Origin of the sequence: Streptomyces sp. NPDC051207 (genome assembly GCF_040682395.1) — a bacterium.
In the GTDB taxonomy this organism is placed as follows: domain Bacteria; phylum Actinomycetota; class Actinomycetes; order Streptomycetales; family Streptomycetaceae; genus Streptomyces.
The window spans coordinates 57,672-173,014 of the sequence record NZ_JBFBAX010000011.1; the positions used below are offsets into that span (position 1 = coordinate 57,672).

Annotated in this window: 83 protein-coding genes and 5 pseudogenes (2 of these 88 cut by a window edge); 46 read left to right on the plus strand and 42 right to left on the minus strand. The window is 72.8% G+C overall.

Going from position 1 to position 115,343, the window contains the following annotated elements:
* The 10 genes and pseudogenes from AB0M97_RS13780 to AB0M97_RS13825 all read left to right on the plus strand — a co-directional run.
* Nucleotides 1-527, plus strand: partial view of a 3-deoxy-7-phosphoheptulonate synthase class II gene (locus tag AB0M97_RS13780; RefSeq protein WP_365961030.1) — the 3' portion only. Its footprint begins 853 nt before the window's first position; 527 of the gene's 1,380 nt are visible here — the last part of the coding sequence; its start codon lies off the left edge, out of view; it ends in the stop codon at nt 525-527.
* A 48-nt stretch (nt 528-575) separates the two neighbouring features.
* Nucleotides 576-2,711, plus strand: a complete 2,136-nt coding sequence (gene pabB / locus AB0M97_RS13785; protein ID WP_365961031.1) for an aminodeoxychorismate synthase component I — start codon at nt 576-578, stop codon at nt 2,709-2,711.
* A 73-nt stretch (nt 2,712-2,784) separates the two neighbouring features.
* Nucleotides 2,785-4,257 (plus strand): AMP-binding protein, encoded by a 1,473-nt coding sequence (locus tag AB0M97_RS13790; RefSeq protein WP_365961032.1) that lies wholly within the window; start codon nt 2,785-2,787, stop codon nt 4,255-4,257.
* 40 nt (nt 4,258-4,297) lie between these two features.
* Complete coding sequence (locus AB0M97_RS13795; protein ID WP_365961033.1) at nt 4,298-5,899, plus strand: AMP-binding protein; 1,602 nt, start codon at nt 4,298-4,300, stop codon at nt 5,897-5,899.
* A gap of 46 nt (nt 5,900-5,945) precedes the next feature.
* Nucleotides 5,946-7,181 (plus strand): FAD-dependent monooxygenase, encoded by a 1,236-nt coding sequence (locus AB0M97_RS13800; protein ID WP_365961034.1) that lies wholly within the window; start codon nt 5,946-5,948, stop codon nt 7,179-7,181.
* Between the two features lies 1 nt (nt 7,182).
* Entirely contained in the window at nt 7,183-7,998 is an 816-nt protein-coding gene (locus AB0M97_RS13805) for an aminotransferase class IV (RefSeq protein WP_365961035.1), read from the plus strand.
* An 85-nt stretch (nt 7,999-8,083) separates the two neighbouring features.
* Nucleotides 8,084-9,601 (plus strand): FAD-binding oxidoreductase, encoded by a 1,518-nt coding sequence (locus AB0M97_RS13810; RefSeq protein ID WP_365961036.1) that lies wholly within the window; start codon nt 8,084-8,086, stop codon nt 9,599-9,601.
* A 387-nt stretch (nt 9,602-9,988) separates the two neighbouring features.
* Nucleotides 9,989-10,596: pseudogene (locus AB0M97_RS13815) on the plus strand (PP2C family protein-serine/threonine phosphatase); the annotation flags it as partial.
* Nucleotides 10,541-11,653 carry a cobalamin-dependent protein gene (locus tag AB0M97_RS13820; RefSeq protein ID WP_365961037.1) on the plus strand — a complete coding sequence of 371 codons (1,113 nt, stop codon included), beginning with the start codon at nt 10,541-10,543 and terminating at the stop codon, nt 11,651-11,653. The pseudogene AB0M97_RS13815 and the gene AB0M97_RS13820, both read left to right, overlap by 56 nt.
* Nucleotides 11,650-12,069: an STAS domain-containing protein gene (locus AB0M97_RS13825; protein WP_365961038.1), complete on the plus strand. Its 420-nt coding sequence runs from the start codon at nt 11,650-11,652 to the stop codon at nt 12,067-12,069. The genes AB0M97_RS13820 and AB0M97_RS13825 overlap by 4 nt, the downstream gene beginning before the upstream one ends.
* Before the next feature lie 126 nt (nt 12,070-12,195).
* On the opposite strand, the gene AB0M97_RS13830 is transcribed toward AB0M97_RS13825, so the two are convergent.
* The 5 genes and pseudogenes from AB0M97_RS13830 to AB0M97_RS13850 form a co-directional block, all read right to left on the minus strand.
* Nucleotides 12,196-12,483, minus strand: coding sequence for a hypothetical protein (locus tag AB0M97_RS13830; protein ID WP_365961039.1), 288 nt, complete (start codon nt 12,481-12,483; stop codon nt 12,196-12,198).
* Nucleotides 12,484-12,838: 355 nt separating this feature from the next.
* Nucleotides 12,839-13,288, minus strand: a pseudogene (locus AB0M97_RS13835) (ATP-binding protein); the annotation flags it as partial.
* 452 nt (nt 13,289-13,740) lie between these two features.
* Nucleotides 13,741-14,238, minus strand: a complete 498-nt coding sequence (locus AB0M97_RS13840) for an ATP-binding protein (protein WP_365961040.1) — start codon at nt 14,236-14,238, stop codon at nt 13,741-13,743.
* A 176-nt stretch (nt 14,239-14,414) separates the two neighbouring features.
* Complete coding sequence (locus AB0M97_RS13845; RefSeq protein WP_365961041.1) at nt 14,415-14,831, minus strand: CBS domain-containing protein; 417 nt, start codon at nt 14,829-14,831, stop codon at nt 14,415-14,417.
* Nucleotides 14,832-15,320: 489 nt separating this feature from the next.
* On the minus strand, nt 15,321-16,655 hold the full coding sequence (locus AB0M97_RS13850) for a PLP-dependent aminotransferase family protein (protein ID WP_365961043.1): 1,335 nt from the start codon (nt 16,653-16,655) through the stop codon (nt 15,321-15,323).
* A gap of 132 nt (nt 16,656-16,787) precedes the next feature.
* On the opposite strand from AB0M97_RS13850, the gene AB0M97_RS13855 reads away from it, so the two are divergent.
* Complete coding sequence (locus tag AB0M97_RS13855; protein ID WP_365961044.1) at nt 16,788-17,564, plus strand: crotonase/enoyl-CoA hydratase family protein; 777 nt, start codon at nt 16,788-16,790, stop codon at nt 17,562-17,564.
* A 927-nt stretch (nt 17,565-18,491) separates the two neighbouring features.
* Here the strand turns inward: AB0M97_RS13855 and AB0M97_RS13860 are convergent.
* Nucleotides 18,492-19,172, minus strand: coding sequence for an NAD(P)H oxidoreductase (locus tag AB0M97_RS13860; RefSeq protein WP_365961045.1), 681 nt, complete (start codon nt 19,170-19,172; stop codon nt 18,492-18,494).
* 104 nt (nt 19,173-19,276) lie between these two features.
* On the opposite strand from AB0M97_RS13860, the gene AB0M97_RS13865 reads away from it, so the two are divergent.
* The gene (locus AB0M97_RS13865) at nt 19,277-20,215 is read left to right on the plus strand and encodes an AraC family transcriptional regulator (protein WP_365961046.1); all 939 of its coding nucleotides are present in this window, start codon (nt 19,277-19,279) and stop codon (nt 20,213-20,215) included.
* A gap of 27 nt (nt 20,216-20,242) precedes the next feature.
* On the opposite strand, the pseudogene AB0M97_RS13870 reads toward AB0M97_RS13865, so the two are convergent.
* Nucleotides 20,243-20,395: pseudogene (locus tag AB0M97_RS13870) on the minus strand (type I glyceraldehyde-3-phosphate dehydrogenase); the annotation flags it as partial.
* A 52-nt stretch (nt 20,396-20,447) separates the two neighbouring features.
* Here AB0M97_RS13870 and AB0M97_RS13875 point away from each other — a divergent pair.
* The 3 genes and pseudogenes from AB0M97_RS13875 to AB0M97_RS13885 all read left to right on the plus strand — a co-directional run bounded on the left by AB0M97_RS13875 (nt 20,448) and on the right by AB0M97_RS13885 (nt 23,447).
* Nucleotides 20,448-20,660 carry a hypothetical protein gene (locus tag AB0M97_RS13875; RefSeq protein ID WP_365961047.1) on the plus strand — a complete coding sequence of 71 codons (213 nt, stop codon included), beginning with the start codon at nt 20,448-20,450 and terminating at the stop codon, nt 20,658-20,660.
* Nucleotides 20,661-20,813: 153 nt separating this feature from the next.
* The gene (locus AB0M97_RS13880) at nt 20,814-22,016 is read left to right on the plus strand and encodes an MFS transporter (protein WP_365961048.1); all 1,203 of its coding nucleotides are present in this window, start codon (nt 20,814-20,816) and stop codon (nt 22,014-22,016) included.
* A gap of 240 nt (nt 22,017-22,256) precedes the next feature.
* Nucleotides 22,257-23,447: pseudogene (locus AB0M97_RS13885) on the plus strand (ricin-type beta-trefoil lectin domain protein).
* 541 nt (nt 23,448-23,988) lie between these two features.
* On the opposite strand, the gene AB0M97_RS13890 reads toward AB0M97_RS13885, so the two are convergent.
* Nucleotides 23,989-26,160, minus strand: a complete 2,172-nt coding sequence (locus AB0M97_RS13890; protein ID WP_365961049.1) for an alpha-galactosidase — start codon at nt 26,158-26,160, stop codon at nt 23,989-23,991.
* 120 nt (nt 26,161-26,280) lie between these two features.
* Between AB0M97_RS13890 and AB0M97_RS13895 the strand changes: the two genes are divergently transcribed.
* The gene (locus tag AB0M97_RS13895) at nt 26,281-27,414 is read left to right on the plus strand and encodes an ROK family transcriptional regulator (protein ID WP_365961050.1); all 1,134 of its coding nucleotides are present in this window, start codon (nt 26,281-26,283) and stop codon (nt 27,412-27,414) included.
* 148 nt (nt 27,415-27,562) lie between these two features.
* Here AB0M97_RS13895 and AB0M97_RS13900 read toward each other — a convergent pair whose 3' ends face one another.
* From AB0M97_RS13900 to AB0M97_RS13935, 8 genes are all read right to left on the minus strand, one after another.
* Entirely contained in the window at nt 27,563-28,108 is a 546-nt protein-coding gene (locus tag AB0M97_RS13900; RefSeq protein ID WP_365961051.1) for a hypothetical protein, read from the minus strand.
* Nucleotides 28,109-28,285: 177 nt separating this feature from the next.
* Nucleotides 28,286-29,131, minus strand: coding sequence for a hypothetical protein (locus AB0M97_RS13905; RefSeq protein ID WP_365961052.1), 846 nt, complete (start codon nt 29,129-29,131; stop codon nt 28,286-28,288).
* A gap of 11 nt (nt 29,132-29,142) precedes the next feature.
* Nucleotides 29,143-30,030 (minus strand): sigma-70 family RNA polymerase sigma factor, encoded by an 888-nt coding sequence (locus tag AB0M97_RS13910; RefSeq protein ID WP_365961053.1) that lies wholly within the window; start codon nt 30,028-30,030, stop codon nt 29,143-29,145.
* Nucleotides 30,027-30,272, minus strand: a complete 246-nt coding sequence (locus AB0M97_RS13915; RefSeq protein WP_365961054.1) for a hypothetical protein — start codon at nt 30,270-30,272, stop codon at nt 30,027-30,029. The genes AB0M97_RS13910 and AB0M97_RS13915 overlap by 4 nt, the downstream gene beginning before the upstream one ends.
* A gap of 457 nt (nt 30,273-30,729) precedes the next feature.
* Nucleotides 30,730-31,023 (minus strand): hypothetical protein, encoded by a 294-nt coding sequence (locus AB0M97_RS13920; RefSeq protein WP_365961055.1) that lies wholly within the window; start codon nt 31,021-31,023, stop codon nt 30,730-30,732.
* 35 nt (nt 31,024-31,058) lie between these two features.
* A complete protein-coding gene (locus AB0M97_RS13925) occupies nt 31,059-31,376 on the minus strand; it encodes a hypothetical protein (RefSeq protein WP_365961056.1) in 318 nt (105 codons plus the stop codon).
* A 54-nt stretch (nt 31,377-31,430) separates the two neighbouring features.
* A complete protein-coding gene (locus AB0M97_RS13930) occupies nt 31,431-31,682 on the minus strand; it encodes a hypothetical protein (protein WP_365961057.1) in 252 nt (83 codons plus the stop codon).
* Nucleotides 31,683-31,867: 185 nt separating this feature from the next.
* Nucleotides 31,868-32,665, minus strand: coding sequence for a VOC family protein (locus AB0M97_RS13935; RefSeq protein WP_365961058.1), 798 nt, complete (start codon nt 32,663-32,665; stop codon nt 31,868-31,870).
* Between the two features lie 360 nt (nt 32,666-33,025).
* Here AB0M97_RS13935 and AB0M97_RS13940 point away from each other — a divergent pair, with 360 nt between their 5' ends.
* Nucleotides 33,026-33,463: a hypothetical protein gene (locus AB0M97_RS13940; protein WP_365961059.1), complete on the plus strand. Its 438-nt coding sequence runs from the start codon at nt 33,026-33,028 to the stop codon at nt 33,461-33,463.
* 338 nt (nt 33,464-33,801) lie between these two features.
* Nucleotides 33,802-34,605 (plus strand): endonuclease/exonuclease/phosphatase family protein, encoded by an 804-nt coding sequence (locus AB0M97_RS13945; RefSeq protein ID WP_365961060.1) that lies wholly within the window; start codon nt 33,802-33,804, stop codon nt 34,603-34,605.
* Here AB0M97_RS13945 and AB0M97_RS13950 read toward each other — a convergent pair whose 3' ends face one another.
* Together AB0M97_RS13950 and AB0M97_RS13955 are read right to left on the minus strand one after the other, a co-directional pair.
* The gene (locus tag AB0M97_RS13950; RefSeq protein WP_365961061.1) at nt 34,606-35,862 is read right to left on the minus strand and encodes a SpoIIE family protein phosphatase; all 1,257 of its coding nucleotides are present in this window, start codon (nt 35,860-35,862) and stop codon (nt 34,606-34,608) included. It lies immediately after the preceding gene.
* Nucleotides 35,862-36,674, minus strand: coding sequence for an alpha/beta hydrolase (locus tag AB0M97_RS13955; protein WP_365961062.1), 813 nt, complete (start codon nt 36,672-36,674; stop codon nt 35,862-35,864). Before AB0M97_RS13955 ends, AB0M97_RS13950 begins: the two co-directional genes overlap by 1 nt.
* A gap of 261 nt (nt 36,675-36,935) precedes the next feature.
* Here AB0M97_RS13955 and AB0M97_RS13960 point away from each other — a divergent pair, with 261 nt between their 5' ends.
* From AB0M97_RS13960 to AB0M97_RS13970, 3 genes are all read left to right on the plus strand, one after another.
* The gene (locus AB0M97_RS13960; RefSeq protein ID WP_365961063.1) at nt 36,936-38,675 is read left to right on the plus strand and encodes a SpoIIE family protein phosphatase; all 1,740 of its coding nucleotides are present in this window, start codon (nt 36,936-36,938) and stop codon (nt 38,673-38,675) included.
* 246 nt (nt 38,676-38,921) lie between these two features.
* Nucleotides 38,922-39,794 carry a metalloregulator ArsR/SmtB family transcription factor gene (locus AB0M97_RS13965; protein WP_365961064.1) on the plus strand — a complete coding sequence of 291 codons (873 nt, stop codon included), beginning with the start codon at nt 38,922-38,924 and terminating at the stop codon, nt 39,792-39,794.
* Nucleotides 39,791-40,390 (plus strand): dihydrofolate reductase family protein, encoded by a 600-nt coding sequence (locus AB0M97_RS13970; RefSeq protein ID WP_365961065.1) that lies wholly within the window; start codon nt 39,791-39,793, stop codon nt 40,388-40,390. Before AB0M97_RS13965 ends, AB0M97_RS13970 begins: the two co-directional genes overlap by 4 nt.
* 81 nt (nt 40,391-40,471) lie before the next feature.
* Here the strand turns inward: AB0M97_RS13970 and AB0M97_RS13975 are convergent, their stop codons facing one another.
* From AB0M97_RS13975 to AB0M97_RS13985, 3 genes are all read right to left on the minus strand, one after another.
* The gene (locus AB0M97_RS13975; protein WP_365961066.1) at nt 40,472-42,229 is read right to left on the minus strand and encodes a lectin; all 1,758 of its coding nucleotides are present in this window, start codon (nt 42,227-42,229) and stop codon (nt 40,472-40,474) included.
* 17 nt (nt 42,230-42,246) lie between these two features.
* Nucleotides 42,247-45,060 carry a lectin gene (locus AB0M97_RS13980; protein ID WP_365961067.1) on the minus strand — a complete coding sequence of 938 codons (2,814 nt, stop codon included), beginning with the start codon at nt 45,058-45,060 and terminating at the stop codon, nt 42,247-42,249.
* Nucleotides 45,061-45,315: 255 nt separating this feature from the next.
* On the minus strand, nt 45,316-46,416 hold the full coding sequence (locus tag AB0M97_RS13985) for a P1 family peptidase (protein ID WP_365961068.1): 1,101 nt from the start codon (nt 46,414-46,416) through the stop codon (nt 45,316-45,318).
* A 629-nt stretch (nt 46,417-47,045) separates the two neighbouring features.
* On the opposite strand from AB0M97_RS13985, the gene AB0M97_RS13990 reads away from it, so the two are divergent.
* A complete protein-coding gene (locus AB0M97_RS13990) occupies nt 47,046-47,663 on the plus strand; it encodes a TOPRIM nucleotidyl transferase/hydrolase domain-containing protein (RefSeq protein WP_365961069.1) in 618 nt (205 codons plus the stop codon).
* A gap of 253 nt (nt 47,664-47,916) precedes the next feature.
* Nucleotides 47,917-48,924: a LacI family DNA-binding transcriptional regulator gene (locus tag AB0M97_RS13995; protein WP_365961070.1), complete on the plus strand. Its 1,008-nt coding sequence runs from the start codon at nt 47,917-47,919 to the stop codon at nt 48,922-48,924.
* Nucleotides 48,925-48,983: 59 nt separating this feature from the next.
* On the opposite strand, the gene AB0M97_RS14000 is transcribed toward AB0M97_RS13995, so the two are convergent.
* The gene (locus tag AB0M97_RS14000) at nt 48,984-49,196 is read right to left on the minus strand and encodes a hypothetical protein (RefSeq protein WP_365961071.1); all 213 of its coding nucleotides are present in this window, start codon (nt 49,194-49,196) and stop codon (nt 48,984-48,986) included.
* 98 nt (nt 49,197-49,294) lie between these two features.
* On the opposite strand from AB0M97_RS14000, the gene AB0M97_RS14005 reads away from it, so the two are divergent.
* Nucleotides 49,295-49,819, plus strand: a complete 525-nt coding sequence (locus tag AB0M97_RS14005) for an N-acetyltransferase (RefSeq protein ID WP_365961072.1) — start codon at nt 49,295-49,297, stop codon at nt 49,817-49,819.
* A gap of 95 nt (nt 49,820-49,914) precedes the next feature.
* Here the strand turns inward: AB0M97_RS14005 and AB0M97_RS14010 are convergent, their stop codons facing one another.
* Complete coding sequence (locus AB0M97_RS14010; protein WP_365961128.1) at nt 49,915-50,931, minus strand: LacI family DNA-binding transcriptional regulator; 1,017 nt, start codon at nt 50,929-50,931, stop codon at nt 49,915-49,917.
* 158 nt (nt 50,932-51,089) lie between these two features.
* On the opposite strand from AB0M97_RS14010, the gene AB0M97_RS14015 reads away from it, so the two are divergent.
* Nucleotides 51,090-51,941, plus strand: coding sequence for a phytanoyl-CoA dioxygenase family protein (locus AB0M97_RS14015; RefSeq protein ID WP_365961129.1), 852 nt, complete (start codon nt 51,090-51,092; stop codon nt 51,939-51,941).
* A 67-nt stretch (nt 51,942-52,008) separates the two neighbouring features.
* Here the strand turns inward: AB0M97_RS14015 and AB0M97_RS14020 are convergent, their stop codons facing one another.
* Both AB0M97_RS14020 and AB0M97_RS14025 read right to left on the minus strand, forming a co-directional pair.
* Nucleotides 52,009-53,652 (minus strand): glycoside hydrolase family 13 protein, encoded by a 1,644-nt coding sequence (locus tag AB0M97_RS14020; protein ID WP_365961073.1) that lies wholly within the window; start codon nt 53,650-53,652, stop codon nt 52,009-52,011.
* An 83-nt stretch (nt 53,653-53,735) separates the two neighbouring features.
* Nucleotides 53,736-54,202 (minus strand): annotated as a pseudogene (locus AB0M97_RS14025) (GNAT family N-acetyltransferase).
* Between the two features lie 220 nt (nt 54,203-54,422).
* On the opposite strand from AB0M97_RS14025, the gene AB0M97_RS14030 reads away from it, so the two are divergent.
* Nucleotides 54,423-54,869, plus strand: a complete 447-nt coding sequence (locus AB0M97_RS14030) for an excalibur calcium-binding domain-containing protein (RefSeq protein WP_365961074.1) — start codon at nt 54,423-54,425, stop codon at nt 54,867-54,869.
* A gap of 61 nt (nt 54,870-54,930) precedes the next feature.
* Here the strand turns inward: AB0M97_RS14030 and AB0M97_RS14035 are convergent, their stop codons facing one another.
* Nucleotides 54,931-55,737, minus strand: a complete 807-nt coding sequence (locus tag AB0M97_RS14035; RefSeq protein WP_365961075.1) for a tetratricopeptide repeat protein — start codon at nt 55,735-55,737, stop codon at nt 54,931-54,933.
* Between the two features lie 435 nt (nt 55,738-56,172).
* Nucleotides 56,173-57,180 carry a GAF domain-containing protein gene (locus tag AB0M97_RS14040; RefSeq protein ID WP_365961076.1) on the minus strand — a complete coding sequence of 336 codons (1,008 nt, stop codon included), beginning with the start codon at nt 57,178-57,180 and terminating at the stop codon, nt 56,173-56,175.
* 545 nt (nt 57,181-57,725) lie between these two features.
* Here AB0M97_RS14040 and AB0M97_RS14045 point away from each other — a divergent pair.
* The 11 genes from AB0M97_RS14045 to AB0M97_RS14095 all read left to right on the plus strand — a co-directional run bounded on the left by AB0M97_RS14045 (nt 57,726) and on the right by AB0M97_RS14095 (nt 71,117).
* On the plus strand, nt 57,726-59,669 hold the full coding sequence (locus AB0M97_RS14045) for a beta-ketoacyl synthase N-terminal-like domain-containing protein (protein WP_365961077.1): 1,944 nt from the start codon (nt 57,726-57,728) through the stop codon (nt 59,667-59,669).
* Entirely contained in the window at nt 59,666-61,198 is a 1,533-nt protein-coding gene (locus tag AB0M97_RS14050) for an amino acid adenylation domain-containing protein (protein ID WP_365961078.1), read from the plus strand. Before AB0M97_RS14045 ends, AB0M97_RS14050 begins: the two co-directional genes overlap by 4 nt.
* 66 nt (nt 61,199-61,264) lie before the next feature.
* A complete protein-coding gene (locus AB0M97_RS14055) occupies nt 61,265-62,449 on the plus strand; it encodes an NAD(P)/FAD-dependent oxidoreductase (protein ID WP_365961079.1) in 1,185 nt (394 codons plus the stop codon).
* Between the two features lie 231 nt (nt 62,450-62,680).
* Nucleotides 62,681-65,389, plus strand: a complete 2,709-nt coding sequence (locus AB0M97_RS14060) for a nitrate- and nitrite sensing domain-containing protein (RefSeq protein WP_365961080.1) — start codon at nt 62,681-62,683, stop codon at nt 65,387-65,389.
* A 14-nt stretch (nt 65,390-65,403) separates the two neighbouring features.
* Nucleotides 65,404-65,832 (plus strand): roadblock/LC7 domain-containing protein, encoded by a 429-nt coding sequence (locus AB0M97_RS14065; protein ID WP_365961081.1) that lies wholly within the window; start codon nt 65,404-65,406, stop codon nt 65,830-65,832.
* Nucleotides 65,825-66,199 (plus strand): DUF742 domain-containing protein, encoded by a 375-nt coding sequence (locus AB0M97_RS14070; protein ID WP_365961082.1) that lies wholly within the window; start codon nt 65,825-65,827, stop codon nt 66,197-66,199. The genes AB0M97_RS14065 and AB0M97_RS14070 overlap by 8 nt, the downstream gene beginning before the upstream one ends.
* Complete coding sequence (locus tag AB0M97_RS14075; protein WP_365961083.1) at nt 66,180-66,779, plus strand: ATP/GTP-binding protein; 600 nt, start codon at nt 66,180-66,182, stop codon at nt 66,777-66,779. Before AB0M97_RS14070 ends, AB0M97_RS14075 begins: the two co-directional genes overlap by 20 nt.
* Before the next feature lie 305 nt (nt 66,780-67,084).
* Nucleotides 67,085-67,774, plus strand: coding sequence for a triacylglycerol lipase (locus tag AB0M97_RS14080; RefSeq protein WP_365961084.1), 690 nt, complete (start codon nt 67,085-67,087; stop codon nt 67,772-67,774).
* 116 nt (nt 67,775-67,890) lie between these two features.
* Nucleotides 67,891-68,340: a spore-associated protein gene (locus AB0M97_RS14085; protein WP_365961085.1), complete on the plus strand. Its 450-nt coding sequence runs from the start codon at nt 67,891-67,893 to the stop codon at nt 68,338-68,340.
* A gap of 247 nt (nt 68,341-68,587) precedes the next feature.
* Nucleotides 68,588-69,910 carry an MFS transporter gene (locus tag AB0M97_RS14090; protein WP_365961130.1) on the plus strand — a complete coding sequence of 441 codons (1,323 nt, stop codon included), beginning with the start codon at nt 68,588-68,590 and terminating at the stop codon, nt 69,908-69,910.
* A gap of 31 nt (nt 69,911-69,941) precedes the next feature.
* Nucleotides 69,942-71,117, plus strand: coding sequence for an anhydro-N-acetylmuramic acid kinase (locus tag AB0M97_RS14095; RefSeq protein ID WP_365961087.1), 1,176 nt, complete (start codon nt 69,942-69,944; stop codon nt 71,115-71,117).
* 131 nt (nt 71,118-71,248) lie between these two features.
* Here the strand turns inward: AB0M97_RS14095 and AB0M97_RS14100 are convergent, their stop codons facing one another.
* The 9 genes from AB0M97_RS14100 to AB0M97_RS14140 all read right to left on the minus strand — a co-directional run bounded on the left by AB0M97_RS14100 (nt 71,249) and on the right by AB0M97_RS14140 (nt 80,720).
* Nucleotides 71,249-72,136 carry an endonuclease/exonuclease/phosphatase family protein gene (locus tag AB0M97_RS14100; RefSeq protein WP_365961089.1) on the minus strand — a complete coding sequence of 296 codons (888 nt, stop codon included), beginning with the start codon at nt 72,134-72,136 and terminating at the stop codon, nt 71,249-71,251.
* A 123-nt stretch (nt 72,137-72,259) separates the two neighbouring features.
* The gene (locus AB0M97_RS14105) at nt 72,260-75,268 is read right to left on the minus strand and encodes a family 16 glycoside hydrolase (RefSeq protein ID WP_365961090.1); all 3,009 of its coding nucleotides are present in this window, start codon (nt 75,266-75,268) and stop codon (nt 72,260-72,262) included.
* Nucleotides 75,269-75,563: 295 nt separating this feature from the next.
* Entirely contained in the window at nt 75,564-75,953 is a 390-nt protein-coding gene (locus AB0M97_RS14110; RefSeq protein WP_365961091.1) for a metalloregulator ArsR/SmtB family transcription factor, read from the minus strand.
* A complete protein-coding gene (locus tag AB0M97_RS14115; protein WP_365961092.1) occupies nt 75,950-76,396 on the minus strand; it encodes an SRPBCC domain-containing protein in 447 nt (148 codons plus the stop codon). The genes AB0M97_RS14110 and AB0M97_RS14115 overlap by 4 nt, the downstream gene beginning before the upstream one ends.
* 52 nt (nt 76,397-76,448) lie before the next feature.
* The gene (locus AB0M97_RS14120) at nt 76,449-77,204 is read right to left on the minus strand and encodes a class I SAM-dependent methyltransferase (protein ID WP_365961093.1); all 756 of its coding nucleotides are present in this window, start codon (nt 77,202-77,204) and stop codon (nt 76,449-76,451) included.
* 140 nt (nt 77,205-77,344) lie between these two features.
* Nucleotides 77,345-77,881: a phosphotransferase gene (locus AB0M97_RS14125; protein WP_365961094.1), complete on the minus strand. Its 537-nt coding sequence runs from the start codon at nt 77,879-77,881 to the stop codon at nt 77,345-77,347.
* 272 nt (nt 77,882-78,153) lie between these two features.
* On the minus strand, nt 78,154-79,425 hold the full coding sequence (locus tag AB0M97_RS14130; RefSeq protein WP_365961095.1) for an RNA polymerase sigma factor: 1,272 nt from the start codon (nt 79,423-79,425) through the stop codon (nt 78,154-78,156).
* 5 nt (nt 79,426-79,430) lie between these two features.
* Entirely contained in the window at nt 79,431-79,781 is a 351-nt protein-coding gene (locus AB0M97_RS14135) for a YciI family protein (RefSeq protein ID WP_365961096.1), read from the minus strand.
* 417 nt (nt 79,782-80,198) lie between these two features.
* A complete protein-coding gene (locus AB0M97_RS14140; protein WP_365961097.1) occupies nt 80,199-80,720 on the minus strand; it encodes a DUF5994 family protein in 522 nt (173 codons plus the stop codon).
* A gap of 155 nt (nt 80,721-80,875) precedes the next feature.
* Between AB0M97_RS14140 and AB0M97_RS14145 the strand changes: the two genes are divergently transcribed.
* Complete coding sequence (locus AB0M97_RS14145) at nt 80,876-81,136, plus strand: hypothetical protein (RefSeq protein ID WP_365961098.1); 261 nt, start codon at nt 80,876-80,878, stop codon at nt 81,134-81,136.
* A gap of 293 nt (nt 81,137-81,429) precedes the next feature.
* Here the strand turns inward: AB0M97_RS14145 and AB0M97_RS14150 are convergent, their stop codons facing one another.
* Complete coding sequence (locus AB0M97_RS14150) at nt 81,430-84,129, minus strand: AMP-binding protein (protein ID WP_365961099.1); 2,700 nt, start codon at nt 84,127-84,129, stop codon at nt 81,430-81,432.
* Nucleotides 84,130-84,326: 197 nt separating this feature from the next.
* Here AB0M97_RS14150 and AB0M97_RS14155 point away from each other — a divergent pair, with 197 nt between their 5' ends.
* From AB0M97_RS14155 to AB0M97_RS14170, 4 genes are all read left to right on the plus strand, one after another.
* A complete protein-coding gene (locus tag AB0M97_RS14155) occupies nt 84,327-85,376 on the plus strand; it encodes an iron ABC transporter substrate-binding protein (protein ID WP_365961100.1) in 1,050 nt (349 codons plus the stop codon).
* A gap of 150 nt (nt 85,377-85,526) precedes the next feature.
* Complete coding sequence (locus AB0M97_RS14160; protein ID WP_365961131.1) at nt 85,527-87,017, plus strand: iron ABC transporter permease; 1,491 nt, start codon at nt 85,527-85,529, stop codon at nt 87,015-87,017.
* Nucleotides 87,014-88,057 (plus strand): ABC transporter ATP-binding protein, encoded by a 1,044-nt coding sequence (locus AB0M97_RS14165; RefSeq protein ID WP_365961101.1) that lies wholly within the window; start codon nt 87,014-87,016, stop codon nt 88,055-88,057. The genes AB0M97_RS14160 and AB0M97_RS14165 overlap by 4 nt, the downstream gene beginning before the upstream one ends.
* A 242-nt stretch (nt 88,058-88,299) precedes the next feature.
* Nucleotides 88,300-88,692, plus strand: a complete 393-nt coding sequence (locus AB0M97_RS14170; protein ID WP_365961102.1) for a GNAT family N-acetyltransferase — start codon at nt 88,300-88,302, stop codon at nt 88,690-88,692.
* Nucleotides 88,693-88,710: 18 nt separating this feature from the next.
* Here AB0M97_RS14170 and AB0M97_RS14175 read toward each other — a convergent pair whose 3' ends face one another.
* Nucleotides 88,711-89,742, minus strand: a complete 1,032-nt coding sequence (locus AB0M97_RS14175; protein WP_365961103.1) for a saccharopine dehydrogenase NADP-binding domain-containing protein — start codon at nt 89,740-89,742, stop codon at nt 88,711-88,713.
* 114 nt (nt 89,743-89,856) lie between these two features.
* Between AB0M97_RS14175 and AB0M97_RS14180 the strand changes: the two genes are divergently transcribed.
* From AB0M97_RS14180 to AB0M97_RS14195, 4 genes are all read left to right on the plus strand, one after another.
* The gene (locus AB0M97_RS14180) at nt 89,857-90,819 is read left to right on the plus strand and encodes a helix-turn-helix domain-containing protein (RefSeq protein ID WP_365961104.1); all 963 of its coding nucleotides are present in this window, start codon (nt 89,857-89,859) and stop codon (nt 90,817-90,819) included.
* Between the two features lie 200 nt (nt 90,820-91,019).
* A complete protein-coding gene (locus AB0M97_RS14185) occupies nt 91,020-91,721 on the plus strand; it encodes a hypothetical protein (protein ID WP_365961105.1) in 702 nt (233 codons plus the stop codon).
* Between the two features lie 17 nt (nt 91,722-91,738).
* Nucleotides 91,739-92,794, plus strand: coding sequence for a ketoacyl-ACP synthase III family protein (locus tag AB0M97_RS14190; RefSeq protein WP_365961107.1), 1,056 nt, complete (start codon nt 91,739-91,741; stop codon nt 92,792-92,794).
* Entirely contained in the window at nt 92,791-93,573 is a 783-nt protein-coding gene (locus AB0M97_RS14195; RefSeq protein ID WP_365961108.1) for an alpha/beta fold hydrolase, read from the plus strand. Before AB0M97_RS14190 ends, AB0M97_RS14195 begins: the two co-directional genes overlap by 4 nt.
* 18 nt (nt 93,574-93,591) lie before the next feature.
* On the opposite strand, the gene AB0M97_RS14200 is transcribed toward AB0M97_RS14195, so the two are convergent.
* The 4 genes from AB0M97_RS14200 to AB0M97_RS14215 all read right to left on the minus strand — a co-directional run.
* The gene (locus tag AB0M97_RS14200; protein WP_365961109.1) at nt 93,592-94,404 is read right to left on the minus strand and encodes a methyltransferase domain-containing protein; all 813 of its coding nucleotides are present in this window, start codon (nt 94,402-94,404) and stop codon (nt 93,592-93,594) included.
* Nucleotides 94,405-94,468: 64 nt separating this feature from the next.
* A complete protein-coding gene (locus tag AB0M97_RS14205; RefSeq protein WP_365961110.1) occupies nt 94,469-95,578 on the minus strand; it encodes a MupA/Atu3671 family FMN-dependent luciferase-like monooxygenase in 1,110 nt (369 codons plus the stop codon).
* A gap of 8 nt (nt 95,579-95,586) precedes the next feature.
* The gene (locus AB0M97_RS14210) at nt 95,587-110,115 is read right to left on the minus strand and encodes an SDR family NAD(P)-dependent oxidoreductase (RefSeq protein WP_365961111.1); all 14,529 of its coding nucleotides are present in this window, start codon (nt 110,113-110,115) and stop codon (nt 95,587-95,589) included.
* Nucleotides 110,112-115,343: the 3' end of an SDR family NAD(P)-dependent oxidoreductase gene (locus AB0M97_RS14215; protein WP_365961112.1), read on the minus strand. The gene runs 5,556 nt beyond the window's last position; the window shows 5,232 of its 10,788 coding nt (coding positions 5,557-10,788); its start codon lies off the right edge, out of view; the stop codon is at nt 110,112-110,114. The genes AB0M97_RS14210 and AB0M97_RS14215 overlap by 4 nt, the downstream gene beginning before the upstream one ends.

Genomic DNA, 115,343 nt, shown 5'->3' on the forward strand with positions numbered 1-115,343 from the left:
ACGGGGCGCACGTCGCCTTCCTGACCCAGATCGCCAACCCGGTGGCCTGCAAGGTGGGGCCGGGCATCACCCCCGAGGACCTCACCGAACTCTGCGGACGCCTCGACCCCCACCGCAGGCCCGGCCGGCTCACTCTCATCAGCCGCTTCGGCGCCGGCCTGATCCGGGAGCGGCTGCCGGTGCTCTCCCGCGCCGTACGCGCCGCCGGCCACGACGTGCTGTGGGTCTGCGACCCCATGCACGGCAACACCTTCAAGGCTTCGAACGGCGTGAAGACCCGGCGGATGAGCGACATCCACGCCGAGATCACCGCGTTCTTCGAGGTGATGACCGATGCCGGGCACTGGCCGGGCGGCATCCACCTGGAAATCGCCGGCGACCACGTCACCGAGTGCCTCGGAGCCGGCGGCCCCGCCGCGGAGGAGGGGCTCACCCGCGCCTACCGCACCCTGTGCGATCCCCGTCTGAACGACACCCAGGCACTGCTGACGATCCGGAAGGTTGCCGAACTCATCGCGCGGGGCTGACCGCCTCCGCCCGCTCCATGCCGGCCTGACTCTCCAGAAAGCCGTGTAGTGAGAACTCTGCTGATCGACAACTACGACTCGTACACCTACAACATCTACCAGCTCATCGCGGAGGTGAACGGCGTCGAACCGACCGTCGTCACCAACGACTCCCCCGAGGCAGCCGACATCGACCTGTCCGCCTTCGACTGCGTCACGATATCGCCCGGCCCCGGCCATCCCGGCCGCTCCAAGGACTTCGGGGTCTCCGCCCGCATCCTGGAGACCGCCGACATCCCCGTCCTCGGGGTCTGCCTGGGCCACCAGGGCATCGGCCACGCCGAGGGCGCCCGGATCGTGCCCGCCCCCGAGCCCCGGCACGGCTTCCTCACCCGTGTCAAGCACGACGGCCAGGGCATCTTCGAAGGGCTTCCGCAGGACTTCACGGCCGTGCGCTATCACTCCCTCCACGTGGCCGAGCCACTGCCCGACACCCTTGTCGCCACGGCATGGGCGGAGGACGGCGTCGTCATGGGGCTGCGCCACCGCGACCGGCCCATTTGGGGAGTGCAGTTCCACCCCGAGTCCATCTGCACCGAGCACGGCCGCCTGATGATGGCCAATCTGCGGGACTTCGCCCTCACCCACCGCAAGAACCGGCGGAGGCCGGCGGTCACCGTCTCCGCCGGCCCGGCAACCAGGCCCGAGCCCGTCGCCGAGGAACCCGTCATACCCCCCGTCGCAGAGGAACCCGTCATGTCCGGCGGGCCCGCCGCCGGCTTCCGCGCCCATTTACGCACCCTGGAGACGGCCGTCGACACCGAGGCGGTCTTCACCCACCTGTACGCCCCGTCGGCCCACTCCTTCTGGCTGGACAGCGCGCACGTCGAGCCGGGCCGGTCCCGTTTCTCCTTCCTCGGTGACGCCACGGGACCCCTGGCCGAGTTCGTCCGCTACCGCGTCGGGGACGGCCAGGTGGAGGTCACGCGCACCGGGGAGGCCCCGGTGCGGGTCCCGGGCACGATCTTCGACTACCTCCAAAAGCAGCTGCACCGCCGCCGCACCGACGTCCCCGACGTGCCGTTCGACTTCACCGGCGGCTACGTCGGCTACTTCGGATACGAGCTCAAGGGCGACCTCGGCTCGTCGAACAAGCACACCTCGCCCACCGCCGACGCCGCCTGGATCTTCGCCGACCGGGTCATCGTCGTGGACCATCTCGAGGACATCACCTACCTGCTGGCCCTCAGTGACGGCAGTCCCGCCGTCGAGGCGGAGGTCCGCAGCTGGATGGACGCCACCGCCGCCCGGGTCCTGTCGCTGCCGCCGTCCGAACCGCCCGCCGAGGCAGGCGGCACCCCCGCCGAGCCCTGGCTGACCCACGGCCGCGAGGAGTACCGGGCGCGCATCGCGGAGATCGACCGGAAGCTGCGGTCCGGCGAGAGTTACGAGGTGTGCCTGACCACCTCGGCCTGGCTGCCCGCCGACGGCGACGGCTACGACTACTACCGGGCCCTGCGGCACGCCAACCCCGCGCCGTACGCCGCCTACCTCCGGCTGGGCGACGACGTGGAGGTCGCCAGTTCCTCACCCGAGCGGTTCCTCACCATCGATCGCTCCGGCATGGTGGAGACCAAGCCCATCAAGGGCACGGTTCCCCGCAGCGCGGACCCCGCCGAGGACGACAGGCTGCGCGCCTCGCTGGCCTCCAGCCCCAAGACCCGCGCCGAGAACCTGATGATCGTCGACCTGCTCCGCAACGACCTGGGGCGGGTGTGCGAGGTCGGCAGTGTCCACGTACCGCGGCTCATGGCCACCGAGACCTACGCCACGGTTCACCAACTGGTGTCCACCATCCGCGGCCGACTGCGTCCGGGGACCGATGCCGTCGACGCCGTCCGGGCCTGCTTCCCCGGCGGTTCGATGACCGGCGCTCCGAAGCTGCGCACGATGGAGATCATCGACGAGCTGGAGACCGAGGCCCGCGGTGTGTACTCCGGGTCGATCGGCCTGCTCTCCACCAACGGCACGGCGGACCTCAACATCGTCATCCGCACTGCCGTCAGGGTCGGCGACCGGTGGCGGATCGGTGCCGGCGGTGCGATCGTCCTCGACTCCGACGCGGACGACGAGTTCGACGAGATGGTCCTCAAGGCGTCCGCTCCGCTGCGGGCCTACCGCCGCCAGAAAGTCACCGCCGTATGACCGGCCGGGTCCGGCCGCCCAGACGCCCCCGGGGCGGGACTCCGGCCTGTGAACCGACAGGAGCACAGCCCACATGAACATGGCCGAAGCCCTCGCGGCCACCGCCGCCGAGAGAGGATGGGCGGACCGTCCCGCCTACCACGAGCAGGACCGGACCGTCACCCACGGGCAGATCCACGATCTCGCCGCCCGCGCCGCGGGCGTCCTCGCCGAGCACGGCGTCACCACCGGCCGCCGGGTCGTGATCGCCATGCCCGACTCCATCGCCTGGGTGGTCTCCTTCCTCGCAGCCGCCCGGCTAGGCGCCACGGCCGTGCTGCTCAACCCGAACCTGACCGAGGAGAACCACCGCTACCTCGCCGAGGACAGCCGGGCCGTCCTGGCCCTGAGCGACGAGGCGATCGCCGGCCACTTCCCCGACACCGCCCACCTCACGGGCGGGCGGCTGCTGGAACTGGCCGAGCGCCGGGCGCCCGCTGCCGCGGCGCAGGTGGACGCCGGCCATCCGCTCTACATCCAGTACACCTCCGGCACCACCGGACGCCCCAAAGGCGTGCTCCACCGCCAGCGGGACCTGGAGACCTACTACACCGGGGCCGGCGCCCAAGTGCTCGGCGTCGGCGCCGACGACGTCTGCTTCTCGGTGTCCAAACTGTTCTTCGCCTACGGTCTGGGCAACTCGCTGGCGTTCCCGCTGTACTCGGGGTGCTCCGCGGTCCTGTGGCCCGGCCCACCGCGGCCCGCACGGATCGCCGAACTCGTCGCCCGCCACCGCGTCACGTATCTGTACGCGGTGCCGTCCGCCTACGCGAACCTGCTGGCCGAGACCGCCCCGGAGGACTTCCGCAGCGTCCGCGCGGCCGTCACCGCCGGCGAACGGCTGGGAGCCGACCTCGCCGAACGGGCCACCGACTTCCTCGGAGCCCCGCTGTACGACCAGCTCGGCTCCACCGAGGCGGGGCACGCCATCGCCACCAACGGCCCCCTGTTCCACGTCCCCGGGACCGTAGGGCGCCCGGCGCCGGGCTTCGCCGCGGAGGTCCGCTCCCCCTCCGGCCGGCCGCAGCCCGACGGCGAGCCCGGTGAGCTGTGGGTGCGCGGTCCCACGGTCACGTCCGGGTACCTCGGGCTGCCCGAGGAAACCGCGAAGATCCTCGTCGACGGCTGGCTGAACACGCGCGACCGTGCCCTGCGCAATCCCGACGGCACTCTGGTGCACCTCGGCCGCACCGACGACCTGGAGATGGTCGGCGGCATCACCTTCTCGCCCGTCGAGGTCGAGCGGGTCATCGCCCGCCACCCTGCGGTCCGCGACATCGTGGTGGCCGCGGTCGGCGACGAGCGCGGCGCCACCAAACTGCGCGCCTTCGTCGTCCCCGGGCAGACCGTCACGGATCCGGACCTCCTGGAGAAGGAGATCCTCACCCTGGCCCGCGCCCATCTGGCCCCCTACAAGGTGCCGCGCAGCGTGAAGTTCGTCCCGGCCCTGCCGCGCACCGACACCGGCAAGCTCCGGCGCTTCCTCGTACGCCGGGGCTCCTGGTGACAACCGACCTCTGATCCACCGTGCAGAAAGCAGCCGACACATGATCCTGCCCGCCCGCCTTCCGGACCTGGCTTTCTACCTCGGCCAGATGTGGCAGAAGGCGGCCGAGAAGCACCCGGCCGTCCCTGTCACCCTCGATGTCCCGCTCGCCACCCTCCCGCATCTTGGCACCTCCTTCACCTACGCCGCCCTGGCCGACGTGGTGGACGACCTCGCGGCCCGGCTGTGGGAGCTGGGGGTCCGGCCCGCCGAACGCGTGGCCGTGCACAAGAGCGACAACTTCGACATCACCCTGCTGGCCTGCGCGGTGGCCAGGGCCGGCGCGGTCCCGGTCATGGTCTCGGCCGCGCTCCCCGGGGACATCGTGGAGCAGTTGCTGCGCCGCCTGGACCAGCCCTGGCTGATCACCGACGCCGAGAAGCTCACCGGCCCAATGGACGGCGTCCCGGTGAAGAGCCTGACCCGGCGCACCCTACTGGCCGGAACCAGGTCCTACGAGGATCTGCCCCTTCTCAGCGAACTGGAAGGGGTGGCCCGGCGCCCCTCCGTCCAACTGCACCCCTCACAGCCGGCGCTGATCACCCACACCTCGGGCACCACCGGCGTCTCCAAGCTGATGGTCCACAACGCGCAGGCACTCTTCCACCGTCTGCTGCCGCAGCAGATCATCGCCTGGCCGATCCGGAAGAAGGAGACGGTCGCGCTGTGCATGTCCTTCGTGCACTCGCGCTTCTTCCACTCCCTGGGCGTCTTCCTCAACTACGGCAATCCGCTGGTCATCCTCGCCGACCCGGCTCCGGAGAAGATCGCGCCGATCTTCCGGCGGCACCGCCCCGGCCTGGTCGAGACCCACCCGAACAACTTCATCCAGTGGGAGGATCTCGTCGACGCCCCCGGTGCGCCGCTGTCCAGCGTCCGGTACTACAGCAGCACCTTCGATGCCATCCACCCGCGCACCATCCAGCGGCTGCTGGCCGCCTCCCGGCGCCCCCGGCCGCTCCTGGTCCAGCTCTACGGCCAGAGCGAGACCGGCCCGATCTCGGGTGCCTGGTACACCAGGAAGACCGCCGCGCGGAACGACGGCCGCGACGTCGGGTACGTCCTGCCGGGCTTCATCAAGCTGCGCGTCGTCGACGAGAGCGGCAGGCCCGTCCCCAAGGGCAGGTCCGGCCATCTCGAACTGCGCGGCCGTGGCCGCATCATGACCTATCTCGGCGAGCACGAACGCTTCCTGAACAACTTCAACGACGGCTGGTGGCGGCTGGGGGACATGGGTCGCCTCGGCAGGTTCCGCAAGCTGCACCTGATCGACCGGGAGATCGACCAGATCGGTGACATCGACAGCAACCTGGAGCTGGAGGACATCCTGATGTCCCGCCTGGAGGAGCTGCTGGAAGTGATCATCGTGGCGGGGCCCGACAACGAGCCGGTTCCGGTCGTGTGCACCCGGGGCGACGCGCCACTCGATTCCGAGCGCTGGGCCAAGGCCACCGCCGACCTCCCGGCCCTGGCCGAGCCGGTGCAGTGGCCCTTTGACGAGGTGCCGCGCACCTCCACCTGGAAGGTCCGCCGGGTCGAGATCACTCGCATGTTCCACGAGAAGCGGGCGAAGAACACCTCCGACGCCGGACCCGCCGACTGAGCGACTCGCCCGGACCAGACCCAGGACAGAACCGAGGAAGGGAACCATGCCTCACACTCCCTCCGGCCGAGGGCCTCATCCGGTGCTGGTCATCGGCGCGGGACCGGTCGGGCTCACCGCAGCGCTGGCCCTGCGCAGCCACGACCTGCCCGTGACCGTCCTGGAGGCGGAACCCGAGGATCGGGTCCGACCCGGCAGCCGCGCGCTGTTCGTGCACCGCGAGTCGCTCGAACTGCTCGGCCGCATCCGCCCCGGCCTGGACCGCACGCTGATCCGCAACGGCGTGACCTGGCCCACCCGGCGCACCGTCTACCGCACCAGAGAGGTCTTCGCCCGCACCTACCAGCAAGGGCCCGCGGACGAGGCGAGGATTCCGCCGTTCACCAGCCTCCGGCAGGTCGAGACCGAGAGGCATCTGATGGCCGCCTGCCGCGAGGCCGGTGTCGTCTTCCAGTGGGAGGCTCGGGTCACCGCGGTGGAGACCGACCCGAACGAGGCCCGGGTGATCACCGCGGACGGCGCCGTGCGGCACGCCCAGTACGTCATCGGCGCCGACGGGGCACGCTCCGCGGTGCGCCGGTCCCAGGGCATCACGATGTCGGGCGACCGCTCCGAGGCCTTTCACGTCGTTGTCGACGTCGAGGAAGACCCGGACGACCCGCTGCCGCTGGAGCGGGTGTTCACCTACGAGCACCCCGCCCTGGGCGGGCGCAGCGTCATGCGGGTCCCCTTCGCCGGCGGTTTCCAGCTGGACCTGCAGTGCAAGGACGGCGACCGCCCGGAGGACTGGGCCGACGATGCCGCGGCCCGCGGCTGGGTGGCCAAGGTGGTCGGCGACCGGTACGCCGACCGGCTGCTGTGGGTGTCCCGTTACCACTTCCTGCACGTCGTCGCCGACACCTTCACCGACCCCGATCACCGCGTGCTGCTGGTGGGGGAGGCTTCCCACCTCTTCCCGCCCTTCGGCGCACGGGGCATGAACAGCGGGATCGCCGATTCGGTCGCCGCTGCCGAGGCCGTCGCTCATGCCCTCGCCGAGCCCGCCGAGCGGGTCCGCTTCATCGAGGGGTTCGCTCACACGCGCAGGGAGGCCGCCCGGTTCAACAGCGAGGCAGCCCGTACCGCTCTGGCCCATCTGCGCCCCCGACGGCGCGTCACCCGGCTGCGGCAGGCCACCGGGGCGGCGCTCTCCGCGGTCGTGCCGTCGTGCGGGGAGTGGCTGGAGCGGGCCCCCTACGGCCCGCGCACCGGGGCCCCGACCAACAGGCAGGGGCGGTACTGACGTGCACGCTGCCGACAGTGAACGTCTTCTCGCCTGGGACGACAGGACCGGCCTTGTGCCCGGGCCCGCGACGGCTGCCGCTGACGGCCTGCTCGCGGCCGACTCCTGGCTGGTCGAGGACGGGCGTGTGCGCGGCCTGGAGCGGCATGCCGCGAGGTTTTCCCGGGCGTGCGGACAGGCGGCGCCGCACCTCGGCGGTGTGGAGCGCTTCTGGCGGCACGCCGTCGCCGAACTGCCCCGCTCCGGCGCATGGTTCCCCCGGGTGGAGCTGCGCACCGGAAACACCCTCGGGCTGCGGCTGCGCCCCGCTCCGACACGGCAGCAGACCATCCGCGCCATGATCTGGGACCGTCCGGACCCGCGGGTCGTGCCCGGCCGCAAGGGTCCGGATCTGCACCGGCTGGCCCAGCTGAAGGCGCGGGCCGTGGCGGCCGGCGCCGACGACGCCCTCATGACCGCCCCGGACGGCCGGCTCACCGAGTCGACCACCGCGAGCCTCCTGTGGTGGGAGGAGGACGTCCTGTGCACGCCCGACGCGCCGGGGGACCTCCTCCCCGGCGTCACGACGGCACTGATCACCGAGGAGGCCCGCAAGCGCGGCATCACGGTCCGGGTCCGCCGGGTGACCCCGGCGGACCTGGACGGGCGCGAGGCCTGGCTCGTCAACGCCCTGCACGGGATCAGACCGGTGGCGGAGTGGGTCGGGACGGACCTGCGGCCCGGCCCGGCCGTACGTGCCCCGCACTGGCGGCGCGTACTGGACTCACTCGCGTTGCCGCTGCCGAGCCCGGAACGACGTTCCCTGCCCGCCGTCTGACCGTGCCCGCACGTCCGCCCTCCGGCCCTCCGCCCTTCCCGTCCGCATCCGTTGACCGTTTCCAACCCCATAGGGAGATGCACATATGTTGAAGCGCCGTACGTTACTCAGCGCCGCCGGTCTCGCCGCCGCGGCAGGTGTCCTCGCCCCCGCGGGCCGGGCCGGCGCCCGCCCCGGCCACACCCGGTGGGACCGGCTGGAAGCCAGCCTGACCGGTGACCTGGTCCTCCCGGGGGACACCGAATACGACAGGGCCCGGCAACTGGCCAGTTCGCGTTTCGACAACATCCACCCCCAGGCGGTCGTCTACGCCGAAACCTCCCGAGACGTCGCCGTCACGCTGCAGTTCGCCCAGGACCACGGCATACACACCGCCGTGCGCAGCGGCGGCCACAGCTACGGCGGCTGGTCCACCACAGAGGGCCTGGTCGTCAACCTCACACGCATGCACCACGTCGAACCCGCTTCCGGCTGTGTCCGCCTCGGCCCCGGTGCGCAGTCGGTGGACATCGTGAAGGCACTGAACCCGTACGGAATGTCGGTGCCCGGGGGGTTCTGCCCCACCGTCTCTCCGGGTGGCTTCATCACCGGTGGCGGTACCGGCTGGCACTACCGCAAGTACGGCCCGGCTTCCGACCGGCTGCTCTCCGCCCGGGTCGTCCTCGCCGACGGGCGCGTGATCGAGGCGTCCGAGCGTGAGCACCCCGACATGCTGTGGGCGCTCAAGGGAGGCGGCGGCGGCAACTTCGGGGTGGTCACCGAATTCCGGATGCGGCCCACCCCCGTCACCAGGGTCGTCCACTACACGCTGACGTGGACCTGGGACGACGCCCAAAAGGCCGTGCCGGGCTATCTCGCCTGGGTCGAGTCCGCCTCCGCGGACCTGGCCTGCGGAGCGCTGGTGCGGCTGCCCGACGCGAGCCCCGGCACTGTGCCGGTGATCGTCGTCAGCGGCGTGCACTTCGGCACCGCGGAGCAGCTGGACGCCGAACTCGGGGAGCTGATCTCCCTGGTGGGGAAGGCGCCGGCCACACGGGTGGCGCAGGAAATGTCGTACGAGCGGGCGATGATGAGGGTGTTCGGGTGCGAGGACAAGACCGCTGACGCCTGTCACCTGACCGGCAGCAACCCCGAGGCCACGCTGCCGCGGCAGGCCTACGTCCTCAACCGGGGCCGCATGTTCGACCGTGCCCTGACCCAGACCGGTGTCGACCGGATGCTCGCCGCCTTCGACGCCGATCGCCGGGCCGGGCAGAACCGCGTCATCAGCCTGCTGGGACTGGGGAAGAACGCCAATCTGCCGTCCGTCGGCAGTACGGCCTGGCCGCACCGCGACGCGCTCTACAGCGCGACCCTGACGGTCAGCCTTGCCTCGCCGACTCCGGCTCCCGAGGACAGCCATGCGGCGCAGAGCTGGCTCGACGGCCTGTTCGACGCCGTCGACCCGTACTCCAACGGCCGCTCCTACGTCAACTTCCCCGACACCCGGCTGGAGGACTACGCCAGTGCCTACTACGGCCCCAACCTCGACCGTCTGAGCCGGATCAAGCGCGCGTACGACCCGAACGGCTTCTTCACCTTCCCTCAGGCCATCCCCGCCTGAGAACACCCCCTGTTCCGGACGGCGGTGGGGCGGTCCCTTCCACGTCGTGCCATGTGATCGGCTGAAGGGCCGCCCCCGTGGCCGGTCGACGTGGACGCCCCGCCCGTCGGCAGGCGGCATGCTCTGTCCGCCCCGCCGCCGTCCGGTTCACACACTCCTGCCCAGCCCGCGCTGACGGCCGACGGCGCGCAACGGCGACGGGCGTGCGCTCCGGCGGTCGCTGCGTGGAGCGTACAGGCGTCGCGTGTGACCGGGTTGTGAGGTTTTGTGGAGGGCGGTTGAAACGTCTGGCGCATGTGCGAGATGGCGAGTGGGCCATGTCTTCCAGTGGAAGGTGACCGGTCCGCGGAAGGCGGGCCCGAATACATGACGAATGTGGAAGGCCCCTCACGATCAGCGCAGGGCCTCGGTGGCGACTTCTACGATGTTCATCCCGGGGCCGGGCCCGATGTGGAGACGCTGGCGGTGCTGGGCGATGTGTGCGGCAAAGGGCTGGAGGCCGCGGTCCTCACCGGAAAGATCCGTCGCACCTGCGGTTGACAAGCGCCGGCCACCCGGCCCCGCTGATCGTACGCAGCGACGGCACAGTGCAGGAGGCGGCGACCTCCGGCACGTTGATCGGTGCTCTGGCCGACATCAAATCGACAACTGCCGAGGTGGATCTCACACCGGGAGAAACGTGTTTGCTGTTCACCGACGGCGTCACCGAGGCCTGGGGTGGACCGCTGGGAGACGTGATGTTCGGCGAGGCACGACTCAAGACCGCGCTGGCCGAATGCGCCGGCATGCCCGCCGAGGCCATCGTGGAGCGGGTGCAGATGCTCGTCGCCGAATGGATCGGCGGCAATCGGCACGACGACATCGCGGTCATGGCGATCACCGCCCCTCGCACCACGCACCTGACAGCCGTCGACGGACACACCGCGGGCAGGTACCCGCATGACCGGTACCACCGCCGTCAGGGACGACGGCGCGTTGCCGGCACGCGCCCGTGAAGAGCTGTGGCAGGCAGTGTGCGACCGTGACGAGTACGCCGCCGACCGGAGCGTCTTCACCGCCTTGGACGACGGCGCAAGCGCGGAGGACGTCCTGCTGGACGTCATCGCAGCCGTGCAGCACCAGGTGGGCCTGGAGTGGGCAGCGAATCGGTTCACCGTCGCCCAGGAACACGCCGCCACCGCGATTCACGACCGGATCATCGCCGCCGTGGCCCACCGCGCACCCGCCACCAGCCCCCCCCCCGGCACGGCGGCCACGGTGGTCGTGGCATGCGTGGACGGTGAGTGGCACGCCCTGCCGGCCCGGCTGCTGGCCGAAGTCCTGCGCCACCGCGGCTACCGGGTGGACTTCCTCGGCGCCCAGGTCCCCACCCCGCACCTGATCGCGCACCTGCACCAGACCGCCCCCACCGCCGTGGCCCTGTCCTCCTCCATCCCCGCGCGTCTTCCGGTCGCGCACACAGCGATCACCGCCGCGCAGGCCATCGGCGTCCCCGTCCTCGCTGGAGGCGCCGCCTTCGGCACCGACGGCCAGTGTGCCCGCCTGCTGCGCGCCGACGCCTGGGCACCTGACGCCCGCGCCGCCGCCGACCTGCTTGCCCACGGACTGCCCCGCCCCTCCCCCGGCATGATCCGGCAGACCGTCGAGGACCTGCAGCACCTGACCGACCAGGAATACACCCTGGTGACGCGCGGTAAACGGCAACTGGTGAAGAACACCCTGGCCGGGCTGGACGAGCGCCTGCCCGCGATGCTCACCTACACCGACGCCCAGCGCGAACACACCGCCGAGGACGTCGCGCACATCGTCGACTTCCTCACCTGCGCCCTCTGCACCGACGACAGCCGGCTGCTCACGGGATTTCTGAACTGGACCGGCGACGTCCTCGAAGCCCGCCGCGTCCCCGCCCGCGTCCTGGACCCCGCTCTCGCTCTCCTGCAGGAGCAGCTCAAAGATTTCCCCCGTGCCCTGGACATCCTCGCCCAGGGCCGCGCCGCCCTCGAACGGCGCGACGCCCGCCCCTCTGCTCCCGGACTCGGCCACGACGCATGACCACGTACCCAGACGGCACCTTCGACCTGACCATGTCCCTGGACGACGCCGGGGATGCTCACATCCGCATCACTGGCGACCTCGACTGGGGCACCGCCGGCGACCTCACCGAGGCGGCCCGTACCTGCATGAAGGCCGATCCGCCTCCCCGCCATCTTCACCTGGACTGCGCCAGGATGAGGCTGTGCGACTCCAGCGGGCTGTCCGCGCTGCTCATGATCCACCGCACCACGACCGAAGCCGCCACGCGACTGCACCTGGACAACCGGCCCCCGGCCCTCGACCGTCTGCTGGAGATGACGGGCACGACCCATCTCTTCGCCGATCCCGCGAGCCACAGCGCTGAAGCCGTCGCGCCGTGCGAGCCGGAACGCACCGATACCGCACGCCAGTCCCTGCCGCCGCAGCGGCCGTGACGAGTCGGCCTGTTCCAGCAGAGCAGACCGAGAGCGGCCAACAGCCGACAGGCGGCCGCCCTACGGCGCGCCGGCCCGAGGGCGGAGTCCGGAACTGCCACCGTCCGCCTTCGGATCGAACTGAACTCAGCCGAGACCACGATGGGCGGCCCACAACGCCCCCGCGCGGCTGGCAGCGTCAGCGACCAGGGCCGCCAGTTCCGGTTTGTCGGGCACAGGGAACGAGACGTATGCGCCCCGGCCACCACCGACTGGTCGGCCATAGGCCTTCACTGCGAGGTGGCCATCCGGGAGAAGCCGGACGTTGAGTGTGGTCAGTGTGAAAGCTTCACCGCGTCGAGTGTCCGTCCAGCGGAGTGCCTGCGGAATCATGACGTTGATCGCCAGAGCACTCACTTCCAGGTCGCTGCTCATTGACGGATGATCTCACGCGAGTCGCCGCAGGCGGCCGCCACCGCGAGAGCGCTCATGCAGAACGGCTGCAGCCGTCCCATGAGTCCGTCGTACGTATCGCTACTGGCTCAAGGGCGGAAACCCGCAGTGTGATCACGACTGGATACGCGCCCTGGTCGCCCGGAGTCTGCTGACTCTGCACGTTGGTGACGGGAGCGCTGAGATGGTTGCCCCTGCCGTGACCGGTTCCGGTGATGACGCGGCCGTGATGCACGGGCTCCCAACGACCAGATGCGCTCGCGGACACGCCACTGACGGGGAAATGCCCTGGATCTTGCCGTCTGATCACATCACCTGACGGCCGGCCGCAGCGCCCGCCGCCCGGATCGTCCGCCAGGACGACGGCCGTCCTGATGCGCTTGCCCACCGGCTCACGATGCACCTCGAAGCTGCGGCAGACCGCCATGACGATCTCCAGCCCGTGCTGGCCGACCCGGGCCGGGTCAGGCGCCAGGATCAGCGGCAGCGTCGTGCTGCTGTCCCACACGCTCACCTCCACGGCCCCCTCGCCGGCTTCGAGCGTCAGCAGGCACGGTCCCGGAGCGTATTTGCGGGCGTTGGTCACCAGCTCGCTCACCACCAGCTGGACCATGCCCATGGCCCGATCCGACACCGGCAGCCCGTGCACAGCCTGCAGATCCACCAGGAAGTCACGGGCCATGGCACGAGCAGCAGCGATGTCCTCGCTGCCCTCGAAGGCAGAGGACACCCATATCGGACGCTCCACCAACGGCTGCTGACCCTCCTCTTGCCCGGCCAGGTACATACAGTCCGCCTCACGTTCCGAAGCGCCGATAGTTACCCACCTCGGCTACCCCCGAAAACCCCCGCCACTCCGGACACAACAAGGCACTCACCAGTCACCCATCGTCACCGGTGCGCCTCTCCGGGAAGGACAGGCGGGTGGTGAGTCCTCGGTACCCGTGCGCGAACGGCCGGTCAGCCGCCGGCGCGCAGGAGCCGCGAAGCCTACCCGCACACGTGGCTCCCCCGGCCGGCCACGGGGGCACTCCCTTGTGGCAGCCCGAAGTGGGCCACCCGGCCCCGCAGTGCCCCGGGGAACGTTCCGGGCTGTCGGCGGCTTCCGCGCAGCACCGGCATCAGCCGGGCAGCCCTCGCCCGGCGCAGAGCGCGCCGCCCTACCGGGAGCAGCGGTGGGTCGACCTGTGCCGATGCCCGGCGCGGCTGACGTTCTCGCCGACGATCGCCGTGCACGTGCTACCCGCCGCGCCGGGCGGTCTCTGCGTGAACCCCGCCCCGTCGAGCAGCTTCGTCCACGTCGGCCAGCCCTACGGCTGCCTTGATCCGTTTCCCAACCGGCTCGCGGTGAAGCTCGAAGCCACCGCAGACGGCCATGACGATCTCGAGCCCGTGCTGGCCGACCCGGCCGGGGTCGGCCGCCCGGGCGGTCGGCAGCACCGGCTCGCTGTCCCACACGGTCACCTCGATGGCGCCGTCGTTGACCTCGAGTGTCAGGAGGCACGGGCCCGGAGCGTACTTGCGGGCATTGGTGACCAGCTCGCTGACCACCAGCTGGACCATGCCCATCACCCGGTCCGACACCGGAAGCCCGTGTACCGCCTGCACATCCGCCAGGAACGCCCGGGCCACGGCGCGGGCATCGGCGATCTCCTCACTGCCCTCGAACGCGGCCGTCACCGCAATGGGCCCGCCGGCTAGGGGAGTTCGCCCCGCGCCCTCTTCCGCTTGGTCCATGCTGCCCCCGCCTTGCTGCCCCGAGCGTTTTCACCTGATGGACACCGATTGCCCCCACAACCCGCCTACAGCCGCGACAAACGGGTGAGCTGAGAAGCTACTCCGATTCGCTGCGTCGTGAGGCGCGTTCGACGCCACCGCGCTGGTTGGACCGGCCCGATCAGGTGACGTCGACATCAGTCCGTGGAAAGGGCCTGGAGCAGGTCACCCACCTTCGGGTCGGGGAGGGCGCGGGCGACGTCGGCCTGAGCGACGATGCCGACCAGGCGGTGCCCGTCGATCACGGGCAGGCGACGCACCTTGTGCGAGGTCATGGTGCGCAGGATCTCCTCGGCGTCGTCATCCGCGCCGATGGTCACCGCCTCGCCCTGCGCGAGGTCACCGGCCTTCACCTGCCCAGGGTCCTTGCCGACGCCCAGCACCTTCACGACGATGTCGCGGTCGGTGAGCATGCCCTTGAGCTTGTCGTCGGTCCCGCAAATCGGCAGCGCGCCGACGCCCAGCTCGGTCATCTTCTTCGCGGCGTCCAGCACCGTCTCCTCCGCGCCGATGCACTCGGCGCCTTCGGTCATGATCTCGCGAGCCGTCGTCATCCTGCTTCTCCCTGTCTCCTCGGGTGCGTCCTGTCGTCCGGGCCGGCCAGTTGGCCAGGACCCGGCGCAGGACGTGTGCCCCGGCGGCCTGACCAGTAACGCCGTCAGCCGGCAATCCACTCCACGGCCGAGCGAATACGGTCCGCTCAGCCCACAGCCGCCCCACCGGGCGACGGCGTCTGAGACCGGCCCAGCCAGCTCTGACGGGGCTCGTCGAACAGGAACGCGAGAACCGCCCTGCACCCGGGGACCCCACACCCCTTCCGCGACCTGGCGGAGCCCGCTCCCGTCCTCGTCGGACGGTGGTCGCGCCTTCTGCGTCCACGCCGCGTACGGCTCACGTCCCTTCTCCGGGTGCAGGCTCCGGGCGACGGCTTCCGAACGTGGCGTCGTACCGGACGGCCTCGGCTGCCGCAGCTCCACGGTGGCCCCGAAGGCTCGGTGTCCGCATGCGCGGGGTTCTGGCACACCTTCTGTGGTGCGTGCATGTCATGGGGGGATGGCCCCGATCGCGTCCTCCAGGCTGTGCAACGCTGCCCGGAGTTCGTCTCGGGGTGGTGTGGCCAGTGCCAGTCGGAGTGCTGGGGGACGGTGGGGGCCGGTGGCGAAGGCGTCCGCGGTGGACACGAGGATCCCCTTCTCCGCGAGCACGGCCGCAACGTGATCGGGGCGCTGGTGCGGCTCCAGGCCGAGCCACACCGTGTAGGAGACCGGGTGTGCCGTGATGTCCAGGCCCGCGAGCGCGGCGCGGGCGATGTCCTGCCGGGCGGCTGCGTCCTCGCGGCGGTCTTCCTCCAGCCGCGTGACCGTTCCGTCGGCGATCCAGCCCGTCGCGAGGGCAGTGACGACCCCCGGGGCTCCCCAGGCCGCGGTGCGCAGACTCCTCGTGGCCGCCTCCACGTGGCGGTCGGGCAGGACGGCGAAGCCGAAGCGCAGACCGGGTGCCACGTTCTTGGACAGCCCGGCGACATAGCAGGTGCGTTCGGGCGCCAGGGCCTGCAACGGTGGCGGCGGCGAGGACTCCAGGAAGGCGTAGGTGCCGTCCTCGATGATCACGCAGTTGTGTGACCGTGCGAGGGCAGCCAGCCGGTCGCGCTGCCCCCGGTCGAGCACCCAGCCGAGCGGGTTGTGCACGGTCGGGATCGTGTAGATCGCGCGGACGGGCCGCGCGCGGCACATCTCATCGAGTGCGTCGAGGTCCGGTCCCGCGGCCGTGACGGGGACGGGGACCAGGTCGAGGTCGTGTGCCGAGGCCAGGAGCTTGATGCCCGGGTAGCTGAGCGCGTCGACGACGAGGACGTCACCGGGCCGGGTGAGCGTGTGCAGCACGATGTCGAGCGCCTGTTGGGTTCCGCTGGTCAGCAGGACGTTGTGCGGTGCCGTGTCGATCCCCCGCCCCAGCAGGTAGGTGGCCACGACCGCCCGGTCGTGGCGGTGTCCTCCCGGCGGGTGCTGGCGCAGCAGCGCCTCGGCGTCTCCCGAGGCCGCCATCGCGCGCAGGGCCTGCCGCAGCTGGTCGCCCTGTCCGGGGGTCAAGGGCTGGTTGAACGACAGGTCCGCCACCCGGGGCACCGGCAGAGCGCGCGACGGTTCGAGCCCGTCGTAGCCGGACCGTACCCGGACGAACGTGCCCCGGCCCGGCTCTCCCACGACCAGGCCCAGCGCGGCGAGTTCGGCGTAGACGCGGGTGGCCGTGGCCAGCGCGATCCGCCGCTCGCGCGCGAGAGCGCGGTGTGTCGGGAGGCGGGTGCCGACCGGGATCGCGCCGGAGCGGATGGCGGCGGCGAGTTCGTGGACGACGGCCTTGTAGGAGGACGGTCGCATGCGGCACCTGCCGTCCGTCGCGGAGGAGTGTGGGAGAGGAGCTCGATTGTATCCAGGACAATTAATGGATCGCCCTGGGTCGTGGCTCGTAGCCTCGGTGGATCCGAGCCCAGGCGAAACGGAGTACCCGGCATGACCGTACGCATCGAGCGGGACGACCAGGTCGTCGTGATCACCATCGACCGGGAGCGCAAACTCAACGCCCTGAACTACCCGACGATCGACGCGCTGCTCGCACAGCTCGACCACATCGACGCCGACGACAGCATGCGGGCGGTCATCCTGACCGGCGCCGGGAACAGGGCGTTCAGTGCGGGCGCGGACATCCCGTCTCTGGCGGCCGGCATCGCCGACGGGCCCGAACGCGCACTGCGCGAGATCGTGCGCCGCGGCCACGCACTGACCCGGCGGATCGAGGAGTTTCCCAAGCCGGTGATCGTCGCGGTCAACGGCCTCGCTTACGGCGGTGGTTGCGAGATCACCGAGGCCGCCCCGCTCGCTGTCGCCGCCGAGCACGCGACCTTCGCCAAGCCCGAGATCTCCCTCGGCTTCCCGCCCCCCTTCGGCGGCTCCCAGCGCCTGCCGCGGCACGTGGGCCGCAAGCGCGGCCTGGAGATGATCCTGACCGGCGACCCCATCCCGGCCGCCCGAGCCGCCGAGCTGGGCCTCGTCAACACCGTCGTACCGGCCGACGAGCTCATGGACGCCGCACGTGACCTGGCCGCGCGAATCATCCGGCACGCACCGACGGCCGTAGCCGCCTGCCTGCGCGCGGTCACCCGCGGCATCAACCTGCCCATCGACGAGGGCCTGGCCGTCGAGGCGGCGTGCTTCGCCGCCACCGTCCCCACGGACGGCGTTCGGACCGGTCTGCGACGCTTCCTCGACCGGACGGCCGTGTCCGACTGACCTCGAAGGTGACCTCGGGTCACAGCTGCCTGCCCGCGCCGATCCGGGCCGGGTCGGGCGAGGTTGGCGCTGACATTGAGACGACTCAGTCAGCCCTCAGGGAAGGGCTGCTGCCCCGACGGTGTCTCGTCTGCACGGCGGAGAGAAGGCTGGGACCGGGCCCTGTCGTACGAGGTGGACGCAGAGACAGTTCCATCGGCCGCCCGTTCCTGGACGAGTCCGGCGGCGCGCAGTTGCACGGTGGCGGAGACGACCGGGTCGGTCATGAAGTCCCGGACTGGGTGTGACCGCGAGAAAGGGCGAGGAGGCGGTCTTCGGTGCAGCCCCCGAGCACCGGCCCAGGGCGCGGGTCCGGGCCGCGCTCGCGCGGTCCGGACCCTTCAACAGCCTGGCACCGGCTCAGTTCGAGCAGGGCGCAGACGTGTGGGACATGCCGGCGGCTTCGTCACTTACCGAAGGCCGGGAATGAGCGCTCCCCCGAGCAGCCCTCCCTTGGCCTTCTTCGCATTGCTGACCATGCTCTCCGTGACCTGCTGGCCGGGGCTGGCGTCAGCGACCTCGTTCAGCAGGTCCTTGAGGGGCTCAGCGATGTCGTCGGGCAGTTGCTGCGGAGAAGTAGCCGTGTCTGACTCCCGTCGTTCATGCCGCGCCGCTTCTCGGCTCGGCGGACACCAGTCGTCTGTCCGGCTCAGATGCAAACACCCGATCAAGAACCGGTATCCACACAAACCGCTGAATCTCCGAGGGGTTCGCAGGGCCCTTTCACGGCTGCGCCGAGCACACCGTCGCTCTTTACCTGCACGTGCTCGCGGGCGGCAGCTGCCCCTGGACAGCAGCCGCCCACCGAGTGGACCGGCGCCGTCGGGGGCTGGTCTACGGTTTGCCGTTCGGCCGTACGCCCCGAGCTTTCGTATGTCTTCCTGGCGGTCAGGCCGCCACAAGTCCTTCGGCGACGAACCTTTCCACGAACTCCCCTGCACGCCGGTCGAGATCGGCGTACTGCGCCTCTCGTTCAGTGCCTGTGACCGCTTCGCCGACCAGGAGGTTGCCTTCGGCGTCGACGCGCTGCGGGCGCTCCTCCGCGTCGGTGAGCAGGCCGACGGTGGAATGGGAGAAGCCGCAGTAGGAGGCGATGCCTTCGCTCAGGTTGGTCTCGAGGACGGTTTGCATTCCTTCCACGATGGGATCGTCGGACGTGGCGCCGGCGAGGCCCAGCCACAGCATGCGCTTGCCGGCGAGGCGGGGCTTGCTGCGGCCGTAGGCGAACCCGTAGTTCCACACGCGGTCGATCCAGCCCTTGAGGATGGCCGGCACGCTCTGCCAGTACACCGGGAAGACGGCGACGACGACATCGGCGTCGAGGATGCGCTGCATATGGGCGTGCGCTTCGTCCGAATACTTCTTTTCCCTGTTGCCCCAGTCCGGCTGGTCCAACGTGTTCATCCGCGGGTCGAACCCCTCGGCGTGCAGGTCGAGCAGGTCGATGCGGTATCCGGCGGCTTCGAGGCGGGCGGCAGCACGGCGGGCCGTGTGCGCGGTGAGGGAATCGGCGCGGTGGTGTGCGACGACCACGAGGGCTGTCCTGGCGTGGCTGTCATGCTGCGTCACGGTGTCTCCCGGCTGGTCTCGGTCGTTTCGACGCGTTCAGTACAGCCGGGGTGGCGTAGATGATCCATGGGAGAAACGCTCCGGAACATAGGTGATCGTCTACGATGCGTCCTGTGGATCCTTTGAGTTCGCTCCTGAGTGGCATCCGGGCCGAGGGCTCGGTCGTCACTCACGCCGTACTGGCGGCGCCCTGGACCATCCGCTTCGTCGACGACGCACCGCTCATCATGATCAGCGTGCTGCGCGGCGGGGGCACTCTGCTGCTGTCCGACGGCACCGAGCGGGCGGTCGGCGTGGGCGACACAGCCATCGTGCGTGGTCCCGCACCGTTCCATCTCGCGGACCGTCCCGCCTCTGTCCACGGCTCCCACGCCGCCTACGAGATCGCCTGCTTCACCACCGACGCCGAATGCACCGCCCAGGAACTCGGCGGCATCCACTGGGGCACCGACTCGGAAGAGGCGACCGCGCTGATCGTGGGCGCCTACCGCGCCTCGGGTCACCGCCACGAGCGGCTCCTGCGTACCCTGCCGCCCGTCCTGGTGGTCACGGAGGACGTCGAGGTCTGTGCCTGGCTGGAGACGGCCGCCGCCGACGCCGCCCGTCTGTCGGCCGGTTCTCAGGCGCTGATGGACCGGCTCCTCGACTGGGCCCTGGTGTGCACGCTGCGCAGTTGGTTCGAGCAGGCCGGCGCCGACGCGCCGAGCTGGTACCGGGGCCTCGCCGACCCGGTTCTCGCCCCCGCCCTGCAGGCCTTCCACGAGCGGCCGGCCGAGGCCTGGACGGTGGCGTCTCTGGCCGCTCGAGCCGGCGTCTCCCGGGCGCTGTTCGCCAAGCGCTTCACCAAGCTGATGGGCCGCCCGCCCCTCGCCTATCTCACGGAATGCCGCATGGACGAGGCCGAGGCGCTGCTGACCGACACCGACCTCAGCATCGCCCAGATCGCACGGTCCGTCGGCTATGCCGATGCTTTCGGCTTCAGTGCCGCGTTCAAACGGCACAAGGGCCTGAGCCCCAGCACGTTCCGCGTCGCGGCGGCCTGAGGTGCGGTTCGGCGTCCAGCCGAAGGCGACCGCCGCCTTGCGGGCCCGGCGCAGGCCCTTGTGCGGGGCGTCCTGGAGGTTCTGGTCCTGTGTGTAGGCGTGGACCGTGGTCATCATGTCGGCGTCGATACCGACGGCGTCGTGCAGCACCGTGGCCAGTACGGCGAGGCAGTCGGCAGATCAGCCAGCCGGGGCTCACTCAGCTGGTCACCCGGCTGAGCGCGACGGCCGCGTGGAACGCCGCCCCGACCCGGCGGACGGACGCGCCGTCCTCGTCCGCATCACCGGCAGCGGCCGCAAGGTCGGCCAGGCCCGGCACGAGGACCGGGGCCGTCACCCGACCCCGGTGATCGCCCGGCTGACGCCGACGGAACGACAGGCGATCGCCGCGGCCCTGCCCGCCCTGACGCGCCTGGCGGAACTCGGGACCGAAGCCGGACGGTGAGAGGGTGGACGATTCGGCTCCACCGCACCGCAGGGTGGCCGGTGGGCGAGAGGGCGGATCCGGCTCGCGGTCGCGGAGGGGTTAGGGTCGGGAATCGGCCATCACCGCGCGACGCGTGGCCGGGGGGACATGACTTCGGTCCGAGGGGCAGCCGTGAACGTCTGTGTGCAGCGCGGAGCGATCGCCGCCGTGCAGGTTCTCGGCCTCGCCGTGTGGTTCTCCATGTCGGCGGTGGTGCCCGGTCTGCGCGACGACTGGGGCCTCACGGCCGGCGGCGCGGTGTGGCTGACGGCTTCCGTGCAGTTCGGCTTCGTCGCCGGGGCCGTGGCCTCGACCGCCCTGAACCTTGCCGACCGCGTCCCGCCCCAGCGCCTGCTCGCCGCCAGTGCCGCGGCAGCCGCCGCCTGCACGGTGGCGCTGGCCCTGTTCGCCGACGGGCCGGCCGTGGCCGTGCCGCTGCGCTCCATGACCGGGGTGTTCCTGGCCGGTGTCTACCCCACCGGCATGAAGCTCATGGCGTCCTGGGCGGGCAGCGCCGGACGGGGCAGGACCATGGGCGTCCTCATCGGCGCCCTCACGCTCGGTTCCACCCTCCCCCATCTGATCGCCGGCCTGGGATCACTGCCATGGCGCGGTGTCCTGCTCGCCGCGGCGGCGGCCGGATTCGCGGGCTCCGTCATCGCCCTGCTCCTCGTCCGGCTCGGCCCGCACGCGGGGCCGACCGCACCCGCCCGCAACCCCCGGTACGCCCTGGCCATGTTCACCCAGCGCGGGCCGCGGCTGGCCAACCTCGGCTATTTCGGGCACATGTGGGAGCTGTACGCCCTGTGGACCTGGATCCCGTCCTTCCTGCTGGCGGCCTCGGCCGCGCGAGGACTCCCGGGCTCGGTGGGGGTCACGGTGTTCCTCACCATGGGACTCGGCGGGGCGGTCGGCTGTCTGCTCGGCGGCTGGGGCGCGGACCGCTACGGCCGCTCCCCCGCCGCCGTGACGGCCCTGCTCCTCAGCGGCCTGTGCTGCGTACTGTCCCCGTTCCTCTTCCACGCTCCGCCGCCACTTCTGTTCGCGTTCTGCGCACTGTGGGGTGCTGCCGTGATCGCGGACTCCGGGGTGTTCTCGACATCGCTGAGCGAGGTCGCCGACCACCGCTACATCGGGACGGCGCTCACCGGGCAGACCGCGATCGGGTTCGCCCTCACCGTCGTCACCATCCAGCTCACCCCCCTGCTGGCCGAGGCCATCGGCTGGCAGTACGCCTTCCTCCTTCTCGCGCCCGGCCCCTTTGCCGGCGCGCTCGCCATGCGCGCCTACGGCAAGGGCGCCACTCGCGCGCCATCCCCGCAGCACCCCTCCTGACGGTCGTCCGGCAGGCGCGTACCGAGCCCAACTCCTCTTCCGAGGCGGATAGTTCCGCGTGGTACCGAGCTTGCCCGAGTGAGTGCGGCAGCCTTGCCCCCTGGTCTGGACCATGAGACTCTTCGTTGCTGTCCATCACACGGACGACTGTCGGCGGTGACAACGATGTCCAGACTCTCTTCCAGACGATCGGGTCTCTTACTGGCTCTGGTGGCCGGGACGGCCGCGGTGGCCTTGCTGATGGCTCCCGCAGGGACCCCGGCCGCAGCCGCGTCGCCGTCCGGCGGTCCCGGCATCCAGGCCACCACGTTCAGCGACGAGTTCAACGCCCCGGCGGGCACACCGGTCGACGGCTCCAAGTGGAACCTGGAGACCGGTGACAACGTGAACAACCACGAGCGGCAGTAGTACACCAACTCGACCCGCAACGCCGTGCACGACGGCCAGGGCAACCTGGTCATCACCGCGCGGCGGGAGAATCCCGGCAACCACACCTGCTGGTACGGACGGTGCGAGTACACCTCGGCCCGGCTCAACACCGCGGGCAAGTTCACACAGACGTACGGCACCTTCGAGACCCGTCTGAAGATGTCGCGCGGCCAGGGCATGTGGCCCGCGTTCTGGCTGCTGGGCGACGACATCGGCAGCGTCGGCTGGCCGCAGAGCGGTGAGATCGACGTCATGGAGAACGTGGGCTTCGAGCCGAACACCGTGCACGGCACCATCCACGGGCCGGGCTACTCGGGCTCGGGCGGCATCGGCGCCGGCCACACGATCGGTTCGCCGTTCGCGGACGGGTTCCACACGTTCCGTCTGGAGTGGTCACCGGACAAGCTGGTCTGGAAGGTCGACGGAGTCACCTACCAGACCCGGACACCGGCTGATCTGGGCGGCCGGGAGTGGGCGTTCGATCACCCCTTCTTCCTCATCCTGAACCTCGCCGTCGGCGGCTACTGGCCCGGTGACCCCGACGCCGGCACGCCGATGCCGAACACGCTCACCGTCGACTATGTGCGTGTCACCAACGACCAGCCGCAACAGCCGCCCGGCGGTGGTGTCCCGATCACGGGCCCCGGCGGCAAGTGCGTCGACGTGGCCGGCGCGAACACCGCGAACGGCACGCCGGTCCAGCTGTACGACTGCAACGGCAGCGCGGCGCAGAAGTGGACGGTCAGCAGCGACGGCTCGATCCGCGCACTGGGCAAGTGCCTGGACGTGACCGGCGGTTCGACGGCGGACGGCGCGAAGATCCAGCTCTACGACTGCAACGGCACGGGCGCCCAGAAATGGCGTGTGGAGGCGGCCCGCGACATCGTGAACGTCGCCGCCGGCAAGTGCCTGGACGCCACCGGAAGCAGCTCCGCCAACGGAACGCGCCTGCAGATCTGGACGTGCACCGGCGCGGCCCATCAGAAATGGACGGTGGGCTGAGTTACCGGACTCACCGGCGTAAGGCCCGGCCGGCGCCTTCGGCCGATCGGGCCCCCCGGCCCGCCACACGATCGGACGCTCCGGGTCCCGTGGCCTCCTCCGGCGCGGTTCGCCCGAGTACCGCACCCCCAGCTGCTCGCGGACCGCGTCCATGGCGGCCATCACCGCGACGGACTGCTCGTGCGTCATCAGCGGGCTCTCGGCCTCGCCCTCGGCGATCTGCCGCTCGGCCTGCGCCGCCTGGCACTGCATGCCCCGCCACCGGGGGAACCCGGCCGCGGTTGCCAACCTCTTCATAGCCCCAGCCGTCGATCGGGGAGGACATGGTGGAGCTGCCCGGGACGAACAACCCGCGGTCCTGTCCCGTTCACTCGCCAGGTAGGGGTTCGTGCCCCGGTAGCCCGTCGGCTCGGTGCCGGCGGAGATCCCGGAGTGCGCCGTCTCCAGCAGGATCTCCCCGGCACCCGGTAACCGGGTCCTCGACCTGGGCCACCTCGACCGTGCGGGGCGCGGAGATGCGAACAAGGTGTCCCACGGGCGTTCAGTTCCTCTTGTGCGCGGGGTGATCGGCGACCAGGCGGAAGACGAGCGCCTGCTCGGGGTACAGCGTGGGTCCCTGCAGCCCGATGGCCTCCAGCGTCCTGCCGGAGACGACGGGACGGTCGAGCCACCAGGAGGGCCTGCCGCTGCGGGTGTGCACGAAGGCGCCGTCCGAGAGCGGGACGGGCTCGACGCGGTAGGCCAGCTCCGGGTCCAGGCCCGGCAGTCTGATCCGGCCCTGTTGTGCGGCGGCGGACGTGTCGAGCGCGACGAAGGTGAAGAGGGCCCGCGTGCGGTCCCGGCTGACCACGCCGTGGGCCCAGTAGGTGTCGTCGGGGTAGTCGCAGTGCACGGCGGTGCCGCTGTGCAGCAGGTCGCGCTCCTGCTTGTACAGCGCCACCCACTCGCCGAGTTCGTCCAGCTCCTCGGCGGAGGCGTTGCGCAGGTCCCACTCGATGCCGAAGTGGCCGAACAGGGCGGTGGCCGCCCGGAAGGCCAGGGAGTGCGTGCGGCCGGTGGTGTGGGACGTCGGGGCGCCGACGTGGCTGCCGACCAACTCGAACGGCAGCAGGAGACCGGTCCACCGCTGGATCCGCTGCCGCTCCAGCGGGTCGATGCAGTCGCTCGCCCAGACCCGGTCGGTGCGCTGCAGCACCTCTAGGTCGACCCGGCCGCCGCCGGAGGAGCAGGACTCGATCTCCAGCCCGGGGTGGCGCCGCCGCAACTCGTCCATCAGGGCGTACGCCGCCAGGGTCTGGGCGTGCGCCTTGGGCTCGCCGGTGAGGCGGTCGCCGGGTTCGACCAGGTCGCGGTTGTGGTCCCACTTGACGTAGTCGATGTCGTACTCGGTGATGATCGCGCTGATCGACTCCAGGACGTGCTCGTATGCCCCCGGGACGGTGAGGTTGAGGACGTGCTGGTGGCGGCCGGTGAGGGGGAGGCGTCCGTCGCCCGGGGCCAGGATCCACTCGGGGTGGGCGCGGGCGAGTTCCGAGTCGCCGCTGACCATCTCCGGCTCGAACCAGAGCCCGAACTGCATGCCCAGGTTCCGGACGGCCTCGACCAGGAGGTGCAGGCCCCTGGGCCAGACGGCGGGGTCGACCTGCCAGTCGCCGAGCCCCTTCCGGTCGTCGCGGCGGCCGAGGAACCAGCCGTCGTCCAGGACGAAGCGTTCGACGCCCACCGTGACGCCGAGCGTCGCCAGTTCGATCAGGGTGTCCAGATCGTGCTCGAAGTAGACCGCTTCCCAGGTGTTCAGGACCACGGGCCTCGGCGTCGTCGGGTGGGCGGCCCGCGCCCGCAGTTGCCGGTGGAAGGCGGCTGCGATCTCGTCCAGTCCGTTGCCGTGGACGGCGTACAGCCAGGGGGTCGTGTAGGTGTGCCCGGGTTCGAGAGTCACCTCGCCGGGGAGGAGGACCTCGCCGCCGCCGAGGAGGCGTACGCCGTTGAGGCCGAGTTCCGCGAACGTGGCGTGGTTGCCGCTCCAGGCGGTGTGGACGGCCCACACCTCGCCGCGCCGGAAGCCGAAGCCGGCCGTTCCCGCCGCGAGCAGGAAGGCGGCGTCGGAGCCCGTGCGGCCGCGGCGGCCCTCGCGCAGGTGTGTGCCGGCGTGGAAGGGGTGGCGCTGGGGGGTGCGTTCCCGCAGGTGGCGTCCGGTGAAGTCGAGGATCTCCTGCGCTTCGTCGGGGACCGGGAGTGCCAGGCGCAGGGCGTTGACCGTGTAGGTGCCGCTCTGCGCGGTGTTGGTCAGGGCCGCCCGCAGGCGCGCGACTCCTTCGGCCGAGAGTTCGATGGTCGTGGTCAGGGCGAGCTGTACGGCCTCGTCGACCGCCCGGCTCACGAGCACCTGGTTCTGGTCCGGCCGCCCGGTCGTCTCGTGCCCCGTGGCGACGAACCGGGTGCTGAAGGCGGTCCCGTCCCGATGTCCCTCCAGGCCCGGGGTGCCCATCCAGCCGGCCGACTGCTCGGGCAGCACGGCGGGGTGGCGGTGCTGGCCGAGCAGTCCGTCCGCTCCGGACCGGGACTCGCCCAGGGAGGCGAGGAACGGTTCGGCGGCGGGGTCGTCGTCCAGCCGCGCACCCCAGTGCAGCACCCGCGGTACGCCCGAGCCGATGTCGACGACGAGCGACGTGGTCGCGGCCGTCAGCGTGTGAACCGACGTTGACACACTCATGTAGGCTCCGTTTATAATTTCACAGCGAAACTATTAGTGGGGAGCATGCCAGATGGATCGCCCGTGTGCGACCCCCTGTTCCGAGGTGATCGGGAACGGCCGCTCGGACGAGGAGGACGGATGCGCCCGCAGTTGCCCGACGCGTCGAAGGCGCTGGCGGTCGACATCCTCGTGCACGGCGCCCAGTCCCGCGCCCAGCTCGCGAAGAAGACCGGCCTGTCGGCGCCGACGCTGACCCGCCTCGTGCGGCCCCTGCTCCAGGCGGGCGTCCTGGTGGAGTCCGACTCCGTGCGCACACCCGGCCGCGGGCGGTCGTCGGTCCTCCTCGACGTGGTCGCCGACGACTACCGGTACGTCGGCGTGAGGCTCACCAGCGAGTCGATCCACGCGGTGCTCACGAACCTGCGGGCCGAGGTGCTGGCCAGCGAGACGCTGTCCCGGCCGTCGATGGACGTGCCGGACGTCGTGTCCTGCGTCGCCGGTGTGGTCTCCCGGCTGCAGGCGAGTGCCGGCCGGCCCGTGCAGGGCGTGGGCGTGACCGTGGGCGGCCGGGTGGACAAGGGCGGGACCGTGGCCGACTCGCCGTTCCCCGACTGGCACGAGGTGCCCTTCCGTGCACTGCTCGCCGAGCGGGTCGACGCCCCGTTGTTCCTGGCCAACGACGTGGTGGGCCTCACGATGGCGCAGCAGTGGTTCGGCTACGGGCGCTCGTACCGGGACTTCGCCCTGCTGACGGTCGGTGCCGGTGTGGGGTACGGGCTCGTGATCAACCACGAGATCGTGTCGACGCCGGTGAGCCCGGTCAGCCACCTGCCCATCGACCCGCACGGGCCGCTGTGCTTCACCGGCCATCGCGGCTGCATGACGGCGTTCGCGACCTCGGGGGCGATGGCCCATGCCGTCTCCCTCGCGCGCGGGCGGGCCACCACCTACGCCGAGGTCCTCGAACTCGCCGGGGCCGGTGACCCGGCCGCCACGCGCGTGGTCGCCGAGGCGGCCCACGCCGTCGGCCGCGCGACGGCGGCGATCACCTCGCTGACCGGGGTCGAGCGCATCATCCTGTCCGGAGAAGGCGTACGGCTCGTCGAGATGGCGCCCGACAGTCTGCACGCCGGCCGCGTGGAGTACGCGGGCGGGCAGGCGAGCGCCCTGGAGCCCGTGGTCCTGGCGATGGACTTCCTGGAGTGGGCGCGGGGAGCGGCCGTGGTCGCCATCCAGGCCGGCTTCCCGGGTCAGCCTCCCTTGACGTCATAATTTTCGCAGTGAAAATATGTCGGCCGGGTGACGGACCCCATCGGCGCTGAACCGAGGAAGTACCTGCGGGGACGGTCCGCCTGACAGCCGGGGAGGACGCGGCCTTCCAGTCCGTTCTCCGAGGTCCAGCACTGAAGGCCGACCTCGTTCACACGTCCCGTTCCTGGTCCGCCCTGGACAGGGCGTCGGTGATCAGGCGGGTGGCGAAGTCGCGGTCCTGGGTGAGCCTGTTGATGTGCTCGGCGAGCAGGAAAGCGGTGGCTTCCAGGGGGTTCATCTCGTTGATGGTCCACTCCCCGTACTGCATGCGCCACAGGCTGGGGCTCAGGCCGGTGCCCGCCGCGATGACCAGGCCGGCCATGGTCGGGATGGCCTCGGGGCAGACGCTCTTGGGCATCATGCGCATCGTGGCCACGAGGTTCGGCACCACGTACTCGATGACGTCCTTGTCGTGGTCCTCGTACGCCATCCGCAGCCACTTCATGAACATGAAGATGAGCGTGCAGGCGCCGTCCAGCAGGTCATGAACGCCGTCGGGACCCAGGGACGCGGTGAACTGGTCGATCAACTGCTGCTGTTCGGGATCGGTCTCGGTCTTGCCGTCGTAGACGGTCTTGAGCCGGGAGTCGATCAACATGAGCGCTGCGCCCACATCACCGGCGGGAGCGTACTTGGGGTCACAGGGCGATGACACAGGACTCCTCCTCATGCGACCGCGCGGGCAGCACGGCATGCCCGTACGGTAGACCGCCGGTCAGGCCGGGACCGGCGAATGCCCGATCATCAACCTTCCGTGGGTATGGCCTTCTGAGCGGCCTTCGGTGGGGAAGACCGGGACGGCGGATGAGGGGGCGCAACGTTTGCGCCGTCCTTACGGCCTTGGGAGCGACCGTACCTGGCGTGGGTCGGCGTCGGCGGGTTCGCCGGGTGGGGTCCACGGTTCCGGGTCGGTGATGCGGTCGTGGTGGGTGCGGGTCGGCAGGGCGGGTTCGCCGGTGCGGGGCGTGCGGGTTTCCCAGGGCGGCGTGGTCTCCAGGAGGAAGCCGACGCGGTCGGCGAAGCGGGGTTCGGGGACGGGGAGTTCGACGCCGGGGTGGCGGGTGTAGTGGGGGGTCACGGCGTCGGCGACGTAGTTGGTGAGGGCGTCGATGCGGTGGGGGCGGCGGCGGTGGCCCGGGGAGGCGAGCCGGCTGAGGATGCGCAGGACGGTGGAGAGGCCGGCGTCGAAGCGGATGGTGCGGGGCGGGCAGGTGCCGGCGACGGTCAGTGTTTCCGCCTCGGCAGCTGTGTCGAGGCCGGTCTGCCGGGCGTAGAAGACGGCGGCGTGGCTCTCGCCGCGGGCGAGGTGGTGCAGGGAGAGGCTGTAGCAGGCAGGGGGGTGGCCGTCGCCGGCGGCGTACTGCCACCAGAAGCGGGCGCCGTCCTCGATGCCGGCGAGGTGGAGCGCGCAGCCCAGGAGCCAGGCGCTGTGGTGCTCGGGGATCTGGTCGGTGAGGAAGGTCAGGTCGTCGGGGGTGAGGGTGGTGACGGCGGTCTCGCACAGGGTGTGCAGGTGCTGGGCGGCGGCCTGTTCGGTGGGGGTCGGGCAGGTGGGCGTGGTGGCCGGTTCGGGGAGCTGGTCGAGGTAGGGGTGGTCTTCGTGGGGGATGGTGTCGGCGGGGACGTCGGGCTGGTGGCGGAGGCGGGCGCGGGCGAGCAGCTGGTCGATGGCAAGCATGACGGGTGGGGTCACTCCTGGGTGTTGGGGGCGTTGAGGAGGGTCTCCACGGTGGCGCGGGCGTGGTGGTCGACGGCTCGGGTGAGGGCGGGGGTCAGGCCGAGGACGTGGGAGATCTGGTGGTCCGGGAAGCCGCACAGGTAGTGCAGGACGGCGACGTCCATCTGGTCGTCGGGCAGGCGGGTGATGGCCTCGAAGAGGTCGATGAGTTCGGTGAGGGCCATGAAGTGGCCGGGGTCCTGGACGGCGTGGGCCTCGTCGGTGGAGAAGACCGCCGCGCGCAGGTCGGGGGAACCGTCCTGGTGGCGGGCCGCACGCAGCATGACGCGTGAGCGCAGCAGGCGCCAGGCGTAGCGGCGGATGTCGGGGCTGGCCGCGGCTTCGTTCCAGGACAGCCAGAGGATGTCGAAGGTTTCCGCGACGACGCCGCGGGCGCGCGGGTCGGTGAGGAGGAAGGCGCGGGCGTACTGGAGGTAGGGCTGGTGCAGGGTTTCGCAGAACGCCCGGTAGGCCAGGGGCGGTCCTTCGGTTTCGTGGGCGACCTGTTCTATGCAGTGCCGGATCCAGTCGGGTCCCTTGTGCGCCTCGCGGGCGGCGGCCGTCCACAGGCGGCGCAGGGGCGGGGTGGGCAGGCCCAGGGCCCGGGTGACGCTGAAGGTGAGTTCCCAGGCCGGGTAGTAGCCGTTGCCGCGCAGGAGTTCGCTTATCCGGGTCTTGGAGTAGCCGGAGCGGTCGACGAGGTCGTCGAGGGTCAGGCCGCTGGTGAACAGTTCACTGCGGACGGGTTCGAGCCAGGCGCGGTGCGAGGGGCCGGTGCCCGGGGAGATCGGGGCCGGCGGGCGGCCCCTGCGGGCCTTGCCGCGTGACGGGGGCTGGGCGGCGCCGGGCGACGGCATCATGCGGGCGCCTCCCCGCCGTCCGGCTCCGGCCCTTTCGGGCCGTCGGCGGGACGGGTCGTCGCGTCGGCCGGGCGGGGTGGCCCGTCGGGTGCGGTGAGGGCCTGTGCCGTCTGCTGCACCAGCAGGCCCAGTGAGGACAGCAGGACGGCCGCGGCCGACGCGTGCCCCAGCACGGTCATCACCGTGCTCCAGGTGAGGACCGCCGCGAGTGCGGCGACGGTCACCACTTTTTTACTCGACATGACACTCGGTTTCTGTGAGCGAATGGCGTCAACGGGCCTTGCTGACAGCGGTGTTGAAGCACCGTCAGCAAGAGGAACGCCAGAATGACCGCACTGTGCCCGGCAACGCCACGTGATCATGCGTTTGCGGAACAATGACGGCCTTCGCCACCGCTCGCCGGGCTCCGCCACCCGCTCCGCGGGCCCGTATGCATGCGAGTTCGTCCCTTTGAGAGGGGAAACACCGCCTCTGCCCCGCAGTTGGGGCGGACGCCGTTCGGGTGCGTCCTCGACGGCGTCGCGTCGGCGGTCAAGCGGGTGCGTGCGTTCGCGGGTAGCGGCCGGACGCCGTACGGCGTCCCCCGCCCGTCGGTGTGACCACGACGGGCAGCCGGCGCCCCGCGCGGGAAAACCCGCCCCCGCCTGCCTCGCTTCGACCGTCAGCCGTGCCGGACTCCGGCCCGCACGGCCGCGGGGCTCAGCAGAACCAGCCGTTCTGCACCCAGCCCCGGCGGTTGATGTTTCCGTAGGCGAAGCCGTAGACCCAGTCTCCGCCGTCCTGTTCGACAAGGAAGGTCTGTCCTCGGTACAGGGTGCCCATCCACGCTCCGTGCGGGGCGGTGACCCGGACGAAGAGGTCCTGGGCGCAGACGGTTTCGCGTTCGCCCACGGTGCCGTTGGCAGCGGAGGCAGGGCTGGTGGCCAGGGCGGTCAGCGCGGCGACAGCCAGGGCGAGGGTGGTGAGCCTGTGGGCGCGGGCCATGCGTGTCACGGGTTTGCCTTCCGTCGTCTCGTCGTGGTCTTCGGTCACCAGGATCCGAAGCCGCCCAGGCACTCCTGGCGGACGAAGCCCCAGTCGTTGGGCCCGAAGTCGAACGTGGCCGCCCAGCCGTTGTAGACCGGGTGGGCACCGCGGGTGTGCCCGACCTTGTCACCGCGGAACAGGATCCGTTTCAGGCCGACCGGTCCGGACGCGCTGTCGTAGTTTGCGTAGAAGCTCGCGCTGTCGCAGACGACGACCGCGTGTTGCGGCACGGTCGGTTCCGCCTGCGCGACGCCGGCCGTGCCGAGGGTGAGGGCGGCGGTCACGGCAAGGGCAAGGGTCATCATACGAGTCGTGTTCATGACAACCATGGTGGAGGAAGGCCGTCCTCCCGTCCAGAAGGCAGTCGGCCCCCTTCAGATGATCGTCTCGCCGTCGTGGGTGCCGCCATGGCAGCGCTTCGTGTACGAGTCCATCCCGTCCCCGTCCGCGGTGATGATGATCAGGCCGCCGCCCTGGAGGCACTCCCGCGCCGAGATGTCGGCCGGCAGCTGCGCGGCGCTGCGGACGGCGGGGCCCTGGTCCGGGAACACGGCAGCCTGGGCGGCCCCGGCGGACAGCGCCGACAGGACCAGCGCCGCGGTCAGGAGCTGGGACAACGTCTTCATGGGCATCTCCCTACTCGTCACTTCGTCCCCGGCGCCGTACCAGTCTCTTCGGCACCGGTGCCGTACCAGCGTCACCAGCGCGGACGGCGACCGCCACCGGCGGCGGCCACGCGGGGGACGCCGGGCACCGGCCAACGGTCCGGCGGCCTGCTGAAGGTGCACCGCCCCGGTGACCGCGTGCGGAGTCAGCCCTGTGCCGGCTTGAGCACCACGAAGTCCGCGTTCGACGGGTCGAGGCAGACGGCCATGCGGCCGACGCCCTCCGCGTCCGCCGGGCCCATCTGCACGCTGCCGCCGTTCTCCCTGACCTTGGCGACCGCCTCGTCGCAGTCGGTGACGGCGAAGACGGGGTGCCAGTACGGCCGTCCGTCCGCCAGGACGAGGTCCTCCCTGCCGAGCTGCAGCAGACCGCCGTGCATCCGCTCCTCCGGGAGCCCGGCCGGGGTGATGAGCGAGTACGTGCCCGCGCCGCCCGGCAGGGGAACGTCGCCGAACCGCCAGCCGAAGACGCTGCCGTAGAACTCCTTCGCGGCAGCCGCGTCGCTCGTGTACAGCTCGGTCCAGGACAGCGAGCCCGGCTCGTCCACCAGGTCGACGCCCTTGGTGGTGCCCGGCTGCCAGACGGCGAACTGTCCGCCCAGCGGATCACTGTACTGCGCCATCCGGCCCCACTCGTCGAGGTCCATCGGCGGTACCCGCACGGTGCCGCCGGCGCGCTCGACGGCCTCGGTCGTGGCCTCCGCGTCGGTGACGCTGTAGTAGATCATCCAGGCGGGCCGTGCGCCCTCCTCGGTGAGCTTGCCCAGCCCGGCGACGATCTTGCCGTCCTTGCGGAACACCCCACCCTCCATGTCCTCCCCCTCCCCCATGGACTCGTAGTCCCATCCGAGGACCGCGCCGTAGAAGGCGGCGGCGGCCCGGACGTCGGGGGCGCCGAGGTCGAGCCAGCAGGGGGAGCCGGGAGCGAAGTCAGTGGTGATCACCGCGATGTCCTTTCACAGGCCTCTTTGACCTCAGCCTGGCACCGGGCACTGACAATCGCCCGCCGGCCTCCCGGGCGGGCGCGCGGGAGGGGCGAGGGCCGCAGCCGGCTCGGGGTTTCCTGCCGCGGCCCTGTTCCCGGCCCCGGACCGGCGGAAGGTGAACCGCTCCGGCACGGGTGCGCGTGCCCGGGCGGTGCGCGGACATGCTGCGCCGACCGGGTGAAGTGCGAGCTGCCGGGCCCGGGCGGGTGCCCCTCCGCACTCGTCGGCTCCGGCCGAATGCCCGGCCGCCGCGCACAAGTTCCCCACAATTGACGAGGTTTCGTGTTTGCCGCGGCAGTCCCAGGCAAGCCGGTCTCCATGACTGAAGAGAACAAGAACACGAATCGGCAGGCATCCACTGCGACCGCGCAGTCCAAGGCCCGGCGCACCGCCGACAAGGCGACCGCTCCCGCATCGCGCACCGCCAAGGGCACCGCCAACCAGGCCGCGGACAAGGCCGGTGACGCCGCGTCGGGCGCCGGCGCCGGCGCGAAGCGCGCAGCTGACACGGCGTCCGGTGCCGCGCAGACCGCCGCCAAGGGCGTGGAGGCGGGCCGCAAGGCGGTCGTCTCGGCTTCGGGTCAGGTCGCGTCCGTGGCCAAGACCGCGTGGACGGTCATCGCCAACCGGAAGATCGTCGCCGCCGGAGTCGGCGCCGGCCTGACCGCCGTGAGCGCCGCCTCGTACGCCGCGGGACGCCGCTCGGCACGCCACACCCACGGGCCGATCACCCGGCTCACCGGCGGGCGCATCTGACGCGGAGGCAACGCCCGGGCAGGGCGATGCTCCCTGCACGGGCCTCCTCCTCAAGGGCCGGAAGCGCCGTGCACCCTGGCCGTGCCGTTCCGTGACGTTCGCGCTGCCGAACTCCTCCAGCGGATTTCCGCCTCTCCGGACTGGCCGGTGCGGAATGCGGGGACCTTTTCGGTACTGCGCGTGCCGGCGTGGCCCTTGGCGGTGGATTCAAGCGGCCTTGCCATCGCGTGACTTGTCCTCTCCGCCAAACCTGCCGCCCGGAGACGTCGGATACGATATGTGTCCACGTTGAGGAGGCGAAGGTGCTCGGAAGGGGTACGCGGCTGCTCGCGGGCGTCATGACGGTGGCCTGGACGGTTCTCGTCGGCCCCAGTGCACCGAGCGGTGCCCTCGCTTTCGGGTCACTGCCCGTCGACGTCGTCAGGGACGCCGTACCGAACCGGGTCATGACGTGGAACCTCTGCAACCCCTGCGACGTGAGCAACGTCGACCGGGCAGCGGACATCGCCACCTTTGCGCCCCAGGTCATCGGCCTGCAGGAAGCGTGCGTGCGTGATGTCGAAAGGATCCGGGACCATCTGGAGAACCTCCACGGGCTCGTTTATCACGTCGCGTACGGGACGGTTCTCCAGCATTGGGGCCGCTGCGGAGGAGCGCCGTGGAATCCGGGAGCCTATGGTCAGGCGATCCTCTCGGCGGCACCGATGACCGACCCCGTCAGCGTGGAATATCCCGACGGCGGATCCGAAGACCGCGGGTACCTGGCGGTCACCACCACGGTGGACGGCCAGTCCGTCCGGGTCTTCAACACCCACCTCGCCCAGCGACGTCAGGAGGCGGTCCGGGAAAGGCAGGCCGGTGTACTCGCCGCAGCCGTCGCGCGGCACGACCGCGCGATTGTCGTCGGCGACTTCAACGCCGTGCCGGACGCCCCGGAACTCACCGGGATGTGGGCACTGGCCACGGACACGGACCCCCGGTGCGCTCCCACGTCCACGGGCGCCTGCGAGCCGACCACCGACTGGCAGAGCAAGTTCGACTACGTCTTCCTGCGCGGTTTCGCCCCGCTCAGGCACCGTGTGCATCCGACCCCGTCCTCGGACCACCATCTGGTGCAGGCCGACCTGGCCCCTCACCAGTGATCAGCCGAGGTCGCCGGTCCGCTCAGCGGCAGGGTGCGGCACGGTGATCGCCAGCACAGCGGTGTCGTCCTCCACGCCCGTGCCGAGGGCGTCGAGCAGGTCACTCAGGGCTTCGACGATGGCGGATGCGGTCGTGGGGGCCAGCGCGCGGGCGAAGTCCAGCAGCGCTTCGTCGCCGTAGCGGCTGTCGGATTCGTCGGTGCGGGCCTCGGTCAGTCCGTCGGTGTAGAGGAGCAGGGTGTCGCCGGGGGCGAGGTGGACGGTGATGGTGGCGATCTCTACGTCGGGCAGGACGCCGATGAGCTGGCCGCCGGGGGTGGGCAGGTAGTCGGCGCTCCCGTCGGCGCGCATCAGCAGTGCGGGCTGGTGTCCGCCGCTGGCCAGGGTGACGCGGAAACCGCCCTGGTCGTCGGGGGTCAGCACGCCGAAGAGGACGGTGCAGAACCGTGGGTCGGTGCCGTGGTACTCGTGGTTGAGCACGGTGTTGAGGTTGCGCAGGACCCCGGCCGGGTCGGGGTCGTAGACGGCGGCGGCCCGCAGGGTGTACCGGGCGAGCGAGGTGATGGCGGCTGCGGCGGCGCCCTTGCCGCACACGTCCCCCAGGAACAGTCCCCAGGTGCCGGCGGCCAGGGGGAACAGGTCGTAGAAGTCGCCGCCGACCTCGTCGACGGAGGCGATGTGGTAGTGCGCGGCCACCTCCAGACCGGGTACGTCGGCCAGCGCGGGCGGCAGCAGCGTCCTCTGCAGGGTGGTCGCCAGGCGCTGCAAACGCTCGCGTTCGCGTTCGCCTTCCTGGCGGGCGCGGAGCAGTTCGGTTTCGTAGGCGCGGCGGTCGGAGGCGTCGAAGACGGTGGTGCGGATCAGCAGCGGCTTCCCGTCGGCGCCGGTCTTGACGATCGACGTCACCAGGACCGGCAGGCGGCTGCCGTTCGCGGTCTTCAGCTCCAGCGCGATGCCGCTGATCTCGCCCTGCATGCGCAGCAGCGGCGCGAAGTGGGTCTCGTGGTAGAGCTTGCCGCCGACGGTGAGCAGGTCGGTGAAGCGTTTGCGTCCGACCAGGTCCTCGCGCCGGTGGCCGAGCCAGTTCAGCAGTGTGGTGTTGATCTTGGCGATCTGCCCGTCCAGGAGGGTGGAGAGGTAGCCGCAGGGCGCGTTCTCGTAAAGGTCCTCGGCGCTGTCCTCCAGCAGGGCGGAGACGGCCGACCGCTCGTCGGCCGGGTCTTCGTCGGGCTCGCGGCCGTCGCCGGCTCGGCACATCACCGGCTTGTTGCTGACGCGAACGAGGCGATCGTCGCCGCGGTCGCCTCCGGCTCGCTGAGCTGCGGGCAGTGCCCCGTCGCGGTCAGGGTGACCAGTTCGCTGCCGCTGATCTGGGCGTGGACGAACGCGCCCACTTCCGGCGGGGCGATCGCGTCGCTGGAGCACTGCGCGATCATGGTGGGTACGGTCACCCGGGCCAGGTCGGCACGGTTGTCGGACAGGAACGTGGCGCGGGCGAAGATCCGGGCGATCTTGGGGTCGGTCCGGCAGAAACTGTTGGTCAGCTCCTCCCCCAGCTCCGGCCGCTCCGGATTGCCCATGATCACCGGGGCCATCGCCGCCGACCAGCCCAGATAGTTCGACTCCAGCGAGTCCAGCAGCTCGTCGATGTCCTCGGCGCTGAATCCGCCCCGGTAGCCGGCCTCCGGGTCGTCGATGTAGCAGGGCGAGGGCGTGAGCAGCAGCAGGCCGGCGAAGGCGTCGGGCTCGGCGATGGCGGCCAGCGCGCCGATCATGGCGCTCACGGAGTGCCCCACGAAGATCACCGGGCCCATGTCGAGGTCCCGGCAGATCTCCAGGACGTCCTCGGCGTAGCCGTCGAGCGTGGTGTACCGCTCCTCGCTCCACGCGGAGAGGTCCGAGCGGCCCGCTCCCACGTGGTCGAAGAGGACCACCCGGAAGTCCTGCTCGAGCCTCGGGACGACCAGCCGCCACAGGTTCTGGTCACACCCGAACCCGTGCGCCAGCATGACCACCGGCCCGTCCTCCCGGCCGGTCATCGTCACGTGATTCCTGCTGCGTACGTCCATACGAGCAATCTTGCACCCCACTCGTCCAGGCACGCACACACTGCGCCCCACCCTGGACGGTCGCGGGCGGAATGTGACCACCGGAGCGAGGCCCGCGTGAGCAGGCCCGGTGCCGTGGCGCGACCCGCCGGGTAGGGTCATTCCGGTCGCGGCGCCTGACCGGCGAGGGACAATGGTGGCGCCAGCTTTCACCAGCGGAAGGCAGCCGTACACGTGAACGACATCGGTCACGCGGGGCAGCGTGGACCGGCTTTTTCCTCCATGCCCGCTCCCTCCGGCGGGCGGGACGGCAGCACGCGCGACGAGCTGTCCACCGCGCAGCCCGAGGCCTGGGACCACCTGGTCCTGCTGAACGAGGCGAGCGCCAAGGTCGGAACCACCCTGGACCTTCAGCGGACGGCGCAGGAGTTCGCCGACTTCGCCGTCCCGCGCCTCGCCGACGGGTGCGCCGTCGACCTCCTGGAGTCGGTGCTGCGCGGCGAGGAGGGCGCCCGCTGGACCGGCTCGCGGCCTCCCGTGCTGCGGGCCATGGCGGTGACCCAGATCCCGCAGCTCGGCAACCTGGAGCCCGACCCCGTCGGGGAGATCGCCACGAGTGACCCCACGCTGGTGGGCATGCAGTGCCTCATGGCCCGCGAACCCGTGCTGATCAGCACGATCGGCCCGGACGAGTACGAGCGGATCGCCGTCACCCGGAGCGCGGCGGCAGAGATGCGCAAGGCCGGTGTGCACAGCTACATGGTCATTCCGCTGATCGCGCGCGGCGTGCTGCTCGGTCTCGCGGACTTCGTCCGCTCCACCGGCCGCCCGCCCTTCACGCACACCGACCTGGCCCTCGCCGTGCAGCTGGGGTCGAAGGCGGCCGTCTTCGTCGACAACGCACGGCTGTACGGGCGCGAGCGCGACCATGTCGTCACCCTGCAGCGCAGCCTGCTGCCGCGGACCACCCCGCCCACCCCCGGACTGGACGTCTCCACCTGCTATGCGCCGAGCTCCGATCCGGGCGGTGTGGGCGGCGACTGGTTCGACGTGGTGGCGCTGCCCGGCGGGCGTACGGCCCTGGTCGTCGGCGACGTGATGTCGCACGGTCTGCCCGCCGCCGCGACGATGGGGCGGCTGCGCTCGGTGGCGCGCACGCTCATGGCGCTGGACATAGCCCCGGAGCGGGTGCTCGCCCGGCTGGACCTCGCCGCGCGCGACCTGGAGGAGGACCAGATCGCGACCTGTCTGTGCGTGGTGCACGACCCGTTCGACGGCGACTACACCGTGGCCCGGGCCGGTCATCCGCCGCCGCTGCTGGTCACCGCGGACGGCACGGCCCGCTACCTCGACGTACCGGCCGGGGCGCCGCTCGGTGCCGGGGTGATCCCCTACGACTCGGTGCGCGTGCCGGTGGAGCCCGGCAGCAGGCTGGTGCTGTTCACCGACGGCGTGTGCAAGACGCGCACGGACGACATCGACGCCCAGCTCCAGCGGCTGCTCGACGCGGCTGCCTCCCCACGCACCCGGGACCTGGACGCGGACGGCCTGATCCGCGTGTGCCTGCCCCCCGCGCCCCGGTTCGACGAGGCGGTCATGGTGGTGGCGAGGAGCGGCTCCCCCGGGGCGGCCCCCGACGTGGGGGAATGGCGGCTGCCGGGCGACGGGTCGGCCGCGGGTGCCGCGCGCCGTCTCGTGCGGGAACGGCTCGAGCACTGGAGGCTCTCGGACCTGGCCGACGTGACCGAGCTGGTCGTCAGCGAGCTGGTGGGCAACGCGCTGCGGTACGGGTACGGCCCCGGCCACCTGCGTCTGCTCCGGCACGAGCGGCTCGTGGTCGAGGTGTCGGACACGGGACCGGACCTGCCGCAGATCCAGCACACCACCCTGAGCGACGAGGGCGGGCGCGGCCTGCAGCTCATCAACATGCTGTGCCGCCGCTGGGGGTCGTGCCGCACGCCCACCGGCAAGGTCGTCTGGGCCGAGCAGGACATTCCCGACACGGCCCGGCCGGTGTCGTGACCGGGTGACCTGTACGGCCGTGAGGCGGGCCCGCCTCGGCCGTCCCCTCCTCACGCCGTGGGCCAAATCGACGGACCCCGCGCCGGCAGCGGTGCTCGCGGCGCCCGATGACACCCTGCCTCGCCACACGACTGGAGCGCTCCCGCCTCCAGCACTGACGCCGAGCGAGCGTTTCATCCGCAGGGGTTGAGCCCCAACAGACTCATTCCTTGACACGAATATTCGTTGCCAGGAATACTAGTCCGCATGGAGCCACTCCTCACCGCACTGGCCGACCCGGCCCGCTGGCGGCTCGTGAAGCTGCTGGCCGAGCGGCCCCGTCCGGTCGGCGTTCTCGCCGAGCTCGCCGGGGCGCGTCAGCCGCAGACGACCAAGCATCTGCAGACTCTTGAGCGCGCCGGCGTCGTCGCCTCGGAGCGGACCGGTCAGCGCCGCATCTACACGCTCCGTCCCGCTGCCCTGCGGGAGCTGGCGGCTGCGCTGATCCGGCTCGCCGACGCCGCGGAGCGGGCCGGCGGCCCGCACGCGACGCACGAGCGGTACGGGCTCGGTCTCCGTGCGGAACGGCTCGCGGCGGAGGAGCCGGGGTGGGCCGACGGCCGCTCGTTCGAGTTCCACCGGTCGCTGGCGGGGCGCCCCGAGCTGGTCTGGCGTCACCTGACGGAAGTCCCGCTTCTCGCCCGCTGGTGGACGCCGGACGACCTGCGCGTCTGCGAGCTGGTCTTCGAGGCGCGGCCGGGTGGGCGGATCGTCCAGGAGTACCGCGACATCGAGGACACCGGCGACTGCGCCCCGGTCGCCGGGCGCGCGGAGGGAGTCGTCGACGACGTCCGCCCCGGCGAGCGCCTCACCTACCGGCTCTCGCCCCTGCTGCCCGACGGCAGTCCCGCCTTCACCACGCACGTCGACATGAGGCTGCGGCCCACCGGCACCGGCACGGACCTCGACGCCGTCTGGCGGATCACCCACAGCACGCTCGACGCCGCGGACTTCATCGCCGGCATCGAGATCGGCTTCGGCCAGAGCCTCGACAAGCTCGCGGCGACCCTGGCCGGCGACGCGCACGACACCGGCATCACCGATGACAACAACGGCACCACCACAAGGAGAACGTCATGACGAACCCCACCGGCCGCAGGGTGACCGCGAACCTGAGCCTCACCCTCGACGGGCGTTACCACGGTCCTGGCGGGCCCGCCGACTTCGGCATGTTCGTGCCGTATGTGACCACCGACGTCGCGCGCAGCCACCTCACGCGCATATGGGAGGACGCGACGACTGCGGTGCTCGGCCGGGTCAACGCCGAAGGATTCCTGGGGTACTGGCCGACGGTCGCCGATGACGAGAACGCCGACCCGCGGGACCGCGGATACGCGAAGTGGCTGGTCGACGCGGAGAAGGTGGTCCTCTCGACCACCTTGACCGACGCCCCGTGGGAACGGGCCCGTGTGGTGAACGCCCCCGCTGCGGACGTCGTCACCGGCCTCAAGGCCACCGGTCAGGGCGACATCCTCGTCAACAGCAGCGCGAGCGTCATCAAGCCGCTGCTCGCCGCCGACCTCGTCGACCGGCTCTACCTCATGATCCTCCCCGAGATCGCCGGGGGCGGGCCGCGGCTGTTCGACGACGGCCTGCCCGCTTCCAAGTGGCAGCTCACTTACCAGGAGACCGGCGACCTGGGCGAGATGGCCATGGTCTACGACCGCGTCCGCTGAGCCGGTCGTCCGGCGCCCCGCTCACGCGGGTGAGCGGGGCGCGTCACGCGGTGGGCCCGGCAGGCTCACCGTCCGGTGGGGTCAGGGCAGGGTCCATTTCTGGTTGGGGCCGGTGTGGCAGGTCCACAGATGGACCGGCGTGCCGTCGTTCCATGTGCTGCCCGATGCGTCGAGGCACTTGCCGGACTGCGGGTTGCGGACCGTGCCGTCGGACTGGGCCGCCCACTTCTGCGCCCCCGAGCCGTTGCACGTCCAGAGCTGGACCTTCGTACCGTCCGCGCTGCCGCCCCCCGACACGTCCAGGCACTTGCCCAGTGCCCGCAGCGTGCCGTCGCCCGGCACCGACCACCGCTGCGCCGCGGTCCCGTTGCACGTCCAGATCTGCACCTTCGTACCGTCCGCCGACAGCCCGCCGTCCACGTCCAGGCACCTGCCGCCAACCCCCTTCACCGCACCGGAGCGTGGGCCGGGTTCCTGGCCGCCGGCCTGCTTGATGCGGATGTCGCGGAAGGAGACCTCGTCGCCGTCGCCGTGGTTCTGGATGCCGATGTGGCCCTGGCGCAGGCTGCGTACCGGGTCGGTGTTGGTGAAGTCGTTGATCTTGCGGCCGTTGAGGAAGATCTCCAACCGCTCGCCCGTCACGCGCAGTTCGTAGGTGTTCCACTCCCCCGGCGGGTTCAGCGCCGCATCCCGTGCGGCGATGTCGGCGGACTGGAAGCCGTAGACGGCGCCCGTGGTGCGGTCGGCCGCGTCGGTGGCGTCGATCTGGATCTCGTAGCCGTTGTTGACCGCCGACCACGGGTCGTCGGAGGCGGGGAAGCCGATGAAGACCCCGGAGTTGTCGTCCCCGGCCGCCTTCCAGTCGAGCTTCAGGGAGTAGTCGCCGGTGAACTCCTTGGCGGAGTACCACAGCATGCCGAGACCGCCGTGGGAGGTGAGGGTGCCGTTGGCGAGGGTGAAGCCGCCCGGCCCGGCCTGCCGCCAGCCGGTGGTGGACGCACCGCCGAACAGCTCCGTGTAGCCGGTCTCGGGACGGCAGTCGGCCTTGGTCGTCCCGGCGGCCCAGCGGATGCCGCCGAGGAGGTGCCTGCGGAAGGCGGGCTCGGTGTACGACTCGTCGGTGTGGCCGCCCCCCGTGTAGAAGGCCCGCCCGCCCCGGTAGTCCTTGCACCAGGCGATCGGATGGTCGCCGGACATGGTGCCGCCCGAGTAGCTGGACTCGTCCAGCGAGGCGAGGACGTGGGCGGTGGAGCGCGGGTTGGTGCGGTAGTTGTACCACTCGTCGGTGCGCTGCCAGGTGCCGCCCAGGTGGGCGGTGGAGTCGTGGGCCCGGTCCTCCACCTTGACGGTGGCGGGCTGGATGGCCGGGTGCGAGTGGAAGAGGGCACCGGCCAGTCCCTCGTAGAACGGCCAGTCGTACTCCGTGTCGGCCGCGGCGTGGATGCCGACGTATCCGCCGCCGCCCTGGATGTAGCCCTCGAAGGCGGTCTGCTGGGCCGCGTTGAGCACGTCGCCCGTGGTCGACAGGAAGACGACCGCCCGGTACCGGGCGAGGTTGGCGGGGGTGAAGGCCTGGGCGTCCTCGGTGGCGTCGACGGTGAAGTTGTTCGCCGAGCCGAGGTCGCGCAGCGCGGCGATGCCGTCGTCGATCGAGGAGTGCCGGAAGCCGGCCGTCCGGGAGAACACGAGGATCCTGTACGCCGGGTCGGCCGCCGTCCGTGTCTCATTCCCCGCGGCCCGGGACTGGCCCTGGGGTGTCGGCTCGGCCGCGGCCTGCGGGGTCAGGCAGAGCACGGCGGCGGTGAGCAGGCCGAGGGCTGCTTTCAGGTGGGGTCGCATGTACGGTCGCCTCCTTTCTACGGCAGGGTCCATTTCTGGTTGGGGCCGGTGTGGCAGGTCCACAGATGGACCGGCGTGCCGTCGTTCCATGTGCTGCCCGAGGCGTCGAGGCACTTGCCGGACTGCGGGTTGCGGACCGTGCCGTCGGACTGGGCCGCCCACTTCTGCGCCCCCGAGCCGTTGCACGCCCAGAGCTGGACCTTCGTACCGTCCGCGCTGCCGCCCCCCGACACGTCCAGGCACTTGCCCAGTGCCCGCAGCGTGCCGTCGCCCGGCACCGACCACCGCTGCGCCGCGGTCCCGTTGCACGTCCAGATCTGCACCTTCGTACCGTCCGCCGACAGCCCGCCGTCCACGTCCAGGCACTTGCCGCCGACCCCCTTGACCTCACCGGAGGCGGTTCCGCCGCCGGTCGTGGCGAAGGAGAAGTCGTCGATGTCGAACAGCGAGCCGCTGCCGCCCTTGAACACGAGGTGGAGGGAGGTGGAGCCGGCCGGCTGGTTGCCGAGTGTGGCGGTGACGTCCTGGAAGGTCTCCCAGCCGCCGGTCACCGGCACGGTCGCCGTGCCGAGCAGGGTGCCCGTCGGGGAGCCCGCGCGTACCTCGATCGTGCCGCCCGCGCCCGCGGAGGAGACCCGGGCCGTGAACCTGGTGGCGTTGGCCAGGGCGTACGGCCTGAAGGAGATCCAGTCGCCGTTGTCGATGTGCCCGACTGTCCTGCCGCCGTGCGCGGGTGCGTGGCTGACGACCTGGACGCCCGAGGAGCCGCCGTAGTGCTCGGCCTGGCGGTGGCTGGGCTGGGTGACGTGCTGGTCGTGCGTGGTGAGCGCGGGCTGGCCGTTCGCGCCCTTGTCGGTGTACTCGGCGTCGACGACCCCGAAGATGTTGGCGTTCGGGTCGTGCTCTCCGTCCGCCAGGGTCTGCAGGGTGCCGGTGCAGCCGGTGGCGGAGGTCTGCGGGTGGCCGTGGCTGTCGTGCCCGACGATGAAGGTGACCTTCACCTTGGAGCAGTCGACGGTGCCGTCCTCGGGGTCGGTCACCGTCACCTTGAACGGGATCGCGGCGCCGAAGTCGTGGATGCTGCCGTCGACGGGCAGGTCGAGCCGCACTACGGGTGCGGTGTTGCCGACGGTGATCTGCACCGACGCGGTCGCGGACTTGCCGGACGTGTCCGTGACCTTGAGCGTGGCCGTGTACTGGCCGTTCGCGGAGTACGTGTGGGAGGGGTTGGCGGCGGTGGAGGTGGCTCCGTCGCCGAAGGTCCAGGCGTAGGCCAGGGCGTCGCCGTCGGCGTCGGAGCTGCCCGCCGAGGAGAACGACACGGCCAGCGGCGCCTTTCCGGAGGTGACGCTCGCCTTGGCCTGGGCCACCGGGGCGTGGCCGCCCGTGACGTGCTCGATGCGGTACAGGGCGGAGTTCTCGTCGCCGTTGAAGTACCCGGTGCCGTAGTCCAGGACGTACAGGGCGCCGTCCGGTCCGAAGGCCATGTCCATCACCTGGGTGCCGCTCCAGGGGAAGGAGTTGATGGACTGCACGGTGCCGTCGGCGGCGGACTCGATGCGCTTGATCCAGCGGCGGCCGAACTCCCCGGCGAAGAAGTCGCCGTCGTACTCCTGCGGGAACTTCACCTCGGAGGCGGAGGAGGCGTCGTAGCGGTAGACGGGGCCGCCCATGGGTGACTCGGAGCCGCTGCCGAACGCGGGCACCGATCCGCCGTTGTACGGGATCCAGGCGGGCTGGGCGGGCGGCAGGTCGGTGAGGCCGGTGTTGTTGGGCGAGGTGTTCCTGGGCGCCGCGCAGGTGAACTTGGCTCCGGAGGTGCCGGTGGCGAAGTCGTAGTCGGTGTAGGCGTCGTTGTTCCCGGTGCAGTACGGCCAGCCGAAGTTGCCCGCCTTGGTGATGCGGTTGAACTCGACCTGGCCCTCGGGTCCGCGCTGGGGGTTCGCGGTACCCGAGTCGGGGCCGTAGTCGCCGAGGTGGACGATGCCGGTGGCCTTGTCGACGCTCATGCGGAACGGGTTGCGGAAGCCCATCGCGTAGATCTCGGGCCGGGTCTTCGCGGTGCCGGGTGCGAAGAGGTTGCCGGCGGGGATGGAGTACGAGCCGTCGGCGTTCACCTTGATCCGCAGGACCTTGCCCCGCAGGTCGTTGGTGTTGCCGGACGAACGCTGGGCGTCGTAGGCAGGGTTGCGGTTCGCGCGTTCGTCGATCGGGGTGAAGCCGTCCGAGGCGAAGGGGTTGCTGTCGTCGCCCGTGGACAGGTAGAGGTTGCCCGCCGCGTCGAAGTCGATGTCGCCGCCGACGTGGCAGCAGATGCCCCGGGTCGCGGGCACGTCGAGGATCTTCTTCTCACTGGCGAGGTCCAGGGTGCCGTCCGTCCTGAGGACGAATCGGGAGAGCCGGTTCACGCCGTCGTACGGGGCGAAGTCGGCGGCCGTGCCGTTGGCCGGGGCGTCACCGCCCGGTGTGCTGAGCTTGGGCGCGTAGTAGAGGTAGACGTGCCGGTTGGACGCGAAGCCGGGGTCCACGGCGACGCCCTGCAGGCCCTCCTCGTCATGGCTGTAGACGTCCAGCTTGCCGGCCACGGTGGTGGTTCCGGCGGCGTTGGTCAGCCGCAGGGTGCCGTCGCGCGAGGTGTGCAGCACCGAGCGGTTCGGCAGCACCGCGAGCGTCATGGGCTCGCCCGTCTCGGCCACGCCCTTGGCGAGCGTGACCTGCTGGAACTCCGGGGCGGCGACCGCCTTGGCCCCGCCGACCGGATCGTCGGGTGCGGCGGCGGCCGGGGGCACCGGCAGCAGACAGCCGACGGCGCAGGCCACGGCGGTCAGCAAGAGACGGGCACGTCTGTGTGTGAGCGGTCTCGTGCGCACAGGGTCTCCCAAATGTGGGGTGGGACGACGGCAGACCGCAGCGGCCTGCCGGGCTTGCGGGCGCGCGCCGTCGCGCCGTCGAGACCGGTCGGCCAGCTTTATGACCGGTTCATTTCAAGGAAGTTAGCGGGCTTTGTTGAGCTTCGTAACCCGTTAGGTACAAGATCTCGTTACTTTCTCTTCCAGCAGGACAAAGTCGGTGAGGCGTCGTCGGCGTCAGCTCGTCCCCGACGGCCGTTCTCCGGGCGCCCGGAGTGGCTCGGGTGAGGCGAGGTCGGCGAGCAGGCGGTCCGCCGTAAGGGCCGGTACCGTCCGGCCGCGGAAGCCGGTGGTCGTCGTCGCGGCGAGCAGGGAGTTGAGCACCGCTTCCTCCACGCCGTCCAGAACGGCTTCGAAGAGCGGCCCCAACGCGGCGTCGGCCACAGGTCTTTCGGCCCCCGGCCGGGTGCCGAAGGCCACGGCGTAGTCACCGCTGCCGTGACTGTAGGCCGCGCCCGTGCGGGCCAGGGCGAACACCGCGCGCCGTGCGACACGGGTCAACTGCCGGGCGTCGAGCGGGGCGTCGGTGGCGACCACGATCATGCAGGAGTCGGCCTCCGCGGCGGGCGCCGGATCGCCGGCGTCGAGGCCCGGGGCCCGGGGCGCGACGGTGCGGCCCAGGACCCGCAGGGTGCCGCCGAAGTTCGCCTGCACCAGGACGCCCGCCGTACAGGACAGCCCCGCCAGGTCCAGCAGGCGGGAGGCGGTCCCGATTCCGGCCTTGAAACCGAGGGCGACCGTGCCGGTTCCCGCGCCGACGCACCCCTCGGCCACCGGCCCGCCGCAGGCGCCGTCCAGGGCGGCGCGGACGTGCTCCTCGTGGACGGGCCGCGCACGGATGTCGGACAGGTAGCCGTCGTTGCACTCCCCCACGACGGGGTTGAGGCTCTGCACCTCCTGGCATCCGGGCCGCTCCAGCATCCAGCCGACGAGGGCGTCGGCGACGCGGAAGGCGGACAGGGTGGAGGTGAGCAGCACCGGGGTCTCCAGCGCGCCGAGTTCGGTGAGCTGGGTCGTGCCGACGAGTTTGCCGTAGCCGTTGCCGGTGAAGACGCCCGCGGGCAGCGGCGCCCGGGGGCCGACGGCATCGGGCACGACCGCGGTGACCCCGCTGTGCACGCCGGGTGGCCGGCGGACGGTGGTGTGGCCGACGCGGACGCCCGGCACGTCGGTGATCGCGTTGCGGGGCCCGGTCACGCCGCGCCCGACGACGATCCCGAGGTCCCGGGCCCGGCGCGCGGCGCCCGGTGCCGGGGGTGAGGGAGCCGGTGGTTCCATGGGCGGGACCCTACGCGTGCCGCTCCCGCGGACGGGGTGGTGCGGGTTCTGCGGGGCCGTACGCCGGTCTGCTCGCGCTCCGGTCATTCCGCGGCCCGATCCGGACAGAGCCGTACGGATTGGACTGCATGGGGTCGGACCGGGGTAACGCCCCGGGAATGGCGCATACTTCGTCCTCCTCCCCCTCCACCGACGGGAACGACGCCCGGCTCGGCGCGGGTGCGGGCCTCAAGGGTCCCAGGACCGGCCGTGACCGTGCCGCCGCCGGGCTCTGAGGTCGGCTCGGTCGGTAGGGGTGCTGTGGTGCGTCGGTGGTTCGGTCGGGAGCTGTGATGCGTCCGTGGTGCGGCCGGGAGCTGTGTCGCGTCCGTGGTGCGGCCGGGGACCGTGCGACATCCGCTGCTCGGTCGGAACTGCGGTGGACCGCTGCTCGTTGCTCGTGCGAGAGCGGCCCGCGAGGCGTGCGCGGGCCGCTCGCACACGGGCGGACGAGTGTCCGTCGAGGGTGTGGACGTCGCCGTAGATGGGGTCTCGCTCCGTGCCGCCTTGAGGCCCGGCTGCTCACCGCCGACCCGCCCGCCGTCGTAAATTGCCTCGCGCCGTGGCCGGAGCGGGCCGAGACTCCTGTCATGGATGACATGGGGGCGTTCCGGGACGCGGTCACCGCGTGGGCGACGGGTGGCCCGGGCGGCGCCGCGCACGAACTGGCCGCGCGACTGTCCGTCCGGGTGGCGGTCCTGCTCGAAGGGCTGAGTGACGTGGCGGCGGTCAACGCGCTGGCCGAGCGCCGCGGCCGGAACCTGGCGGCGGAAGGGGTCTGCGTCCTGTCCATCGGCGGTGCGATGAGCGTCGGACGCTACGCCCCGCTCCTCGGTGCGCCCGGCCTCGGCCTGCGCCTCACGGGCCTGTGCGACGAGGCGGAGCACCCCTACTATGCCCGTGGTTTCGAACGGGCCGGTGCGGCCCAGCACGACATCTTCGTCTGCGCGGCGGACCTGGAGGACGAACTGATCCGCGCGCTGGGCGTGACGCGGGTGGAGGAACTCGTCCGGGCGGAGGGCGACCTGCGCCCGTTGCAGACCTTCCTGCGCCAGCCCGCACAGCAGGGCCGCGCCCCGCAGCAGCAGTTCAGGCGCTTCCTCGGGACGAAGAAGGGGCGCAAGATCCAGTACGGTCGTGTCCTCGTCGAGGCGCTCGACCCCGAGCGCGTTCCGGCCCCACTCGACGGTCTGCTCTCCAGCCTTTGACCGCTGGGCGGCGCGCCGGTTCCGACGGTGGCGGGCGAGCCGTCGGGAGGAGCCGACGCCTTCCCTATGACCGCCGATATCGAACGGATATCCGCCACCGCCACCGGCGAAGGCCCGAAAGACGGTGAAAGCCCTTGCCGTGCAGAGGGCGGGCACCGTATAACGATGAATTCCGTCGGGCCTCACACCGAAATCGCTCCTGTTCTGGAGCGGGCTGGGAAATCGGGCCCTGTCCGGGTGCGAAAGGAGCATCGTGCGGGTGAGCCTCAAGGACGTCGCACTGCACGCGGGCGTCTCCATAAAGACCGTCTCCAACGTGGTCAACGGCTACCAGCACGTCGCTCCGGCCATGCGGGAGCGCGTGCAGCGGTCCATCGACGAGCTGGGTTACCAGCCCAACCTGACGGCTCGTCACCTGCGCAAGGGCCGTACCGGAATCGTCGCGCTGGCCCTGCCGGAACTGGGCAACCCGTACTTCGCCGAACTCGCGGCCGAGGTCATCGACGCCGCGGCCCGGCACGACTACACGGTGCTAATGGACCACACCCGCGGCCGGCGCGACCAGGAACTGCTGGTCAGCCAGGGCTTCCGCAGCCAGGTCATCGACGGTCTCATCCTCAGCCCCATCGAACTGTCGACGGAGGACCTCAGGGAGCGCGGCGAACACGTCCCGCTGGTGCTGCTTGGCGAGCGCGAGTACGACCTGCCCTACGACCACATCGCCGTCGACAACGTGGCCGCCGCGCGGGAAGCGGTACGCCACCTGCTCGCCCTGGGGCGGCGCCGCATCGCCTTTCTCGGCGCGCGGCGCGGACACAGCCAGCCCGCCCATCTGCGGTTGCAGGGCTGGCGGGAGGAGCTGGACGCCGCCGGGGTCGTCGCGGACGAGCGGCTGGTGGCCGTCACCGACGGCTGGGGGCATGCCGACGGCGCGGCCGCCATGGCCCGCCTGCTGGACACCGGTCACCGCCCGGACGCGGTGTTCGCCTACAACGACCTGATCGCCCTCGGCGCCATGCGCGTCCTGTCCGAGCGGGGTCTGCGCATCCCGGAGGACGTGGCCGTCGTCGGCTTCGACGACGTGGTGGAGGGCCGGTACGGGACCGTGACGCTCACCTCCGTCTCCCCGGACAAGGCGTCCATCGCCCGGACCGCGGTGGAATCGGTGCTGTGCCGCCTGCACGGCGGGGCGCCCGAGCCTCGCCGCGTCCACGCGCCCTACACCTTGGTGTGCCGCGAGAGCACCCTCGGACGCCGCTGACCGAGATCAATTCGGCAAGGCCCTGCCCTGTGGCGCAGGCCCGGCGGCAAGCGCATTCGTCAGCGTCTTCCTTTCGCTGCCCATTTCAGTGAGTTGACGAAGGGATTCGCCGTAGGCACGGTGGACTTGGTTTTTCGCCACAGATCGTCCACCACAATCTTTTCCGTGGGCGCGGTGATGGCGCTGTCCTCGTCGGCACTCGCGCTGAACCTGAGATACGGGCCGCTGCCCGCGTACACGTGCCGGCCGAACCGCGTGGCGGGGCCGGCCACGGGCGCTCCCGCCCGTGGCCGGCCCGGAGCCGTCTCCGCCGCCCGCACTCCGCGCAAATCGTGTTGCCCGGCGGGGAGTCGCGCATCATGCTCTCCCCATGGAACCCACGGCAGCCAAGGCATCCGACGTTGAACCGAGCAAGCGCGTGTCCCCCTGGCGGGTGCGCCCGTACCGGCCGGAGGACTGGGACGCCATCGCCCGCGTTCACGATCTGGCCCGGCTGGACGAACTGCGGCAGTCGGTCGGCACCGAGGCCTTTCTGACGCTGGCGGAGACCTTCGAGGAGGAAGGCCTTTTCGACGGCGAGGTGTGGGTCGCGGAGGACGGCCTCGCGGAACCGGTGGTCGTCGGGTTCGTCGCCCTGGCGGACGGCGAGATCACCTGGCTGTACGTGGACCCAACCCGTTATGGTCAGGGAATCGGGACAACGCTGCTGCGCCACGCCCTCGACCGTGGCGGCCCGGAAGTGGAGACCACGGTCCTGGACGGCAACGACCGTGCCCTCGCGCTCTACCGACGCGAGGGATTCGTCATCGTCGAGACCAAGCAGGGCAAGCTCGCGGGCAATGAGGCGTTCCCGGCCACGGGGCACATCATGAAATGGCACGCTCCTCCGACGTGAGGCAGAGGCCGCTGAGTCGGCGTGCTGATGACATGCGAGCCGTCAGGTACCGGGTGCTCGTTGCGCATGGCGCGGGCGCCGCGAGTCGCCTCGTCTCAGGGGGATGCGGTCGTGCTTCCCCGGATCTCCAAGCGGTGTGGCACCACGACGTCGAGTGGTGGTACCTCCGCCGCGGGGCTGTAGATGCGGTCCGCCAGGCATTGCAGGGCCCGTTCGGCGATGTGGCGTTTGTCGGGGACCACGGTTGTCAGGGGTGGGTTGGAGTAGCGCGCGTCCTCGACGTCGTCGAAGCCGGCCACGGCGATGTCGTGCGGGATGCGCAGGCCGCTTTCCCAGGCGACGTGCAGGGCGCCCAGGGCGAGTTCGTCGCTGAACGCGAAGACGGCGTCCGGGCGTGCGTCGGACTTCAGCAGGTCGGTCATCGCCTGCGCCCCGTCCCGTCGGTGCAGGGCGGCGACCGGCTTTTCCAGGGCGGGGTCGGGCGTCAGGCCCGCGCGTCGCAGGGCGTTGTGGTAGCCGTGCAGCCGCTGGCGGGCCGTGCCGTTGTGCAGGTGCGGCTGGAGGCCGATCGCGGCGATCCGCCGGCGGCCCGTCTCGATCAGGTGGGTCGTCGCCTGGTCGGCGGCGAGGACGTTGTCCACGGCCACGCGGTCGGCGGCGCCGTTCGGGTCCTGCTCGCCCAGCAGGACGACGGGTACGTCGCGGGCCCGGACGGCCAGTTCCTGCGGGCTCACGGACCATGGACTGATGATCAGGCCGTCCACCAGGCGCCCGCCGCTGTCCTCCAGCAGCCTGCGCTCCGCCTCCGGGTCGCCGAAGGTCTGGTCGATGACGACGGTCCAGGAGCGCTGCTGTGCGGCGTCGACGAGGAGGCCGGCGAGTTCCGAGAAGTAGGGCGAGTGCAGCTCGGGAACGGCCAGGCCGATGAGCCCGGTGCGGCCCGCGCGGAGGTTGCGCGCGGCGAGGTTCGGGCGGTACCCCAGCTGGTCGAGGGCGGCCTGGACCCGGGCCCGGGTCTCCTCGGCCACGGCCGCCGAGCCGCTGACGACGTTGGACACCGTGCGTACCGAGACGCCGGCCACGGCGGCGACATCCTTCAGGCGGCTCCTCACGGTGGTCATTTTCGCACGGTGCACCGGTCCCCCGAAAGATCATGACGACCGGCTCCCGTTGCGCGAGGGCGGCGACAGAGTTCTGGCACGGCCCTGTTGCAACGTTGCAATCATCGATGCACCATGAGAACTCCATCACCGAGGCCGGGAGGGACACCATGGGGCCGCACGTGTTCGCGGGGGTCAGCGCGAGTGAGCTGGACGTCGATGTCACTGCGGAGGTGTCCACCCTGTACGAGGACGGCATCACCGCTGTGAAGGGCGCCTTCCCGGTGCCGTGGGTGGACCGACTCCGGGAGGACGTCGAGGCCGCGTTCGAGGAGGCACTGTCCCGTCCCGGCGGTGCGGTAGGGCGCGGGCCGAACCGCTACTACGTCGAGATCCACCCCGAGCAGGTCAGGGGGTTCACCGAGCTGGTCGACCACCCTTGGGTGCGGTCCGTGTGCACCGCGGTCCTCGGGCCCGACTACCGCGTCGTGGAGCTGGGCTTCGACGTCCCGCTGGCGGGAGCCGTCAACCAGCCGTGGCACCGGGACTTCCCGATCCCCGAGGAGACCCGCCGCGAGCGGCGCCTGACGTCGCTCGCGTTCAACCTGACGACCGTCGACACCACACCGGACATGGGGCCCTTCGAGATCGCGCCGGGCACCCAGTGGGACGACGGCCCCGACTTCGAGCACGGCATGTTCCCACCCCGCTCGCGTTACGGCCGCTACCAGGAGCGGGCGGTACGCACGTATCCGCGGCGCGGCGACATCTCCGCCCGGTCGGCTCTGACCATCCACCGGGGTACGGCCAACGAGTCCTCCACGTCCCGCCCGGTGCTCGTGCTCGGCGTGGACGGGCCCGAGGCGACCAACGGCGAGCGGCACGACATGGCCGTCACCCACGCCTGCTGGGAGACGCTGCCCGAGCGGGTGCGCCGGCACCTCGACTGCGCGGTGGTGCAGGAGCTGACCCCGGTGACGCAGAAGCACACCATCGAGGGACTGGTGATGGGGGACGCCTGAGCCCCCTGACCCCCGACTCCCGGAACGGGGTGCCGCAGCTGGGCGGGGCGGGCACCCCGTCGGGTCGTTACCGCGTGAGCCAGGCCGCCTGGTCCGGGGCCAGTAGGCCGTGCTCGACGGGGCCGCTGGACAGGAGGACGGAGGTGTGCGCGGGCAAGGGGTGGGGCTCGGGCGAGAGGTTGACCGTGCAGGCGAAGCCCGGCTCGCGGGTGAACGTGAGCACCCCGTCGGGGGCGTCCAGCCAGGTCAGGGTCGAGTCGCCGAGGGCGGGATGGGCGCGGCGGACGCGCAGGGCCGCGCGGTACAGCTCCAGCATCGACGTGCCGTCGCCGGTCTGTGCCGCCACGCTGCGCCCGGCCCAGTCGGCGGGCTGCGGCAGCCAGGGGGCGGCGGTGGCGCCGTCGGGGCTGAAGCCGTAGGGCGCCTCCTGCCCGGACCACGGGATGGGGACGCGGCAGCCGTCGCGGCCGCGGTCGGTGTGGCCGGAGCGTTCCCAGATGGGGTCCTGGAGCACGGCCTCGGGCAGGTCCTCGACCTGGGGCAGGCCGAGTTCCTCGCCCTGGTAGATGTAGGCGCCGCCGGGCAGGGCGAGCATGAGGAGGGCGGCGGCGCGGGCGCGGCGGGTGCCCAGGTCCAGGTCGACGGGGCCCTCGGGGCGGTAGGGCTCGTTGGCGACCCAGCGCCGGGCGGCCCTGCGGCCGTAGCGGCTCACATGGCGTACGACGTCGTGGTTGGACAGGACCCAGGTGGCGGGGGCGCCGACCGCGCCGAGCATGGCGAGGGAGTTGTCGATGACCGCGCGCAGGTCCTTGGGGTCCCAGCTCGACATGAGGAAGTCGAAGTTGAACGCGGTGTGCAGGCCGTCGGGGCGGACGTAGGCGGCGAGCCGTTCGGGGGTCTCCGCCCATGCCTCGGCGACGAAGGTGCGGTCGCCGGGGAACTCGTCGGCCACCCTGCGCCAGGCGCGGTAGATGTCGTGCACCTCGTCGCGGTCCCAGTGCGGGTGCTCGACGTACCGCCGGGGCCGCCCGTCGTCCGGGTTCCGGCGCGGCGGCAGGTCGGGAAGCTCGGGGTGCTTGGCCAGACCGTGGGCGACATCGATGCGGAATCCGTCGACGCCCCGGCTGAACCAGAAGCGGATGATGTCCTCGAACTCCGCCCGCACGTCGGGGTGCTGCCAGTTGAGGTCGGGCTGCTGGGGTGCGAACAGGTGCAGGTACCACTCGCCGTCCGGCAGCCGCGTCCAAGCGGGGCCGCCGAAGGTGGACACCCAGTCGTTGGGCGGCTCGGCGCCGCCGGGGCCCCGACCGGGCCGGAAGACGTACCGTTCGCGCTCGGGACTGCCCGGTCCGGCCGCCACCGCCGCCCGGAACCAGGCGTGCTGGTCGGAGGTGTGGTTGGGCACGATGTCGGGGATGACGCGGAGGCCGTGCCGGTGCGCTTCCTCGATGAGCTGCTCCGCCTCGGCGAGGGTGCCGAACAGCGGGTCGATGTCGCGGAAGTCGGCGACGTCGTAACCGTGGTCCGCCATCGGCGACTTGTACCAGGGGTTGATCCAGATGGCGTCGACCCCGAGGTCCTTCAGGTACGGCAGGCGGGAGCGGATGCCGGCGATGTCGCCGACACCGTCGCCGTTGCCGTCGGCGAAGCTGCGGATGTAGACCTGGTAGATGACGGCGCTGCGCCACCAGGGTGCGGAGGTGTCGGACATGTGACTGCGGTGCTCCTTCGGTCGGAGGGTGTCGAGGCGGGGCGGTTACCGGCGGGCATCCGCCCGGCTGACGGCCGGCCGTCTCAGCCGCGCAGGTGCAGCTCGCCGACTGTCCGGCCCCCGCTGGTCTCCCCCGTCGGACGGAATCCAAGCCTGAGGCAGAAGCCCTCGGGGCCCGCGCCCGGATGCCAGGTGGTGATCAGGCGGGTGCCGCCGCGGCGGCGGCTCTCGGCGGCGACGGACTCCACGGCGCAGCGCCCGTGGCCCCGGCCCTGCTCGCCGTCCGCGATGCCGAGCCGCCACAGACCCGAACGGAGGTCGGTTCCGGTGCCCGCCCTTCCAGTCGATGTCGAAGAAGGCCAAGGGAAGCGACGGGCCGGTCACCGGTGACGACGAGGCGGGGCCAGGCGACACCGTGATGGACGTACGCCTCGGCCGGCGACGTCACGACCGGCGGCACCAGGTGCTCCTGACCGGGCCGGACCCGCAGGCCGATCGCCGCGTCGAAGCTGGCCGGGGTGATCTCTCTCAGCGCGAGTGCGGTCGTCATGCAAGGGCCTCACTTCGCATCGCGGCGGCACTGGTCGGCCTGGTGAGGATATGGCGGTGCACGTGCGGCACGCCGTTGACCGCGCGCCCCGGCCGACGACCGGGCCCGGCAGCCCTCGGCAGCCCTTCACCGCGGCGAAGCAGCGAGTCTTCATCAATCCATCACATCTTGTTCACCGGTCATCTACTCTTGGCGCTCTCACGATTCACCAGGGGGCGAGATGACCCATCCGTACGTGACGCCGGACCGGCCGGCGCCGAAGTGGGCGCGCAAGCGCTACGTGCTGCCCGCTCTCGGCCTCGTCTTCTTCCTCGGCATCGGAGCCGGCGCGGCCGACTCGCAGCCGACGGACGACGCGCAGCCGGCCGCGGCGAAGGCGCAACCCACCGCGACCGTCACCGCCACCGCCACCACGACCGCGGAGCCCGAGCCCGCGCCCACGGAGACCGTGAAGGTCAAGGTCAAAGTCACGAAGACGGTCACCGCCGAGCCGGCCTCCGACGCCGGCGCCGACGACAGCACCGGCGGCAGCGACGGAGGCAGCGTCTCCTACGACAACTGCGCCGCGGCACGGGCCGCAGGAGCCGCCCCCGTCCACCGGGGCGATCCCGGCTACGGCCGTCATCTCGACCGCGACGGCGACGGAACCGGCTGCGACTGGGGATGACGGACACGGCCCGCCGTGACGGGAGGAGCGCGACGCGCCTGCGGCAGCCGTGCCGGACCCGTCACCCGGCGACCGCCTCACGGTCCCGGCGGAAGCGCACGGTGTACGGGTGCTCCGCCCCCAGGGCCACCGTGCTGACGTCCACCACCGTCTGTATCAGCGCCCGGGCCTGACCCGTACGGCCGGCGGCGCACAGGACCAGCGCCAGGTCGGCCTGCGCCCTGAGGGTGTCCGGGTGTTCGGCGCCCTGGTGCCGCCGCCGTACGGCGATCACCTCACGGGCGGCGGTCTCCGCCTCCGCCAGCCTGCCCGCCGCACGCAGGATCCCCGCCAGGAGGTGGCGTGCGGCCCAGCTGTCGCAGTGCCCGGGGCCGAGCACCCGGTCGATGTCCCGCAGTGCGGCGCGTACGACGGGCTCGGCCTCGTAGGGCCTGGTGAGGGACAGCGCGCGGCCCAGGCTGAGACGTGCGGTCAGTGCCGCGGGGTGGTCGGCGCCGAGGGCTCGCAGGGCGTGGTTGACGGCCGTGCGGGCGAGTTCGTAGGCCTGCGCCGACCGGCGCTGCTCACCGACGTTGTCGGCCAGCCGGGCCATCGTCGTCAGCGTGGCGGGATGGTCCGGGCCCAGGAGGGACTTCTGCCCCTCCAGGGCGTGCTGCAACTGGACCTCGCCGAGCGTGTGGCGGGTGAGCCCCTGCAACGCGAGCGCGTAGTCGGCACGGGCCTGCAGGGTGTCGGCGTCCTCGGTGTCCGGACCGACGGGCGGGCGGCCCAGGACCTGTGCGTACAGCCGCACCGACGCGGCGAAGTCGCCCTCGCGAAGGGCTCGTCGGGCCTGTCGGACGACGTCGTCCGTGGTGGGCGCGGTCATCGAGGCTGGTCCTCCACGCGTGATCGAGTCCGGGGCGGGCGAACCCGCCCCTCTCTGCGGGCGTCGCGGTCCCTGGCGCATCGCCTGTGACATCCCCCGCGGCCGTCGCGGTCGGCGGTGCGGGCAGGGCACGGCGGTCGGCGCGCGGTGGTCGGCAGTCGGCGGAGGGCGCGTCCCGGCCGGCGAGCGCAGCGCCGTCGGAGGCACAGCTCCACCACCACGGCAGCCGCCCGGACATCGGCCCCCGGCCCCGCCCCCGGCGACCGCCCCTGCGTCCCACCGCTTCACGCCATTCCCGGGCCTGCCGCCGTTCGTACGCTCCGCACCGTCCTCGCCCTCCGCAGCGCCCTGCCACCGCGATGTGCGAAGCGACCGCCACCGAAGCGCCGGACCCCGGCGCGAGCCCAGGCACCCCCCCACCCACGGCCACGGCACTCAGTCGGACAACGGTCCCCCGCCCAGCCGCTCGAACTGCTGCTGCACATTCGCCGCGAAGGCCTGCGGCTCCGCGCCGCCGTAGCTCTGGCCCGTGGTGTTCATGGCCACCGTGAGCACGCCCTTGAACGGCGCGCCGGGCGAGGTGCGCACGGGCGTGCACAGGAAGCTGAACTCCTGCGGCATCGGGGCGTCGCACGTCCTGAGCGCCACCTGCGGCACCGTGGTGGGACGGCCCGTGCTGAGCGCGTCGTCCATCGCCTTGAAGACGCCGACCGCGTCGAGGCCGGGCAGCACCTGCCGCCCCGGGCTGAACTGCCGGACCATGCCGAAGGCCTGGCCCTGCCTGCCGTTGGCGTAGCGCAGCAGGTGCTCGGGGCCCTCGGTGAGCATGATGGGGAACGGAGCCCCGTCGAAGACGGCGAACAGCTCCTGCTGTTGCGCGAGCAGGCTGTCGCGCAGCCGGAACTCCGAGAGCAGGGTCTCCGTCAGCTCGTGCATGCCCTGCCGCAGTTGGCGGTCCCAGGTGCGGGGCTTGAAGTCCGCGACGCACACGGTGCCGAGGATCATGCCGGTGTTGTCGCGCAGCGGGGTGCCCAGGTAGGACCGCACTCCCAGGTCGTTGACCAGGGGGTTGCCCTTGAAGCGCGGGTAGTCGAAGACGTCTTCCAGGGCGAGCTGGGTCCGCTGGGCGACGACGTGGGGGCAGAAGCCGTAGTCGCCCGGCGCCTCGCGGGCGAGGTTGCTCAGGTCGAACGGGATTCCGCCACCGGCGGGGTCCGCGGCCTCGTCGGGGGAGGACGTCGGCACGTACATTCCGCGGAACATCTGCCGCTCGTCATTGATGAAGTTGACCATGGCCAACGGAGCATGGGTGAAACTGGCCGCGAGGCGCGCAATACGGTCAAAGGTGGCTTCCGCTTCCACCGCATTGAGGCCGAGAATCCTCAGCCGCAGCGTCCTCTGTTCGCCGGCGAGACGATCGTGTTCGGATGACAGGGATTCCATGAGGTCCGATCAAAGCAGAGAATCGGCCTCGATGGGCCACCCCTCTCGGTCATTCCCTGCTCTCCTGTCACACCCTCAACACTTGGGCTGCCAGGATGACTTGCCCTGGGGTGGCGGTCCGGGGTGTCCTCCGGGGGCGGCCGACAGGTGGCCATTCTGGAAGTCTGTCCAAGTTTTTCGATGTTTGAACCACCAGCGATCACTTCCCGTCATTTCTCGGTTGACGCAGAACAGAAACGATTTTGCGCCCGACAATCGTGCGATGGGCTTGTTTTCGACACCGGCGCCTCCCGATCAACGTGACAGACGACACTCGAACGCATCTTCGAGTTCGGGGCGCCGGAGGCCCCGTCGGTGGTCCTTACGTACGGTCCCACCGCTTTCCTGAAGGCCGCGCCCTCCCCCGAGGGGTGACGGCCGTGTCTGGCCCGTTCTCAGTGGCCACCGCGTCAAGAGTCCCGCCGGAAGCGGGAGCTACGTTGGAGCAAGGTCAACAACGCCATAACGTACGGACAGTGGCGATCGCATGGAACGGAGTGCTCTCAATGAACAGGTCCGACGTGGACGCTCGGTCGGTGGCGGTGATCGGCATGGCCTGCCGGCTGCCCGGTGCGTCCGGACCCGACGAACTGTGGGCCCTGCTGCGCGCGGGCGTGGACGCCACCAGCGAGACGCCCGGTGACCGGTACGACGTGGACGCCCTGCACGCCCCCGAGCCCACTCAGGGACGGATAGCCGGCCGCCGCGGCGGCTACGTCGAGGGCGTCGCCGACTTCGACGCCGAGTTCTTCGCCATGTCCCCCACCGAGGCCGCCGAACTCGACCCGCAGCAGCGTCTGCTGCTGATGACGGCTTGGGACGCGCTCGAGGACGCCGGCCAGCGCCCCGACCTGCTGGCGGGCACCCGGACCGGGGTGTTCGTCGGGAATGCCCGGGCCGACTACCTCGAAGTCGCCCTGCGGCGCGGCCAGGAGTCCGTGACGGCCGCGAGCCTCAACAACTTCCGTTCGCTGCTGCCCGCCCGGCTGTCCCACTTCTTCGACTTCCGCGGCCCGAGCGTCGTGGTGGACACGGCCTGCTCGTCGTCGCTGGTCGCCGTGCACCAGGCCGTGCAGAGCCTGCGGGCCGGGGAGAGCCCGCTGGCCCTGGCCGCCGGGGTGAACATCCCGCTGCGCCCGGACGAGAGCCTCGTCCTCAGCCACGCCGGCGCCATGGCGCGCGACGGGCGCTCCAAGTTCGGCGACGCGAGCGCGGACGGATACGCCCCGAGCGACGCCGTGGCGGTCGTGGTGCTCAAGCCGCTGGCCGCCGCGCTGGCCGACGGCGACCGCATCCGCGCCGTCATCCAGGGCAGTGCCGTCGGCAACGACGGCCGCACCAGCGACACGGTCCTCAACCCCTCGCTCCAGGGCCAGCTCGACGTGCTCCGCTGGGCCTACGAGGACGCCGGGGTGAACCCCGCCGACGTCGACTACGTCGAGGCGCACGGCTCCGGTTCGCCCGCTCTCGACCCGCTGGAACTGACCGCGCTGGGCCGGGTGCTCGGCGCGGGCCGCCCCGCCGACCGGCCGCTGCTGGTCGGTTCGGTCAAGACCAACATCGGGCACGCCGAGGCCGGCGGCGGCATGGCCGGTCTGATCAAGGCGGTGCTGTGCCTGGAGCACGGCGAGGTGCCGGCCAGCCTGCATCTGGAGAGACCCCACCCCGGCGTCGACTGGGACGGGCTGCCGATCGCCGTGCCGCGCGAGCTCACGCCGCTGCCCGACCGGGGCAGACCGGCCGTCGCCGGCATCTGCGGGCAGGGCTCCTCGGCCCTCAACGCCCACGTGGTCCTGCGGCAGGCCCGCGTCCCGTCCGCCCCGGCCCGCCCCGCGGCGGACGGCACACCGTATGTCCTGGCGCTCTCCGCGCACAGCGCCGCCGCCCTCGAGGCGCTGACCCGGTCGTACGTGGAGTGGCTGTGCCCCGACGGCGGCGGGGCGTCGTACGCGGTGCGCGACATCTGCTACAGCGCCCTCGCCCGGCGCGGGCACCACGCGCACCGCACGGCCGTCGTCGGCGGCAGCCACGCGGAGCTGGCGGCGGCGCTCACCGGCGCCCCGCAGCCGAAGGGGCGCCCCCTGTCGGCCGTCGCCGACCGCTACCGCGACGGTGAGGACGTCGACTGGACGGCCGTGTTCGGCGCGCCCGGGACCTTCGTGCCGCTGCCGCCGTACCCGTGGCAGACCCGCCGGTACTGGCCCGGCGAGGAGCACGACGACGGCAGCGGCGACCTCGCGGCCTGGGTGCTGCGCGAGCACGCGCGCACCCGCTTCGACGACACCTCCTCCCTCACCGACATCGGCATCGACTCGCTGGCGAAGCTGCGGATCGTGGTGGAGCTGGCCAAACGGTGCGACCAAGAGGTCGACCCGGAGGGCTTCGGCCGGCTGCGCACGGTCGGCGAGCTGCGGCAGTGGACGCGCGAACTGCAGACGGCCGGCCGATGAGCGCACCGCGCACCGCCTACGACTGGTTCGCCCGCTCGGCCGCCGCGCATCCCGGCGAGACGGCCCTGGAGGTCGCCGGGACACAGCTGACCTACGGTCAGTTGCTCGGCCTCGCGGAACGGCTCGCCGCCCGCCTGGCCGGCCCGGCCGGCGGCGCCCCCCGGCGGGTGGGGCTGCTCGCGGCCCGCTCGGTGACCGCGTACGCCGGATACCTGGCGATCCTGCGGGCCGGCGCGGCCGTCGTGCCGCTCAACCCCGAGCATCCCGCCTCGCGCACCGCCCAGATCGCCGCCGCGGCCGGCCTCGACCTGGTCCTGGCCGAGGAGCCCGGCGCCGCGGCGGACCTCGGCGTGCCCGTGGAGGCGGCCGGGCCCGCGGACCTGGCCGCGCTCGCCGACGGGCCCGCGCCCGACGTGCCGCACCGGCAGGCGGGCCCGGACGACCTCGCGTACATCATCTTCACGTCCGGTTCGACCGGCGTTCCCAAGGGCGTGCCGATCCGGCACCGCAATCTGTGCGCCTATCTGGAGCAGGTCGCCGGCCGGTACGGCATCGGGCCGGGCAGCCGTCTGTCGCAGACGTTCGAGCTGACCTTCGACGGCTCCGTCCACGACCTGTTCGTCGCCTGGGCGGGCGGCGGCACGCTCGTGGTGCCCGACCGCGGCCAGCTGCTGTCCCCGGTGAAGACCGTCAACAGCCTGCGGCTGACCCACTGGTTCTCCGTGCCGTCGCTCATCTCCTTCGCCTCCCGCCTCGGCACCCTCACGCCGGGCAGCATGCCGACGCTGCGCTGGAGCGTGTTCGGCGGCGAGCCGCTGACCCTGGAAGCGGCCCGCGAGTGGCGCACGGCCGCCACGCACAGCCATCTGGAAGTCCTCTACGGCCCCACCGAACTGACCATCTCCTGCACCGCCTACCGCTTCCCCGACGACCCGGCCGACTGGCCGCGCACGCCCAACGGCACAGCGCCGATCGGGACCTGCTACCCGGCCCTCGACCTGCTGCTGCTCGACGAGGAGGGCCGGCCGGGCGACAGCGGCGAACTGTGCGTGCGCGGCGCGCTGCGGTTCTCCGGCTACCTGGACGAGGCGCACAACGCGGGGCGCTTCCTCACCGACGACCTGCGGCCCGCCGACGGCGGCCCGCCTCCGGAACGGCACTGGTACCGGACCGGGGACCGGGTCACCGTCCGGGACGGTCGTCTCGTGCACCTGGGGCGCACCGATCACCAGGTCAAGATCCGCGGTCACCGCGTCGAGCTGGGTGAGATCGAGGCCGCGCTGCGGCAGCAGCCCGGGGTGCGCGACGCGGTCGCCGTCACCGTGCCCGCCGCGGACGGCGAGCCGGAACTCCTGGCGGCCGTCAGCGGCTCCGGCTGCGACCCCGACCGGCTGTACGCGGCACTGGGCGGCCGGCTGCCGCCGTACATGATGCCCCGCCGGATCGCCGCCCTGGAGCGGCTGCCGCTCAACCCCAATGGCAAAATCGACCGCCGTGCGCTGCTCACCGAACTCGGCCACGCCCGCTGACCGTCCGCGTCCGCCGGCCCTCCCCCACACGTCCTGACTCATCCACGTCTGTTGTGAGGCATTCGCATGTACGACGCCATCGTGGTGGGGGCGCGCTGCGCCGGCGCGTCAACCGCCCTGCTGCTGTCCCGCGCGGGGTACCGGGTCCTCCTGGTCGACAAGGGGACGTACGGCTCCGACGTCCTGTCGACGCATCTGATCCACCAGCCCGGTGTCGCGGCGCTCGCCCGCTGGGGGCTGCTGGACCGGGTGCGCGCCTCGGGGTGCCCGCCGCTGACGCACACGGTGTACGAGGTCGCCGACATCCGCCTCGAGGGATGCGCCCGGGGGGTGGGGGGACACCGCGAGGGGTTCGCCCCGCGGCGCCGTTTCCTGGACGCCCTGCTGGTCGACGCGGCGGTCGCGGCGGGCACCGAGTTCCGTGAGCGCTGCCGGGTGACCGGCCTGCTGCGGGACGGCACCGGACGGGTCGTCGGTGTCGAGGCCAGGCACGGCGGGCGGACCTTCACCGAACGCGCGCGCCTGGTGATCGGCGCGGACGGCATGCGCTCCGAGGTCGCCCGCCTGGCGGCGGCCCCGTACACCGTGCGCGACCCGCTGCTGACGTGCGCGTACTACACGTACTGGCAGGACGTGCCCGCCTGCCTGGAGTTGTACGAGCGGCCCGGTGGCTGGGTCGCCGCCGTGCCCACCAACGACGGGGCGACCCTCGTCCTGGCCTACTTCCCGCAGTCCCGCTTCGACGAGGTCCGCACCGACGCGCACCGCGCCTACCAGGAGCAGATCCGCCGCACCGCGCCCGCCCTGGGCGAGCGGCTGATCGGCAGGCAGCCGGTGGAGCGCCTGCGCGGCACCGGCGACCAGCAGAACTTCTTCCGCCGGGCCGCCGGCCCCGGCTGGGTCCTGGTCGGCGACGCCGGGCACCACAAGGACTCCATCACCGCTCGCGGGATCAGCGACGCCTTCTGGCAGGTGGAGACCCTGGCACGAGGGCTGGAGGGCACGCTCGGCGGCGATCCCGTACGCCTGGACGCGGCGCTCGCCCGGTTCGCCGAGGAGCGGGACGGCCGTCTCACCCCGGGCTACGAGGCCACCCTGGGCGTCGCCCGGCTCGACCCGCACGAGCAGCGCCTGTCCCTGCTGCGGGCCGTGCAGTCGGACCCCGAACTCACCGCGATCTACTTCGACATGGTGGCCGGGATCGCCTCCGCCGAAGCCCTGTACACCCCCCGGTTGCTCGCCCTGCTGTGACCCGCCGCCGCACCGGACGGTAACGGGCAACAGCCCCATGAGGACGCGAAATTCTCAACTCCCCTGGTCATCCATGCAAGTTGATCCGACTTGAGGTGACGCTGCGCGACGCTCCTGATAACGTGCAGCTCGCGCGATGTTCGATCACGGTGGGCCACCGGGCCACTGCGCGGGGAAGGTCGGCGCTGCGCACCCAAGACACCGGTGTATCGCTGCTGCACGAGGAATCAGATGCCAGGCACCCGCGACCGGCGGCCACGTCACCGCTCCGCTCCTCGCAGAACTCTGCGACCCTCGTTCGTCGTCCCGTTCCTCGTCCCCGCGGTCTGCCTGGGCGGGCTGTGGGGCTATACGGCGGCCACCCTCGTGGACGAGCAGATCCGGCTGCACGCGGACGCCGACCACATATCGGCCGCCCGCCCGGTGCAGGAGGTGCTGTCGCGGCTGCAGGACGAGCGACGGCTCACCGCGCTGTGGCAGACCGGGCGTACCGCCTCCGCCCGCGAGGACCTCAACGCGGCCCGGGAGAAGACCGACGCGGCCGTCGCACGGTTCCGCCGCGGCACGTCCGCGCTGGACACGGCGGCCCTGCGGTCGGAGACGCGGGCGCTCGACGTCGCGCTGGAGGCGCTGACGGAGCACCGCCGGGCCATCGACTCCCGGGCCGTCCCGGCCGGGGACGCCTTCGCGTACTTCACCGACGCCGTCTCCCAGGGCCTGCCCCGGCTGGCCTCGGCCCTGCACAGCGAGGACGGGGAACTCGACCGGGGCGGCGACGCCGTGATCGCCCTGGCGCAGATCACGGAGATGCTCGCCCGTGAGGACGCCCTCCTCGCCGGCGCCCTGCCCGGCGGCCGGCTCAGCGCCACGGACCGGGCCCGCTTCGCGCAGTACCTGGCCGTCCAGCGGACGGTCCGGGCGCGGCTGAGCACGCAGGACCTGCCCGGGGACGCGGCCGGGACGTACCAGCGGATCATCGGGGGCTCCCAGTGGGGCACGGTGACCGCCGTGGAGCAGGCCGTCAGCGGCGGCAAGGGCACCTCCCTGCCGGATCAGGCCTCGTCCTGGCCGACCGCCGCCGAAAGCGTGGTCGGCGGCTTCCAGGATCTGGGCAGCGACTCCCTGGACGGCCTGTCCGGCCAGGCCGCCGACCGCTCCGACGAGCTGATGCTGGCCACGCTGCTGGGCACGGCGGTCACGCTCGCGGCCCTGGCCGGCGGGGCGCTGCTGGCGCTGCGCGCCCGCCGCTCCACGGCCGGCCGGCTTGCCGAGATCCGGTCCAGCACCCAGCAGCTGGCGGCGACCAGGCTGCCCGACATCCTGGCCCGGACCGCGCGCGGCGAGCAGGTCGACCCGGCCGTGCTCGGCCGGCCGCAGCAGCAGCCGGCCGACGAGTTCGGGCAGCTGTCCGCGGCCATCGACCAGCTGGTGCAGGTCGCCGCGGACTCCACGCTGCAGCAGTCCCGGGGCCGCGAGGGCACCGAGAAGGTCGTCGCGCAGCTCATCCGCCGCGCCCAGATCCTGATCCACCGTCTGATCTCGCTGCTGGACGACCTCGAGCGCAAGCACGAGGACTCGGACCTGCTCAAGGACATCTTCCGGGTCGACCACCTGGCCACCCGTGTGCGCCGGCACACCGAGAACCTGATGATCCTCAGCGGCGCCGCGCCCAACCGCCGCATGACGCCGCCCGTCCCGATCACCGACCTGATGCGCAGCGCGGTGTCGGAGACCGAGCAGTACACCCGGGTCAGGGTGCGGAACACGCCTGCGGACCGGCGGCTGGCGCTCAGCGGCAGGGCCGTCGCCGACGTGACGCACCTGCTCGCGGAGCTGATCGAGAACGGCACCAGTTTCTCCCCGCCGCACACCCAGGTGACCGTCAGCGCGCAGCGCGTCGGCAAGGGCCTGGCCCTGCACGTCGAGGACCAGGGTCTCGGCATGCAGCCGGAGCAGCGCGAGCGCGCCAACGAACTGCTGGCCCGGCCGCCGAAGGTCGACATGACGGCGCTGGGCGAGGACCCGCGCCTCGGACTCTTCGTGGTGGCGCGGCTCGCCGAACGGCACGGCATCAAGGTCGCCCTGCGCGAGTCCGACTACGGCGGAACCCTCGCCGTGGTGATCGTGCCCGTCGGCCTGCTGGAAGAGGTCTCCTCGCCGGTTCTGGACCAGCTCGAGTCGTCCGTCACCGTCGGCCGTCCCCTCCAGGGCCGGACGGACGCCCCGCCCGCGGACAGCCTGGCCGCCGGGCGCGAGGAGGCCTTCGCGGGAAGCCCGGCCGGGGGCCCGCCCGCCGGCGACGTCATCACTCACACGCGGCTGTCGGACAGCAGCGGTTTCCCCGAGTACGGAGGTGCTGGCCTGTTGCCCCCACCGTCGGACCACCCCGCACCACCGGCACCGGAACCCGCCGAGGGGGCCGCGCACCGGTCGATGCCTTCCTCTCCCGCCCAGCGCGATCCGCGGACGGAGCGTCAGGCGCCGCCCTCGCGGGAAGCCTCGTCCGCGGCCGGGCAGCCGGGTCTGCCGCGCCGCGACAGGGGGGCCGCGCGGCCCCGCCCCGCGTCCTCCGGGCAAGGACCCGCCGTTCCCTCCGGGCAGGGGCTGACCCCCTCCGGTCCGGCTCCCGCGCGGGACACCTCCCCGCCGCGGGCGGCTGCCCCGTCCCCGGTGCCGGACCGGCCCCGTCCGCTGACCACGCCCTCGGTCCTGCCGCAGCGGGTCAAGGGAGCCAGCCTGGCGCAGCAGCTGCGCAAGGAGGCGACGCAGGGCACCGACCGGCAGGAGGACGACGAGACCATCTCCCCGGCCGCGTCGGCGCGCGCGATGAGCGCCATCCACCAAGGGCTGAAGCGGGCCTGGACAGCCCAGGACGACGAGCCGCCCGGTGACCGCGGGCGGCGGGACGATTCGGCAGGACCCAGTGCCCACGAACTGTGAGGAACGCATTCGCAATGACTGAGCAGGTACACACCGGACCTCAACTGGACTGGCTCCTTGACGCCCTGGTGGACCGGATTCCGGAGATCCGCTGCGCTATCGTGCTCACCGGGGACGGCCTCCTCATCGGCAAGTCCAAGGACATGCTCCGCGACGACGCCGAGCACCTGTCCGCCGTGGCCTCGGGTGTGCACAGCCTCGCCCGCGGTGCCGCGCGCCACTTCCACAGCGGGTGGGTCCAGCAGACCGTCATCCAGATGGAGAAGGCGTTCCTCTTCGTCACCGCGGCGGGCAAGGGCGCACGGCTGGCCGCGCTCGCCTCGCAGGAGGTGGACGTCGGGATGATGGCGTACGAGATGGGCACACTCGTCAAACAGGTGGGCCAATATCTGTCGGCGGCACCTCGGGTGCAGTCCCCTGACGGCTCCGTCCACGATGCGTGAACCGCGGTGGCGCGACGGCCCGGAGGCCGGGCGCTACCTCCGGCCCTACGCCATCACGGGCGGCCGTACCCGCCACAGCCAGCACGCGTTCACACTGATCACACTCGTCGTCGCGCGGTCCGAGCAGGAATCCGACCCCGGTCATCTGGAGCCGGAGGCGGCGCAGATCATGGATCTGTGCCGGGATCGTGCCCTGGCGCTCGCCGAGATCGCCGCCTTCCTCGATCTGCCCATCAGCGTGGTGAAGGTCCTGTGCGGGGACCTGCTCGACGCCGAGCTGATCCTGGTCCAGTCACCGCCCGGGCGGGAGAGCCAGCCGAGCGTGGAACTCATCGAAAGGGTGATGGATGGTATCCGTCAACTCTGAGCCGGTCATGCCGACCGCGCTGAAAATTCTCATCGCGGGCGGCTTCGGCGTGGGCAAGACCACGATGGTGGGCTCGGTGAGTGAGGTCCCTCCGCTGGAGACGGAGGAGCGGATGACGGAGGCGAGCCTCGGCATAGACGACCTGTCGGGTGTGGAGGGCAAGTCGTCGACCACGGTGGCGATGGACTTCGGCCGCATCACGATCGCGCCCGACCTGGTGCTCTATCTGTTCGGCACCCCGGGTCAGGACCGTTTCTGGTTCATGTGGGACGACCTGGCCGTGGGGGCCCTCGGCGCGGTCGTCCTCGCCGACACCCGGCGGCTGGAGACGTCGTTCGCGTCCATCGACTTCTTCGAGGAGCGGGGCATCCCGTTCGCCGTGGGCGTCAACTGCTTCCACGGCCGCCGGGACTGCTCGGCCGAACAAGTGCGCTCGGCGCTGGCCCTCGACCCGGCCACCCCGGTCGTCCTGTGCGACGTCCGTGACCGGTACTCCAGCAAACAGGTCCTGCTGGCCGTCCTGCAGGCGGCCCGCGCGCGTGCCGCCACCCGCCACACGCCCGTCGGGCTGGGCCGCTGACGGCCACTCACGCCACTGACACACCTGACGCACCTGACGCCATTGACCGTGTGATCGCTGTCCGGACCGGGTGCGGGCCTGCCGAACGGGCCCCGCACCCGGTCCGCAACCGCGCCTTGCCGTGTCGCGTTCTGCCGTGTACTGAGGCGTCAGGCTTGCGGAGGGACGGGGGAGAAACCCGGCGCACGGCTCTTGACCCACCGTACCTACTGGTCAGTACGCTCGGTCCGCCCCCCACGACACCGGTGTCCTCCCCCGCCGCGAAGCGCTGTCGTGCGCTTTGCCCACCCCCTTGAGGTGTCCGCGTGAAGAGATCCCTCGTGACCGCCACCGTCGCCGTTGCCGGTGCGCTTCTCGCCGTTCAGGTGTCGGTTCCCGCCCAGGCGTCGGCCGGCTCCGGCTTCACCACCGGCAGCCATCCCGTCCTGTTCGTGCACGGCTACAACGGTGACGGCAGCAACTGGAACACCATGGCCGACCGTTTCAGGGCCGATGGCTGGCCGTCTTCCCACCTGCGCCAATGGACGTACGACTCACGCCAGTCGAACGCCACCACCGCACAGCAGCTGGCCGCCGAGGTCGACCGCCTCCTGGCCGCCACCGGCGCGAGCGCGGTCGACATCGTCACCCACTCCATGGGCGGGCTCTCCTCCCGCCACTACCTGAAGAACCTCGGCGGCACCTCCAAGGTCGACGCCTGGGTGTCGCTGGGCGGCCCGAACCACGGCACCGACACCGCCCACAGCTGCTTCGACACGTCCTGCACCGAGATGCGCCCCGGCTCCGCCTTCCTCACCGCGCTCAACTCCGGTGACGAGACGCCGGGTTCCCCCCGCTACGCCACCTGGTGGTCGCCCTGCGACACGGTGATCAACCCGGACAGCTCGGTCGCCCTGTCCGGTGCGGTCAACACCAAGACCGCCTGCCTCGGCCACATGGCCCTGCTCACCGACGCGACGGTGTACGCCCAGACCCGCGACACGATCAACCGCTGAAGCCCGCGCACCCCCCCCCCGCCCGGCGAACCTGACGGACAGGGCACAACCATGTGGACGCCCTGCGGGTCACACCAGGCAGGAGCAACCAACTCCGCGCCTTACAAGGGGGAAAAATGCGCTTCACCCACTCCGCCATGGCCACCGCCGCGTTAGCGGCCCTGTCGCTCGGAACGGTGACGGCCCTGGCCGCGCCCGCCTCGGCCGCGCCCAACACCACGCCGCAGAAGGTCTGCGGCAGCGGCTACACGACCGTGAACTCGGCGGCCGTCGGCTCGCTGGGCACCGTCTACCTGACGTACAACTCCGCCACCGGCAAGAACTGCGTCGCCACGATCCGCAACAACCCGGGCACGGCCATGGACATGTCCACCTGGATCTACGTCGTCGACACCGAGGAGAACGACGGCGACTGGGGCGAGTACACCTCGTACGCGGGCCCGGCCTACGTCTACGGCAAGGGCCACTGCGTCGACTGGGGCGGTCACATCGGCAACGTGCACGTGTCGGTGTCCGGCTCCAACTGCGGCTCGCTCAAGGAACACCGGGTCACCTACACCCGCTGACCACCGCTTCCGCGCGGCCCTCGTGCCACAGGCCGCGCGGGCGCCGTAGTGGTCCCGCTCGCCCTGGCAGAACACGCATGGCCGCCAGGGCGAGCACCCATGTGCGGGGCCCTCGGCCGGCTGCCGACCGGGCGGCCGACGGCGGGGTGAAAGTTATTGACAGGCCACTTGCCTCTGATGAAACTAACCTCCACCCATGGGGAACACTCCCGTCCGCATGGCATCCCCGACGGTGGAGGGGCGCCGCATGACCCCGCATCTGCGACACCGGGCCGAAGAGACCGGCACACCGCCACGCTCCCGCAGAGCACTGGTGGCGGGGTCCGTGGGCAACTTCATCGAGTGGTACGAGTTCGGCGTCTACGGGTATTTCGCCACCATCATCGCCGCCAACTTCTTCACCCCCGACGGCGGCAGCGACGCCGAGGCGCTCGTCAAGACGTACGCGTCCTTCGCGCTCGCCTTCTTCTTCCGCCCGATCGGCGCCGCCGTCTTCGGACGCCTGGGCGACCGGATCGGACGGCGCCCCACGCTGATCTTGGTCATCCTGCTGATGACCGGCGCCACCACGCTGATCGGCCTGCTGCCGACGTACGCGACACTGGGGGCGGCGGCGCCCTGGCTGCTCACGCTGCTGCGCATCCTGCAAGGCCTGTCCGCCGGAGGGGAGTTCGGCGGCGCCGTCTCGATCATGACGGAGTTCGCCCCGCCGGGCAGGCGCGGGCTGTACGGGGCCTGGCAGTCCTTCACGGTGGCGCTCGGGCTGCTCGCCGGAGCGGGCATCGCGGCCGTACTGGCCGGCGTGCTGAGCGAACCCCGGTTGAACGACTGGGGCTGGCGGCTGCCGTTCCTGCTGACCCTGCCGCTGGGTCTGGTCGCCCTGTGGCTGCGACTGAAGCTGGAGGAGACCCCGTCCTTCCGGCGCACCCGGACCGCGCCCCCGGACGGGGGCCCCGCGCAGGCCGCCCCCGCGCGTGAGGTGGCGAAGGCCATCGCGCTCGGTGCCGGGCGGCTCATGGGCTGGTCCGCGGCGGGCTACACCTTCCTGGTCGTCCTGCCGTCCTACCTCCAGAGCACCCTCGACGCCACCTTCCAGCAGGCGCTCGTCGCCACGGTGCTGGCCAACCTGGGCTTCGCGGCCTCCATCATCCCGGCGGGCGCACTCAGCGACCGGATCGGGCGGCGTGCGGTGATGACGGCGGGGGCGGTGCTGGTGGTCGTCCTCGCGTTCCCGCTGCTGAACCTGTTGCAGGACCCGGACGCCTCGACGGCCGCCCAGAGCCTCGCCGTGTTCACCGCGGGCGCGGTCGTCGGCCTGATGGCGGGACCCGGGCCCGCCATGCTCGCCGAGATGTTCCCGACCCGGGCCCGCTACACCGGTCTCGGCCTGGCGTACGCGCTGGCCAACGCGGTCTTCTCCGGGTGCGCGGGCCTGATCATCACCGAGGTGATCCAGCGGACCGGCAACATCGACATCCCCGCGTACTACGTGGTCGTCACCTGCGCCGTCAGCACGCTCGCTCTGCTCACCCTGCGCGGCGACGACCACCGCCGGGCGCTGCGCGACTGACCGCCCGGCCGGCCGGGAGAGAGGTGTGAGGATGCGGGTCATCGGGCTGATGTCGGGCACGTCCCACGACGCGGTCGACGCCGCCGCGGCCGACCTGGAACTCCGGGGAGACACCCTGCTGTTCACCCCTCTGGGCGGGGTGAGTTCCCCCTACCCGGAGGAGCTGCGGGCCGGCCTGACCGCCGCGCTGCCGCCCGCCCCGGTCACCATGAGGGACGTGTGCCGCCTGGACACCCGGATCGGCCAGGCCTTCGCCGCGGTGGCCGTCCGCGCCGACCGGGAGCTGTGCGACGGGCGCGCCGACCTCGTCACCTCGCACGGCCAGACCGTCTACCACTGGGTCGAGCACGGCCGGGTGCACGGCACGCTGCAGATCGGCTCGCCCGCCTGGATCGCCGAGGCCACCGGCTGCCCCGTGGTGTCCGACCTGCGGACCCGGGACGTCGCGGCGGGCGGCCAGGGCGCGCCCCTGGTGAGCCTCTTCGACGCCCTGTGGCTCAACGGCAGGCCGGGCGTGCCCGCCGCCCTGAACCTCGGTGGCATCGCCAACCTCACGGTGGCCGCCGGGCCGGGTGACCCGGTCGCCTTCGACACCGGCCCCGCCAACGCCCTCGTGGACGCGGCCGTGCACGCCCTCACCGACGGCCGCCTGGACTACGACCGTGACGGGGCGCTGGCCGCCCGGGGCAGGGTCGACGCCGCGCTGCTGCGACGGCTGCTCGACGAGCCGTACTACGCGAAACCGCCGCCGAAGACGACCGGCAAGGAACTCTTCAACTGGCCCTACCTGCGAGCCGCGTTGGTTGGCCGCGGCCCGCTGACGACCGAGGACGTCGTGGCCACCGTGACCCGGCTCACCGCCCGTACGGTCGCCGACGCGGTCCGCTCGGCCGGGGCGAGCGAGGTCGTCGCCTCGGGCGGCGGAACCCGCAACCCGACCCTCATGGCGATGCTCCGCGACGCCCTGGGCGGCATCCCGCTGCGGACCTCCGACGACCTCGGACTGCCGTGGGCGGCCAAGGAGGCCTACGCCTTCGCCGTGTTGGGGTTCCTGACGGTCCACGGGCTCGCGGGGACGCTTCCCGCGTGCACCGGCGCCCGCCACCCCGGCGTGCTCGGCTCGATCACGCCCGGCCGCCGGCCGCTGCGACTGCCGGAACCGGCCGCGGCCCCGCCCGTGCGTCTGCGCACGGTGCCCGGCTCATAGCCGGGGGTTGCCGGAAGCGACGGGTGACGGACCCGTGGGGTACGTCGGGAAGCGCCTCGCTCGCCGCGTTGCCTGGCGGGCGGGCACGGTCCCGGTCGAACCCCGGCCCCGCACCCGCCCTCTGCCGCCGTTCAGCTGCCGCGCTGGTGGAGTTCCAGGTCCGCCACCACGGGGCGGTGGTCGGAGGCGTCGGTCGCCACCGTGCGGGCCCCGGCCACGGTGATGCCGGGCGAGACGGTGACGAAGTCGATGCGCTTGACGGGCCTGATCGCCGGGTACGTCCCTCCGCCGTCGGGGGCGGCGTCGCGCAGTTCCGCCCACAGCGGCGCCAGCTCCGGGGCCGCCGCTTCCGCGTTGAAGTCGCCGACCAGGATCTTCGGCCCGTGGTCGGCGGCGAGGATCCGGAGCATGTCCGCCACCTGGGCCTCGCGGACCGACGGGTTGGCCCGGTAGTCCAGGTGCGTGACGTACACGTGGGCGTGCGAGCCCTTGACGTTGACCGTCACCTCGGCGAAGCCGGGCGCCGGGGCGGGGGCCGAGCCGGGCGTCTGGGTGGACAGCCGGGTGATCTCGTGGTTCTCGGCCTCCAGCACCGGGTAGCGGCTCAGCACCGCCACGCCGAACCGCCTGCGCTCCCCGCCCGGCGCGGCCGGGTCCATGTCGTAGATCGGCGCGAAGAACACCCGCATGTCCAGCTTCTCGGCCAGCGCCCGCGCCTCGTCCACGAACTCGCTGCGGGGGCCCCAGTGCACGTCGACCTCCTGGAGCCCGATCACGTCGGCGTCCAGGTCCCGCACGGCCCGCGCCGTGCGGTCGAGGTCGAACACCCCGTCCTCCCCGGCCCCGGCGTGGATGTTGTAGGTCGCCACGCGCAGCGGCACCGCCGGGGCGTGCGCCCCGGGGACGCCGGCGCCCGCGGCGGTCGCCGGGGCCGCCGCGGCGAGCACCGCGGCGGCGAGCAGAACGGCGGCGGCACGGCCGCGGCGGACGGGACGCCGGAATCGGAATCTGGGCTTCATGCCTTCTCCAGAGCGAGTCGCAGTGAGGCGGGGCACGGGACCAGTGGATTGTGCTCCACCGCGTGCCCGCCCACTAGTGGTCCGCGGCGGAACGTGACATCAACGGCGGGCCCCGTCGGGGTGTCAGGCCAGGGGCTCCACCCGGATGTTGCGGAAGCGGACCTTGTTGCCGTGGTCCTGGAGGCGGACGGGACCGGCCGACGGGTACTCCGGTGCGCCCCCGCCGGTCGGTCCGTCGATGGCGACGTCGTCGTGGACGGTCCTGCCGTTCCAGACCACGGTCACCCGCGCGTCGGCGGTCTTGGTGCCGTCGGCGTCGAAGCGCGCCGCGCGGAAGGTGATGTCGTACGTCTGCCAGGTCTCCGGCGCCGTTGCCGCGTTCACGTCCGGGGCCTTCTTCTGGTAGATCGCTCCGGCCTCGTTCGTGTCGGGGGTCGGGTCGCCGTGGGAGTCGAGGATCTGGAGTTCATAGCGGTCCTGGAGGTAGACGCCGCTGTTGCCGCGGTCCTGCCCGGTCACGTCGTCCGGCAGGTGCGGGACGCGGAACTCCACGTGCAGCTTGAAGTCCTGGTAGGCGTCCTTCGTGCGGATGTCGCCGCAGCACACCTCCATGGACTCCTCGGCGGTGAGCGGCCATGCGACGCGCCGACCGTCCGTGTGCTGCCAGTTGCCCTGCGAGGCGGCGGTGCCGTCGAAGAGGGTGACCGGGGTGCCGTGCGGGCGGACCGTGATCAGGTCGAGGTTGACGTGGCCCGCGTCGCCGGGGTCGTAGCGGTAGGAGAGCGAGTTGTGTCCCGCGGTGAGGGTGACGCGTTCGGTCCCTGTCGACCAGGCGTCCCAGGTGCCGGTCGGGGCGAGTTCCGTCCGGCGGGTCTTCTCCCCGTTGACGTACAGGGAGAGGGACTTGGTGCCGTGGTAGGGGTGGGGCCCGTTGGAGTAGCGCAGGTTGACGTCGTAGTCGCCGGCCTCGGGCACCGTCACGTCGAACGTCGTGGCGGCCTTGCCCTCGGTGTGGTAGCGGTCGACAAAGCCGCTGCCGGAGTAGCCGGTGTGGTCGGTGTTGATGCCGGCCGTGCCGGTGAGGCGGGCCTCCTCGGCCTCGTACAGCGTGGCGGGCGGCGGCTGCTCGCCCGGGAGCGCGTTCAGCGTGTACCAGGCCTCGGTGCTCCACAGTGCCTCGCCGGACGCGGACGCGAACGGGCGGGGTGAGCGGACGTGCACGACGCGGCCGGGCTTGAGTCCGTCGAGCCGCAGCCGGACGGTGCGGCCGTCGTCGGCGAGTGTCGCCGAGCGTACGTCGAGCCGCTCCTCGGCGATCTTCGGTCCGCCGTAGTCGGACGTCGGGGTGTAGCGCCACTGCTCGGCCCGGTAGCGGGAGGCCAGGTGCGCGGCCGTCGCCTGGGACACCGGCTGGGTGTATTCGAGGTCGAATCCACCGGGGACGGCGCGCATCTCCTTGATGTCGAAGGTGTTGCCGCCGTTGGGCGTGAGCTTTTGCAGGCCGAACTTCAGTTTGCCTTCCTGGCCCCAGTTTCCGTCGGCGCCGAGACCGCCCACGTAGATCGCCCCGTCGGGGCCCGTGGCGATCCGGTTCACGCCGGCTTCGAGTCCCTGCGTGTAGCGGAACACCGCTCCCTGGTACTGGCCCTTCACCTTCTCCAGGTAGGCGCGCTGGAGTCCGCCGTAGGTGACGTCACCGATGAGCAGCTGGCCGGCGAACCGGCCCTTGGTCAGGTGCAGCGGGGTGCTGGGCGAGTTCGCGATCTCGTTCTGCGGCAGCCACAGCACCGGCTGGGTGACCGCGCGGTCGTCGAAAGGGCCGGACGGCTCGGTGTAGTGGTTGAAGAATCGGTCCTGCTTTATCTGGACGAGCTTGGACGCGGGCAGCCAGCCGCCCTGGTTGTCAGTGGTGAAGATGTCTCCGCCGGGGCCCCAGCCGATCCCGTTCGGCGTGCGCAGACCGCCCGCGACGGGGTGGATCTTCCCGGTCTTCTTGCTGATCCGGTACGTGGTGCCGCGGCCCGGCGCGGGCTGCGGAACGGTGGTCGCCCCGCCGTAATTGATGGCGACGGACAGGTTCACGTAGAAGTGGCCGTCGCGGTAGAGCAGCCCGAAGGCGAACTCGTGGAAGTTGCCGCCGTACGGCCAGGTGGCGACCGTGCGGTACTCGTCGGTCACCAAGTCCTTGTCGGTGTCCACGAGTTGGGTCAGCTCGTGTTTCTGCGAGACGTAGAGCGAACCGTCGACGTACTTGATGCCCATCGGTTCGCGCAGCCCGCTCGCGATCTTCTGGACGGTGACCTTGTCGCGGCTGGTGTCACCGGTGACGTGGTCGAGGACGTACACCTCACCGGTCGTGGTCTGGGAGCCGCCCCACGTGCTCAGCGCCAGGCGCCCGTCGGGGAGCCAGTCCATGCCGGTGACCTGGGGTTCGAATCCGTCGGGGCGCAGGTCGGTGAGGTCGAGGTCGGGGCGTACGCCGGTCAGCGGCAGGCCGTCGCCGGGGCTGTCCGTCCCCGCCTCGCACTCCTTGCGGCCCGGCGCGGTGACGCGGACGACGCCGGCGTCGGTGCTCAGCGCCTCGCGCGGCACGACGCCGAAGCCGTCGGCGCCCGGCGGTTTCCAGGCGAGCGTGAGCTGCTGCTCGCCGCCCCGCTCGAAGTAGTCGATGCGGAACGGGTGTGATCCGGCGGTGAGGTGGGCCGAGCCGTCCTTCGGTTCCGCGGCGTGCAGTCCGTCGTGGTCGATGACCTCCCGGTCGCCGATGGTGAGCCGTGATCCGTCGTCGCTGGTGAGGCGGAAGGCGTAGGTTCCGTCGGCGGGGACGACCAGGCGGCCGGAGACCTCGGCGGTGAAGTTGTCGGTGAATCCGCCGAAGTCCGCGGTGCCGGACCAGTCGACCGTCTGCATCAGCTTGTCGTGGTTGGGTGTCTGCCCCGGCTTGAGCCTGCAGAGCCTGCTGAGCGGGACCTGGGTGTCGAAGACCCGCAGGGTGACGCCCGGTTCCTGGGGCGGAACGTCGTCGGGAGCGGCGGCGGACGGCGGCGCGGCCCACCCGCCTCCCGCGAGGAAGCCTGCGACGAGCGAGATGGTGAGCCCTCTTCGGGCACGTCGGAACAGCCGTGGATGCATCGGTCCTCCAGGACGGGACCGGAGGCCGCCGGATCGCACTCCGGTCGAGCTATACCGCTGCGCGGATACGCGGAAGGGCAGTTCTCCTGCGGTTGCGGCGACACGCTAGGGGACTTCTGCTCAGCTCGTCCATACTTTGTCATCACTGAGTTCAAAGTTCGGTCCGTCCGCGGCGCGACCGGCCTCGGCCTGCGCGGTCGGGCCCGGGGACATGCCCGCGGCCCGGTGCGCGGGAGGGGCGCACCGGGCCTTCGACTGATGGGGCGGGCAGGCATGTACGGCAACTGCCGAGGTACTAGCGCGAGTCCCGTTCCGCCTGATCCGACTGCTCCGCCCGCTGCGACTCCTCCGCCGCTTCGGCGACGCGCTTGATGGTCGCCAGTCGACGGTCCCAGTCGGCCGCCAGCGCGGCCATCCACCGCGCGGTCGCGTTCAGCGCCGCGGGGCGCACCGCGTACCGCACCTCGCGTCCGACCCGGCTGCTGGACACCAGCCCGGCGGCGTCCAGGACGGCGAGGTGTTTCACCACCGCCTGCCGTGAGACGGGCAGCCGTTCGGCGAGCGTCGTCGCGCTGGCCTGCCCGTGTTCCGCGAGCAGGTCGAGCAGCCGGCGCCGTGTCGGGTCGGCCAGTGCGCCGAGGACGCCGTCGACCGCCTCGCCGGCGTCGTGGTGTTCGCCGGTCACGCCGACGGCTGTTCGGCGCGCGTCTTGAGCGCGTCGAGCTCCTTGGGCCAGCCGTCGGTGTGGTCCTTCAGGTTCTGGCTGCGCAGTTCCGGGGAACCGGCCAGCGCCGCGAACCCGCTCTCGACGACCCGCAGTCGTGTCCGGTCGCCTTCGGTGGTCAGCGTGAACTCCACGAGGGTGCTGTTGTCCTCGCGCAGCTCCTCCCCGGGGAAGGCGCTGGTCCAGCGGTAGGCCAGGTACGTCGGCGGCAGGACCTTCTCCACGCGCACCGGGAAGTCCCCGTGCTCGGGGTTCTTCACCAGCAGGGACTCGCCCTCAGTCGCCACCGTGCCGGGCAGGCTCGCCTTGTCGGCGACCCAGAAGCCGGGCTGGGCCACCAGCGACCAGACGCGCTCCAGGGGTGCGTCGATCAGGGTTTCTCGTTCGATGCGGTCCTCGGTCATGAAGGGCTCCTTCGTCGCCATTGAATGATGCAACCTCAGAGTTGCACATCCCTCATTCGAGTGCAACCGCAGGGTTGCACAACGTGTAGACGGAGACGTGGGAACGCGACTCGGCGGTGAACGGGGTGCCCGTCCAGTCCGCGTGCCGGGACTCCAGCGTGAATCCGGCCAGTTGTGCCATGAGGTCGAGTTCGGCCGGCCAGATGTAGCGGTGGGGGCTGCGGGAGAGCCGTGCCTGCCCGGTCTCGTCGAACCGGAAGTGGTGCGACACGACGAGCTGGTGCAGGACGTCGTAGGTGTCCAGGCCGATGTATCCGGGCTCCGACTGCCACACGGTGGCCTCCTGGCCCGGTGGGAGCTTGCGCAGTTCGGGCACCCACAGCTCGATGACGAACCGGCCCCCGGGCGAGAGGTGGCGGGCGGCGTTGCGGAAGCACTGGACCTGTTCGGCCTGCGTGAGCAGGTTGGAGATCGTGTTGTAGACGAGGTAGACGAGGGTGTACCGGCCGGGGGCGGTGCTGGTCGCCATGTCGCCCATGACGACGGGGATCGTCGTCTCGTCCGCCTTGGTGCGCAGTTGCTCCACCATGGGCGGGGACAGTTCGATGCCGGTGACCGGGACTCCTCGCTCGGCGAGCGGGACGGCCACGCGGCCCGTTCCGACGGCGAACTCCAGCGCCGCTCCGCCGCCCGCGAGTTCGGCGAGACGGTCCACGGCCGGCCCCAGGACGTCCGGGGCGAACATCCCGGTGCCGGGCGTGTCGTAGTGCCGGGCGGTGTCGGTGTTCCAGATTTCCTGCTGATGCATTCCATCCACGCTCGGCACGGGTGGGCGTGGTGTCCAGCGAATATCCGGCGGGGCGGGGTGTGCGGCGGGTCTTCGCCGGGGCGGCTGCGTGCGGGGCGGCGCGGTGGGGACGTCCTTGAGCAGGACGCATCAACGTACGCTCACCTCAACAGGCGCTCCAGGGCATCACGTTGCTCGGACACCCAGTCGTACGCCCTGCGCACCTCTCCGACCACGCCGGCCTCGCGGAGCCGGATCATCGCGCTGTCGCCCGCATCCGCCCCGGCGCCGATGCCCCGTCGGCAGCGGTCCTGCCACCACAGGACCGTGGACACCAGACGTGACCGATCCGTCAGTCCGTAGCTGTCGGAGATCAGCCTCATGCGCCTGGCCGCGTCCGCGACGTCGGTCACGGCGGGGCCGAGGCCGATGTACTGCCGGCGGACATGGGCGACGTCGTGGATCCGCGCACCCGGCGCCGCGAGGTCCCAGTCGATGAAGGCCACCGGGCGCAGCTTGCCGCCGTCCGGCCGGTAGACCGTGTTCTTCGGCGACAGGTCGTTGTGACACACCACCTCCTGGTCTCCGGCCGGCGCGGTGCCCGCCGTCAGGTCGTGAAGTTCACGCACGAGCCGCGCCACCGCCGCCAGGCTCTCGTCCGACGACACGGCGGCGGGCCGGCGCGCTTCCCAGGCCACGTACCCGTCGAGATGACTGAGAACCTCACGGCCTTGACCGTCCGTCCCGAGATACCGCGGAGCCCCGGTCCAGCCGGCGGCTTCGAGCAGCCTCAGCAGATCACCCACGAACGTCGTTCGCGGGGAGGCGGGGCGGCGAACCGTGTCCCCGACACGAACGACGGCATTGACGAAGCCTCCTGGCAAACGCGACTCGGACACCTCTCCACCCTGCCCTCTCCACCTCACCGACGTGCCGTCGTCAGCCTGTCGCTCTCGCCCCCTCGGCTCACTCAGTCGGGCTGCGCAGGCTCGACCTCGCTCAACCTGCGGCGCAGATGGACCCGTTCGGGCTCGGTGCCTGCCAGGGTGAGCGCTTGGCGGTAGGCCTCCGCCGCCTCGGGGAGTCGCCCGAGGCGTTGCAGCAGGTCCGCCCGTGCGGCCGGGTACGGGTGGTGGCCGCGCAGCCGTTCCTCGCCCGCCAGGGCGTCCAGCAGCGCGAGCCCCGCTTCCGGGCCGTCGCGCATCGCCACGGCCGCGGCCCGGTTCAGCGCGACGACCGGGGACGGAGTGAGCGCGAGCAGCACGTCGTAGAGCGCGACGATCTGCGGCCAGTCGGTGCTCGCCAGGTCCGCTGCCTCGTCGTGCAGGGCGGCGATCGCGGCCTGCACACCGTAGGGGCCGGGCGGGCCGCCCGTGAGCGCGGGGGGCACCAGGGCGAGGCCCTCCTCGATCATCGTGCGGTCCCAGCGTCCGCGGTCCTGGTCCTCCAGCAGCATGAGTTCGCCGCCGGGACCGGTCCGGGCGTCGCGCCGCGCGTGGACGAGCAACATGAGCGCGAGCAGTCCGGTGACCTCCCGCTCGACGGGCAGCAGCCGGTGCAGGATCCGCGCCAGCCGGATGGCCTCCTCGGCCAGGTCCGGCCGTTGCAGATCGGGGCCGGAGCTGGCCGCGTACCCTTCGGTGAAGATCGAGTAGAGGACCTGGAGGACACCCGGCAGGCGCGCGGGCAACTCGTCGGCGCCGGGTACCCGGAAGGGGATGCGGGCCTCGCGGATCTTCTTCTTCGCGCGCACGATCCGCTGCGCCATCGTCGCCGGCGGCACGAGATGGGCACGGGCGACCTCGGGCGTCGTCAGCCCGGCCAGGCAGCGCAGGGTGAGGGCGCCGCGGGCCTCGGGCGGCAGGGCGGGGTGCGCGCAGGTGAAGAACAACTGCAGCCGTTCGTCCGGCAGTTCGCCGTCCGTGGTGGCGTCCGCGGGCGGGGCGTAAGCGGCCCGGTCCGCCTCCACCTGGAGGACGGCGAGCCGGGCTGCGTACGCCTGGTCGCGGCGCAGCCGGTCGACGGCCTTGCGCCGCGCCGTCGTCAGCAGCCAGGCGCCGGGCCTGGCCGGCACGCCCTGCACCGGCCAGTGCACCAGCGCCGCCTCGACCGCCTCGGAGGCGACCTCCTCGGCCAGGTCCAGATCCCCGAAGCGGCGCACGAGGGAGGCGAGCAACCGGCCGTGTTCCTCACGGAACACCGACTCCACCGCCCGGTCCGCGCCGGTCGCCCGCGCCGCCACGGCCGTCAGGCCCCGAAGTCGGCGACCGGCCGCACGACGACCGACCCGCTGCCGCGCGCCCCGGGGCAGCGGGCGGCCCAGTCGAGCGCGACGTCCAGGTCCGGTACGTCGATGACGTAGAAGCCGCCGAGGACCTCGCGGGTCTCGGCGAACGGACCGTCGGTGACGGTCCGCTCCCCGTCCGCGCCGACCCGCACCTTCGTGGCCGTGACCAGGTCGGCCAGCGACTCGCCGGAAACGAAGATCCCCGCGTCCCGCACCGCCTTGTCGTACGCCATCCAGTCCTCGACGCCGCACTCGGCGGCACCGCCGTCCGCGTCGACGGCACCGCTGTTGATCAGCATCATGTACTTCATGGTCCGGCTCTCCTCAGGGTTCGGTCGTCATCCTCGCGCAGCGGCTCGCCGCACACCATCACGACGAACGGGGCAGGGGCCTATCGACACCACTCCCGGATTTTTTTCTGCCGGCCAGTCCCGCATCGCCTGCTCGCCCGGCCTCGGAGCAGTCGGCAGCGGCGATGTCAGTGCTGCCTGGCACGATGATCGGCATCGAACCCGCCCACCGTGACGCACACCCGCCCGACGGCCTGGACTCACACCCCTGGTCCGTCTTCTCCCACGTCTGCGGCAGCGCGGAGGTCGTGCCCTTCCTGGCCGGAATCGCCGTCGCCGGTCACCGTACGGAGGGCGTCGCCTGTCTCGCCGACGGGGACGCGCGCGTCGTGGGCGGGACCGAAGGCGCCCGTGGTGTGCGGCCGACCCGGCCGGGTGTCATGACGGTGACCGCTCGGCTCCGTGGCGGTCCGGCCGGGCCGCGGTCCGCCTGCGCGCGGCCTCTTCCATCAGCCCGCTCGCGGTCGACGTGTCGTCGGGGTCGCTCGCGGCGGCCATCAGCCAGGTGGCCGAGACGGGATCGGTCTCCGGCGGGACGACCAGGAGAGAAAAGTGGTCCTGCTCTCCCCTGGTGACGAGAACGGTGTCGTCGCCGACCGGGTACGAGTCGATGTGCACCACACGGTCGTCGATGGTCAGCCGCGTCGGCAGCCCTTCCCAAGCCCCGGCGTCCAGGCCGACGCGGTCGACCGGGCCCAGGTGCTCGGTCAGCGCGTCGATCAGGGCGGGCAGCTCGGCCGCGATGTCGCGGGACCGCGGCCACCACGCCCCGTCCAGCGCGCCTTCCCGTTCGTGCGTCGTCTCCAGCCGTACGACGACCGAGCCGGGTTTCGCGGCCTGGCCGGCGGTGTCCGGCAGCAGCCGGTTCTCCTGCGGCTCGGCGGGCTGGGAATCGGGCATCGCGTTCGCCTGCCTACGCGGAAGTGGGGCAGTTCCTCGTTTTCACGGTACTCCTCGGCCAGCGGCCCGCAGAGCGACAGCTCACGGCGGGAAAACCGAGGGTTTCTCCGACGTAGAGTGATCGGTGTTACGTCCCGTCGCACAGCGAGGTCACCATGGAGTTCCAGGAAACGCCGCCGGCCGGGTACGCGGAAGTCCATGTCGTCGCCGCGTCCCCCGAGGTCGCCCGGCGCGTGGCCGAGGTCCTGCGGCACTGCTTCGCCGCGGGCGAGCAGCGCAGCTATCCGGCGGGCGACGAGGGCGGCACCCGCCTGGAGATCACGGTGGACACCACACGGGCCGCCGAACCGGCACGGTCGTGGCTGGAATCCAGCCGCTCGACGGACCACACCGACCACGAGCCCCGCCGGGACTGACGGGCCACACCCACCGCGACCCCGGCCCGGACTGACAGGGCACACACCCACCGCGAACCCCGCCCGGACTGATGTCAGCGGTCCTCCCGGGGGGTCACCAGGCCCGGCCGCCCTGCTGCGGCTGCTCGCCGGCGGAACCGGACCTCGCCCCGAGGATCGCCGCCGGTCGTCCGGCCGTCGTGGGGCACGCCACGGGCTGACGGACCAGCGGGTGCACCGCGTCGACGGAAAGGCACGGTCGCAGCGGCTCTCCCGGGGAGCATCCGCACGGCTCGGCCCGGGAACGGCCGGCGCTACCTCCTGATCCTCCGCGTCACCCGCGTCACCACGGCCGCGTAGCCGATGCCGAGCGCGAGTGAGGCGAAGAGGGCCGTGAAGGGGAAGTCCTCCTGGAGGTACGGGTACACCTGATAGTGCGTCAGGTAGATGTAAAGGGAGCTGCTCGCCAGGATGCCCGCGAGGGCGTTGAGCGGGCCCAGGCTGGGCAGGGTCGGTGTCCAGATCAGCAGTGCCAGTCCGGCGATCACGAGCGTCGTCCGCAGGGGCTGGTCGTGGAACAGGCCGGGCACGGTCAGCAGCAGTACCGCCGTCAGCAGGGCCCGTTGGCGTGCGGTCACGGCTCTCGCCGCCGCCCAGCCCAGGGCGAACAGCCAGAAGACCACGGTGGGGCTCAGCTGGGGGCGGGCCGACGCCAGGCCCAGGAGGTCGTAGCGGCCCACCAGGCCGACGGCCACGAGGGCGAGGGGCACGCCGAACGCGTGGCGGCGCTCCAGCCGGTCCAGCAGCGGGACCGCCATGAGGACCGCGAGGGCGAGGAGGAAGTGGACCAGGGCCTCCACGAACCAGTAGGCCCAGTCGAAGCGGTCGTCGCCCTGGTCGACCAGGCTGTTGAGGAGCAGCGCGTTGGCCGGGTCCAGGGCGTCGGTCAGGAGCACCGCGCCGGTGATCCACACCATGCTCGGTACGGCGATGCGCGCGATGCTGCGCCACAGTTGCCGTACGCGTTCAGGGCGTTCGGCGTCGGTCAGCTGGAAGCGGGCGAAGTTGTAGCCGGCGACGCAGATGAGGATGTGGGCGAAGCCCTTGATGTCGAAGATCTTGATGTGTGTGCCGACGATGAGGACGATGCCGGCGGCGCGCAGGGCGATGCCCGTCTCCAGGGTGCGGCGGGTCCGCCAGGACGCCGGGGTGGTCCAGCGGCGCAGCGCGGCGCCCGGTCCGCGGGCCGTCCGGGCGTCTGGGGCCGGTGCCGGTGTTTCCCGGGCGGCGGGGGCGGCCGTGCCGCGCAGCTCGCGGATCGTCTTCCGGTGCCAGTCGGCCGGCAGGTGGCCCAGCGCCTCCTCCAGGCGCAGGGACATCTCGACGTAGCACAGGGAGTCGCCGCCCAGTGCGGCGAAGCTGCTGTCGTCGGTGACGTCGGCGCGGTCGAGGATCTCGGCGTACAGGCGGCGCAGGTCGTCGCGGTCCCCGGCGGGGTCGGGGGGCTGTTCCGCCGCGGGGCGTGTCAGGTGGCGTACGGCCTCGTAGTCGGGCTTGCCCGTGGCCAGGCGCGGGAGGCGTTCAGCGGTGTGGACCCGGACGGCGCGGGGCGGGAGCCCGCAGTCCGCGGCGACCAGGCGGCGGATGCGGTCCCGTTCACCAAGGTCGCCGATGGCGGCCACCGCGAGCGTCTCCCCGTCGCCCGTGCAGTACGCGGTGACCCCGTGCCGTTCCAGCAGGGACTCGACGCGCTGGGGGTCGATCCGCAGTCCGAGGATCTTGGCGAAGCGGCTGCGGCGGCCCACGATCTCGTACAGGCCGTCGTCGGCGCGCCGGGCGAGGTCGCCGGTGTGCAGTTCCGTCACGGTGCGGCCGAGGGCGAGGTCGGCGGGGCGCTCGGCGTAACCGAGCATCACGTTGGGCCCGGAATAGACCAGTTCGCCGACGTCCGGGCCGTGGCCGTCGACCGGCCGCAGCCGGAAGGAGCCGCCGGGTATCGGCACGCCGACGGCCTCGGGGCGCTCGGCGGCGAGGTGCGGTGGGAGGTAGGCCATGCGGGCGGTGGCCTCGGTCTGGCCGTACATCACGAACAGCTGCCAGCCCGCGCGGCGCCCCGACTCGGCGTAGCGGGCGACGCGTTCCGGTGCGAGCCGGCCCCCGGCCTGGGTGACGCGGCGCAGGTGCGGCAGGTCCATCCTCTCGAAGCCGACCCGGTCGAGCAGGTCGAAGGTGTACGGCACTCCCGCCAGCGAGGTGCCGCGGGCGGCACGGAACTCCTCCCAGAACGCCGGGTCGGACACCGACTTGTCGGTGAGGATCAGCCCGGCGCCGCGCAGCAGGTGGCTGTGGATGACGGACAGGCCGTAGCAGTAGTGCATGGGCAGTGTGGTGGCCGCGCGGTCGGTGTCGTCGAGACCGAGGTACGCCGCGATGGACTCGGCGTTGGCCTGGAGGCTGCCGTGGGAGAGCCGCACCAGCTTGGGCGAGCCGGTCGAGCCGGAGGTGCTCAGCAGCAGGGCGAGGTCCGGGTGGAGGGTGTGGGCGCTGCCGGGGTGCCGTTCGTCCAGGACGGCGGTGCCGTCGGCGGCCGGGCGGGCCACGACGTCGGGGGCGTACGCCTCGGTCAGGGAGTCGATGGTGCTCTCGCTGTCGCCGGGGACGAGCAGGACGGGGTGGCCGGCGGACAGGGCGGCGAGGTGGGTGACGAGCGCGCCGGTCCGGTTGGCCCCGGCCAGCAGCACCAGCCGCCGTACGGGGCCGAGGCGCTCGGCCGTGTCGGCGACCCGCTCGGCCAGCCGGCGGTACGTCAGCTCCCCTTCCGGCGTGACGAGGGCGACGCGGTCGCCGTGGGCGGCGAGCCGACGGGCGAACGGCACGCCGTGCGGCTGCCGCGGGGGCGGCACCGAGGGCGCGCCGGGGAGGAGGGGCAGCCGCAGCGCGCCCGTCGCGCGGGACGCCGGGCCGGAGGAGGGTGCGGGGGACGGGGCCGGGAGGGATCCGGAGGGGTGGAGCACGGGGCGCGCCCTTTCCGCGGCAACGTCCGCTTTCAACTGTGGACCCTTGACGTTTAGGTAAGCTTTACCTTATTCATAGCATGGTCATTATCAAGCCACAGAAGCATCACGGCATCGGTCACAGCATCGCTTCGCCCTCGCTCTCCCCCGGGAACCGGCCGGTGGTGCGGTGGCGGGCCCTCAGGAAGGCACACACCATGCGACGCCCCTCGGTTCGCCGGACGACCGCGCTGATCGCGGCCGGGCTGCTGCTCCCCGCCCTCGCGGCGTGCGGCTCCGCCGACTCGGACAGCGGGGACGGGGGCGGCGGCGACTCCTCCCTCGTCATCTACTCCGGCCGCAACGAGAAGCTGGTCAAGCCGCTTCTGGACAAGCTGGAGAAGGCCGTCGGCGCCGAGGTCGAGGTGCGGTACGGCGACAGCGCGGAACTCGCCGCCCAGATCCTGGAGGAGGGCGAGCGCACCAAGGCCGGGCTGTTCTTCTCCCAGGACGCCGGCGCGCTGGGCGCCCTGTCCAGGGAGGGCATGCTGAAGAAGCTTCCGGCGGCCACCCTCGGCAAGGTCGACGAGGCGTACCGCGGCTCCGACGGCGACTGGGTGGGCCTGTCGGGGCGGGTCCGCGTCATCGCGTACAACCCGGACAAGGTCGACGCGGACGACGTGCCCGACAGCGTCTTCGACGTGACGAAGCCTCAGTGGAAGGGCCGGGTCGGCTTCGCCCCGACCAACGCCTCCTTCCAGGCCTTCGTCACCGGCATGCGGGTCCTGAAGGGCGACGACGTCGCCCGCGAGTGGCTGCAGGACCTGAAGGCGAACGGCGCGAAGACGTACGCCCACAACCTCGCCACCCTGGACGCCGTGGAGGCCGGTGAGGTCTCCCTCGGCCTGGTCAACCACTACTACTGGTACGAGCGGGTCGCCGAGAAGGGTGAGGACGCCGTCGCCTCCCGGCTGCACTTCCTGCCCGGCGAGGACCCCGGCGCGCTGATCAACGTCGCGGGCGCGGGCATCCTCGAGGACAGCGGGCAGAGCGCGACCGCGCAGAAGGCCGTGGACTTCCTGCTGTCGAAGGAGGCGCAGACCTACTTCGCGGACGAGACGAAGGAGTACCCGCTGGCCGCGGGCGTCACCAGCACCGTGCAGGGCCTGCCCGACTTCGAGTCGCTGGAGTCCCCCGACATCGACCTCGGCAAGCTGGAGTCGCTCCAGGAGACCCTGGCCATGCTCCAGGACGTCGGACTGGTCTGAGCCGACGTGCCCACCTCACCGTCCGCCTCGCGCCCGGCCGGCAACCCCGCCCCGGCCGGGCGCGCACCCGGGGCGGACCGGGGCAGCCCGGCCCGCCCACCGGCACCCGGCGGGCCCGGCAGGAGGCGGACGCCCCGCCGGAGACCGCCGCTGGTCCTGCTCGTCCCCGCCTGCGTGGCCGCGCTGTTCGCCCTGCTGCCGCTGGGCTACCTCGCCGTGCGCGCCCTGGAACGCGGCCCGGCCTTCGCCTGGGACGTCGTCGCCGACGAACGCACCCTGGCGCTCCTCGGCCGCAGCCTCGGCCTGACCGTCGTGGTCGTGGCGGCCTGCCTGGTGCTGGGGGTGTCGCTCGCCTGGCTGACCGTGCGGACCGCGCTGCCCGGGGCCCGCGCCTGGTCGGTGCTGGCGACGCTGCCGCTGGCCGTGCCCAGCTATGTCGCCGCGTTCGCCTGGCTGTCGGCCGCGCCGGGCCTCGCCGGATTCGGCGGCGCCGCGCTCGCCCTGACACTGGTCAGTTTCCCGTACGTCGCGCTGCCGGTCGCCGCCGCGCTGCGGGGCATCGACCCGGCGCAGGAGGAGGTCGCGCGCTCACTCGGGCACGGCCCGCTGCGCACCTTCCTCACAGTGACCCTCCCCCAGCTGCGGCCCGCGGCGGCGGGCGGGGCGCTGCTCGTGGCGCTGTACGTGCTGTCCGACTTCGGCGCGGTGTCCCTGATGCGGTACGACACCTTCACCCGGGCCATCCACACCTCGTACCGCGCCTCCTTCGACCGCACCCCGGCCGCCGCGCTCAGCGTGGTGCTCGTGGTGATGACGATCGCGCTGGTGGCCGGCGAGGCCCGTACGCGCGGACGCGCGGGGCACGCCAGGACCGGCGCGGGCACCGCACGCCCGGCGGTCCCGGCCGCCCTCGGCCGGTGGCGGCTCCTCGCCCTGCTGTGGTGCGGGACGGTGGTGGCCGTGGCCGTCGCCTTCCCGCTGGGCACCCTCGGCTACTGGCTGGCCGTCGGCAGTTCGGCCGGCTGGGACCTCGGCGCGCTCGCCGCAACGGCCTGGGCGACGCTGGGGGTGGCGGCTGCGGGCGCCGGGCTCACCACGGTTCTCGCGCTGCCGGTCGGGGTGATCGCCGCCCGGTACCGGGGCCGCGGCGCCCGGCTGCTGGAGCAGGCGGCGTACGCGGGACACGCCCTGCCCGGCATCACGGTCGCGCTGGCGCTGGTGTTCTTCGCGGTGCGCTACGCCTACCCGCTGTACCAGCGACTCCCGCTGCTGGTCTGCGCCTACGCCGTGCTGTTCCTGCCGGTCGCGGTGGCCGCCACCCGGGCGGCCGTGCTCCAGGCGCCGCCCGTGCTGGAGGACGTGGCGCGCTCACTCGGGCGGCGGCCCTGGCAGGTGCTGCGGGAGGTGACCGTGCCGCTGGCCGCGCCCGGCGTGGCCGCGGGCGCGGCGCTCACCTTCGTGGTCTGCATGAAGGAACTCCCCGCGACGCTGCTGCTGCGCCCCACCGGCACGGACACCCTCGCCACCCGGCTGTGGACCGAGACCGGCGCCGGTTCCTTCGCGGCGGCCGCCCCCTACGCCGCCGCGCTGATCCTGCTCGCCGCCGTCCCCTCGTACCTCCTAGGCAGGCACCGGACATGAACGAACTGCACGTCGAAGGGCTCACCAAGTCCTACGGAGCGGGTGAGCCGGTCCTGCGCGGGCTCGACCTCACCGTTCCGGCAGGGGCGCTGGCCGCGGTCCTCGGGCCGTCCGGCTGCGGGAAGACCACCATGCTGCGGATCGTCGCCGGGTTCCTGCGCGCCGACGCGGGCACGGTCCGGCTCGGCGGCCGGCTCCTGAACGGGCCCGGTGTCCACGTACCGTCGGAGCGGCGCCGCATCGGCATCGTGCCGCAGGAGGGCGCCCTCTTCCCGCATCTGAGCGTGGCCCGCAACGTCGCCTTCGGCCTGACCGGCGCCGACCGGTCCGAACGGCGCCGCGCCACGCAGGAGATGCTCGGACTCGTCGGCCTCGCCGGACACGGCGACCGCATGCCGCACGAGCTGTCCGGCGGGCAGCAGCAACGCGTCGCGCTGGCCCGCGCGCTCGCCCCGCGCCCCCAACTGGTGCTGCTGGACGAGCCGTTCAACGCGCTCGACAGCGCACTGCGGGCAGGAGTGCGGGCGGACGTCCGGGCGGCGCTGCGGGCGACCGGCGCCACGGCGGTCCTCGTCACCCACGACCAGCAGGAGGCGCTGTCCACCGCCGACCTCGTCGCCGTCGTGCGGGACGGCCGGGTCGCCCAGTGCGCCGCCCCGCAGGACCTCTACCGGCGGCCCGCGGACCCCTGGATCGCCGGCTTCGTCGGAGACGCCGTCCTGCTTCCCGGCACGGTCACCGGCGACGGCACGGCCGTGACGGCCCTGGGCGCCGTGCCGCTCGCCGCCCCGGCCGACGGCCGCACCACCGGCACGGTCCTGCTGCGCCCGGAACAGCTCCTGCTGACCGACGCGGACGCCGAGGGCGCGGTCCGGGGCACGGTGACCGACGTGTCGTACTACGGCCACGACGCTATGGTCACCGTGACCGTCGAGGGCCACGAGACCCCGGTCGGCGTCCGGGTCGGCGGACCCGTACGGGTGCGCCCCGGGGAGGAGACGGGGGTCCGGGTCGTGGGCGAGGCCGGCCTGCACGCGTAGGCAATCCCGGTCCGTGCGGGAAGCCCGCGACCGGAAGCCGCGCGGCGGGGACCCGGCGACGGGCCAGAGGACGAAACCGCCGGGAACGCACATCTCGGGAGCGGGCTGCGCGACCACCACCCGCGCATCGTGGCGCGCGCCGGGGTCGAGCCGTACCGCGTTTCCTCCCGGGGGTTCCCTCAGGTGCACCGCATCGTCTTCCCTTGGAGGGGACGTCGAGGTCTCTGGGAGGGGTGGTCCCGGTGTACTTGCCCGTGCGGCTCAAGGGTCTTGTGGCTCCCGCCGCCACGGCTGCGACCGAGATCGTGCTGTTCGACCGCGACGACCGTCTCGTCGGGCGGCTGCGCTTCCGGGTCTGCCCGTCGTGCCGTACGGGGCGCATCCTGGACATCTGGGTGGGCGACGGCCGGCGGCGTCAGGGCCTGGGCCACCGGCTCGCCCGCACCCTCCTCGCCCGCCATCCGGGCCACCGGTGGAGCACGACCCCGCAGACCCGGGAGGGCCGGGCCTTCTTCCGGGGGGTCACGGAGGAGACCGGGGTGCCGCTGCCCCACGACGGCCCCTTGTGCCCTCATCTGATGGGGGTGCTCCGGCGGGGGTGGCGGTCGGTGCGGGAGCACGGGTCGCACCGCTGAACGCGCGCCGGGGCCCTGCTACGGGCCGAGTTCGACAGCGATGTGCGGGGACAAGGCGCGCAGCAGGTCGGGGGCGTCGAACATGGCCCCCGCCGAGGCCACTCCCACCGTCCTCGTGCGGCCCGTGAGGAGGCGTCCGACCGCTTCCACCACGAGCGGCGCGGTGACGGCGTAGATGTCCCGGCCCCTGGCGACGGCGCGGCGTTCGGCGGTGCCGGACCGTACGACGGTGTCGACCACGAAGGTCTGCGCGGACCGCCCCCGCTCGTCCACCGGGACCGGCGCCGGGGTGTCCGGTGCGGACAGGTCCCGGGCCGCCTCGACGGTCATGTACGTGCGGACCTCGGGGACGGACAGGTGGCTGGGGACGGTGACGACGTCGGCCATGGTGAACTCGCCGAGGACGGCCCGGGTGCCCATCGGTTCGGGGAAGGTCCACTTCAGGTGGGGCAGGTCGTCGTTGTGGTACTCCAGGCGCCCTCCGGTGTGGCGGACCCGCCGGCCGTCGCGCCGCTGCCGGGACACCTCGCCCGCCGCGCGCGTGCCGGCGGTGGGATGCCAGCCGCTCAGCCCGTACGCGATGTGTACCTCGTCGGCGGCCGTCCAGTCGCCCATGGCCGCGGTGGCGAGCAGGTCGCCGAGGCCGCCGTAGAAGGCCATCGCGGGGACGATCAGCGCTCCCGCGGCGCGGGCCCGGTCCGTGAAGTGCGCGAAGGTGTCGGCGTTGGCCTCGATCTCGGCCGCGACGTCCACGTACGGGATGCCGGCGCGCAGGGCCGCCTCGATCACGGGAGCGGCGGTCGTGGCGAAGGGCCCGGCGCAGTTGATCACCGCCGCCGCGCCGGACAGCGCGCGGTCGAGGGAGAGCGGTTCCTCGACGGACGCCGGGCGCACGTCGAGGCCGGGGCGGGACGCCGCCAGTTCCCGCAGCTTGCCGGTGTCGCGGCCGGACAGGACCGGCACGAAGCCGCCGTCCAGCAGATGCGCCACGACGAAGCGCCCGGTGTGCCCGTACGCGCCGTACACCACGACCGTCTGCCGCGCTGCCATGTGTTCTCTCCCGTGCTCGGATGATCCCCCGGACTGCCGTACCGCGGACATCCTGGCCAGCCGCGGGCCACGGGCGTGAGTGTCCGGAACGACATGCCACGTACACTTCCGGACATGGGCTCTGTCGCGCTGGCCGTCACCGACGGAATGCTGCACTTCGAGCTGTCCGTGGCCTACGAGGTGTTCGCCTCCGCCCCGGACGCGGTGACCGTGCCGTGGTACGACGTCGCCGTCTGCGGGACCGGTGCGGTGCGGGTCGGCCGGTTCCTGCTGGACAGCGACCGCGGGCTCGACCGGCTGCGGGACGCCACCACCGTGATCGTGCCCGCCTGGGCGGACGTCGACGTGGCGCCGCCCGCCGATCTGGTCGACGCGGTGCGCGCGGCCCACGAGGCGGGCGCGCGGGTGGCCTCCCTGTGCACGGGCGCGTTCGTCCTGGCCGCCGCCGGGCTGCTGGACGGGCGGCGCGCGACCACGCACTGGGCGCACACCGACGCCCTGGCCGCCCGCCACCCCGAGGTGGACGTCGACCCGGACGTGCTCTACGTCGACGACGGCAGCGTGCTCACCTCCGCCGGGAAGGCCGCCGCGCTGGACCTGTGCCTGCATCTGGTGCGCCTCGACCACGGCTCGTCGGTCGCCAACGCCGTCGCCCGCCGCCTGGTCGTGCCGCCGCACCGGGCCGGTGGCCAGGCGCAGTTCGTCGCCGCCCCGGTGCCCGCCCGGGACGACCATCCGCTCGCGGCGCTGCTGCCCTGGGTGATGGAGCGCCTCGACCGCCCGCTGACCGTGGAGGACCTGGCCCGCCGGGCGGGGATGAGCTCGCGCAACCTCGGCCGCCACTTCCGGGCGGCGACCGGAACGACCCCGCTGCGGTGGCTGCTGACCCAGCGCATCCGGCGCGCCCAGGAGTTGCTGGAGCACACCGACAGCAGTGTCGACGCCGTCGCGGCGGCGACCGGCATGGGCACCGCCACGACCCTGCGCCGCCACTTCAACCGCACGGTCGGCGTTCCCCCGGACACCTACCGCCGCACCTTCCGCGCCCGTGCCAGGGCGGACACCACACCCGTGTGACGGGCCGAACCACCGCAAGCCGCGCCGGCTGGTGGCACCGGCCTTCAGCTCCCGGTGCATCCGCACGCCCGCTGAGCGGCCCGCCCGCGGAACTGGGGTCGATGCTGGGGAGGGTACCGGGGCGGTCGCCCCCGCAGGTGCGCGAGGCTCGTCGCCCGTGACGACCTCGCACCCGTTGCCGGGCTTCCCAGGAGCACCCCGTGAGTGACCTCCCCCGCGGTGAGACCGCACGCACCCGGCTGCGCGCCCACCTCGCGTCGCACCGTCAGCGCTACGTGGTCTACCCGGCCGGCTGCCTGCTGTTCTCCGGCGGGGCAGCCGCCTTCATCCACGCCGACCTGGGGACCGACCCCCTCGACGTCTTCGCCCTCGGGGTCCTCGAACACGCCCCGCTGACCATCGGCATCGTCCAGGCCGGGGTGGCCGCGGTGTGCCTCGTCGCGTGGGCGGCCTGGAACCGACGGCGGCCCCCGGTGTCGCCGTTCTTCACGTTCTTCCTGTGCGGCAGCATGATCGACGTGCTGCGGGCCGTGGAAGCGGCCGGCCACCTGCCGCTCCCGGACGGCGGCATCATGATCGTCGGTGTCCTGCTGTGCACCTACGGCTCCGCGCTGATCATCATGAGCGGGGTCGGGATCCGCGCCATGGACCTGGTGGCCATCTCCATGACGCACCGCTGGCGCTGGCCGTTCTGGGCCGCCAAGGGCAGCCTCGAAATCGTCCTGCTGGGCAGCGGATACGTCCTCGGCGGGCCCGTCGGACTCGGCACGATCTGCTTCCTGGTGCTCGTCGACACCCTGATCCAGCCCTGCATGCTGCTGACGACCCGGGTGTTCTTCCTGCGCAACCACGGACTGGAACAACCTCCCCCGGTCCCCGCCTACCGGACCGACCCCGCCTGAGCGAGAGGCCTTCTTCCATGCTTCTGTCCGACCTGTACATCGCGGGTCTGGGCGCCCGCATCCCCGGGCGCGTCACCACCAAGGAGGCCGTGGCCGCCGGGTGGTACGACGCGGCGGAGGCGGAGGCCCTCGGCTGGGAGTCGGTGGCCGTCGCGGGCGACGTGCCCGCCCCGGACCTGGCGGTCGAGGCCGCGCAACAGGCCCTGGAGGTGTCCGGGCACGCCACCTCGGAGATCGACATCCTGATGCACGTGTCGTGCAACCACCAGGGCCCCGACCTGTGGTCGCCGCAGCACTACGTCCTGCGCAACACCGTCGGCGGGACCATCCCGGCCCTGGAGATCCGCCAGGGCTGCAACGGCTTCCTCGCCGCGATGGAACTCGCCGGCACCTACCTGGCGGCGTCCCCGGACCGTACGGCCGCCCTGATCACGTCGGCGGACAACTGGGGCGACCCGTTGATCGACCGGTGGCGGGCCACCCCCGGCGGACTGTTCGGCGACGCGGCGACGGCCTGCGTGCTGTCCCGCCGGACCGGCTTCGCACGCCTCGTCAACGTCCGTGCCGTGTCGCTGCCGGACCTGGAGGAGCTGAACCGGGGCGGCGAACCGCTCTACCCGCCCGGATGCACCACGGGCGTGAAGGTCGATCTGCGGGAGCGCGCCGCCACGTACAAGGGCGGCCAGGACCTGGTGAACGCGGGGCGGTTGATGGGCGAGACGCAGCGCGCCCTGATCAGGGAGACCCTCGACGAGGCGGGGCTCGCCCCGGGCGACATCACCCGCGTCGCCCACCAGTTCGTCGGCGACCTGAACGTGCTCCACCGCCTGCTGGAGCCCTTCGGCGAGGACGCCGGTGTCACCAAGGGCGTGTGGGACTTCGGGCGTTCCGTCGGGCACACCGGCGCCAACGACCAGACCAGCGGCCTGCACCACCTCGTGACGACCGGTCAGCTGGAGCGCGGCGACCGCGTGATGCTGCTCGGCGCCGGAGCCGGGATCTCCTTCTCCTGCGCCGTCGTCGAGATGCTGGACGTCCCCGCGTGGGCCGGCGCGGCGGACCGGGCCGCATGACGGTCGAGGCACCGGTCCAGCCGGCCGGGCTGTGGGCCCTGCGGATGCGGGACGCGACAGCGCCCGCCCCGCTGCTGCGGCTGATCTGCGTCCCCTACGCGGGGGGCGGCGCCGCCGTCTACCACGGCTGGGCGGACCGCCTGCCGGGCGTGATCGAACCGTGGGCGGTGCGCATGCCCGGCCGCGACGCCCGGCTGCACGAACCGCTGCGCACGGATCTGGTGGCGACGGCCGGGGAGCTCGCCGACGCCCTCGCGCCCCTGCTGACAGGGCCGTACGCCTTCTTCGGGCACAGCCTCGGCGCGTTCCTGGCGTTCGAGACGGTACGGGCGCTGCGGAAGCGGGGCGCGCCGGAGCCGGTCCTGCTGGCCGTGTCGGCGCGCAACCCCCCGCAGATCCGCACCTACGGGGGCGGTGTCCACCGGCTGCCGGACGACGAGTACCTCGACGTGCTGGACCGCCGGTACGGGGCCATACCGCCGCTGCTGCGCGAGGACGCGCAGATGCGGGCGCTGTATCTGCCGATCCTGCGCGCGGACACCACGATGCTGGAGACGTACCGCTATCTGCCGGGGCGGCCCCTCGGGTGTCCCGTCGTCGCCTACGGGGGCGCCGAGGACCCGGAGACGTCCCCGGCGTCGCTGGCCGCCTGGGCGGACGTGACGAGCGCCGGGTGCGCCACGGCGGTGCTGCCGGGCGGGCACTTCTTCCTCGGCCCGTCGCGGGAGGAGCTGCTCGGGCATCTGACGGCCGAGCTGCTGAGGGCGCTCGTGCCCTGAGCAGGCCCGGCCGGCGGGTCAGCTGCGGCGTGCGGTGATGAGGACGTAGCCGAGGCCGGGCGTGTAGAAGGTGTCGGTCTCCGGGTCGAGCAGGGCGCGCACCACCTCCTCGCCGGCGATGTCGACCCATTCGGCGCGGTGTTCGAGCATCATCGCCCGCAGCCCGTGGCGCACCGGTTCGGGGACGCGGATGTGCGGCGTGACGTCGCTGACGTCCAGGACGTCGAAGCCCGCCGCGGCGAGCAGCGGTTCGTACGCGTCGAGCGGCATCGCGGTGACCAGGGGGTGGATCTCCGACCAGTCCTGGCCGGGCTCGTGGAACATGTCGGCGAGGACGAGCCGGGCGCCGGGCCGCAGGACGCGGTGCGCCTCGCGCAGCGCCCGCGGCTTGTCGGGCATGTGGATGAGCGACTCGAAGAACCAGCCGGCGTCGAACGACTCGTCTGGATAGGGCAGGTGCAGGGCGTCCGCCAGCTCGAAGTGCACCCGGTCGTCGAGCCGGAGCTCGCGGGCCCTGGTGCTGGCGTGCTCGATCTGGCGGCGGCTGACGGACACGCCGACGATCTCGACCGGGTGCCCGCCGGCCAGGTGGAAGGCCGGCTGGCCGATGCCGCAGCCGATGTCCAGCACGCGCTGGCCGGCCAGCGGCGCCAGACGCTCGACCATGAGGGCCGTGAGGTGCTCGGTGGCGGCCTGGAAGGTGGAGTGGTCGGCGGGGTCCGACCAGTAGCCGAGGTGCAGGTTGCTGTCGCAGATCCGGGCGTGGAACTCGCTGAAGGTGTCGTACAGTTCGGCCACGGCCTCGCTGTTCGACGGGTTCGCCGAGGTCATCTCGTACCTCTTTCGTGAGGTGGTGCGGGGTGCCGGTGGGTGCCGGGGCGGCGCCGCGCGGCGGTCAGGTGGTGTAGTACCAGCTCATCGGTTCGGCACCGGCGCGCTCGGGTGCGGCCCGTCCGGCCGGTTGCGGCTCGGGCCGGACGGCGCAGCGGCGGCGCAGGGCGTCGAGGGCGGGCAGGGCCCGGGTGACGGTGTCGAAGGGGAGCCCGAAGTCGATCAGGCAGGCGACCTCGTCGACCCCGGCCGCGCGCAGCCTGTCGACCGTGGCGGCGCACTTGTCCTCGGTGCCGAGCAGGGACCGGCGGCTGTAGTAGTCCTCGGCCATCAGCTCGGCGAGCCGGTCCTGTTCGGCGGCGTCGGTGCCGCGGGAGGTGCCGCTGACCGCGTCGTCGTTGCGTTTCTGGGTCATGAACGAGGCGAGGTAGCGCTTGACGGGTTCGCGCACCTCGTTCCACACCTGCTGTTCGTCGTCGCCGACGTAGGTGTGCATGCCGACGGTGACCGTGCCGGTGGCCGGGTCGTGGCCGGCCCTCTCCCGGGCCGCGCGGTAGCGGCTGACGTCCTCCTCCAGCTTCTCCCAACTGGTCAGCAGGGACAGGACGTTCAGGCCGCGTTCGCCCGCGTCGATCCACGTCTGCGGGTTGGAGGTGTGCACCAGCCACATCGGCAGTTCGGGTTGGCAGGGCCGCGGATAGGTGCGGACGTCCAGGGCCCGGCCCTCCGGGCCGGGGAAGGTGCGGGTCTCCCCCCGCCACAGCGCGGCCACCGTGTCCACGTGGTCCAGGGTGTACTGCCTGCGGTCGGCGTAGTGGTCGGGGTAGAAGACGAAGTCGCCCTGGTGCCAGCCCGTGGCCACGCACACGCCGACCCGGCCCTGCGAGAGCTGGTCCACGAGGGACCACTCCTCCACGACGCGGACGGGGTGGTGGTGGGGCAGGACCACGCTGCCGGCCCGCAGGTGCAGGTTGTCGGTGGCCACGGCCAGCGCGGCGGACAGCACGGCCGGGTTGGGGAAGCTGCCGCCGAACTCCTGGAAGTGGCGTTCCGGCGTCCAGATGGCGGTGAAGCCGTGCCGGTCGATGAAGCGCGCCACGTCCAGGATGAAGCGGTAGCGGGTGCCGAAGTCGTTGCGGTCGTTCGCGGAGAAGAAGTAGACGCTGAAGTCCATGGTGCTCCTCACCTGGTGCCGTCGGGTCCGGCCGGGTTGAGCGAGGCCGGGAACAGGCTGGTCGGGAAGTTCCGGGAGGCCAGCACCGGGGACAGCATCCGGGCGATGCGGGCGAGGTTCTCGTCGTGGGCGATGGTGTGGTGGTCGGCGTTCATCTCGTGGATGGTGATGCGCGGGCCGACGAACTGGGCGAGCCCGTTCGACTTGTCGTCGCTGGTGCGCGGCACGGGTGGCAGGTCGTTGCTGTTGCCGGGGGCCAGGAAGCCCTGCGTGGCGTGGAAGAGGGTGGTGGGCACCGTGGTGCGCAGCGGGGCCGGCCGGTAGGCCTGGAGCAGGTCGCCGTTGTGCAGCATCAGTTCGTGCCGGACCAGGATCTGCTGTTTGATCATCTCCCGGTCGGGCCGGGCGGCCGAGCGGTCGCGGATGTGGCCGGCGACCAGGTCGAGCTGGGCGTGGAGGTCCAGGCCGGTGAGGGAGGCGAGGCCGATCTGCTCGCCGACGCCCCAGCGCTGGCACATCGCGTTGCCGAGCATCACCAGGGAGAAGGCCTCCGCCTCGACCTCCGTGACGGTGCCCCAGTCCACGCTGTCCCAGGCCTCGGTGCCGGGCATGATCGGGTCGATGGCGATGAGGTGCGTGACTTCCTCGCCGGCCAGTTGCAGCTGCCGGGTCATCTCGTAGGCGAGGACCCCGCCGAAGGAGCAGCCGCCCAGGAGGTAGGGCTCGCCGGGGAAGCGGTCGCGCAGCTCGCCGACGTAGTGCGCGGCCATCTCCTCCACGGAGTCGTACCTGCGGGGCATGCGGTCCGCGGCGGCGGCGCCGATCTGCTCCAGGCCGATGACGGGGTTGTGCAGCCCGAGGTGGCGGGAGAGGTAGATCGCGTAGCTCACCTCGCCGTACAGGTTGTGCGCCCACACGGAACGGCGGTTGTCCCCGTGCCGGTTGATCGCGACGACCGGCGAGGCCTCCTGCTGCCGGGACGCGGCCGGTTCCGGTGCGGCGGGCGGCGCGCACACCCGGGCCGCGTTCCCGGCCGAGACGAGGAGCCACGGCTCGACGTCGAGGTCGGTCAGGTCGGGCGGCGGGGCGATCCAGCGGTGGTACTCGCCGTCGCCTCCCCCGGCCGGTACGGCCCGCACGACCACGGTCCGCTCCAGTCCGCCGAGCGGACGCGTGTGGTGTACGGCCGCGGCGGCGACCAGGGCGGCCCGCCAGGCGGCGGCGCGCTCCAGCCGGCCCCGGAGCGCGTCGGCGCCCATCGGCGCGACCGGGGCGAGGGCCGCGGTCACCCGGTCCAGCGCGGCCCGCGGGGCGAGCCCGGCGAGGTCCGCTTCGCGCACGGGCGGCCGGTCGGCGCCCCAGACGCCGGCGAGGGGCGCGGCCACCGCCGCCAGCGACTCGTTCGCGGTCTCGGCGAGCGGCCCCTCGCCCGGTCCGGGTGTTTGGACGAGGAGCAGTTCGGTGATCTGCAGGCCGCGGTCCTGGAGGATCCGGGCGGTCTCGACGGCGACCAGGCCCGCGACTCCGTACCCGGCGATCCGGCAGGAGCCGCCCGGGTGGGCCGCGGCGATCGCGTCGGCGCAGGCCCGTGCGAGGACGTTGATGTCGGCGGCCGGGTCCGCGCCGTCCGGGAAGCCGGGCGCCTCGACGCCGGTGACCGGGCCGTGCTCGGCGAGGTGCCGGCACAGGTGCATCACCCAGGTGAGTTCACCGGTGTCGCCGAAGAGGCAGTAGACCGGGTCCCCGGCGCGGTCCCCGGCCAGGGGCACCAGCCGCGGAGCCGCGACCGCCGCGCGGGCGGCCGGGAGGGGCCGCTCCGCCTTGCGGGCGGGGTCGACGCTGTCGAGGGTCTCCGGTACGGCGTCGGGCAGGACGTAGCTCTGGTCGAGGTGGACGACGAGGCGGTCGACGCTGGGGTGTTCGAGGATGGCCGCCATCGGGATGTGGTCGCCGTAGCGGTCCTGGACGGTCTGCATGATCCGCATGGCGCCGATGGAGTCGACGCCGTAGCTCGCGAAGTCCCGTGCGGGGTCGACGGCTTCGGGCGCGATGCCGATGCCGTCCGCCACGGCTTCCCTGACGTGCTGCCGCAGGGTGGCGAGCCGGTCGGGCGGTGCCGGGGCGGCCGGGGTCGCGGTGGCGGGGGCCGGGGAGTTCGCGGCGGTGCGGGCCGGCTGCGGTGCGGGAGCGGGCGCCGGTTCGGGGGCGGCCGGGGCGGGAGGCGCCGGGGGTGCCGTGGCGGCTCGGGGGGCGGGGGCCGACGGGGTGGGCCGGGGTACGGATGCGGGTGTGGTGGCCTGGCGTACGGGTGTCCGCTCGGTGGCCCGTGGTGTCGTGGCGGGCGTGGTGGCCGCCGGGAGCCAGTGCTGTTCGGGGGCGAAGGGGTAGGTCGGCAGGGAGACCCTGGTGCGGGTCCGCGTGGTGGGCAGGGACCGCCAGTCGACGTCGGCGCCCGCCGCCCACAGCGCCGCGAGCCTGCCGAAGTCCCCTCCGGCGGCCCGCCGTACGGCGTCGCCCAGGTCGTCGGCGTCGACGGACCGGGAGCCCGCGTCACGGCTCGTCGTCAGGCGCGGGTCGTCGCCGCCGTCGAGGTGGGTGCGCAGGGCGTCGGCGAGGTGCGCGAAGGTCGGGGCCGTGACCGCGAGCCGCGCCGCGAACGGCCGGCGACCCACCTGGAGGGTGTGGGCCACGTCGTCCGGTGACACGGCGTGCAGCCGTCCGTCGCGTTCCCAGCGCTCCAGGCGATCGAGGAGGCGGCGGGCCGCGGCGCGCAGGCGGTCGTCGTCGCGGGCGCTGAGCACAAACAGCCGGTCGCCGTCCGGCGCGGGGACGGACGGGCGGGAGGTGGTGGGCGCGGGTGCCTCCTCGACCACCAGGTGGGCGTTCATGCCGCCGAAGCCGAACGAGCTGACACCGGCACGCCGGGGCAGCGGCACGCCGCTGCCCGCGTCCGTGAACGGGGTCCAGGGGCGGGCGGAGGTGACGAGGTGGAACGGTGAGTCCGCGAGCTTGATCAGCGGGTTCACGCGTTCCACGTGGAGGGTGGGCGGCAGCATGCCGTGCCGCAGGGACAGCAGCACCTTGAACAGGCCCGCCATGCCGGCCGCCGTCTCCAGGTGGCCGATGTTGGTCTTCACGCTGCCGAGCCCGCAGAACTGCCTCGGCGCGGACTCCGTGCCGCCCGCCCCGGACTCCTCGAAGGCCGTGCGCAGGCCGGTCACCTCGATGGGGTCGCCCAGGGCCGTCCCCGTGCCGTGCGCCTCCACGTAGCCGATCGTCTCGGGCCGGACTCCGGCGCGCTGCTGGGCCCGGGAGATCACCTCGGCCTGGGCCGCCGGGTTGGGGGCGGTGAGCGAGGTGGCGCGTCCGCCGTGGTTCGTGGCGGAGCCCGCGATGACGCCGTGCACGTGGTCGCCGTCGGCGAGTGCCCGGCTCAGCGGCTTGAGCAGGACGGCGCCGACTCCTTCGCCGCGCACGTATCCGTCGGCACGGTGGTCGAAGGACTTGCAGCGGCCGTCGGGTGCCAGCATCCCGGACCGTCCGAACGCCTCGAACGCGGTCGGCGCCACGATGACATTGACGCCGCCGGCCAGGGCCAGGTCGCACTCGCCCGTCTGGATGGCGCGCACGGCCCGGTGCACGGCGACGAGGGAGCTGGAGCAGGCGGTGTCGACGGGTTCGCTGGGGCCGCGCAGGTCGAGCAGGAAGGAGACGCGGTTGGCCAGGACGCTGTGGTCGTTGCCCGTCATCAACTGGCCGTCGACGTCCACACCGCGCTCGCGGGCCAGTTCGCCGTACTCGGTGGAGGCCACGCCCACGAACAGGCCACAGGCGCTGCCGGCGAGGTCGGCGGGGTCGTAGCCGGCCTCCTCCACGGCCGCCCACACGGTCTGCAGGAACAGCCGGGCCTGCGGGTCCATGACGCGCGCCTCGCGCGGGGTGATCTGGAAGAACCCGGCGTCGAAGCGGTCCACGCCCTCCAGGAAGCCGCCGCGCACGGGGGCCGTCCCCGGCGCGGCGGGGAAGCGCTCGGGCGGTGCCTCGGAGATCAGGTCGCGGCCCTGGACCAGGTTGTCCCAGAAGCTGTCCAGGTCCGGCGACCCCGGGAAGGCACCGGACATGCCGATGACGGCGACGGGTTCGTCGGGACGGGGGTGGGGCGGTTCGGCCGGGGAGGCGGTGGTCGTCGGGGCGGTGGTGGTCGCCGCCGGGGCGGTGGTGGTCGCCGCCGGGGCGGTGGTCGCCGGGGGCGGGGGCACGGTTTGCGGCGTGGCGGGCGCGGGGGCGGAGGCCTCGGTGGTGGTGACGGCGGGCGCGGGTGCCCGGGTCTCGGTGGCGGCGACGAGGTGGTCGACCACGGCCGCCATGTCCCGGCAGCCGTACAGGACGTCGGGGGTGAGGTCGGTGCCGGTCGTCCGCGCGAGGCGGTCGGCGAGCTGGACCATGGTCACCGAGTCGAGCCCGAAGTCGCTGAGGTGGTCGCCGGGGTCGATGTCCTGGGGCGTCACCCCCACCAGGGCGCAGATGGCCTCGGTGACGATGTGCCGCATCGCGTGGACGGCGGGCGGGGTGCCGCCCGCGCTGTCGGCGGCCGGGGACGTGAGGGTCACAGAGGGCTCCTCGGAAGGGCTGGGACCGGTGGCGGGCGGAGCGGGGTCGACGGCGACGGCGAGGTGGTCGGAGACGGCGGGAGCGGCCGGGACCGGGTCCGCGAGGACGGGAGCGGCCGGGACCGGGTCCGTGGTGCTGTGGCCGGCCGGTGTGGTCCGGAGCCAGTAGCGGCCGTCGGCGAAGGGGTAGTGCGGCAGGGAGACGATCCGGGCGCCGGGTTCGTGCGCGGTGAGGGCGTCCGGGGGCTCGCCGTCCGTCCAGCGCCGGGCCTGTTCCAGGACCTCGGCGTCGGGAGACGGCAGGCGGCCGTGCCGGTCGGGCGCCTCGCCCCGAGGGCCGGTCACCAGCCGGTCGTGCGGCCGGTCCTGCGCGTACGCGGTGAGCACGGAGACGATGTCGGCGAGGTCGTGGACGACGGCACCGAGGCGGGCCGCCAGCGGTTCGCGTCCGACCCGCAGGGTGTGGGTGACGTCCACCGGGCTCAGTGCGGCTCCGGGGCCCGCGAGGAATGCGGCGAGGCGCCGGGCGCAGGCGCGCAGGGCGTCCGGCCGGCGGGCCGACAGGAGCAGCAGGAGCGGCCGGGAGGGCCGGTTTCCGGTGGTGCGGTCCTCGGCCCGGTCGGGCCGCGGGGCCTCTTCGAGGACGACGTGGGCGTTGGCGCCGCCCGCGCCGAAGGAGCTGACGGCGGCACGCCGGGGTTCCCCGGTCGGCTGCTCGGGCCAGGCGACGGGCTCGCGCGGCACCAGGAAGCCGTCCGCGGTCGGCGGTCCGTCGGTGCCGAGGGTCGGGGCGAAGGTGCGGTGCCGCAGCTGGAGGATCACCTTGGTCAACTGGACGACGCCCGAGGCGGCTTCGAGGTGGCCGGTGTTCGGTTTGACCGACCCGACGCGCAGCCGGTGCCCGTCGCCCCGGACGCCGTACGCCTCGCGCAGCGCGGCCAGTTCGACCGGGTCGCCGACCGGTGAGCCGGTGGCCTGCGCCTCCACGTACTGCACGCTGCGCGGGTCGGCCCCGGAGGCTTCCAGTGCCTGCGCGATGAGGTCGATCTGCGCCTCGGCGCGGGGGACGGCGTACGCCTCGGTCGGGCCGTCGGCGTTGACGGCCGAGCCGCGGATGCACGCGTGCACGCGGTCGCCGTCGCGCAGCGCGTCCGAGAGCCGCTTCAGGACGAGCGCGCCGACGCCCTCGCCGGTCACGATGCCGTCGGCGGCCGTGTCGAAGACCCGGGGCGTGCCGTGTGGGGACAGCATCCGCGCGGCGGCCAGGTCGGCGTGGTGGCTGGGGTGGAGGATGACGTTGACTCCGCCGGCGATCGCCGTGCCGCACTCGCCGTCGCGCAGGCTGCGCACGGCGAGGTGGACGGCGGTGAGCGCGGACGAGCAGGCCGTGTCCACCGCCATGCTGGGGCCGGTCAGGCCGAAGGTGTGCGACACGCGGTTGGCGACGGACCAGCCGGAGGACAGGGCCTGTACGGCGTTTCCGCGTCCGCGCTCCTCGGCGCCGAGCAGGGCGTACTGGTGGTGCATCACGCCGACGAAGACGCCGGTCCTGCCGCCATCACCGCAGGCCCGGGCGCGCAGGCGGGACGGGGGCAGCGCCGCGTCCTCCAGCGCCTCCCAGGCCGTCTCCAGGAACAGTCGTTCGGCCGGGTCCATGCGTTCCGCCTCGCGGGGCGAGATGCGGAACAGGAGGGGGTCGAAGCGGTCGACGTCGTCGAGGAAACCGCCCCAGGCACGCCCGTCGCCGGACTCCTCGGCGCGCCAGCGCCCGGGCGGTACGGGGGTGATGAGGCTGCGCCCGGCGAGCAGGTGCTCCCAGAGCGCGTCGACGTCCGCCGCCCCCGGGTACCGGCCGGCGATGCCGACGACGGCGATGGGTTCGGGGGTGGGTGGGGCGTCGTGGGGTGAGGGGGTGGGCGCGACGGGGGTGTTGTGCGGCGAGGGGGCGGGTGCGACGGGGATGTTGGGCGGCGAGGGGGCGGGTGCGGCGGTGGCGTCGCTCAGCGAGGGCTCGGACGCGGGTGAGGCTGTGGCCTCGCGCGGTGAGGGCTCGGGCGCGGTGGCCTCGCGCGGCGAGGATCCTTCCGGTGTCCGCGACGGGGAGTCGGCCTCGGGTCCGGTCGGGGGCGGCGCCGTGGCGTCGGCCGGGGCTTCGGTGACTCCCGTCAGCGCCGCCAGTTCCGTCCCCTTCGCGCTCACCAGGGCCTCGGCGACCGAGCGGAGGGATTCGCCGGTCACCAGCAGTTCCTGCGGCACCGGGCCGATGTCCCGTTCCAGGCGTTCGACGGCCTCCATCACCGTCAGGGAGTCGGTGCCGAGGGACGCCAGGGGCACGGCCGGGTCCATCTCCTCCGGCGGCAGGCGGAGCAGGTCCGCGAACAGGTTCCGCAGATGCTCCGTCGTCCCCGCCAGGAGCCGGTCCCCGGAGCCGCCGGCGGGCGACGTCCGGGGCTGCGGTGCGGCCGGTGTCACGGGCCGGGCGGCGGACTCCTGGTGCCCGGGAGGCACGGCAGGTGACTGCGCCGTACGCCAGGGCCCGCGTTCCGCGACGAAGAGGTGCTGTCCGGCCTGGTGGTCGCTCCAGCCGTGCACGCCGAACCGCCTGCTGCGGTCGAACCCGGCCTCCGCGAGGAGCGCCTGCCACGTGAGCGGGGCGAGCAGCGGTCCGTGCGGCAGCCTCAGCCCGGCGTCCGCGGCGAGCCACCATCCGTCGGTGAGGCCGAACACCGGGGTGATCGCGTCCAGGACGCGGGTGGCCTCGTTGACGGCCAGCAGGCCGCCGGTCGCGGTGAGTTCGGCGACGTTGCGCAGGGTGCGCCGGATGTCCCGGGTGGCGTGCAGGACGTTGGTGGCGACGACGATGTCGTACCGGTCGCCGCCGAAGCCCTGCGTGGCCGGGTCCTCCGCGATGTCCAGGACGCGGAAGTCCGTGTGGGGCCGGCCCTCGGCCAGTCGCCCGCGGGTTCCGGCGACCAGGGAGGGCGAGATGTCGGTGACGTCGTAGGTGACCGAGGCCCGGTGGTCGTCGATCGCGTCGAGCACGGCGCGGGTGGTGGCGCCGGTGCCGGCGCCGATCTCCAGGATGCGCAGGTGCCGGGCCGGGTCGGCCGACACGGCGTCGGTGACCGCTGCCCGTACGGCGGCGGCGGTGAGGCGGTTGAAGTGCCGGGTGCGGGGGTCGTCCGCGTACAGGGCGGCCATGCGCCGGTCGGAGCCGCCCGGGAAGAGCACGTCCAGGCCGCGGCGTCGGCGGGCGAGGACGTCGGGCAGCGCGGCGGCGCAGTCGTCCAGGAGGTCCAGCGTGGGCGGCAAATGGGCGAAGCGGTCGGTGAGTTCGCGCCTGAGGCGGTGCCGGTGGCCCGCGTCGGCGGGGGTCGGTGCGGTGAGCCGGCCCCGCTCGGGCCGCAGGTGGCCGGCCGACTCCAGGGACGCGAGCAGCGCGTCGAACAGCGGCAGCCGTTCGTCGTGGACGGCGAGGCTCCGCCGTAGTTCGGCTCGGGTGACGTGCGCGCCGGGTGCCAGGCGGTCGGTGGCCTCCCGCAGGGCTTCCAGCAGGGTGAGGCGGGCGTAGTCGTCGACGGCGTCCAGGTAGTCGGGCGCGTAGGGCTCGCCGTCGGCGCGTTGCGCCGCGAGGACGGCGGCGGCGGGCGCGGCGAGTACGTCCCGGGCGGCTTCGGCCCGGGCGGCGGGTGCGGAGCGGTCGCCGCCGGCCGCAGCCGCCGCCCGGGAACTCTCGGCATCCGGTCGCCGTACGCCCTGCTCCAGGGGCGTCACGCGTCCCAGCTCCGCGAGGTCCGCGCGCAGGGGTGCGACCTGGGTGAGGCCGGACGCGAGGACCTGGCGGAAGGCGTGCAGCCCCTCGGCGGCGGTCAGCGGCTGTACGCCCCAGCGGGCGAGCCGCTCGCGGTGCTCGGGGGTGGCGACGGCGCCCTCGTCGCCCCAGAAGCCCCAGTCGATCACGGTGACGGGCCAGTGCAGCCGGGTGGCGAGGTGGGCGCCGTAGGAGCTGATGAAGGTCGAGCCGGCCGCGTAGTTGGACTGGCCGGGGTTGCCGGTGTGGGCGATGGCCGAGGAGAACAGGGCGAAGAAGTCGAGCGGTTCGGCGGTGAGCGCGTCGGCGAGGGCGACGGTGCCGCGCGTCTTGGGCGCGAAGGCGGCGTCGAAGACACCGTCGTCGGAGTGGGCGATGGTCCGGTCGGCGAGGACGAACGCCGTGTGGACGGCCCCGTCGACGCCGCCGTACCGCTCGTGCATCAGGCGGACGGCGGCCCGCGCGGCGGCGGGGTCCGTCACGTCGCCCGGGAGGTACTCGACCTGCCCGCCGTGGGCGCGCAGCCGTGCGAGCGTGCCGTCCGGCAGGTGCCCTTCGGGTCTGCGCCCCATCACCACCAGCCGGGCGTCCCAGTCCCGCAGCAGGTACTCGCTGACGACGCGTCCGAGGCCCCCGAGACCGCCGACGACGAGGTAGCGTCCGCCGTGCCGCAGGGGCAGCCGGTGGTCGGCGGGGGCGGGCAGTTCGGCCGGGGCGAGCCGCTTGACGAGCCGGGTGCCCTCGCGCAACGCGGCCTCGGTGAAGGGTGCGGCGGCCGGTTCGGCGGCGACGGCCGTGACGAGGGTCTGCCAGTCACCGGAGGCGCGGCACCGTTCGAGGTCCGCGCCGGCGAGGTCCAGGCAGGCCACGTCGAGGAACGGCAGTTCGCGGGAGAGCGTGCGGGCCATGCCGTGCAGCGATCCCGCGAACGGGTTGTCGACCGGGCTGCCGGGCAGGGGCTGCTGGCTGTCGCTGGTCAGGACGGTGAGCCGCAGGCCGCGCGGCCGTTCGGCGGCCAGTGCCTGCGCCAGGTGGAACAGGGCGAGGCAGCCGTGCCGCTGGGTCCGCTCCAGGTGGGCCAGGTCGGTGGAGGAGTGGCGGCGGGTGTCGACGCCTGCGGCGAAGTAGAGCGTGCGGACCTCCGGGTGCGCCCGGAGCAGGGCCATGTGGTCGTCGCGGTCCCGCAGCGCCGCCAGGTCGACGGCCTCGCTCGCCCCGCCGTGGTGGCGGACCAGCGCGGCGGCGAGTCCGGCGTCGTGTCCGGCCGTGAGCACCAGGGCCGGTCCGGGGTCCCGGTCGCGCGCGTTCTGCTGGGTTTCCGGGGCGTCGAGGCGGGGTGCCACGCGCCAGACGGGCACCAGGTGGGGGACGCCGGCGGAGCCGGACGGCCGCACCACGGTCAGCCCGGTGAACTCCACGAGGGCGCGGCCCGAGGCGTCCGTCAGCAGCACGTCGCACTTGACGGTGCCGCGTGCGGCGTCGGCGGTCACCAGACGGGCGTGGGCGTGCCGGACTGCGCCGTCCGCGCCGTGCAGGCGGACCCGTTCGACGGCGGCGGGCAGCGTGGCCGGTTCCTCCCAGGCGGGCACGGCTCCGTGCACGGCGTGCAGGGCGGCGTCGGTGACGCCGGGATCGCCGATACCGCCGCGGGCGGGGCCGGGCGGCGACGCGGACAGTCCCGCCCGCTCGGCCGGTTCCGACAGGTCGGCCAGGGCTTCTCCCTCGCCGCACCACAGCCGCTCCACCCTGCGGTACAACGGCCCGTAGTCGAGGCCGGCGGCGCGGGCCCGGTCGTAGAACGCCTCGTGGCTCACCTCGCGGGGGCAGCGGAGGCGTACGGCCGCGAGGTCCAAGGGGGTGGGCGTCAGGGGCGGGTTGCCGGAGCGGGGCGTCCGGGTCCAGGCCGTGAGCGTGGCGTGGACGGTGCGCCGTGCGCCGGTGCCCGTGCACGTCTCCACCCGGACGGCGCCGTCCTCGGCGGCGGGCAGGGCGCGTACGACGGGCTGCTCGCCGGCGTCGACGACGAGGGGAGTGCGCCAGCGCACCGCGCTCAGTTCGGTGACCGGCCGTCCCGCCGCCCGCTCCGCCGCCGCGTGGGCCAGCGCCAGGTGGGCGACGCCCGCGAGGACGGGCCGGGCGTCGACGAGGTGGTCGGCCACCCACGGGTGGCCGGGGGTGAGCGTGGCCGTGAACTCGGCCACCCCGTCCGCCGCGACGACCGGCTCGGCGAGCGGCGCGCGGCCGGCCGGCGCGGATGCCGGGGTCCGGCCGGATGACGGCGTACGGCCGGGTGCCGGAGCCGGGCCGGGGGCCGCGGTCACCGCCTGGTCCACGGTGTCGGGCCAGTGCACGGGACCGGCGAACGGATAGGTGGGCAAGGGTACGGCGCGGGGTGCCCGGCCGTGCCGGTCGCGCCGCTCGGCGGCCTCCTGCCAGTCGAACTCCTCCCCCGCGGCCCAGCGCGCGGCGATCTCGTGCCAGCGGCGCCCGGCGAACAGGCCGCGCGCGTCGGCCGCCTCGCGCCGGGGCGCGTCGGGTGCGGCGCGGCCGGCCGCGTCGGCGGCGCCGGTCGTCACGTACCGCGAGAGCGCCTCCACGAGCCGCGCGCGGGTCGGCACGACGAACGCGACGCGGTGTTCGAAGGCCTCGCGCCCCGTCTGGAGGGTGTGCGCGATGTCGTCCAGGCGCAGTGCGGTGGCGTCCGGGCCGGTGAGGAAGCGGGCCAGCCGGTCGGCGGCGGCCTTCAGGCGGTCCGGTGTCCTCGCGGACAGGACCACCAGGTGGTCGTCGCCCTCGGCGGGCCGGTCGTCGGTGGAGGCGCCGTCCGGGTGCTCCTCGATGACGGCGTGCGCGTTGGCGCCTCCCGCGCCGAACGAGCTGAGGGCGGCCCGGCGCAGGCCGTGCCCCGGCCGGGGCTGCCACGGCTCGGCGGTGCGCTGGAGGCGGAACGGCGTCCCGGCGAAGTCGATCCTCGGGTTGGGCGGGTCGCTGTGCAGGGTCGGCGCGAGGGTGCGGTGCCGCAACTGGAGGAGGACCTTGGTGAGCCCGGCGATGCCCGCCGCGGCCTCCGCGTGGCCGATGTTGGGCTTCACCGAGCCGAGCGCGCAGTACTGGCGCTCCTCGCAGGACCGGCCGAACACCCGGGCCAGGCCCTCGATCTCGATCGGGTCGCCGAGTTCCGTGCCGGTGCCGTGCGCCTCGACGTAGCCGATGCTCGCCGGGTCGATCCCGGAGCGGCGCAGTGCCGCGCCGATCACGGAGGCGTGGGCGCGCGGTGAGGGCACGGTGTAGCCGTTGGTGTGGCCGCCGTGGCTGATGGCGGTGGCGCGGATCACGCCGTCGATCCGGTCGCCGTCGGCGCGGGCGGCGGCCAGCGGCTTGAGCACCACCGCGCCCACGCCCTCGCCGGGGACGAACCCGTTGCCGCCCTCGCCGAACGCCCGGCACACCCCGTCGGGGGAGATCATGCGCTGCTCGGCGAGCATGGCGTACTTCATCGGGTGGAGGTTGAGGTGGGCGCCGCCCACGAGGGCCGTCCGGCACTCGCCGCGCCGCAGGCTCTCGCAGGCCAGGTGCAGGGCGGTGAGGGAGGCGGAGCAGGCGGTGTCGACGGTGAGGCTCGGGCCGTGGACGTCGAGGAAGTAGGAGAGCCGGTTGGCGAGGGAGAACTCCATCGAGTACGCCGGGACCGGATTGCCCTTGCCCCACTCCTCGGCGCCGACCAGGCCGTACGCCAGGCCCGTGGCGCCCACGAAGACGCCGACGGCGTGTCCCTCGTCCGTACGGGTGGTGCGGTGCAGCCGGGAGCGGGTGTAGCCGGCGTCCTCCAGCGCCGACCAGGCGACCTCCAGGAACAGCCGCTCGGCGGGGTCCATGCGGCGGGCCTCGCGCGGGGCCACGGAGAAGAACAGCGAGTCGAAGCGCGCGACGTCCTCCAGGAAGCCGCCCCAGCGGCCGTAGCTGCTGCCCGGCCGGCGGTCACCGCGGTCGAACCAGCGCTCCTTGTCCCACCGGTCGGACGGGATCTCCCCGATGGCGTCCCGGCCCTCCACGAGCATCCGCCACAGCTGTGCCACGTCCCGGGCACCGGGATAGCGGCCCGCCAGGCCGATGACGGCGACGGCGTCGTCGGGCGCGGCGTCTGCGTCGGGCGGTTCGGCGGTGGGCCGGGGGGTGGCCTGTGCGACGGGGCGGGTGCCGGTGGAGGGGACGGTGGGCGCGACGAGCGGTGGGGCCGACTCGGTGGCCGGGACGGTGGGCGCGACGAGCGGTGGGGCGGACTCGGTGGCCGGGACGGCGGGCCTGCTCGCCGGGTTGGCCAGCGCGGCGAGTGCCGGACCGTGGTGGGCCACCAGATAGCCGGTGAGGTCGTCGACCGTGCGGTGCTCGAACAGCAGCGTCACCGGCATGGCCCCGAGCCGGTCCTCCAGGGCGGCCGTGATGCGCTTGACCATCACGGAGTCGATGCCGAGCGCGGAGAACTCCTGGTCGGACCGGAGCCTGCCGGGCGCGATACGGGTCAGCCGCGACACCAGGTCCAGCAGGAAGGCCCGTGCCACCCCGGCCGCCGCTTCGGGCTCCGCCGCGGCCGGCCGCTCGGCCGCACCGCCGCCCGGGACAGCCGTGCCCGTGAGGCGGGCCCGTACGAACTGCTCGACGCGGGCGCGGTGGCCGTGGACGACGACGACCTCCCGCGCCTCGGACCGCAGGGCCGCCGCCATCACGGCGAGGCCGGTGTCCGGTGGCATCTCGACCATGCCCTGAAGCAGTTCGACGGCCCGGCGGTCGGTGTCGCTGAGGGTCATGCCGCCGCCGACCCACAGCGGCCAGCCGACCGACACGGTGCGTCCGCTGCGCCGGCCCGCCTCGGCCAGGGCGGCGCGGTGGGACGCGAAGCCGCCCAGGGCGCGGCTCGCGGCGGCGTAGTCGGCCTGCCCGGGGTGGCCCGCGTACCCGGCGAGGGAGGAGAACAGCACGAAGTGGCGCAGCGGTTCGTCGCGTGTCGCCTCGTCCAGGTTGCGGGCGCCGGCCAGCTTGGGCGCGAGCACGCGCGCGTGGGCGCCGGGTGCCTTGTTGGCGATGTACGCGTCCTCGTTGACCCCGGCCAGGTGCAGTACGCCGGTGACCGGGCCGAACGCCGCGCGGGCCTCGGCGACGGCACGCCGTACGTCGTCGGGCCGGGTCACGTCTCCGCGTACGTACCGGATCCGCTCGGTGCCGGTGCCGTTGACGCGGTGCAGGGTCCGCGTCACGCGGGCTCCGGCGTCGGAGCGGCCCAGCAGGACGAGCCGGGCGCCGGACGACTGGGCCAGCCGTTCGGCGATGCTGAGGGCGATGCCGCCGCCACCGCCGGACAGGAGGTGGACCCCGTCGGCGGGTGGTGCGGCGAGGGTCAGCGGGAGGGGCGTCATGGTCCGCACCCAGCGGCCGTCGGCGCCGTGACGCACCTGGTGCAGGGGCGCCGGAGGTTCCGCCAGTTCGTCCAGGGCGAGGGCGACGGGGTCGGCCGGGCCGTCCGTGGAGACGGCGACGGGACGGATGCGGCTGTCCTCCTGGGCGGCGATCGAGCAGAAGCCGCCGAGCGCGTCCGCGGCCTGGGCGCTGTCCTCACCCACCGCGAGGCAGGCGAGCGAGAGGCGCTCGCCGATCCGGCCGCGGATCAGCGTGCGCACCGCCGGGTAGACGACGTCCAGGCAGTGCTCGGGCCCTTCGGCCGTGACCAGGACGATGCGCTCGGGCAGTTCCCCGGCGGCGGCGAGTGCCGCCCACAGCCGCTCCCACGACGCGTCGTCGGCGAGCGAGACGGTACGGGTGTCCGCGGCGGGCACGGGTCCCGTGACGGCCTCCACCACCCGGCCGGTCCCCGGCGCCACGATGCCGGGCCGGCGGGTGGCGGACGGGTCCAGCACGATCAGCGGCGGGCGCCCCTGGGCCGGGGAGCGGTACGCGGCCGGCGCCCTGCGCTCCCAGCCGGACGTGTAGGCCACCACCTCGTGCGCGCCCGCCGCCGTGCCGGCCGGGGACGCGGCGCCCATGAGGGCGACCGCGTCGGAGACGGTCAGTTCTCCCGCCTTCACGCGCTGGAGGATGTCCCGACGGTTCTGCCTGGAGATCACTGCGCACCTTCCATGAGCCGTTCCGCCTCGTCCACCGAGAGGCGGCCTTCGTTGAGTGCCTGGAGCAGGTCGGGCAGCGAACGTGCGGGGGCCGGCGCCACCACCGTCACCGGTGCGGGGGCGGGTGCCAGGGGTTCGAGGGGTTCCGCCCAGTGGCGCTGCTCCTCGAACGGGTACGCCGGCAACGGCACGCGTCGGCCCGGGGTGGCGGGCAGCGGGCCCGCGCCCGACACCCAGCGCCGGGCCGCCCCGTAGGGGTCGGTGACCGGTGCTGAGGTGTCGGCGCGCTCGTCCGCTCCCCGTCCGCCCGCCTGCCGCTCGGCGCGTCCGGTGAAGGTGTCCGGGCCGGGCTCGTCGTCGAGCAGGCGGCGCACCGCGACGGCGAGTTGGTCCGTCGTCGCGGCGACGAACGCCGCCCGGTGGGCCATCGGGTCCCGTCCCACGGCGAGGGTGTGGGCGATGTCGGTGAGAGCGAGCGGTCCGGGTTGCCCGGCCGCGTCCTGCGTGAGGAAGCCGTGCAGTTCCCGCAGCCGGGCCCGCAGCCGCTCGGGGGTACGGGCGGACAGGGGGACGACGACCGGACCGGCGTCCGGCGCCGCGGGCCGGGTGTCGGGCCAGTCCTCCAGCAGGACGTGCGCGTTGGTCCCGCCGAGGCCGAAGGCGCTGACGCCCGCGCGGCGCGGGGAGCCGCCCGCCGGCCACGGCGTCAGCCGGTCCACGACGCGGAAGGGGCTGCCGTCCAGGTCCAGGAGCGGGTTGGCCTCGGTGAAGTGGAGCGTGGGCGGCAGCATGCCGTGCCGCATGGCCAGCACCGTCTTGACGACGCCGGTCAGTCCGGCGGCGGCCTCGGTGTGCCCCACGTTCGACTTGACCGTGCCGAGCAGGCACCAGGGGTCGACCGGCTCGCCGTCCGGCCTGCCGTCGAGCGCCGCGAACGCCTTGCGCAGGCCGCGTACCTCGATCGGGTCGCCGACCTCGGTGCCGGTGCCGTGGGCCTCCACGTAGCCGACCGTGCGCGGGTCCACGCCCGCGTCGCGGTAGACCGTGGCGATCAGGTCCGCCTGGGCCGTCGGGTTGGGCATCATCAGGGAGTCCATGTGTCCGCCGCCGCCGTGCGAGACGCCGCTGCCGCGCACCAGGGCGTACACGGTGTCGCCGTCGGCGAGCGCCCGGGACAGCGGCTTGACCAGGACCGCCACGGCGCCTTCGCCCCGCACCATGCCGTTGGCCCGCCGGTCGAACGCGGCGCAGCGGCCGTCGGGCGACATGATGCCGAGCTGGCCGAGGGCGACGAACAGGTCGGCGGTGAGGAACAGGTGCACCCCGCCGACGAGCGCCGCCTCGCACTCGCCGGACCGGACCGCGCGCACCGCCCGGTGCAGCGCCGTCAGCGAACTGGAGCACGCCGTGTCGACGGCCTCGCTCGGTCCGCGCAGGTCGAGCTGGTACGAGATGCGGTTGGCGATGAGGCAGTGGCCGTTGCCGCTGACGACGTGGCCCTCGCGGTGGCGGCCGGCCCGGTGCAGCTGCCAGTCGTAGTCGCGGGAGGTGGCGCCGACGAAGACGCCCGTGCGGCTGCCGCGCAGGGACGCGGGCCGGTGGCCGGCGTCCTCCACCGCCTGCCAGGCCGTCTGCAGCATGATCCGCTGCTGGGGGTCCATCAGCTCGGCCTCCAGTGGCGTCATGCCGAAGAAGTCGGCGTCGAAGCGGTCGACGCCCTCGATGAAGGAGCCCCAGCGGCTGTTGACCGTGCCCGGAGTGCGGTGCGGGTCGCCGAAGACCTCACGCCAGTCGAAGCGGTCCGGCGGGATCTCCCCCACCAGGTGCGTCCCGTCGCGCAGGTGCCGCCACCAGGCGCGCAGGTCGGGCGAGCGGGCGAAGCGGCCCGCCATGCCCACGATCGCGACCGGGTCGTCGGCGTCCGCGCCTGCCGCGGGGGCGGGGTGCGGCCGCGGGGTGTGTTCCGGCGCCGCGGCGGCCGGCTCGTGCACCGCGTCCGGGGTCTCCCGCGGCGGCTGGGCGTCGGCGTCGCTCGCGGCGACCGCGGTCCCAGTGCGGTCCGGGGAGGCGACCGGCGCGTGCTCGGCTTTCCGGGAGGCGACCGGCGCGTGCTCGGCGAGGTGCGCCGCCAGCGAGTCGATCGTCGGGTGCTCGTAGAGCAGGACCTTCGGCAGCCTGCCGAACTCCGGTTCCAGGCTGCGCACCAGCTGGATGGCGCTGAGCGAGTCCATGCCGTAGTGGTCGAAGGTGACGGCGGTGTCCACCTGACCGGCCTCAAGGCCGAAGAACCGGGCGAAGACGGGAACCAGCCGCTCGCGGACCTCGTCGGCATCGGCCGTCACGGGCTCCGGGACGGCGGCGGGCCGGTCCTGCGGCCGGGGTTCCGGTGGGCGCGGCCCGCCCCGTCGTGACTCCGGCGGCGCGGACCGGGCGGGCGCCTGCGGGCGGGCCTCCGCCAGGCCCGGGAGCCCCGTACCGCCGTCCGCCCCGGCCGCCGCCGGCACCTGGCTGAACAGCACCGCGTTGTCGAACTCCGTTTCCGGCAGGTCCGGCGCGCCGAGCGCCCAGGTCGCCTCGAAGCCCTGCTCCGCGAGCGCCGCGCGCCAGCGCGGCACGTCGAAGAACGGCGAGTGCGGCAGCCGCGCCGCCACGTCCACGGCCGACCAGTAGCCGGGCAGCGGTCCGATCATGGCCGTCATGCAGTCGTGGTTGCGCACCAGCTCCTCGAGTACCAGCACCCCGGACGGCGCGAGCAGGCGCCGGATCCGGCCGAGGCTCTCGCCCAGGTGCCGGGTCGCGTGGACGGAGTTGGCGGCGACGACGATGTCCGCGCTGCCCGCTCCGAAGCCCTGCTCCAGCGGGTCCCGGTCGAGGTCGAGGACCGCGCAGGTGAAGTCCACCGGGGTGCCGGCGAACCGGGCGCGGGCGGCGGGCAGGAAGGCCGGGGACACGTCCGTGAACCGGTACTGCACGGCCTCCCCGTGCTCGGCGATGGCCTCCAGCAGCCGGCGGGTGGTGCCGCCCGTGCCGCCGCCGATCTCGATCAGGCGCACCGGCCGGTCCGGGCGGGACTCCCGCAGGGCGCGCACCCGGCCGGCCACCAGACGGGCCACGATCTCGTTGTGGTGGTCGGCCACGGTGTTGCCGTCGTAGATGCCCAGCAGCAGGTCGGGGTGGTCCGGGGAGAAGAACACCTCCAGCGCGTCGGCCCTGCCGGTCAGGATCTCGGGCAGCCGGGGCAGACAGACCTGTACGAGTTTCAGCCACGGGGCCAGTTCGGGGTGCTCGGCGGCCAGCGCGGACGCCTCGGCCGTGAAGTCCGGGGCTGCGGTGCCGGACGCGGGGGGCGTCTTCGCCATCAGCGCGGCCAGCGCGTCGGCGAGGCGGCCGTAGCCCTCCTCGTCCGCGAGCAGGGCGCGCAGCCGCTGCGCGGTGGGTGGGGTGCCGCCGTCGGCGAGCAGATGCGCGCACCAGCGCCTGAGCAGGTCGTTGAGCCGCTCCATGCCCTCGGCGGCCCGTCGCCCGTCGAACCCGCTGCGCCGGATGTGCAGCTCTACGTCGCGTACCTCGGCGGGGACGGCGGGCCGGCGCGCCCCTGCTGGGGCGGTGGGTTGCGGCGCCCCTCCGGGGACGGCGGGCCGGCGCGCCTCGGCCGGGGCACCGGGCTGCCGGTCGTCCGCCGGAACAGCGGGTTGCCGGGCGCCGGCCGGGACAGCGGGTTGCCGTGCCTCCGCCGGGGCGGTGACGGTGGGCTGCCGCGTCTCGGCCGGGGCGGCGGCGGTGGGCTGTGCCCCGTCGGCTGCCGGTACGGCGGGCTGCCGGGCGGCGGGCCGTACCGCGTCGGGGGCCGTCCGCCCGGTCGCCGCCTCGGCGAACCAGTACCGTGCGCCGCCGAAGGGGTACGTCGGCAGGCTGACGCGTGCGGTCGCGGGGTCCGGGGCGGCCGTCGCGGGCAGCGGGGCGCCCGCCGCCCAGGCCCGGGCCGCCTCCAGCAGCGCCGCGCCGGGCTCCTCGGCAGTGGCCGCCACGTGCACGCCGGCCGAGGCGTCCGGGTCGGCGAGGTGGGCGTCCATCGCGGCCAGCAGGCCGTCGGAGGAGTCCGCGACCAGAACGACTCGGTGGGCCATGGCCTCCCGGCCGTGGTGGAGTGTCGCCGCCATCCGGTCGAGCGGTGTGCCGGGCGCCGCGGCGAGGAAGTCGCGGTGGCCGCGCACGAGCCGCCGCAGGGCCGCGCCGTCGCGGGCCGAGTACGGAAACAGCCGGGGCCTGCGCGGGGCCGGGGCCGCCTCGCGCACCGGAGCCTGTTCGATCACGGCGTGCGCGTAGGACCCGCCGAAGCCGAACGAGCTGACCCCGGCGATGCGCGGCCGTCCGTCCCGCGCGGGCCAGTCGACGGGGCGGGTGTTGACGTAGAGCGGGGTGCCGTCGAAGCGGCAGTGCGGGTTGGGCTGCCGGTAGTCCGGCATGGCCGGGATGACGCCGTGCTGGATCTGGAGTACGGCCTTGACGACGCCGACGAGGCCCGCGGCGCCCTCGGCGTGTCCGAGGTGGGCCTTGGCGGAGCCGACCGCGCAGAAGGCGGACCGTGCCGTGTGGCGGCGGAAGGCCTCGACGGCGCCCTCGATCTCGATGGGGTCGCCCAGGGCGGTTCCGGTGCCGTGCGCCTCCAGGTAGCCGAGGTCGTCGGGTTCGATGCCGGCGCGTGCCCAGGTGTCCAGGAGCAGCTGGGTCTGGCGTTCCGGGCTGGGAGCGGTGACGGACCCGGCGCGGCCACCGTGGTTGACGCCGACCTCGCGGACGACGGCGTGGATGGGGTCGCCGTCGGCGAGGGCCCGGTCGAGGGGCTTGACCAGGACGGCGACGACGGCTTCGGCGGGGACGTAGCCGTCGGCCCGGGCGTCGAAGGTGTGGCAGCGCCCGGACGGCGACAGGGCTCCCAGCGCCGAACTGCGCACGTAGTGCTGCGGGTCGAGGATCAGGTTGGTTCCGGCGGCGAACGCCATGTCGCACTCGCCGCGGCGCACGGCGGCGACCGCGAGGTGCAGGGCGTAGAGGGACGAGGAGCAGGCCGTGTCGACGACGAGGGAGGGGCCGGCCAGGTCGAAGTGGTGGGCGATCCGGTTCGCGGCCATGGTGACGGAGGTGCCGGTCACGTCGTGGGCGCCCATCCGCCGTCCGGCGGCGGTCATCGCCTGGTCGTAGTCGCTGAAGCAGCGGCCCACGAAGGT

Bases quoted from the DNA above. Each gene is read 5' to 3' on its own strand.
- AB0M97_RS13790 (WP_365961032.1), top strand. From the start codon at position 2,785: ATGAACATGGCCGAAGCCCTCGCGGCCACCGCCGCCGAGAGAGGATGG.
- AB0M97_RS13795 (WP_365961033.1), top strand. From the start codon at position 4,298: ATGATCCTGCCCGCCCGCCTTCCGGACCTGGCTTTCTACCTCGGCCAG.
- AB0M97_RS13800 (WP_365961034.1), top strand. From the start codon at position 5,946: ATGCCTCACACTCCCTCCGGCCGAGGGCCTCATCCGGTGCTGGTCATC.
- AB0M97_RS13810 (WP_365961036.1), top strand. From the start codon at position 8,084: ATGTTGAAGCGCCGTACGTTACTCAGCGCCGCCGGTCTCGCCGCCGCG.
- AB0M97_RS13820 (WP_365961037.1), top strand. From the start codon at position 10,541: ATGACCGGTACCACCGCCGTCAGGGACGACGGCGCGTTGCCGGCACGC.
- AB0M97_RS13825 (WP_365961038.1), top strand. From the start codon at position 11,650: ATGACCACGTACCCAGACGGCACCTTCGACCTGACCATGTCCCTGGAC.
- AB0M97_RS13830 (WP_365961039.1), bottom strand. From the start codon at position 12,483: ATGAGCAGCGACCTGGAAGTGAGTGCTCTGGCGATCAACGTCATGATT.
- AB0M97_RS13840 (WP_365961040.1), bottom strand. From the start codon at position 14,238: ATGGACCAAGCGGAAGAGGGCGCGGGGCGAACTCCCCTAGCCGGCGGG.
- AB0M97_RS13845 (WP_365961041.1), bottom strand. From the start codon at position 14,831: ATGACGACGGCTCGCGAGATCATGACCGAAGGCGCCGAGTGCATCGGC.
- AB0M97_RS13850 (WP_365961043.1), bottom strand. From the start codon at position 16,655: ATGCGACCGTCCTCCTACAAGGCCGTCGTCCACGAACTCGCCGCCGCC.
- AB0M97_RS13855 (WP_365961044.1), top strand. From the start codon at position 16,788: ATGACCGTACGCATCGAGCGGGACGACCAGGTCGTCGTGATCACCATC.
- AB0M97_RS13865 (WP_365961046.1), top strand. From the start codon at position 19,277: ATGCGTCCTGTGGATCCTTTGAGTTCGCTCCTGAGTGGCATCCGGGCC.
- AB0M97_RS13890 (WP_365961049.1), bottom strand. From the start codon at position 26,160: ATGAGTGTGTCAACGTCGGTTCACACGCTGACGGCCGCGACCACGTCG.
- AB0M97_RS13895 (WP_365961050.1), top strand. From the start codon at position 26,281: ATGCGCCCGCAGTTGCCCGACGCGTCGAAGGCGCTGGCGGTCGACATC.
- AB0M97_RS13905 (WP_365961052.1), bottom strand. From the start codon at position 29,131: ATGCTTGCCATCGACCAGCTGCTCGCCCGCGCCCGCCTCCGCCACCAG.
- AB0M97_RS13910 (WP_365961053.1), bottom strand. From the start codon at position 30,030: ATGATGCCGTCGCCCGGCGCCGCCCAGCCCCCGTCACGCGGCAAGGCC.
- AB0M97_RS13915 (WP_365961054.1), bottom strand. From the start codon at position 30,272: ATGTCGAGTAAAAAAGTGGTGACCGTCGCCGCACTCGCGGCGGTCCTC.
- AB0M97_RS13925 (WP_365961056.1), bottom strand. From the start codon at position 31,376: ATGAACACGACTCGTATGATGACCCTTGCCCTTGCCGTGACCGCCGCC.
- AB0M97_RS13930 (WP_365961057.1), bottom strand. From the start codon at position 31,682: ATGAAGACGTTGTCCCAGCTCCTGACCGCGGCGCTGGTCCTGTCGGCG.
- AB0M97_RS13940 (WP_365961059.1), top strand. From the start codon at position 33,026: ATGACTGAAGAGAACAAGAACACGAATCGGCAGGCATCCACTGCGACC.
- AB0M97_RS13945 (WP_365961060.1), top strand. From the start codon at position 33,802: ATGACGGTGGCCTGGACGGTTCTCGTCGGCCCCAGTGCACCGAGCGGT.
- AB0M97_RS13950 (WP_365961061.1), bottom strand. From the start codon at position 35,862: ATGTGCCGAGCCGGCGACGGCCGCGAGCCCGACGAAGACCCGGCCGAC.
- AB0M97_RS13955 (WP_365961062.1), bottom strand. From the start codon at position 36,674: ATGGACGTACGCAGCAGGAATCACGTGACGATGACCGGCCGGGAGGAC.
- AB0M97_RS13960 (WP_365961063.1), top strand. From the start codon at position 36,936: ATGCCCGCTCCCTCCGGCGGGCGGGACGGCAGCACGCGCGACGAGCTG.
- AB0M97_RS13965 (WP_365961064.1), top strand. From the start codon at position 38,922: ATGGAGCCACTCCTCACCGCACTGGCCGACCCGGCCCGCTGGCGGCTC.
- AB0M97_RS13970 (WP_365961065.1), top strand. From the start codon at position 39,791: ATGACGAACCCCACCGGCCGCAGGGTGACCGCGAACCTGAGCCTCACC.
- AB0M97_RS13975 (WP_365961066.1), bottom strand. From the start codon at position 42,229: ATGCGACCCCACCTGAAAGCAGCCCTCGGCCTGCTCACCGCCGCCGTG.
- AB0M97_RS13985 (WP_365961068.1), bottom strand. From the start codon at position 46,416: ATGGAACCACCGGCTCCCTCACCCCCGGCACCGGGCGCCGCGCGCCGG.
- AB0M97_RS13990 (WP_365961069.1), top strand. From the start codon at position 47,046: ATGGATGACATGGGGGCGTTCCGGGACGCGGTCACCGCGTGGGCGACG.
- AB0M97_RS14005 (WP_365961072.1), top strand. From the start codon at position 49,295: ATGGAACCCACGGCAGCCAAGGCATCCGACGTTGAACCGAGCAAGCGC.
- AB0M97_RS14015 (WP_365961129.1), top strand. From the start codon at position 51,090: ATGGGGCCGCACGTGTTCGCGGGGGTCAGCGCGAGTGAGCTGGACGTC.
- AB0M97_RS14020 (WP_365961073.1), bottom strand. From the start codon at position 53,652: ATGTCCGACACCTCCGCACCCTGGTGGCGCAGCGCCGTCATCTACCAG.
- AB0M97_RS14030 (WP_365961074.1), top strand. From the start codon at position 54,423: ATGACCCATCCGTACGTGACGCCGGACCGGCCGGCGCCGAAGTGGGCG.
- AB0M97_RS14035 (WP_365961075.1), bottom strand. From the start codon at position 55,737: ATGACCGCGCCCACCACGGACGACGTCGTCCGACAGGCCCGACGAGCC.
- AB0M97_RS14040 (WP_365961076.1), bottom strand. From the start codon at position 57,180: ATGGAATCCCTGTCATCCGAACACGATCGTCTCGCCGGCGAACAGAGG.
- AB0M97_RS14045 (WP_365961077.1), top strand. From the start codon at position 57,726: ATGAACAGGTCCGACGTGGACGCTCGGTCGGTGGCGGTGATCGGCATG.
- AB0M97_RS14050 (WP_365961078.1), top strand. From the start codon at position 59,666: ATGAGCGCACCGCGCACCGCCTACGACTGGTTCGCCCGCTCGGCCGCC.
- AB0M97_RS14055 (WP_365961079.1), top strand. From the start codon at position 61,265: ATGTACGACGCCATCGTGGTGGGGGCGCGCTGCGCCGGCGCGTCAACC.
- AB0M97_RS14060 (WP_365961080.1), top strand. From the start codon at position 62,681: ATGCCAGGCACCCGCGACCGGCGGCCACGTCACCGCTCCGCTCCTCGC.
- AB0M97_RS14065 (WP_365961081.1), top strand. From the start codon at position 65,404: ATGACTGAGCAGGTACACACCGGACCTCAACTGGACTGGCTCCTTGAC.
- AB0M97_RS14070 (WP_365961082.1), top strand. From the start codon at position 65,825: ATGCGTGAACCGCGGTGGCGCGACGGCCCGGAGGCCGGGCGCTACCTC.
- AB0M97_RS14075 (WP_365961083.1), top strand. From the start codon at position 66,180: ATGGTATCCGTCAACTCTGAGCCGGTCATGCCGACCGCGCTGAAAATT.
- AB0M97_RS14085 (WP_365961085.1), top strand. From the start codon at position 67,891: ATGCGCTTCACCCACTCCGCCATGGCCACCGCCGCGTTAGCGGCCCTG.
- AB0M97_RS14090 (WP_365961130.1), top strand. From the start codon at position 68,588: ATGACCCCGCATCTGCGACACCGGGCCGAAGAGACCGGCACACCGCCA.
- AB0M97_RS14095 (WP_365961087.1), top strand. From the start codon at position 69,942: ATGCGGGTCATCGGGCTGATGTCGGGCACGTCCCACGACGCGGTCGAC.
- AB0M97_RS14100 (WP_365961089.1), bottom strand. From the start codon at position 72,136: ATGAAGCCCAGATTCCGATTCCGGCGTCCCGTCCGCCGCGGCCGTGCC.
- AB0M97_RS14105 (WP_365961090.1), bottom strand. From the start codon at position 75,268: ATGCATCCACGGCTGTTCCGACGTGCCCGAAGAGGGCTCACCATCTCG.
- AB0M97_RS14115 (WP_365961092.1), bottom strand. From the start codon at position 76,396: ATGACCGAGGACCGCATCGAACGAGAAACCCTGATCGACGCACCCCTG.
- AB0M97_RS14120 (WP_365961093.1), bottom strand. From the start codon at position 77,204: ATGCATCAGCAGGAAATCTGGAACACCGACACCGCCCGGCACTACGAC.
- AB0M97_RS14135 (WP_365961096.1), bottom strand. From the start codon at position 79,781: ATGAAGTACATGATGCTGATCAACAGCGGTGCCGTCGACGCGGACGGC.
- AB0M97_RS14140 (WP_365961097.1), bottom strand. From the start codon at position 80,720: ATGCCCGATTCCCAGCCCGCCGAGCCGCAGGAGAACCGGCTGCTGCCG.
- AB0M97_RS14145 (WP_365961098.1), top strand. From the start codon at position 80,876: ATGGAGTTCCAGGAAACGCCGCCGGCCGGGTACGCGGAAGTCCATGTC.
- AB0M97_RS14155 (WP_365961100.1), top strand. From the start codon at position 84,327: ATGCGACGCCCCTCGGTTCGCCGGACGACCGCGCTGATCGCGGCCGGG.
- AB0M97_RS14165 (WP_365961101.1), top strand. From the start codon at position 87,014: ATGAACGAACTGCACGTCGAAGGGCTCACCAAGTCCTACGGAGCGGGT.
- AB0M97_RS14175 (WP_365961103.1), bottom strand. From the start codon at position 89,742: ATGGCAGCGCGGCAGACGGTCGTGGTGTACGGCGCGTACGGGCACACC.
- AB0M97_RS14180 (WP_365961104.1), top strand. From the start codon at position 89,857: ATGGGCTCTGTCGCGCTGGCCGTCACCGACGGAATGCTGCACTTCGAG.
- AB0M97_RS14190 (WP_365961107.1), top strand. From the start codon at position 91,739: ATGCTTCTGTCCGACCTGTACATCGCGGGTCTGGGCGCCCGCATCCCC.
- AB0M97_RS14195 (WP_365961108.1), top strand. From the start codon at position 92,791: ATGACGGTCGAGGCACCGGTCCAGCCGGCCGGGCTGTGGGCCCTGCGG.
- AB0M97_RS14200 (WP_365961109.1), bottom strand. From the start codon at position 94,404: ATGACCTCGGCGAACCCGTCGAACAGCGAGGCCGTGGCCGAACTGTAC.
- AB0M97_RS14205 (WP_365961110.1), bottom strand. From the start codon at position 95,578: ATGGACTTCAGCGTCTACTTCTTCTCCGCGAACGACCGCAACGACTTC.